General features: G+C 73.5%; 104 protein-coding genes and 2 pseudogenes (2 of these 106 cut by a window edge). 46 read left to right on the top strand and 60 right to left on the bottom strand.

Going from position 1 to position 114,122, the window contains the following annotated elements:
- Positions 1-220: the 5' end (the start) of a 23S rRNA (guanosine(2251)-2'-O)-methyltransferase RlmB gene (rlmB, locus tag OUQ99_RS02590; RefSeq protein ID WP_267947810.1), read on the bottom strand. Its footprint begins 734 nt before the window's first position; only the first 220 of its 954 coding nucleotides appear in the window; its start codon is at positions 218-220; its stop codon lies beyond the left edge, outside the window.
- 135 nt (positions 221-355) lie between these two features.
- Positions 356-1,756 (bottom strand): cysteine--tRNA ligase, encoded by a 1,401-nt coding sequence (cysS, locus tag OUQ99_RS02585; protein ID WP_267947809.1) that lies wholly within the window; start codon positions 1,754-1,756, stop codon positions 356-358.
- A gap of 294 nt (positions 1,757-2,050) precedes the next feature.
- Between cysS and OUQ99_RS02580 the strand changes: the two genes are divergently transcribed.
- Positions 2,051-4,330 carry a DUF2637 domain-containing protein gene (locus OUQ99_RS02580; RefSeq protein WP_267947808.1) on the top strand — a complete coding sequence of 760 codons (2,280 nt, stop codon included), beginning with the start codon at positions 2,051-2,053 and terminating at the stop codon, positions 4,328-4,330.
- A gap of 665 nt (positions 4,331-4,995) precedes the next feature.
- On the opposite strand, the gene ispF is transcribed toward OUQ99_RS02580, so the two are convergent.
- The 3 genes from ispF to phoU form a co-directional block, all read right to left on the bottom strand.
- The gene (gene ispF / locus OUQ99_RS02575; protein WP_267947807.1) at positions 4,996-5,466 is read right to left on the bottom strand and encodes a 2-C-methyl-D-erythritol 2,4-cyclodiphosphate synthase; all 471 of its coding nucleotides are present in this window, start codon (positions 5,464-5,466) and stop codon (positions 4,996-4,998) included.
- 35 nt (positions 5,467-5,501) lie between these two features.
- Entirely contained in the window at positions 5,502-5,984 is a 483-nt protein-coding gene (locus OUQ99_RS02570) for a CarD family transcriptional regulator (protein ID WP_267947806.1), read from the bottom strand.
- Positions 5,985-6,370: 386 nt separating this feature from the next.
- The gene (gene phoU, locus OUQ99_RS02565) at positions 6,371-7,033 is read right to left on the bottom strand and encodes a phosphate signaling complex protein PhoU (protein WP_267947805.1); all 663 of its coding nucleotides are present in this window, start codon (positions 7,031-7,033) and stop codon (positions 6,371-6,373) included.
- Between the two features lie 124 nt (positions 7,034-7,157).
- Here phoU and OUQ99_RS02560 point away from each other — a divergent pair, with 124 nt between their 5' ends.
- Together OUQ99_RS02560 and OUQ99_RS02555 are read left to right on the top strand one after the other, a co-directional pair.
- Positions 7,158-8,354: a sensor histidine kinase gene (locus OUQ99_RS02560; RefSeq protein ID WP_402915603.1), complete on the top strand. Its 1,197-nt coding sequence runs from the start codon at positions 7,158-7,160 to the stop codon at positions 8,352-8,354.
- Positions 8,351-9,046, top strand: coding sequence for a response regulator transcription factor (locus OUQ99_RS02555; protein WP_267947804.1), 696 nt, complete (start codon positions 8,351-8,353; stop codon positions 9,044-9,046). Before OUQ99_RS02560 ends, OUQ99_RS02555 begins: the two co-directional genes overlap by 4 nt.
- A 318-nt stretch (positions 9,047-9,364) precedes the next feature.
- Here the strand turns inward: OUQ99_RS02555 and dtd are convergent, their stop codons facing one another.
- Together dtd and OUQ99_RS02545 are read right to left on the bottom strand one after the other, a co-directional pair.
- Positions 9,365-9,790 carry a D-aminoacyl-tRNA deacylase gene (gene dtd / locus OUQ99_RS02550; protein WP_267947803.1) on the bottom strand — a complete coding sequence of 142 codons (426 nt, stop codon included), beginning with the start codon at positions 9,788-9,790 and terminating at the stop codon, positions 9,365-9,367.
- Between the two features lie 70 nt (positions 9,791-9,860).
- Positions 9,861-11,720: a DUF2207 domain-containing protein gene (locus tag OUQ99_RS02545; protein WP_267947802.1), complete on the bottom strand. Its 1,860-nt coding sequence runs from the start codon at positions 11,718-11,720 to the stop codon at positions 9,861-9,863.
- A gap of 87 nt (positions 11,721-11,807) precedes the next feature.
- Here OUQ99_RS02545 and OUQ99_RS02540 point away from each other — a divergent pair, with 87 nt between their 5' ends.
- From OUQ99_RS02540 to OUQ99_RS02530, 3 genes are all read left to right on the top strand, one after another.
- Entirely contained in the window at positions 11,808-12,749 is a 942-nt protein-coding gene (locus OUQ99_RS02540; RefSeq protein ID WP_431061476.1) for a neutral zinc metallopeptidase, read from the top strand.
- Between the two features lie 75 nt (positions 12,750-12,824).
- The gene (locus tag OUQ99_RS02535; RefSeq protein WP_267947801.1) at positions 12,825-13,838 is read left to right on the top strand and encodes a neutral zinc metallopeptidase; all 1,014 of its coding nucleotides are present in this window, start codon (positions 12,825-12,827) and stop codon (positions 13,836-13,838) included.
- A gap of 215 nt (positions 13,839-14,053) precedes the next feature.
- The gene (locus OUQ99_RS02530; RefSeq protein ID WP_267947800.1) at positions 14,054-16,513 is read left to right on the top strand and encodes a hypothetical protein; all 2,460 of its coding nucleotides are present in this window, start codon (positions 14,054-14,056) and stop codon (positions 16,511-16,513) included.
- A 24-nt stretch (positions 16,514-16,537) separates the two neighbouring features.
- Here OUQ99_RS02530 and OUQ99_RS02525 read toward each other — a convergent pair whose 3' ends face one another.
- From OUQ99_RS02525 to OUQ99_RS02515, 3 genes are all read right to left on the bottom strand, one after another.
- The gene (locus OUQ99_RS02525; protein WP_267947799.1) at positions 16,538-16,837 is read right to left on the bottom strand and encodes a DUF2516 family protein; all 300 of its coding nucleotides are present in this window, start codon (positions 16,835-16,837) and stop codon (positions 16,538-16,540) included.
- 178 nt (positions 16,838-17,015) lie between these two features.
- Positions 17,016-17,960: a M56 family metallopeptidase gene (locus tag OUQ99_RS02520; protein ID WP_267947798.1), complete on the bottom strand. Its 945-nt coding sequence runs from the start codon at positions 17,958-17,960 to the stop codon at positions 17,016-17,018.
- A 5-nt stretch (positions 17,961-17,965) separates the two neighbouring features.
- Positions 17,966-18,328: a BlaI/MecI/CopY family transcriptional regulator gene (locus OUQ99_RS02515; RefSeq protein WP_267947797.1), complete on the bottom strand. Its 363-nt coding sequence runs from the start codon at positions 18,326-18,328 to the stop codon at positions 17,966-17,968.
- 371 nt (positions 18,329-18,699) lie between these two features.
- Here OUQ99_RS02515 and OUQ99_RS02510 point away from each other — a divergent pair, with 371 nt between their 5' ends.
- On the top strand, positions 18,700-19,230 hold the full coding sequence (locus OUQ99_RS02510; protein WP_267947796.1) for an O-acetyl-ADP-ribose deacetylase: 531 nt from the start codon (positions 18,700-18,702) through the stop codon (positions 19,228-19,230).
- 278 nt (positions 19,231-19,508) lie between these two features.
- Here OUQ99_RS02510 and OUQ99_RS02505 read toward each other — a convergent pair whose 3' ends face one another.
- Complete coding sequence (locus tag OUQ99_RS02505; RefSeq protein WP_267947795.1) at positions 19,509-20,810, bottom strand: cryptochrome/photolyase family protein; 1,302 nt, start codon at positions 20,808-20,810, stop codon at positions 19,509-19,511.
- A 122-nt stretch (positions 20,811-20,932) separates the two neighbouring features.
- On the opposite strand from OUQ99_RS02505, the gene OUQ99_RS02500 reads away from it, so the two are divergent.
- From OUQ99_RS02500 to OUQ99_RS02485, 4 genes are all read left to right on the top strand, one after another.
- Positions 20,933-21,925, top strand: a complete 993-nt coding sequence (locus OUQ99_RS02500) for a YbgA family protein (RefSeq protein WP_267947794.1) — start codon at positions 20,933-20,935, stop codon at positions 21,923-21,925.
- Positions 21,926-22,416: 491 nt separating this feature from the next.
- Positions 22,417-23,715: a D-inositol-3-phosphate glycosyltransferase gene (gene mshA / locus OUQ99_RS02495; protein ID WP_267947793.1), complete on the top strand. Its 1,299-nt coding sequence runs from the start codon at positions 22,417-22,419 to the stop codon at positions 23,713-23,715.
- 22 nt (positions 23,716-23,737) lie between these two features.
- Entirely contained in the window at positions 23,738-24,250 is a 513-nt protein-coding gene (locus OUQ99_RS02490; protein ID WP_267947792.1) for a YbjN domain-containing protein, read from the top strand.
- A 161-nt stretch (positions 24,251-24,411) separates the two neighbouring features.
- Complete coding sequence (locus OUQ99_RS02485) at positions 24,412-25,158, top strand: phosphoglyceromutase (protein ID WP_267947791.1); 747 nt, start codon at positions 24,412-24,414, stop codon at positions 25,156-25,158.
- A gap of 67 nt (positions 25,159-25,225) precedes the next feature.
- Here the strand turns inward: OUQ99_RS02485 and OUQ99_RS02480 are convergent, their stop codons facing one another.
- Together OUQ99_RS02480 and OUQ99_RS02475 are read right to left on the bottom strand one after the other, a co-directional pair.
- A complete protein-coding gene (locus tag OUQ99_RS02480) occupies positions 25,226-25,588 on the bottom strand; it encodes a DsrE family protein (RefSeq protein WP_267947790.1) in 363 nt (120 codons plus the stop codon).
- 14 nt (positions 25,589-25,602) lie between these two features.
- The gene (locus OUQ99_RS02475) at positions 25,603-26,376 is read right to left on the bottom strand and encodes a GIDE domain-containing protein (RefSeq protein ID WP_267947789.1); all 774 of its coding nucleotides are present in this window, start codon (positions 26,374-26,376) and stop codon (positions 25,603-25,605) included.
- Positions 26,377-26,587: 211 nt separating this feature from the next.
- Here OUQ99_RS02475 and OUQ99_RS02470 point away from each other — a divergent pair, with 211 nt between their 5' ends.
- Complete coding sequence (locus OUQ99_RS02470; RefSeq protein ID WP_267947788.1) at positions 26,588-27,130, top strand: FABP family protein; 543 nt, start codon at positions 26,588-26,590, stop codon at positions 27,128-27,130.
- A 317-nt stretch (positions 27,131-27,447) separates the two neighbouring features.
- Complete coding sequence (locus OUQ99_RS02465; protein WP_267947787.1) at positions 27,448-28,470, top strand: YgfZ/GcvT domain-containing protein; 1,023 nt, start codon at positions 27,448-27,450, stop codon at positions 28,468-28,470.
- A 64-nt stretch (positions 28,471-28,534) separates the two neighbouring features.
- Here OUQ99_RS02465 and OUQ99_RS02460 read toward each other — a convergent pair whose 3' ends face one another.
- The 11 genes from OUQ99_RS02460 to OUQ99_RS02415 all read right to left on the bottom strand — a co-directional run bounded on the left by OUQ99_RS02460 (position 28,535) and on the right by OUQ99_RS02415 (position 39,570).
- Positions 28,535-29,176 carry a DUF4352 domain-containing protein gene (locus OUQ99_RS02460; protein WP_267947786.1) on the bottom strand — a complete coding sequence of 214 codons (642 nt, stop codon included), beginning with the start codon at positions 29,174-29,176 and terminating at the stop codon, positions 28,535-28,537.
- A gap of 208 nt (positions 29,177-29,384) precedes the next feature.
- Positions 29,385-30,305 (bottom strand): NADP-dependent oxidoreductase, encoded by a 921-nt coding sequence (locus OUQ99_RS02455; protein ID WP_346660232.1) that lies wholly within the window; start codon positions 30,303-30,305, stop codon positions 29,385-29,387.
- 180 nt (positions 30,306-30,485) lie between these two features.
- Positions 30,486-31,199 carry a type 1 glutamine amidotransferase gene (locus tag OUQ99_RS02450; RefSeq protein ID WP_267947784.1) on the bottom strand — a complete coding sequence of 238 codons (714 nt, stop codon included), beginning with the start codon at positions 31,197-31,199 and terminating at the stop codon, positions 30,486-30,488.
- A gap of 9 nt (positions 31,200-31,208) precedes the next feature.
- Positions 31,209-32,465, bottom strand: coding sequence for a Mur ligase family protein (locus OUQ99_RS02445; RefSeq protein ID WP_267947783.1), 1,257 nt, complete (start codon positions 32,463-32,465; stop codon positions 31,209-31,211).
- 90 nt (positions 32,466-32,555) lie between these two features.
- Entirely contained in the window at positions 32,556-34,706 is a 2,151-nt protein-coding gene (locus OUQ99_RS02440; RefSeq protein WP_431061475.1) for a hypothetical protein, read from the bottom strand.
- Positions 34,707-35,109: 403 nt separating this feature from the next.
- Positions 35,110-35,415: a DUF1416 domain-containing protein gene (locus tag OUQ99_RS02435; RefSeq protein ID WP_267947782.1), complete on the bottom strand. Its 306-nt coding sequence runs from the start codon at positions 35,413-35,415 to the stop codon at positions 35,110-35,112.
- Positions 35,412-36,257, bottom strand: coding sequence for a sulfurtransferase (locus OUQ99_RS02430; protein WP_267947781.1), 846 nt, complete (start codon positions 36,255-36,257; stop codon positions 35,412-35,414). Before OUQ99_RS02430 ends, OUQ99_RS02435 begins: the two co-directional genes overlap by 4 nt.
- A gap of 568 nt (positions 36,258-36,825) precedes the next feature.
- Positions 36,826-36,912 (bottom strand): putative leader peptide, encoded by an 87-nt coding sequence (locus tag OUQ99_RS31630; protein WP_352983320.1) that lies wholly within the window; start codon positions 36,910-36,912, stop codon positions 36,826-36,828.
- A 92-nt stretch (positions 36,913-37,004) separates the two neighbouring features.
- Positions 37,005-37,331 (bottom strand): TlpA family protein disulfide reductase, encoded by a 327-nt coding sequence (locus OUQ99_RS02425; RefSeq protein ID WP_267950222.1) that lies wholly within the window; start codon positions 37,329-37,331, stop codon positions 37,005-37,007.
- A 134-nt stretch (positions 37,332-37,465) separates the two neighbouring features.
- Entirely contained in the window at positions 37,466-38,164 is a 699-nt protein-coding gene (locus OUQ99_RS02420; RefSeq protein ID WP_267947780.1) for an LmeA family phospholipid-binding protein, read from the bottom strand.
- Between the two features lie 263 nt (positions 38,165-38,427).
- Positions 38,428-39,570, bottom strand: a complete 1,143-nt coding sequence (locus OUQ99_RS02415) for a putative quinol monooxygenase (RefSeq protein ID WP_267947779.1) — start codon at positions 39,568-39,570, stop codon at positions 38,428-38,430.
- Positions 39,571-39,817: 247 nt separating this feature from the next.
- Here OUQ99_RS02415 and OUQ99_RS02410 point away from each other — a divergent pair, with 247 nt between their 5' ends.
- Positions 39,818-40,615, top strand: coding sequence for an HAD family hydrolase (locus OUQ99_RS02410; RefSeq protein ID WP_267947778.1), 798 nt, complete (start codon positions 39,818-39,820; stop codon positions 40,613-40,615).
- Between the two features lie 321 nt (positions 40,616-40,936).
- Here the strand turns inward: OUQ99_RS02410 and OUQ99_RS02405 are convergent, their stop codons facing one another.
- The 7 genes from OUQ99_RS02405 to OUQ99_RS02375 form a co-directional block, all read right to left on the bottom strand.
- Positions 40,937-41,872: an NAD-dependent epimerase/dehydratase family protein gene (locus OUQ99_RS02405; RefSeq protein WP_267947777.1), complete on the bottom strand. Its 936-nt coding sequence runs from the start codon at positions 41,870-41,872 to the stop codon at positions 40,937-40,939.
- A gap of 225 nt (positions 41,873-42,097) precedes the next feature.
- Positions 42,098-42,196, bottom strand: coding sequence for a 30S ribosomal protein bS22 (locus OUQ99_RS02400; protein ID WP_017621272.1), 99 nt, complete (start codon positions 42,194-42,196; stop codon positions 42,098-42,100).
- A gap of 224 nt (positions 42,197-42,420) precedes the next feature.
- On the bottom strand, positions 42,421-43,056 hold the full coding sequence (locus OUQ99_RS02395; protein WP_267947776.1) for a histidine phosphatase family protein: 636 nt from the start codon (positions 43,054-43,056) through the stop codon (positions 42,421-42,423).
- A gap of 44 nt (positions 43,057-43,100) precedes the next feature.
- Entirely contained in the window at positions 43,101-44,396 is a 1,296-nt protein-coding gene (hemL, locus tag OUQ99_RS02390; protein WP_267947775.1) for a glutamate-1-semialdehyde 2,1-aminomutase, read from the bottom strand.
- Positions 44,397-44,449: 53 nt separating this feature from the next.
- Positions 44,450-45,019, bottom strand: a complete 570-nt coding sequence (locus OUQ99_RS02385; RefSeq protein WP_267947774.1) for an RloB family protein — start codon at positions 45,017-45,019, stop codon at positions 44,450-44,452.
- Entirely contained in the window at positions 45,016-46,380 is a 1,365-nt protein-coding gene (locus OUQ99_RS02380) for an AAA family ATPase (protein ID WP_267947773.1), read from the bottom strand. The genes OUQ99_RS02385 and OUQ99_RS02380 overlap by 4 nt, the downstream gene beginning before the upstream one ends.
- A gap of 232 nt (positions 46,381-46,612) precedes the next feature.
- Complete coding sequence (locus OUQ99_RS02375) at positions 46,613-47,269, bottom strand: phosphatase PAP2 family protein (RefSeq protein WP_267947772.1); 657 nt, start codon at positions 47,267-47,269, stop codon at positions 46,613-46,615.
- Between the two features lie 253 nt (positions 47,270-47,522).
- Between OUQ99_RS02375 and rraA the strand changes: the two genes are divergently transcribed.
- On the top strand, positions 47,523-48,005 hold the full coding sequence (gene rraA / locus OUQ99_RS02370; RefSeq protein ID WP_267947771.1) for a ribonuclease E activity regulator RraA: 483 nt from the start codon (positions 47,523-47,525) through the stop codon (positions 48,003-48,005).
- An 83-nt stretch (positions 48,006-48,088) separates the two neighbouring features.
- On the opposite strand, the gene OUQ99_RS02365 is transcribed toward rraA, so the two are convergent.
- Both OUQ99_RS02365 and OUQ99_RS02360 read right to left on the bottom strand, forming a co-directional pair.
- Positions 48,089-48,859 carry an ABC transporter gene (locus OUQ99_RS02365; RefSeq protein WP_267947770.1) on the bottom strand — a complete coding sequence of 257 codons (771 nt, stop codon included), beginning with the start codon at positions 48,857-48,859 and terminating at the stop codon, positions 48,089-48,091.
- Positions 48,856-49,782: an ABC transporter ATP-binding protein gene (locus OUQ99_RS02360; protein ID WP_267947769.1), complete on the bottom strand. Its 927-nt coding sequence runs from the start codon at positions 49,780-49,782 to the stop codon at positions 48,856-48,858. The genes OUQ99_RS02365 and OUQ99_RS02360 overlap by 4 nt, the downstream gene beginning before the upstream one ends.
- A 419-nt stretch (positions 49,783-50,201) precedes the next feature.
- Here OUQ99_RS02360 and OUQ99_RS02355 point away from each other — a divergent pair, with 419 nt between their 5' ends.
- Both OUQ99_RS02355 and OUQ99_RS02350 read left to right on the top strand, forming a co-directional pair.
- The gene (locus OUQ99_RS02355; RefSeq protein WP_267947768.1) at positions 50,202-51,578 is read left to right on the top strand and encodes a sensor histidine kinase; all 1,377 of its coding nucleotides are present in this window, start codon (positions 50,202-50,204) and stop codon (positions 51,576-51,578) included.
- Positions 51,575-52,246 (top strand): response regulator, encoded by a 672-nt coding sequence (locus OUQ99_RS02350; protein WP_267947767.1) that lies wholly within the window; start codon positions 51,575-51,577, stop codon positions 52,244-52,246. The genes OUQ99_RS02355 and OUQ99_RS02350 overlap by 4 nt, the downstream gene beginning before the upstream one ends.
- A gap of 81 nt (positions 52,247-52,327) precedes the next feature.
- On the opposite strand, the gene OUQ99_RS02345 is transcribed toward OUQ99_RS02350, so the two are convergent.
- The 8 genes from OUQ99_RS02345 to OUQ99_RS02310 form a co-directional block, all read right to left on the bottom strand.
- Positions 52,328-52,981 carry a bifunctional DNA primase/polymerase gene (locus OUQ99_RS02345; protein WP_267947766.1) on the bottom strand — a complete coding sequence of 218 codons (654 nt, stop codon included), beginning with the start codon at positions 52,979-52,981 and terminating at the stop codon, positions 52,328-52,330.
- Positions 52,982-53,075: 94 nt separating this feature from the next.
- Positions 53,076-54,074, bottom strand: coding sequence for a porphobilinogen synthase (gene hemB, locus OUQ99_RS02340; protein ID WP_267947765.1), 999 nt, complete (start codon positions 54,072-54,074; stop codon positions 53,076-53,078).
- Between the two features lie 156 nt (positions 54,075-54,230).
- Positions 54,231-55,919, bottom strand: a complete 1,689-nt coding sequence (locus OUQ99_RS02335) for a uroporphyrinogen-III synthase (protein WP_267947764.1) — start codon at positions 55,917-55,919, stop codon at positions 54,231-54,233.
- 106 nt (positions 55,920-56,025) lie between these two features.
- A complete protein-coding gene (gene hemC, locus OUQ99_RS02330; protein WP_267947763.1) occupies positions 56,026-56,988 on the bottom strand; it encodes a hydroxymethylbilane synthase in 963 nt (320 codons plus the stop codon).
- Positions 56,985-58,493 carry a glutamyl-tRNA reductase gene (locus OUQ99_RS02325; protein WP_267947762.1) on the bottom strand — a complete coding sequence of 503 codons (1,509 nt, stop codon included), beginning with the start codon at positions 58,491-58,493 and terminating at the stop codon, positions 56,985-56,987. Before OUQ99_RS02325 ends, hemC begins: the two co-directional genes overlap by 4 nt.
- A gap of 142 nt (positions 58,494-58,635) precedes the next feature.
- Positions 58,636-59,331 carry a redox-sensing transcriptional repressor Rex gene (locus tag OUQ99_RS02320; protein ID WP_267947761.1) on the bottom strand — a complete coding sequence of 232 codons (696 nt, stop codon included), beginning with the start codon at positions 59,329-59,331 and terminating at the stop codon, positions 58,636-58,638.
- 305 nt (positions 59,332-59,636) lie between these two features.
- A complete protein-coding gene (locus OUQ99_RS02315) occupies positions 59,637-59,903 on the bottom strand; it encodes a glutaredoxin family protein (RefSeq protein ID WP_267947760.1) in 267 nt (88 codons plus the stop codon).
- Positions 59,904-59,937: 34 nt separating this feature from the next.
- On the bottom strand, positions 59,938-60,195 hold the full coding sequence (locus OUQ99_RS02310) for a MoaD/ThiS family protein (protein WP_267947759.1): 258 nt from the start codon (positions 60,193-60,195) through the stop codon (positions 59,938-59,940).
- Positions 60,196-60,304: 109 nt separating this feature from the next.
- Between OUQ99_RS02310 and OUQ99_RS02305 the strand changes: the two genes are divergently transcribed.
- From OUQ99_RS02305 to OUQ99_RS02275, 7 genes are all read left to right on the top strand, one after another.
- Positions 60,305-61,072: a winged helix-turn-helix transcriptional regulator gene (locus tag OUQ99_RS02305; protein ID WP_267947758.1), complete on the top strand. Its 768-nt coding sequence runs from the start codon at positions 60,305-60,307 to the stop codon at positions 61,070-61,072.
- Between the two features lie 274 nt (positions 61,073-61,346).
- Positions 61,347-62,372 (top strand): hypothetical protein, encoded by a 1,026-nt coding sequence (locus tag OUQ99_RS02300; protein WP_267947757.1) that lies wholly within the window; start codon positions 61,347-61,349, stop codon positions 62,370-62,372.
- 205 nt (positions 62,373-62,577) lie between these two features.
- The gene (gene mshD / locus OUQ99_RS02295) at positions 62,578-63,570 is read left to right on the top strand and encodes a mycothiol synthase (protein ID WP_267947756.1); all 993 of its coding nucleotides are present in this window, start codon (positions 62,578-62,580) and stop codon (positions 63,568-63,570) included.
- 331 nt (positions 63,571-63,901) lie between these two features.
- Complete coding sequence (gene pstC / locus OUQ99_RS02290; RefSeq protein ID WP_267947755.1) at positions 63,902-64,864, top strand: phosphate ABC transporter permease subunit PstC; 963 nt, start codon at positions 63,902-63,904, stop codon at positions 64,862-64,864.
- Positions 64,864-65,943, top strand: coding sequence for a phosphate ABC transporter permease PstA (pstA, locus tag OUQ99_RS02285; protein ID WP_267947754.1), 1,080 nt, complete (start codon positions 64,864-64,866; stop codon positions 65,941-65,943). The genes pstC and pstA overlap by 1 nt, the downstream gene beginning before the upstream one ends.
- 56 nt (positions 65,944-65,999) lie before the next feature.
- Entirely contained in the window at positions 66,000-66,779 is a 780-nt protein-coding gene (gene pstB / locus OUQ99_RS02280; RefSeq protein WP_267947753.1) for a phosphate ABC transporter ATP-binding protein PstB, read from the top strand.
- A 250-nt stretch (positions 66,780-67,029) separates the two neighbouring features.
- Positions 67,030-67,995, top strand: coding sequence for a nucleoside hydrolase (locus OUQ99_RS02275; RefSeq protein WP_267947752.1), 966 nt, complete (start codon positions 67,030-67,032; stop codon positions 67,993-67,995).
- 27 nt (positions 67,996-68,022) lie between these two features.
- Here OUQ99_RS02275 and OUQ99_RS02270 read toward each other — a convergent pair whose 3' ends face one another.
- Entirely contained in the window at positions 68,023-68,856 is an 834-nt protein-coding gene (locus OUQ99_RS02270) for a helix-turn-helix transcriptional regulator (protein ID WP_267947751.1), read from the bottom strand.
- Positions 68,857-68,984: 128 nt separating this feature from the next.
- Between OUQ99_RS02270 and OUQ99_RS02265 the strand changes: the two genes are divergently transcribed.
- Complete coding sequence (locus OUQ99_RS02265; protein WP_267947750.1) at positions 68,985-69,263, top strand: Atu4866 domain-containing protein; 279 nt, start codon at positions 68,985-68,987, stop codon at positions 69,261-69,263.
- A 336-nt stretch (positions 69,264-69,599) separates the two neighbouring features.
- Entirely contained in the window at positions 69,600-70,958 is a 1,359-nt protein-coding gene (locus OUQ99_RS02260) for an MFS transporter (RefSeq protein ID WP_267947749.1), read from the top strand.
- A gap of 210 nt (positions 70,959-71,168) precedes the next feature.
- On the opposite strand, the gene OUQ99_RS02255 is transcribed toward OUQ99_RS02260, so the two are convergent.
- Positions 71,169-71,786 (bottom strand): DUF47 domain-containing protein, encoded by a 618-nt coding sequence (locus OUQ99_RS02255; RefSeq protein WP_267947748.1) that lies wholly within the window; start codon positions 71,784-71,786, stop codon positions 71,169-71,171.
- A 426-nt stretch (positions 71,787-72,212) separates the two neighbouring features.
- On the opposite strand from OUQ99_RS02255, the gene OUQ99_RS02250 reads away from it, so the two are divergent.
- From OUQ99_RS02250 to purM, 3 genes are all read left to right on the top strand, one after another.
- Positions 72,213-72,674 carry a sterol carrier family protein gene (locus tag OUQ99_RS02250; RefSeq protein WP_267947747.1) on the top strand — a complete coding sequence of 154 codons (462 nt, stop codon included), beginning with the start codon at positions 72,213-72,215 and terminating at the stop codon, positions 72,672-72,674.
- Between the two features lie 23 nt (positions 72,675-72,697).
- Positions 72,698-74,194: an amidophosphoribosyltransferase gene (gene purF, locus OUQ99_RS02245; RefSeq protein ID WP_267947746.1), complete on the top strand. Its 1,497-nt coding sequence runs from the start codon at positions 72,698-72,700 to the stop codon at positions 74,192-74,194.
- Between the two features lie 107 nt (positions 74,195-74,301).
- Positions 74,302-75,366 (top strand): phosphoribosylformylglycinamidine cyclo-ligase, encoded by a 1,065-nt coding sequence (purM, locus tag OUQ99_RS02240; RefSeq protein ID WP_267947745.1) that lies wholly within the window; start codon positions 74,302-74,304, stop codon positions 75,364-75,366.
- A gap of 153 nt (positions 75,367-75,519) precedes the next feature.
- Here purM and OUQ99_RS02235 read toward each other — a convergent pair whose 3' ends face one another.
- Positions 75,520-75,747 (bottom strand): DUF3073 domain-containing protein, encoded by a 228-nt coding sequence (locus tag OUQ99_RS02235; protein WP_267947744.1) that lies wholly within the window; start codon positions 75,745-75,747, stop codon positions 75,520-75,522.
- Positions 75,748-75,999: 252 nt separating this feature from the next.
- On the opposite strand from OUQ99_RS02235, the gene OUQ99_RS02230 reads away from it, so the two are divergent.
- Both OUQ99_RS02230 and bldC read left to right on the top strand, forming a co-directional pair.
- Positions 76,000-76,833, top strand: coding sequence for a hypothetical protein (locus tag OUQ99_RS02230; protein WP_267947743.1), 834 nt, complete (start codon positions 76,000-76,002; stop codon positions 76,831-76,833).
- Between the two features lie 705 nt (positions 76,834-77,538).
- The gene (gene bldC / locus OUQ99_RS02225) at positions 77,539-77,742 is read left to right on the top strand and encodes a developmental transcriptional regulator BldC (RefSeq protein ID WP_013155387.1); all 204 of its coding nucleotides are present in this window, start codon (positions 77,539-77,541) and stop codon (positions 77,740-77,742) included.
- Positions 77,743-78,230: 488 nt separating this feature from the next.
- On the opposite strand, the gene OUQ99_RS02220 is transcribed toward bldC, so the two are convergent.
- The 3 genes from OUQ99_RS02220 to OUQ99_RS02210 all read right to left on the bottom strand — a co-directional run bounded on the left by OUQ99_RS02220 (position 78,231) and on the right by OUQ99_RS02210 (position 82,245).
- On the bottom strand, positions 78,231-79,103 hold the full coding sequence (locus OUQ99_RS02220) for an NAD(P)H-binding protein (protein WP_267947742.1): 873 nt from the start codon (positions 79,101-79,103) through the stop codon (positions 78,231-78,233).
- 297 nt (positions 79,104-79,400) lie between these two features.
- On the bottom strand, positions 79,401-80,630 hold the full coding sequence (locus OUQ99_RS02215) for a hypothetical protein (protein WP_346660231.1): 1,230 nt from the start codon (positions 80,628-80,630) through the stop codon (positions 79,401-79,403).
- Positions 80,631-81,033: 403 nt separating this feature from the next.
- Positions 81,034-82,245, bottom strand: coding sequence for a cell wall protein (locus OUQ99_RS02210; protein ID WP_267947740.1), 1,212 nt, complete (start codon positions 82,243-82,245; stop codon positions 81,034-81,036).
- 555 nt (positions 82,246-82,800) lie between these two features.
- On the opposite strand from OUQ99_RS02210, the gene OUQ99_RS02205 reads away from it, so the two are divergent.
- The 4 genes from OUQ99_RS02205 to OUQ99_RS02190 all read left to right on the top strand — a co-directional run bounded on the left by OUQ99_RS02205 (position 82,801) and on the right by OUQ99_RS02190 (position 86,083).
- On the top strand, positions 82,801-83,700 hold the full coding sequence (locus OUQ99_RS02205) for an N-acetylmuramoyl-L-alanine amidase (protein ID WP_267947739.1): 900 nt from the start codon (positions 82,801-82,803) through the stop codon (positions 83,698-83,700).
- Positions 83,701-83,780: 80 nt separating this feature from the next.
- A complete protein-coding gene (locus tag OUQ99_RS02200) occupies positions 83,781-84,077 on the top strand; it encodes a hypothetical protein (protein WP_267947738.1) in 297 nt (98 codons plus the stop codon).
- 28 nt (positions 84,078-84,105) lie between these two features.
- Positions 84,106-84,810, top strand: a complete 705-nt coding sequence (locus OUQ99_RS02195) for a DivIVA domain-containing protein (protein WP_267947737.1) — start codon at positions 84,106-84,108, stop codon at positions 84,808-84,810.
- 343 nt (positions 84,811-85,153) lie between these two features.
- Positions 85,154-86,083, top strand: coding sequence for a M48 family metallopeptidase (locus tag OUQ99_RS02190; protein ID WP_267947736.1), 930 nt, complete (start codon positions 85,154-85,156; stop codon positions 86,081-86,083).
- 207 nt (positions 86,084-86,290) lie between these two features.
- Here the strand turns inward: OUQ99_RS02190 and OUQ99_RS02185 are convergent, their stop codons facing one another.
- From OUQ99_RS02185 to OUQ99_RS02175, 3 genes are all read right to left on the bottom strand, one after another.
- Positions 86,291-86,551, bottom strand: a complete 261-nt coding sequence (locus OUQ99_RS02185) for a DUF6504 family protein (RefSeq protein WP_267947735.1) — start codon at positions 86,549-86,551, stop codon at positions 86,291-86,293.
- 170 nt (positions 86,552-86,721) lie between these two features.
- Positions 86,722-87,192 (bottom strand): NUDIX hydrolase, encoded by a 471-nt coding sequence (locus tag OUQ99_RS02180; RefSeq protein ID WP_267947734.1) that lies wholly within the window; start codon positions 87,190-87,192, stop codon positions 86,722-86,724.
- A 52-nt stretch (positions 87,193-87,244) separates the two neighbouring features.
- Positions 87,245-87,829 carry a GNAT family N-acetyltransferase gene (locus tag OUQ99_RS02175; RefSeq protein WP_267947733.1) on the bottom strand — a complete coding sequence of 195 codons (585 nt, stop codon included), beginning with the start codon at positions 87,827-87,829 and terminating at the stop codon, positions 87,245-87,247.
- 114 nt (positions 87,830-87,943) lie between these two features.
- On the opposite strand from OUQ99_RS02175, the gene OUQ99_RS02170 reads away from it, so the two are divergent.
- Positions 87,944-89,218, top strand: coding sequence for an ROK family transcriptional regulator (locus OUQ99_RS02170; protein ID WP_267947732.1), 1,275 nt, complete (start codon positions 87,944-87,946; stop codon positions 89,216-89,218).
- 125 nt (positions 89,219-89,343) lie between these two features.
- Here the strand turns inward: OUQ99_RS02170 and OUQ99_RS02165 are convergent, their stop codons facing one another.
- Entirely contained in the window at positions 89,344-92,229 is a 2,886-nt protein-coding gene (locus tag OUQ99_RS02165; RefSeq protein WP_267947731.1) for a glycoside hydrolase family 3 protein, read from the bottom strand.
- Between the two features lie 197 nt (positions 92,230-92,426).
- Between OUQ99_RS02165 and OUQ99_RS02160 the strand changes: the two genes are divergently transcribed.
- From OUQ99_RS02160 to OUQ99_RS02150, 3 genes are read left to right on the top strand one after another with little or no spacing between them, the layout of a single operon-like run.
- On the top strand, positions 92,427-94,088 hold the full coding sequence (locus tag OUQ99_RS02160; protein WP_267947730.1) for an extracellular solute-binding protein: 1,662 nt from the start codon (positions 92,427-92,429) through the stop codon (positions 94,086-94,088).
- A gap of 16 nt (positions 94,089-94,104) precedes the next feature.
- Entirely contained in the window at positions 94,105-95,157 is a 1,053-nt protein-coding gene (locus OUQ99_RS02155) for an ABC transporter permease (RefSeq protein WP_431061515.1), read from the top strand.
- Entirely contained in the window at positions 95,154-96,065 is a 912-nt protein-coding gene (locus OUQ99_RS02150) for a carbohydrate ABC transporter permease (RefSeq protein ID WP_267947728.1), read from the top strand. Before OUQ99_RS02155 ends, OUQ99_RS02150 begins: the two co-directional genes overlap by 4 nt.
- A gap of 72 nt (positions 96,066-96,137) precedes the next feature.
- Here OUQ99_RS02150 and OUQ99_RS02145 read toward each other — a convergent pair whose 3' ends face one another.
- The 4 genes and pseudogenes from OUQ99_RS02145 to OUQ99_RS02130 form a co-directional block, all read right to left on the bottom strand.
- Positions 96,138-96,437: a type II toxin-antitoxin system RelE family toxin gene (locus OUQ99_RS02145; protein ID WP_267947727.1), complete on the bottom strand. Its 300-nt coding sequence runs from the start codon at positions 96,435-96,437 to the stop codon at positions 96,138-96,140.
- Positions 96,434-96,715, bottom strand: coding sequence for a type II toxin-antitoxin system Phd/YefM family antitoxin (locus tag OUQ99_RS02140; protein WP_267947726.1), 282 nt, complete (start codon positions 96,713-96,715; stop codon positions 96,434-96,436). The genes OUQ99_RS02145 and OUQ99_RS02140 overlap by 4 nt, the downstream gene beginning before the upstream one ends.
- A 96-nt stretch (positions 96,716-96,811) precedes the next feature.
- Positions 96,812-99,157, bottom strand: a pseudogene (locus tag OUQ99_RS02135) (WD40/YVTN/BNR-like repeat-containing protein); the annotation flags it as partial.
- Positions 99,158-99,413: 256 nt separating this feature from the next.
- A complete protein-coding gene (locus OUQ99_RS02130; protein ID WP_267947725.1) occupies positions 99,414-102,020 on the bottom strand; it encodes a glycosyl hydrolase family 95 catalytic domain-containing protein in 2,607 nt (868 codons plus the stop codon).
- Positions 102,021-102,394: 374 nt separating this feature from the next.
- Here OUQ99_RS02130 and OUQ99_RS02125 point away from each other — a divergent pair, with 374 nt between their 5' ends.
- Positions 102,395-104,386 (top strand): beta-galactosidase, encoded by a 1,992-nt coding sequence (locus OUQ99_RS02125; protein WP_267950221.1) that lies wholly within the window; start codon positions 102,395-102,397, stop codon positions 104,384-104,386.
- A gap of 203 nt (positions 104,387-104,589) precedes the next feature.
- Positions 104,590-105,747 carry a xylose isomerase gene (gene xylA, locus OUQ99_RS02120; RefSeq protein ID WP_267947724.1) on the top strand — a complete coding sequence of 386 codons (1,158 nt, stop codon included), beginning with the start codon at positions 104,590-104,592 and terminating at the stop codon, positions 105,745-105,747.
- A gap of 269 nt (positions 105,748-106,016) precedes the next feature.
- Here the strand turns inward: xylA and OUQ99_RS02115 are convergent, their stop codons facing one another.
- Together OUQ99_RS02115 and OUQ99_RS02105 are read right to left on the bottom strand one after the other, a co-directional pair.
- Positions 106,017-106,277 (bottom strand): DUF397 domain-containing protein, encoded by a 261-nt coding sequence (locus OUQ99_RS02115; protein ID WP_344176671.1) that lies wholly within the window; start codon positions 106,275-106,277, stop codon positions 106,017-106,019.
- The gene (locus OUQ99_RS02105; RefSeq protein WP_267947723.1) at positions 106,274-107,074 is read right to left on the bottom strand and encodes a helix-turn-helix domain-containing protein; all 801 of its coding nucleotides are present in this window, start codon (positions 107,072-107,074) and stop codon (positions 106,274-106,276) included. The genes OUQ99_RS02115 and OUQ99_RS02105 overlap by 4 nt, the downstream gene beginning before the upstream one ends.
- A gap of 351 nt (positions 107,075-107,425) precedes the next feature.
- Here OUQ99_RS02105 and OUQ99_RS02100 point away from each other — a divergent pair, with 351 nt between their 5' ends.
- On the top strand, positions 107,426-107,908 hold the full coding sequence (locus OUQ99_RS02100) for an ATP-binding protein (RefSeq protein WP_267947722.1): 483 nt from the start codon (positions 107,426-107,428) through the stop codon (positions 107,906-107,908).
- Between the two features lie 143 nt (positions 107,909-108,051).
- Positions 108,052-108,213, top strand: a pseudogene (locus tag OUQ99_RS02095) (BldC family transcriptional regulator); the annotation flags it as partial.
- A gap of 548 nt (positions 108,214-108,761) precedes the next feature.
- Here OUQ99_RS02095 and OUQ99_RS02090 read toward each other — a convergent pair.
- Positions 108,762-109,745, bottom strand: a complete 984-nt coding sequence (locus OUQ99_RS02090; protein ID WP_267947721.1) for a LacI family DNA-binding transcriptional regulator — start codon at positions 109,743-109,745, stop codon at positions 108,762-108,764.
- A gap of 307 nt (positions 109,746-110,052) precedes the next feature.
- On the opposite strand from OUQ99_RS02090, the gene OUQ99_RS02085 reads away from it, so the two are divergent.
- Positions 110,053-110,433, top strand: a complete 381-nt coding sequence (locus OUQ99_RS02085; RefSeq protein ID WP_267947720.1) for a hypothetical protein — start codon at positions 110,053-110,055, stop codon at positions 110,431-110,433.
- Between the two features lie 10 nt (positions 110,434-110,443).
- The gene (locus tag OUQ99_RS02080) at positions 110,444-111,115 is read left to right on the top strand and encodes a hypothetical protein (protein ID WP_267947719.1); all 672 of its coding nucleotides are present in this window, start codon (positions 110,444-110,446) and stop codon (positions 111,113-111,115) included.
- Between the two features lie 145 nt (positions 111,116-111,260).
- Here the strand turns inward: OUQ99_RS02080 and OUQ99_RS02075 are convergent, their stop codons facing one another.
- Positions 111,261-111,740, bottom strand: coding sequence for a DUF6194 family protein (locus OUQ99_RS02075; RefSeq protein ID WP_267947718.1), 480 nt, complete (start codon positions 111,738-111,740; stop codon positions 111,261-111,263).
- A 96-nt stretch (positions 111,741-111,836) separates the two neighbouring features.
- Here OUQ99_RS02075 and OUQ99_RS02070 point away from each other — a divergent pair, with 96 nt between their 5' ends.
- A complete protein-coding gene (locus tag OUQ99_RS02070; protein ID WP_267947717.1) occupies positions 111,837-112,556 on the top strand; it encodes a MerR family transcriptional regulator in 720 nt (239 codons plus the stop codon).
- Between the two features lie 73 nt (positions 112,557-112,629).
- On the opposite strand, the gene OUQ99_RS02065 is transcribed toward OUQ99_RS02070, so the two are convergent.
- Positions 112,630-114,122 carry the 3' portion of a PEP/pyruvate-binding domain-containing protein gene (locus OUQ99_RS02065; RefSeq protein ID WP_267947716.1) on the bottom strand. The gene runs 958 nt beyond the window's last position, so only the last 1,493 of its 2,451 coding nucleotides appear in the window; its start codon lies beyond the right edge, outside the window; it ends in the stop codon at positions 112,630-112,632.

Here is a 114,122-nt window from a genome sequence, read left to right as displayed (position 1 = left end):
TGCGGCCGACCAGCAGGTCGGAGCTGTCGGACCGGCGCTCGGAACGGGCCCCGTCCTGCTGTCCGCCACCGGGACCGCGCTTGGCGGCGCGCTGCCGCTGCTTGCCGTCGTACCAGTGCCGTTCCGACGCGGGCAGGGTGCCGCTCTTGCCCTCCAGGGACCTGCGGCCCTTGCCGCCGCTGCCCTTGGTCGGACCCTTCTTGCTCTTCTTCGCCGTCATTGGTCGCCGCTTCCCCGTACGTGTTGCGAGCATGCCGGAGGCGCGCTGCATCCGGCTGGTGGAATATCGCCGACCAGCGCGAGGCGCGGCGGCAAACTCCCAGAGTAGTGCCGCCGCGCAACCGCACGCGTCCGGTCAGCCCCGACGCAGGTCCCATCGGGAGCCCTGCGGGGTGTCCTCGACCACGATTCCCGCCTCGGCGAGCTGGTCCCTGATGGCGTCGGCCGCCGCGTAGTCCTTGCGGGCGCGGGCCGCCTTGCGCTGTTCGAGGGCGACCGCCACCAGGGCGTCCACGACCTCGCCGAGTCCCTGGTCCGCGCTCGACCACTGCTCGCTGAGCGGGTCGAGGCCCAGGACGGCCAGCATGGCGCGCAGTTCCCCGGCGATCTCGGCGGCCTGCTCCTTGCCCCCGGAGGCCAGGGCCGTGTTGCCCTCGCGGACGTGGCCGTGCACGACGGCGAGGGCCTGGGAGACCCCGAGGTCGTCGTCGAGGGCGGAGGCGAACCCGTCCGGCACGCGGTCGGCGGGGGCGACCTCGCCCAGCACCTCGACGGCGCGGGTGAGGAAGCCCTCGATCCGCTGGTAGGCGGCGGCCGCCTCCCGGAGCGCGGCGTCGGAGTAGTCGATGGTGGAGCGGTAGTGGGCCTGGCCGAGGTAGTAGCGCAGTTCGACCGGGCGGACCTTCTGGACCATCTGCGGGATGAGCAGGGAGTTGCCGAGCGACTTGCTCATCTTCTCGCCGCCCACGGAGAGCATGCCGTTGTGCAGCCAGTACTGGGCGAAGCCGTCGCCGGCCGCACGGGACTGGGCGAGCTCGTTCTCGTGGTGCGGGAAGATCAGGTCCAGCCCGCCGCCGTGGATGTCGAAGCTGGGGCCGAGGTACTTGGTGGCCATGGCCGAGCACTCCAGGTGCCAGCCGGGCCGGCCGCGCCCCCACGGGGTGTCCCAGCTGGGCTCGCCCGGTTTGGCGCCCTTCCAGAGGGCGAAGTCGCGGGGGTCGCGCTTGTCCCGGTCCGGATCGGAGTCGGAGGACTCCATGACCTGGTCCAGCCGCTGGTTGGAGAGTTCGCCGTAGGACGGGTAGGAGCGCACGTCGAAGTAGACGTCGCCGCAGCCGTCGTCGGAGGCGTAGGCGTGGCCGTCGTCGATGAGGCGGCGCATGAGGTCGATCATCTCGGGCACGTGGCCGGTGGCACGCGGCTCGACGGTGGGCGGCAGGCACCCGAGGGTCTCGTAGGCCCGGGTGAACGCGCGCTGGTTGCGCTCGGTGACCTGCCACCAGGGCACGCCCTCGGACGCCGCGACCCTGATGATCTTGTCGTCGATGTCGGTGACGTTGCGGCAGAAGGTGACGTCGTACCCGCTGTGGCTCAGCCACCGCCGCAGGATGTCGAAGTTGACCCCGGAGCGGATGTGGCCGATGTGCGGGGGTGCCTGCACCGTGGCACCACACAGGTACAGGGAGGCGGATCCCTCGCGCAGGGGGACGAACTCGCGGACCTGTCGGGCACTGGTGTCATAGAAGCGCAGACTCACGTTGTCAAGCCTATCCGCTTTCCCCTCGGGGCCGCGTCACAAACCACGAACTCCCACGCCGGTCGTTCCCCCTTCGGTCATCCCGAAGTGCGTATATGTGTTAAGCCGTATTTGGGAAGAGGGGGCACGGGAAAACACCTCCCCACCGCCCGCCCCCGGGGATCAGCAGGCCGCCAGACCCTGCATATTCCGACAGAACACCCCAGAACACCCCCGAGTGTGCCGGTCGGGAAGCAACCGTAATCGGTCGGAATCTCGTGTTAGCGGCACCGACTCGACTACGCTGCGGTGGCGATGGCCCCTTACAACAACACCCCCGGATCAAGGACACGGAACGGTCGGCCCGCAGGTCGCGTCACGGGAGCCGGAGCTCTCGCGGGTGGTGCCCTGTTCGTCGGGCTCATCGCACTGTGCGCCCTCGTCATCTCCTACAACGGCATCTTCCAGTTCGCCGAGTACGGCGGCCACGCGGGCAGCGCCCTGGCCCACGTGTTCCCGGTGACCTACACCCTCCTGCTGATCATGGCGTGCTGGGTGAGCTACCTCCTGCGCGGGGCGCACCCCCGCGAGCGGCTCTGGGTGGACCTGGTCCTGATCCCGGCACTGATCATGTTCGCCACCGCGGCCATGCTGCTGAGCAACCTCGAACTCGTCGAACGGGTGCCCGAGGGGATCGCCCGGGTCGTCGTCGCGGTGGCCCCGCTCGCCGCCCTGCTCGTGGCGTTCCTGCTGTGGATGACCGTCCGGGCGCACATGCGCAGACGCCGCCGCACGCCGACCGCCCGGCCCCGCCCCTCCGACGACCCCGCCACCGTGCTGCAGGCGCGCGCGGTGGTCTCCCCCGCCCGCGTGCCGGACGAGCCGGACGACGCCGCTCTCAGAACCCGGCTGCTGCGCCTGGGCCCCGACGACCGGGACACGGAAGCCGCGGACGGGGCACGGTCGCACGAGGCCGGGGAGTTCGTCCGGATCCGCCCCCGGTCCGAGGCGACCGCCGTCCCGGAGCGGAACGACGACGGCTCCGAGGCGACCGGGGACCTCCGGCACGACGAGCCGGACGAGCCGGACGAGATGCCGGAGGACGACCGGGAGGACGGCCCGGAGGAGCACCGGAACGCGGCGGGGCCGATCGCCGCACCGGTGCCGGTGCAAGCGTCCCCTCCGGGGCACGGCCGCCGCGGCGACGAGGACGACGAGGCGTCGGCGCCGACGTTCCCGCTCCCCCGGCGCTCCCGGAGCGGGCACAACCCGATCAAGCTGGCCGCCGAGCAGCCCCCCGTGGTGCCCGGCGCCGCGGCCCCCGGGCCCGAGTTCCCGGAGGACCGGTCCGGTGGCGCGGCCGCCCACGCCCACGCCCACGCCGACGCCGGCGGGCCGGTCGAGGCGGTCCCGGACCACCTCGCCGACGAGGGCTTCGACCACGAGCCGCCGCCAGGCGACCCGGCCTCCGACGAGGCGGAGGCCCCCGCCGCCCTCCCCGTTCCCGGAGGGGAGCCGGAGGCGGTCGGCGGCGAGGGGTCCGTGCCTGTGGCGGAGACCGCGTCGGCCCCCGCCGCCCGGACACCGGCGGAGAGCGCTTCCCGGTCGGAGGACCCGGACCACGGGCCCCACGGGGAGGACCGCGGCTACGCGGAGCACGAGGGCTACGGCGGGGACGGGCCCGACCCGCACGGGGCCGTGCGGGGGGCCGTGCCCGCCCCCGTCGCGGGAACCGGTGCCGGGACGCCTTCCGGGACCGGTGCCGACGGTGCCATCCGTGCCGCCGGTGCCGACGCCTGGGACGAGACGTCGGACCGGTCGGCGGACGGGCTCACGGACGGGCCCGCCGACGCGGTGGCCGACGCGGTGGCGGAAGGGTCGTCGGACCTGTCGGTGGACGGGCCCGCGGACGACGGCACCGGCCCCGGGGACGGCCGTGTGCCGGCGACCGCCCTCTGGGAGCCCCCTGCGAGCGCCGACACGGGGGCCGGGGTCCTGTCGGACTACGTGCCGCCGGTGTGGACGCCTCCGGAGGACGACGGGCCCGCGGACGAGGACCGTGTGGAACCGGATCCCGAACCGGCGCCCGTGCTCGACCACGACACGGGGCCGACGGTGCGCGCGGCGTTCCGGATCCCCCAGGCGCCGCCGGAGACCGTCGGCCCGACGCCGGCGCCGACAGCACCGGAACCCGCGGAACCGCACCCGGCGGAGGCCGCCCCGGTACCGGGGACGGGGGACGTGTCGGCCCGGGAGGGCGTGCCCGGTCCCGGGCCCGGGGCCCCGGAAGGGGAGCCGGACGTGGAACCCGGGGAGGAGCCCCTGCCCGAGGTGGAGGAGCTTCCGTCCGCCTTCGGCCCCGGCGCCGAACCGGAGACCCGGGCCCCCTCGGACCGGGAGGCCCCGGAGGACGGGGCCGGGTCCCGCGCGGACCGGCCCGGACCGGAGCGCCTGCCCCTGACGAAGCGGAGCGTGCGGACGCCGGTGGAGAAGCGCCCCATGGTGCTCAAGCCGCCCCGTCCGCCGCTGCCCGACTTCGCGGCGGGACCGCCGTCGCGGCGCGTGCGCAGCGAACCGCTCCGCCCCGACGAGTGAGCCGTGCGCCCCGCCCGGTCGTCCACAGCCCCGCGGAAGGGGTGGCGGACGGCGACCGGGCGGGCCATGCTGTTGCCGGGGGCGCGTGAGCGCCCCGCGGGGAGGGGTGACCCCCATGCCAGAACATCCCCCGCCCGTCCGGCGCCAACCACCCCCGCACGCCCTGTGGACGACCTGGACCCCCGGGCTCCCGGTTTCCGATCGGGTGCGAGGCGCACCCCGGTGTCTCCTGCGTCCCGTTCAGAGCCTCGGGCGGGCTGCCGCGCGAGGGTCGGTGCACGAGGACCGGCGCCCTCCGCCGCGAGGACCGGCGCCCTCCGCCGCGAGGGCTACTGCCCCGGTGTGCCCCCGGGTCGACCGGCGGTCGCGCCGCGCCACCGGGAACACGACCGGCCGAGCGCGACGCCCCGCCGCCGGCCGCGCCGTCCGCAGCACCGGACGGGGGCCGGACCTCGGGGACGGACCGCGGGGCCGCCCGCTCACGGCCCCCGCGTACCGGCCGGTCCCGGACACGCCCCCGGACACCGGCACGCCCCCGGACACGACGAAGGTCCCGCACCCCCGGGTGCGGGACCCCTCTGTTCGCCGTTCGTCCCCTCGCCGCCCCTCTGGGGGCCGGGCCGCACCGGAGCCGTACAGGCCCGGCGCCGCCGCCGGCGAGCGGGTCAGTCCACCGCCGCGCACAGGGCCGTGGCGACGGCCGCGATGCCCTCGCCGCGGCCGGTGAGGCCCAGGCCGTCGGTCGTGGTCGCGGAGATGCTTACCGGCGCCCCCACGACCTCGGAGAGCGTCTTCTCGGCCTCGGCGCGCCGGGGCGAGAACTTGGGACGGTTGCTGATGATCTGGATGGCGACGTTGCCGATCTCGAAACCGGCCGCGCGAACGCGCGCCGCGGTCTCGGTGAGCAGCGCGGCGCCCGAGGCGCCCTTCCACCGCGGTTCCGCCGTGCCGTAGTTGGACCCGAGGTCCCCCAGGCCGCAGGCGGACAACAACGCGTCGCACGCCGCATGGGCGGCGACATCGCCATCCGAATGGCCGCTGACACCGTCTTCACCCGGCCATTCCAAACCGGCGAGAAAAAGTGTCCGTCCAGGAGAAAACGGGTGGACGTCCGTTCCGACGCCCACCCGAGGCATATTCGTCATGAATGACGCGATTCCGTGACTGGAGTTCAGGTCGTGAGAACCTCGTCGAGGAGGGCCTCGGCCTTGTCCTCGTTGGTCTTTTCCGCGAGGGCGAGTTCGCTGACGAGAATCTGGCGCGCCTTGGCGAGCATCCGCTTCTCGCCGGCGGACAGACCGCGCTCCTTGTCCCGGCGCCACAGGTCGCGAACCACCTCGGCGACCTTGTTGACGTCGCCCGACGCCAACTTCTCCAGGTTCGCCTTGTAGCGCCTGGACCAGTTGGTGGGCTCCTCGGTGTGCGGTGCGCGCAGCACCTCGAAGACCTTGTCCAGGCCTTCCTGCCCCACCACGTCACGAACGCCGACGTCCTCGGCGTTCGCGGCCGGCACACGGACCGTCAGATCGCCCTTGTCGACCCTCAGAACGAGGTAGATTCTGTCCTCGCCCTTAATGGTGCGAGTCTCGATCGCTTCAATACGAGCAGCCCCATGATGGGGGTAGACAACAGTGTCGCCGACCTTGAAAGCCATGTGACAGGTACCCCTTCCGCTACCACAAGGATACCACGAATCTGTGACTTAACGTACCTATTAGGTTTGCGAACACGCAGGTCAGGACCCCCTTTTCGGGGGTTGACAAAGTGTACCCGAGGCCTGTCGCGGGCCTGGTCAGGACGTGTCCGAAAGGCTTCGGAGCCCCCTGGCCAGCGGAACCGCGCGCCCTTGGCGAAGGGTCGGGAGAGGTCGGGCGCGGCCCGGCTCCGCCCCTCTTCGGAGGGGTCGAAGCGACGGATGTCACGATTTCGCGCCGACCGGAACCCCCTTTGTTCCGGCAGCGCCCCGCAGCCCCGCCGACGGCCCCGCGCCACCGGCGCGAACCCCCTCCGCCACACGGGCGCCACGGGTCTCCCCGGGGATCAGCCCTCCGGGTCGTAGTCCTCGCGCTTCTCGCCCGTCACCATGTAGACGAGGTTGTCGGCCACGTGCACCGCGTGGTCACCGAAGCGTTCGTAGAAGCGTCCGACGAGGGTCACGTCCATGGTCGCCTCCACCCCGTACTCCCACCCGGGGGCGAGGATGCGCTGGAGCAGCTTGCGGCGCAGGCGGTCCATCCGGTCGTCGTCCTTGTCCAGCTCCAGGGCGGTGTCGGGGTCCCTGTCGACGATGACCTCCCCGGCCTTCGTGACCAGCAGCTCCGCCTGGTGGCCCATCTCCAGGACGATCGACCGGACCGGCTTGGGGATCGCCGAGTCGGGGTGCCTGCGGCGCGCGATCTTGGCCAGGTGGACGGCGTGGTCGCCCATCCGCTCCAGGTCGCCCCGCATGTAGAGCGCGGTGATGATGGTCCTCAGGTCGGAGGCGACCGGCTGCTGCCGGGCCATCAGGCTGAAGGCCGTGTCCTCGATGTCCTGGTCGAGGCGGTTGATCGCCTCGTCGCCGGAGATGACCTCCTGGGCGGCGTCGATGTCGCTGTCCAGCAACGCCGTGGTCGCGCGTGCGACGGCGTGCCTGGCCAGTCTCGTCATCTCGACGAGGCGTTCGGTCAGACTGTCAAGGTCCTCGTGGTACGTATCGCGCATGGCGTCAATGCTCCCAGTGGTTGTTTGAAGAGTCGGCCAAGGTTTGGTGAACGATGGAAGAACCTCGGTTGTGTCGTCTGCCCTGACCGGGTAAAGCTCCAGTCCGCACGTTTACGATCGAATCGTGCAAGGGGAACTTCTCGCCGCTGTGACCGGCATCTTCGGACTCGTGACGGGCGTCGTCATCGGCGTCCTCGCCGGTCATTTCTTCCGTACGGGTACCAACGAACGCCGTCAGGCCCCGGTGCCCCAGCGCCACGACGGCACCACCCTGCCACCGGGGATCGCCGAGGTCCTCTCCGCACTTCCCTCCTCCGCAGTGGTCCTGGACTCCGCCGACAGGGTCCTGCGCGCCTCCTCGGCCGCCCGCGCCTTCGGCCTCGTCCGGGGCGAGGAGCTGGTCATAGGCGAGCTCCTCGTCCTGGCCCGCAAGGTGCGGCGCGACGGGGTCATCCGGGAGACCGACATCGAGGTGGCCGTGCGCAAGTTCGGCCCCGACGCGACGTCCTTCGCGGTGCGCGTCGCCCCCCTGGGGGGAACCGGCCTGGTGCTGGTCCTCGCCGAGGACCAGACCGAGCACCGGCGCGTGGAGGCGGTGCGCCGCGACTTCGTGGCGAACATCTCCCACGAGCTCAAGACCCCGGTCGGCGCGCTGTCCCTTTTGGCCGAAACCGTACAGGACGCCAGCGACGACCCGGAGGCGGTGCGCCGCTTCACCGACCGCATGCAGACGGAGGCCGCGCGGCTGACGGCGGTCATCCAGGACCTCATCACGCTCTCGCGGATCCAGGGCGCGGAGCCGATGGCCGAGCCCACCAGGGTCGAGCTCGGCGGCGTGGTGGAGGAGGCCCTGGACGCGGTGCGCATGCCCGCGGACGCCAAGGGGATCGAGCTGGTCGGCAGCGGCGCCGAGGGCGTCACGATCCTGGGCGACGAGGGCCTGCTGGGCACCGCCCTGCGCAACCTCATCGCGAACGCCGTCGCCTACAGTCCCAAGAACACCCGGGTCGCCGTGTCGGTCGGGGTGTCCCGCTCCAGCGTGGACATCAGCGTCGCGGACCAGGGGATCGGCATCCCCCAGCAGGACCGGGAAAGGATCTTCGAGCGGTTCTACCGTGTGGACGCCGCTCGGAGCCGGGCCACCGGTGGTACCGGCCTCGGCCTGGCGATCGTCAAGCACATCATGACCCACCACCGTGGAGAAGTGACCGTGTGGAGCAAGGAGGGGTCGGGGTCGACGTTCACACTGCGTCTGCCCAGACCCGACGACCGGGGGCCCGACGCCACCCGGAACACCGATCAGCAGGAGGCGGCACAGTGACTCGTGTACTTGTTGTCGAGGACGAGGAATCGTACAGCGACGCCCTGTCGTACATGCTTCGCAAGGAGGGCTTCGAGGTCGCCGTGGCGCCCACCGGAACGGTGGCGCTGGAGACCTTCGACCGCACCGGGGCCGACCTGGTGCTGCTGGACCTGATGCTGCCGGGCCTCTCGGGAACCGAGGTGTGCCGGACGCTGCGGCAGAAGTCCAACGTCCCCGTGATCATGCTCACCGCCAAGGACTCCGAGATCGACAAGGTCGTCGGTCTGGAGCTCGGCGCCGACGACTACGTGACCAAGCCGTTCTCCTCCCGCGAACTCGTGGCCCGTATCCGCGCGGTCCTGCGGCGCCGGGGCGAGGACGAGGTCGTCCTCCCCGCCGCCCTCGAGGCCGGTCCCGTCCGCATGGACGTGGAGCGCCACGTGGTCACGGTCCGCGGCGACAGCGTGCAGCTGCCCCTGAAGGAGTTCGAGCTCCTGGAGGTGCTGCTGCGCAACGCCGGGCGGGTGCTGACCCGGATGCAGCTCATCGACCGGGTGTGGGGCGCCGACTACGTCGGTGACACCAAGACCCTCGACGTGCACGTCAAGCGGCTGCGCGCCAAGATCGAGGAGGACCCGGGCAGCCCGCGGTACATCGTGACCGTGCGCGGTCTGGGCTACAAGTTCGAGCCGGTCACGGTCGACGTCTGAGGGCACGGGACACCCGCGGGGCCTCCCCGTCCCCCGTCGCCTCCCCCTTCGTTCCCGTGCCCCGGGCCGTGGACCGGCCACGGCCCGGGCGGCACGCCGTTCCCGCCCCCTGCGGAGCCGGGGGCCGCTCGGGCGTACCCGCGGGCCCTCGGGAGCGGTGCGGCGATCGCCGCCGCGTCGGCGGCCCCCACGTCCGGCCCGACGGGGCGCACCACGGGACGGACCGCCCTCCGGGGCCGTGTGGCGGCCCCAGGGCCGCCGCGAGTCGATCCGCCCGGAAATGTACCCGCGGGCGGCCACGGGCGGGCACAGGGGCCCTCAGACCTCCAGGACGACCGTGAACGGACCCTCGTTGGTGAGGGCGACCGACATCTTCGCGCCGAACACCCCGGTGGCGACCGTGGCGCCCAGCCCGCGGAGCTCCTCGACGACCGCGTCCACCAGGGGTTCCGCCACGGGCCCGGGGGCCGCGGCCTGCCAGGTGGGGCGCCGCCCCTTGCGGGCGTCCCCGTAGAGCGTGAACTGGCTGACCACGAGGATCGGCGCGCCGGAGTCCGAGCAGGACAGCTCGTCCTCCAGGATTCTCAGCGTCCAGAGCTTCTTCGCGATCCTGGCGGCCTCGGAGGCCGTGTCGGTGTGCGTCACCCCCACGAGCGCCATCAGCCCGGGCCCGGTGATCTCCCCGACGACCCGGCCGTCGACCGTCACCGACGCGTGTGAGACACGCTGCACGACCGCGCGCATGGTTCCCCCTCGTTCTTCTCTTCCCCCGCGCCCGCCGTCCGTCGGGCCGCCGTTCGCCGCCCGGTCCGCGCTACCGCGACCGCTGGAACTGGTTGAGCGCCCGCAGGCGCCGGGTGTTGGTGATGATGCCGGTCAGCGACACCACGAACGTGGTGATGGAGTCGGCGAAGTCCTCGATCCTCCACTCGCGGGGGCCGGTGTACCAGGCGAGGCCGTCGCCGGTCAGCTCCTCCGGGGTGAGGTCGGCGAGCGCGGCCGAGGCCAGGATGTTCGCCCACCGGTCGACGTCGTCGAAGATCACCGCGTACGGCAGGTAGCGCGAGTAGAGCTCCACCCTCCGGCCGGGGAGGGCCCGTTCCGCCCGGGGGCTCAGCAGGAAGTCGCGGAAGCCCATCGTGTGCGCGTACACGCTGCTGCCCAGCTTGGTCTTGGCGGGCATGTACTGGGCTCCCGCCGTGACGGCGGCGCCCGCGATGACGACCGCGAGGCCGGAGAAGGCCGCGCCCGTGAAGACCGCGAGGACCCCGGTCAGGACCACGCCGGCCGCCGTCAGCGCCATCCCGACCGTGCTCCAGCGGGTGCGCACCTGGCTCGGCGACCGGGCGAACCACTTGAGCCGCACCATGTCCCGGTACAGCTCCTCGCGCACGCGGTCGATCCTGGCGGGGAAGTCGGCGGAGGCCCGCGGCGACCCCAGCTGCGACAGCCGCACCGTGCGCCGCTCGCCGAAGAGGGCGTCCAGCAGCAGCCACTCGGAGGCCAGCAGGGTCTCCCCCGGGGGGCCGTCGAGCCGCACCAGGCGCCAGTCGACGGACGTGAAGTGCTCGTGCGGCAGCTCCTCCAGCCGGATGTAGCCCCGCACCGCGAGGTCGAGCACCGCCCCGGTGAGGTCGGCGATGTCGACGCGTTCGTCGATGAGGGTGCCGATCTGGCCGGGGTGCACGTCGTCCGGGGGCGCGAACCTCAGCTGCCCCCGCTCGCCCTCCTCGACCGGCGCGTGGTCGCCCTCGGAGGCCTCCCGGCGCAGCGCGCGCTCGTCCCGTCCCCGCACCCGGATCAGCACGGCCAGGCCGCCGACCAGGACGACGAGGAGGAGGCCGAACACGCCGGCGGTCGCCGGGGTCACCGCGAAGGCGGACGCGAGCGACCACCTCCGGGTGAGGATGGGTTCGCCCTCGGCGGTGCCCGAGGGGTAGTTGACGACGATGTCCAGCCGGTCGTCGGGCTCCATGTCCGCCTGGAGGAAGTGGGCGACGCCCGCCTCCGGCCCCATGTCGGACGCGGTGCAGTACATGGCGCTGCGCGGTTCGCCCGCCAGGCACGAGAGCGCCTCGGGCGGCATGGGCGCGGTCACGGTGACGTCGGTGGACTCCACGGTGTGGCTGTAGGCGCCGACGGCCCTCCACTCCATCTGGACGCCCTGGGTGACCTCGCTCACGGTCCCGCCCACCCTGTAGGTGAGCACCACGCCGGCGGTGGCCGCGGTGGGGATCCGCGCGTACAGCGTCCCGTCCGTCTTCTCGACCTCGACGGCCAGGGGGCTGCCGTCCAGGTCGGTCGCCTCGACACCGGTGACCTCGAACTTCCTGTCGTGGTCCGTGTCGTAGAGCATCGTCTCGGTGAGGGCCCTGGTGAACTCCGCGGGGGCCCCGCCGCTGAAGGTGATGGTCTCCTCGCCGTGGAGGACCCCCGCGCGGTCGAGCTCCAGTCTGACGTCGTTGGTGATCAGCGGATCGGCCGCGCTCCCGAGGCCGACCGCGCCGGTCCGGTCCGGCGCGCCCCCCGGTACTGTGGTGGCCGGCGCGGCTGCCGTCGCGGCGTGGGCCTCCCCTTCCGGCCACACGACGCCAGGCGCCGTGACCAGCACGGAGCACACCGAGAGGACCGTCGTCGCCACGACGGCCGGGCGCCAGGAGCCGACCCACCACATGACGCGAGAGCCTATCCGGTCCCCCCGCGCGCTGTTGTCACAGGGCACCGCGGGCGGCTCCGTGCTCCCGGCCCCCGGGAGGCGGCCGTGGTGAGGCGCGGGCCGGCCCCGGTCCCGGAGTTCTGGTCGGAGCGGCCCGGGTTCTTCCAGCGGATGGGGCTCGGCGTGTCCCTCACGCTCGGAACGGGGCTGGCCGCGGTCGCCTTCACCGGTTTCCTGGCGTTCTCGGCGATGCTGTCCTCCTCCGACGCCGCGTGGTCCCACCCGGTGGCGTCGGCCGGCCCGGCCGACGGGGGCGGCGAGCACCAGCGGGCCGTGTCCACGGGAGGGGACATGCTCGGCGACAACCCGCTGTACCGGATCGGGGAGCTCGGCGAGGTCACCTGCGAGGCCCCCGAGCTGGACCCGGAGGACCCGGAGTCCGTGGAGGGGTTCGTCCACGAGATCGCCGACTGCCTCGACCGGGCGTGGAGCGCCTACTTCGCGTCGGCGGGGATGGAGTTCTCGTCCCCCAACCGCGTGTACTGGTACTCGGCGGGGCACAGCCCGTGCGGCGCGTTCCCGACGCAGGGCACCGCCGCGTTCTACTGCCAGGCCAACCAGGGCCTCTACCTGGGGGTCGAGGACATCGTGGAGGCCTCGGCCGGGAGCGACAGGCCCGAGGCGTACACGTTCCTGCTCAGCCACGAGTACGGGCACCACGTGCAGGGCCAGTCGCGCATCCTCGCCGAGTTCCACGAGGCCCGCGCCGGGGTGGACCGCGAGACCGCCGACGAGCTGACCAGGCGCAACGAGCTCCAGGCGAACTGCCTGGGCGGGGTGTTCCTGGGCGCCTCCGGCCCGGGGCTCGGCCACGGCGGGGCCGAGCGGGAGAATATCCTCGACGACGTCGGCCTCCGGTCCGACCGCGGCGGGGACCACACCCACGGCTCGGCGCGCAACGGCCGCCTGTGGACGGCGCACGGCATGGACCGCGTGGACCCGGGGGCGTGCAACACCTGGGACGCCCCCGAGGACCTGGTCGAGTGAGGCGCTCGCGGGGGCGCGGACAGGGGCCTGGCCGTCCGGCCCGGCCGACGGCGACGACAGGGCGGGCGGACAGGGGTGTACGCAGGGTTCGGTGAGTCTCCCCGTTCGGCACCGCCCGGTCAGGCGCGGCGCGCCGACCGGCGGGCGCTCGGTATGGTGACCGCCCTCGTGGTGGTGCTCCTGGCGCTGGCGATGCTGTCCTGGACGACCGTCAGCGAGGAGGCCTCCGGTTCCGGCGCGGCGCCCGAGGGGGGCGGTGACGGCTCGGCGCCCGACACCGACTTCGACGACAAGCCGGGGCAGAGCCCCTCGGGGGACGCCGCGGCCACCGGCCTGGCCGACCCGTTCGGGCAGCGGGAGAGCCCGTCGGGGCACGAGGCCCTGGTCGCGAACCCGCTGTACGGGACCGGCCGCCTGAGTCCGCGCCCGTGCCCGGCGCCCGGGCTGGACGTGGACGACACGGAGTCGATGAAGGGCTTCCTGGACTCGGTGGCGGACTGCCTCGACGACGCCTGGGCGACCCAGTTCGCCCGCGCGGGCATCCCCTTCACCCCGCCGGAGCGGGTGTTCTGGGACGAGCCCGGGGTGAGCCCGTGCCGCCCCTACCCGTCGCAGGCGGGCGCGTTCTACTGCCGTGCGAGCACGAGCATCTACATCGGGACCGCCGACGTGGTGGAGAAGTGGAACGGCGCCACGCGGCCGGTGGTGTACGCGTCCCTGCTGGCCCACGAGTACGGCCACCACGTCCAGGGCGAGTCGGGGCTGCTGGAGTACTACCACGAGCAGCGCCAGCTGGAGGAGGACCCCCTGGAGCGGAACGCGTGGACGCGCCGCAGCGAGCTACAGGCGAACTGCCTGTCCGGTGCGTTCCTGGCCTCCGTCCGCGTGAGCTTCCCGCTGGACGAGGACGACTTCGAGGCGGTCCTCGGCGACGCCAGGGCGACCGCCGACCGCGAGGACGGCGGCGAGGAGGAGCGCACGCACGGGTCGGCGGACAACAGCGTGCACTGGACCAGCCGGGGCTGGGAGGAGCAGACTCCGGCCGCCTGCAACACCTGGGACCTGGACGACGAGACGCTCGTGCACTGAGCGCCGGCTCCGGACGCGCGGGCGGTGCGCCGGACCGGGCCGCCCGGTGCGCCGGACCGGCCGCGGGCCCCGCGTCCCGGGCGGCACGGGCGCGCGGGACGGCGCGGAAGCGCTGCGGGACAGGGGATCCGCGCGGTCGGCCCGGCCCGTCGGGGCCGTCCCCAGGTCTTCTCCGGTGCTGTCGCTCGGACACGCAGCGTGGCAGGATGCTTGACATGTCGGACCTCACCGCCCCCCTCAGCGCCCATGAGCCTGCCCCGACCGCCCCCGTCCCCCCCGTCGTCGTCTCCTCCCCGTCCGCCCCCGAGCCCGCCTCCGCCCCGACCGCACCGGGCCCTGCCGCGCACAACTGCGTGGAGCTGCGCGTGCACGGCGTCAGCGGCGGCCAGGCCGAGGAGCTGCTGGACGTCGAGCCCGCCATGCGGGTGGGCGGCGACCGCCTGGCCGGTTTCTTCCGGTGGCGGCGCAAGGCCGACACCGAGACCGTTCCCGGGGTGCGCCGGGAGATCTTCGCCTGGGGCAACCTCACCTCCGGCAGGTCCTCCCGGGCGCTGTGGCTGCTCCTGCTGCCGTTCATGCTGATCAACGTCGCGTACTGGATGCGGCCCGGGCGGATGGACCGCTCCCCCACGGGCGTGCGCCGGCTGGCCAACAACGCGTACGGGGCGGGCGTGCGCCTGCTGGCGCTGACGCTGACGATGCTCATCACCCTGGCCGCCGGGGGGATCGGCATGGACCTCGTCGCCTGGCAGTGCGCCGCCGGGCAGGGCGAGGAGTGCGTCCGGGTGCTCCCGTGGCTGGCGTTCCTGGCCTCGCCCGCGTCGCTGCTGTCCGCGCCGGGGACGGCCCTGCTGGTCGGCGCCGTGCTGCCGGTGGCCGTGGTGCTGGTGCTGTGGCGGCTGTCGCGGCGCACCGCCGCCGACTACGAGGTGGTCTCCCCGGCGGTGCCGCCCCGGGAGAGCGCGGCGGCGCCGCTGAGCCACGCCGACTTCTGGCGCAACAGCGAGACCATGGCCAGGCTGCGCTCGGCCCACATCTCGGTGGCGCTGGGGACCGTCGCCGCGCTCCTGCTCGTCCCCGCCCTCCGGCACGACCTGATCTCCCCGTCGGGCGGACCCGGCGGCGACTCCGTCCTGTGGGGGGCCGGGACCGTGCTGGCGGTCCTGCTCTCGGCGGTGGTCGGGGGGAGCGCCCTGAGCGTCCTGGTCCCCGGCGTGGACCCGCGCTGGAACGCCCGGGCCGACCGGGTCTGCCGCCTCCTGCGCGACGCCACCCTGGTCCTGGGCATCGCGGTGGCCGTGTACACGGCGTGGCCGCGCCCGGAGTGGGCGGCCGCCGGACGGCTGCCCGGCAACGGGGCGATCCTCAACACGCTGTTCGCCGTGCAGGCGTCCCTGGTCCTGCTGATGCTGGCCGCCGCGCTGGTGCTGTTCGCCGCCGACCGGGCCCACGACGGGGCGGCGATGCGCGGCCTGGCCGGGCCGGCCACGGCCGCCCTGGGCGCCCTCCTGGGCGGCGGCTTCTCCGCGGCCCTGGTCTACCAGGGCTCTCTCTGGCTGAGCGGCTGCGGCTCCCTGTCCGCGCCCGGCGCCCCCTGCCTGCCCCTGTCCGCGCCCTCGGCCTACTCGTGGCTCCAGCTGACCTTCGCGCTGGAGGCGGCCATCGCGGTGGGGCTGGTGGCGATGCTCGCGCTGGAACTGCGCCGGAGCACGCGGGCGCACCTCCCGAAGGTCGCCGAGGACTACGCGCGCAGCGTGCTCGACCGCCGTACCTGGGAGATCGCGCGGGCGCGGGCGGCGGGGCGGATGACCGAGGTGCTGCCCTCCGTGATGGTGGCCCTCCTCCTCCCCGCGGGGGCGCTGGGGGTCCTGGCGCTCTACTCGACCCTGACCGGCAACCTGGGGGCCGGACCGGTCCCCGCGGCGACGGCCGTGGCGGGCGGGGCCCAGGGGGTCGCCCAGGGCACGGTGTCGGGTCTGATCGGCGTCGGTTCGCTGCTCGGCGGGGCGTCCCTGGTGGCGCTGGCGCTGATCGGGCGCAGCGCGTACCGCGACCGGCCGACGCGGCAGGCGGTCGGCGCGCTGTGGGACGTCGGCACGTTCTGGCCGCGTGCGGCCCACCCGCTGGCGCCGCCGTCCTACGCGGAGCGTGCCGTGCCCCAGCTGTCCGCGAGGGTGGCGAGGATGACCCGGGAGGACACCGACGTGGTGCTGTCCGGGCACTCACAGGGTTCGGTGCTGGCGGCGGCGACGGTGTGGCAGCTGCCGTCCGACTGCCTGGGCCGGATCGCGCTGATCACGCACGGCTCACCGCTGGACCGCCTGTACGCCAGGTACTTCCCGGCCTACTTCGGGCCGGGGCCGTTCGCCGACCTGCGGGAGCGGGTGTCGGTGTGGCACAACCTGTGGCGCGTCACGGACGCGATCGCCGGACCGGTGCGGTTGCGGGACGCGTCCGGAGGGGAGGGGGACCTGCTCACCGTGGAACAGGCGGAGCCGATCCCGGACCCGCGGGGCTACGACGCCCCGCCGGGCGAGGCCAGGAGGCCCGAGATCCTGGGCCACTCGGACTACACGGGCGACCCGGCCTACGCCGGGGCGCTCTGGCGTGTGATGGGCGCCATGAACTGCGCGGACGCCCCCCGGACGGACGCGGCCCCGGAGGGGCGCCCGTGACCGCCGGGCGGAGGCGGCGCCGGCCTACCAGGGACCGTAGGGGCCGTTGTTGCGGTTGCCGCCCACACCCTTGACCGCCGGGCGCACGTCGAGGAGGAAGACCAGGGTGGCCACCAGGCCGAGGATCACGAACATCCCGCGGCCGGAGAACACCGCCAGCAGGGAGAGGCCCGAGGCGAGGCCGGTGAGGACGATCCACAGCTTCTTGGTCTGCTTGTCCATCAGCTCGAACGCCGCGGCGGGCGTGCGGATCGCCTCGATCAGCGCGTACAGACTGGCCACGAAGGTGACCAGGTAGATGGCCTGCCAGATCAGTCCGAACAAGACGCACACTCCCGAAGACGTTCCGAGCGGGGGGACCGCCCGCTCTCCACCGTAAACGGATCGCGGGCGCCGATCGTGCCCGCGGAGGTTCGGATCACACGTGTCGCGCGGCCGGGCGCACGGCCGGGTGGACCGGTGGCGCCCGCGGAGGCGGATCCGCGACCTGCGGGGCCGGAGGTCACACCGGGATGTGCCAGAGGCAGGTGACCGCCGCCAGGAGGAACGCCGAGCCGCCCATGATGACCGCGCCCGCGTGGTACGGGAGTTCTTCGGCGGGGCTCAGGAGCCGGTTGACCCGCTGCATGACGCCGGGTTCGGCCTCGCTGACCGCGGCCATGGCCCCGGCGGGGACCGGCGCGGGGCCGGCGGCGCCGAAGCGCAGCAGTGCCATGGCGAGCTCGCGGGAGGAGCTGCGGCGGCTGGCCTGGTCGTCGGCGCACATCTCGATGAGCAGGGCGACGGTCTCGTAGTAGGTGCGGACCAGGCGGACCCGCGGGAACGCGCGCTTGAGCGACGAGAACGGCAGGAGCACCAGGTCGTGGCGCTGGCGCAGGTGGGCGTGCTCGTGGGCCAGGACCGCGGCCAGCTCGCGGTTGTCGAGGACCGCGAGCGCTCCGGCGCTGATGACGACCTGGGAGCGCAGGACGCCCGGCAGGCAGTAGGCGGCTGCGGCCGGGTGGTCGACCACCCGGGCCCCGGGCACGTCGGGGTGCTCGCTCGCGACGAGTTCGAGGAGGTCGTGGTGGCGCCGGCGGACGCGGACGACCTGCACGAAGGAGGAGACGAGGCCGTAGAACAGCACGAGGGTCAGTACGAGGGCGAGGACGACGGCCACGACGTGGCTGACGCCCTCGACGCCCTGGGAGAGCTCCGTGAGGATCAGCCGACCCGTGACGAGGTCGGTGGCGAGGGCCAGGGAACCGCCGGCCGCGCCGAGCTGGTAGGAGGACAGCCCGAAGGCCAGGAGGGCGCCGATGGTGGACACGCCCCAGGCCAGGCCCAGGGTCTGCCAGGTGATCACCGCCGTGTAGGGACCACGCGAGGGCCACTTGGCCCGGTGGAGCGCCTCCATGGCGATGAGGCAGCCGACCGCGACGAGGGAGAGTAGGGCGGCACTGACCATACGGACTAGTTCCTTGGCTGCTCGATTTCCGAGAGTGCGCGCCGGAGCGCGGCAGCCTCCTTGCCGTCCATGGACTGGACGAAGGCGGCCAGGGCGGCGTCGCGGTCACCGGTCTGTCCGAGCGCGTCGAACATCAACTCGGAGACGTAGGCCTCACGGCTGGCTGCCGGACGGTATCGCCACGCACGACCCTCGCGTGCCCGGGTGACGACCTTCTTCTTGGCGAGCCTGTCGAGCACGGTCATGACGGTCGTGTGCGCCAGGTCGCGCTCCGCGAGCGCTTTGCCGACCTCACGAACCGTCATCGGTTCATTCCGTGCCCACAGTACATCCATCACCGCGCGTTCGAGTTCGCCGAGCCGATTCATGACCACGAGTCTACTTGGGGTCGTACTACAGGCCGTCGTACCCCCACGTTAAATCCTCGTCTCCTGCGGGACAAGGGATTGCGCCCTCCGATTCCGGGCCCCGGGCCCGGCGCCGGAGGGGTGCGGGACCGGTCCGGGGCGCCGCCGCCCCGCCCGGAGTGAGGCGGATCGCGTTCACGGGGACCCTGGTCAGGGGCCCGGGGGCGGTGGCGGGTGCCGGCGGGGCGGGTGGGACGGTCCGCCGCGGGGCGCGCGTCCGCGCCGGGCGCCGGTCGCACGGGGCTGTCCGGCGGGGGTCGGGGCGCGCGGGGCGTCCGGGGTGCGAGGGGCGACCGGTGCGATACTGCCCCTCCGCACCGGAAGGAAGCACCATGGGTTCCCCAGAGCGCCACCGCGTCGACCTCGTCCGCGGCGACATCACCGAGCAGGGCGTCGACGCGGTCGTCAACGCCGCCAACAGCTCCCTCCTGGGCGGCGGAGGGGTGGACGGCGCCATCCACCGCAGGGGAGGGGAGGCGATCCTGGCGGAGTGCCGCGCGCTGCGCGCCGGGCACTACGGGGGCGGTCTGCCCGTCGGGCAGGCGGTGGCGACCACCGCGGGCAGGCTGCCCGCGCGGTGGGTGATCCACACCGTGGGACCGGTGTACAGCTCCACCGAGGACCGGAGCGCGCTGCTGGCCTCCTGCTACGGCGAGTCCCTGCGGGTCGCCCACGAGCTGGGGGCGGAGTCGGTCGCGTTCCCCGCGATCTCCACCGGCGTCTACCGCTGGCCGGTGGACGATGCGGCGCGCGTGGCGGCGCACGCGATCCGCACCGCGCGGCCGCGTGTACCGGAGATCCGGATGGTGCTGTTCGACGACGCGGCGCTGGCGGCCTTCCGGGCGGCCTTCGAGGCGTCCTGACCGTCGCGGCCCGCTTGCCGGAGGGCGCGGGACGGCCCGTCCGGGAGGCCGCCCCGCACCTCCACACGCCTACGGCCGGGGCGGCCGTCCGGTCGCGGCCCCCTCGGCGGTCCGCCCGGGGGAGGCGACGCCCGTGGGGAGCCCCGCGCGGGCGACCCCCGGCAGCGGGTTCCGGAGGCCCGCCGCCGGCTCCCCCGCGCACGCGGTGCGCTCGTCCGGTCGGCCGCGGGCCCGGACGGGCCGCTGTCCCGGCGCCCGGGCCCGGAGCCGCCCCCGGGTCAGTGGCCGGGGTCGGCGATCGGCGGCGGATAGCCCTCCGGGGGCGCCTCCTCCCTCCAGGGGGTGTGGGCCCGGGCCCCCGGAAGATCGGCGAGTTCGGGCAGGTAGCGGCGGACGTACACACCGTCGGGGTCGAAGCGCCTCGCCTGGCGGAGCGGGTTGAACGACCGGTTCGGCCGGGTGTCGTTGCCCGTTCCGGCCACCCACTGCCAGTTCCCGTAGTTGTTCGCCACGTCCCCGTCGAGGAGGTTCTCGAAGAAGTGGTCGGCACCCTCCCTCCAGTGCACGCGCAGAGTCCGGGTGAGGAAGGCGGCCGTGATCATGCGGGCCCTGTTGTGGACGAACCCCTCACGGAGCAGCTGGCGCATGCCCGCGTCGACGATCGGCACCCCGGTGCGGCCCTCCTTCCACGCCGCGAGGGCGTCGGGGTCGCGCCGCCACTCCTTGCCCCGCGGCCGGTAGTCGCGGACGTTCACGGCCGGGAAGGCCGCGGTGACCTGGTGGTGGAAGTCGCGCCATGCGAGCTGGCGGACGAACTCCGACCCCCCGGGGCGCCCGTCCGCGGCCAGCGCGGTCTCCAGCGGTGACAGGCAGCCGAGGCGCAGGTCCGCGGACAGGCGGGAGGTGGCGTCGCCGGCGAGGTAGTCGTGGCGGTCGGGGTAGTCGGCCAGGCCGTGCAGCGTCCAGTCGGCCAACCGCTTCCGGGCCGCGCGCTCACCGCCCTCGGGCAGCTCCCCCGCCAGGGCGCCCCTGCCCCGGCCGTCGTCCCCGGGCAGGCGGCCGGTCCGCACGCCCTTCGGCAGGGCCACCCGGTCCGGGGCGGGGAGCGGATCGCGCCACGTGTGCGCCTCCCAGGCCCGCCAGTAGGGGGTGAACACCTTGTAGTGGTCCCCGCCCGCCGGGGCGACCTCCCCGGGCGGGACCACGGTCAGGCCGGGGAAGCACTCCACGGCCAGGCCCGCCGCGCGCAGGCGGCCGACCCGGCGCGCGGCGAGGGCGGTGACCCCGGCAGTCGTGTGAACGGTGTCCGCACCGACGGCCCGGGCCAGGGCCGAGACCTCCTCGGCGGTGTCCCCCCGGAGGACCGCCAGGTCGCCGCCGCGCTCGCGGAGGCCGGCGCGCAGGGAGGCGAGCGCGTCGGCCAGGTGCGCGACCCGGTTGCGGGCGGAGCGGTCCGCGACGGCGGGGTCGAGCACGAACACCGGGACGACGGTCCGGGTGCGTTCGATCGCGGCCGTGAGCGCGGGGTGGTCGCGGACGCGGAGGTCCTGGGTGAACAGGACGAGTGTCGGGGCGGACAAGCGGCGCTCCTTGCCTGGATCGTGCAGAACACTACGCAACGTGTTCATCCGGATACCCTAGAGCCACGGAACGCCCCGGGAGAATACCGGTGGCGGTTCCCCGGACCGGGTAGGGATGACGTATGACGACACGCCTTCCACCTGCACAGACCACCGCGGAGACCCCTCCGCGTCCGCTGGTCGGGGTGTCCAGCTGCCTGTTGGGGGCGCCGGTCCGCTACAACGGGGGGCACTCGCGCTCACGCTTCCTCACCGACGAGCTCGACCGGCACGTCGGCTGGCTCCCCGTCTGCCCGGAGGCCGAGATCGGCCTGGGCGTCCCGCGCCCGACGCTGCGCCTCCAGCGGCGGGACGGGGAGGACAGGGTGGTCTCCAGCAAGAGCGGGGCCGACGTCTCGGAGGAACTCGCGCGGACCGCCGACCGGCACCTCGCCCAGCTGCGCCGCCTGGACGGGTACGTCCTCAAGAACAAGTCGCCCAGCTGCGGGCTGTACGCGCTGCCGGTGTTCGACGAGGACGGCGGCCGCGTGGACGGCAAGGGACGGGGCGCCTTCGCCCGCAGGCTGACCGAGCTGCTGCCGTCCCTCCCCGTGGAGGAGCAGGGGCGTTTGTCCGACCCGGTCCTGCGCGAGCTGTTCGCCCAGCGCGTGTTCGCGCACGCGAGGCTGCGGACGCTCTGGGAGTCGCCGTGGCGGACCCGCGACCTGGTGGAGCTGCACGCACGGCACAAGTTGCAGCTGATGTCCCACTCCCCCGAGGGGTACCGGGAGACGGGGCGGATCGTCGCCCGCGCCGGCACCGCCGAACGGGAGGAGACCGTCGCCGCGTACACCGAGGCCTTCCACCGGACGATGGCGGTCGTGCCGAGCCGGGGCAGGCACGTCAACGCCCTCCAGCACGCCTTCGGGATGCTGAGCCCCCTCCTGGACGACTCCCGCAGGCACGACCTGCTCGAGGCGATCCAGGACTACCGGAGGGAGCAGGTGCCGCTGAGCGTCCCGGTGGCGCTGCTGCGCCACCACTGCGCGGGGGAGGACGTCGCGTGGGTCAGGGATCAGACGTACCTGCGCCCCTACCCCGACGACCTCCGGCTCCGGCACGCCATCGCGGTCTGAGCGGCCGGTCCGGCATGCGGCCCGAAGCCCTGCGCGGGCCCGGGTCCGGTGCGCAGGCGGCTCCCGGGGCTGCCCCGTCCGTGCGGATGACCCCGCGCCGCCCCCTCCGAGGCGGTGCCGGGGCCCGTTCCTCCGACCGGCCGCCGGGCCCGGAGGGGCGGGCGGCGCCGGGTTCGCTCCGGTGGCCGGCCTCGACGACCGCCCCCCTCCCGGGGAGGGCCGTGTCCGCGGCCGGACCGACCGCCCCTCCCTCCTCCTCGCCGCACGCGGTATGACGGTGGCCACAGTCCGTCCCGGCCGGGGGAACGGCTCCGGCGCGTGCGAGCGCGGCTTTCCCACCACGGCGGACCTCCCGGCCGCGGGCCGGTCCGCTACACCTCGGATGCCGAACGGTCAATAGCAGGCCCCTCGGACAATCCGGGCGGGAACAGTGTGTACCTTCGTCGCTGTTGACGACAGCGGCTGTATACGCGATCTGAAGGGACCCACCGGTGTCTGGAATCGTTCCCGTGGGAGAACAGGCGGCGGTCCCTTCCCGAGTCGCGACCGTCAGTCTGCACACCTCGCCGCTCGACCAGCCGGGCACCGGTGACGCCGGAGGGATGAACGTCTACGTGGTCGAGGTGGCCCGCCGGATGGCCGAACGCGGCGTGGCCGTCGACGTCTTCACCCGCGCGACCGAACGCGACATGCCCCCGGTCGTGGAGCTCGCCCCGGGCGTGAACGTGCGGCACATACCCGCCGGGCCCTACGGCCGCCTGGACAAGAACACCCTCGCCGAGCACCTGTGCCCGTTCATCTTCGGCCTGCTGCGCGCCGAGGCCCAGGGCGACCCCGGCCACTACGACCTCGTGCACGGCCACTACTGGCTCTCCGGCCGCGCCGGTGTGGTGGCCGCCCGCCGCTGGGGCGTGCCGATGGTCCAGTCGATGCACACCATGGCCCGGGTGAAGAACGCCGCCCTGGCGGAGGGCGACGTGCCCGAACCCGAGATGCGCGTGCGCGGCGAGGACCAGCTGGTCCACCAGGCCGACCGGCTGATCGCCAACACCGAGGACGAGGCCCGCCAGCTCCGCGAGCACTACGGCGCGCGCGACGGCCAGATCAGCGTGATCCCGCCCGGGGTGGACCTGGAGGTGTTCAGCCCCGGTTCGCGCCGGGACGCGCTGACCCGCATCGGCCTCCCGCAGGACACCGAGCTGCTGCTCTTCGTGGGCCGCGTGCAGCGGCTGAAGGCCCCGGACGTGCTGATCCGCGCGGCGGCGGACCTCCTGCGGCGCGACCCCTCCCTGCGGTCGCGGCTGGTGGTGGGCGTGGTCGGCGGCCTGTCCGGCGGCGGGATGCGCGAGCCCCGGATGCTCACCGACCTGGCCCGGTCCCTGGGCGTGGCGGACGTGGTGCGGATCGAGCCGCCGCAGTCCCGGGAGCGGCTGGCCGACCACTACCGTGCGGCCGCGGTGACCGTGGTGCCGTCCTACTCCGAGTCTTTCGGCCTGGTGGCGGTGGAGTCCCAGGCGTGCGGCACCCCGGTCCTCGCGGCGCGCGTGGGAGGGCTGACCACGGCCGTGGCGGACGGGGTGTCCGGGGTCCTGGTGGACGGGCACGACCCGGCGGACTACGCGGCCCAGCTGCACAGGATGATCAGCGAACCGGCCTGGCGTGCCAAGCTGGCGTTGGCGGCGCCCGAGCACGCCGCCACCCTGGGCTGGTCGCGGACGGTGGACGAGCTGCTGGACGTGTACAGCGCGAGCATCAGCCCGCCCGCGCTGCCGCTGGCCGCGAACAGGTGACCGAGTGAGGGAGGCGTACCAGGTGGGTACCGATGGGGCGCGCGAGGCCGCGGTCGCGGCGATCACCGCCGCGGTGACCGAGTCGGGGCTGGAGGCGGAGTGCCCGCGCGAGGGGTCGTTCCTCGTCACGCTCCCGGGCAGGGCCAAGCTCAAGACCCTCGTGTGGCTGGAGACCGGTCCGCACAGCCTCACCCTCACCTCGTTCTTCTGCCGGCAGCCGGACGAGAACCACGCCGACTTCTACCTGTGGCTGATGCGCAAGAACTCCGACATGTACGGGATGGCGTTCGCCGCGGACGAGGCCGGCGACGTCTACCTCCGCGGCCGCCTCCCGCTGGAGGGCGTCACCCCCGACGAGGTCGACCGCCTGCTCGGTTGCGTGCTCACCTACTCGGACGAGAACTTCAACGGGGCCCTGGAGCGCGGGTTCGCGTCGGCGATCCGCAGGGAGTGGAAGTGGCGCGCCGAACGGGGCCACGACATGCGCAACCTGCGGGCGTTCGCGCACCTGGCCGAACCCGCGGACGACCTGTAGGGCGGCCCGGCCCCGCGCCGCCGGGTCCCGGGTCCCGTACGGGGCGCCTCCGGCCGCGCCGTCCGGGCCGGGCACGGCCCTATCCGCAGGCAGCGCCGCCGCGGCCCCCAGGTGGCGGGCGGGCGACCGGGCCCGGTCGCCGGGTGGCTAGGCTTGCCCCCATGGGAACTCTGGTACTTCTGCGACACGGTGAGAGCGTCTGGAACGCGAAGGGCCTGTTCACCGGCTGGGTGGACGTCGACCTTTCCGCGACGGGCGAGGACGAGGCCCGCCGGGGCGGGGAGCTGCTCAAGGACGCCGGTGTGAGGCCGGACGTCCTGCACACCTCCCTCCTCAAGCGCGCCATCCGCACGGCGAACCTCGCCCTGGACACCGCCGACCTGCACTGGCTGCCCGTCGAGCGCAGCTGGCGCCTCAACGAGCGCCACTACGGCGCCCTCCAGGGCAAGGACAAGGCGCAGACGCGCGAGGAGTACGGCGACGAGCAGTTCATGATCTGGCGCCGCTCCTACGACACCCCTCCGCCGCCCATCGCGGACGACGACCCCTACTCGCAGGCCGGTGACGCCCGCTACGCCCAGCTCCCGCCGGAGCTGCTGCCGCGCACGGAATGCCTCAAGGACGTCCTGGACCGCGCCCTGCCGTACTGGTACGACTCCATCGTCCCGGACCTCTCCGCGGGGAAGACCGTACTGGTCGCGGCGCACGGCAACTCGCTGCGCGCACTGGTCAAGCACCTGGACGGCGTCAGCGACGCCGACATCGCCGGGCTGAACATCCCGACGGGCATCCCGCTGGTCTACGACCTGGACGACTCCTTCGAGCCGACCAACCCGGGCGGCACCTACCTCGACCCCGAGGCCGCCAAGGCCGCCATCGAGGCCGTCGCCAACCAGGGCAAGAAGTAGCTGCCACTCCGCCTTCCCGTGCCCGTGCCGCCGTCGGCGGCACGGGCACGGCCGCGTCCGGACCCGGTCAGTACACGAGGGCCTGCGCGCCGTCCTGGACCGCCTCCTCCACGAAGGAGGGGGCCCCGGCGATGCGCACGCCGTCCAGGAGGTCGCCCGGGGCGAGCTCCCGCCGGGCCGCGCACTGCGTGCACACGGTGACCCGGCCCGCGGCGAGCACCGCGTCGAGGAGGTCCTTCAGGGGAGCGGCGTGCGGGAGGGAGAACTCCTCCGCCCGGCCGGGGACGGCGAACCACGCGGACTCACCGGTCAGCCAGAGGGAGACGCCGACCCCGCTGGCCAGGGCCGCGGCGGCGACCGTGAACGCCTGGTTGCACCGCTCCGGGTCGTCCTCACCGGCGGTGACCTTGATCACCAAGGAACGAGACATGGTCGTCAGCCTACTCACAGGGCCGTGAGGGTCAGTATCGCCCCCGCCACAGCGCAGAAGCCGAAGGCGGCGGTGAGGACCATCGCCTCCGTCCTGCGGGGCGACACACGCACCGGCTGCTCGTCCACACCGTGCTCGATGGTGATCGAGCCGTCCTCGGGCGCGGTCAGGAGCACGCGTCCGTCCCGTACCCGGAGCTGCCCGGTGACGCGCACGCGGGCCCCGGGCCGGATCACCCACTCCCGGTACTCGAACTCGATGGTCTCCCCCCGGAAGACACCCGAGATCCGCCCCCGCACGCGGGGCAGCAGGTCGTCGGCGGGCGATGCCACGCCGGGCTGGGGGCGGCCGACCAGGCGCTTCAGGCAGAGTTCGGCGCCTTTGGGGCCGGTGTCGCCCGGGACGACGAAGACGCGGTCGGCGTCGCCCCCGCGCCCCTCGGCGACCAGACCGAACAGGTCGTCGGAGCCGTAGTCGGCGATGGAGTCGCAGGCCCGTTCGCGGACCGCGCCCTCGGTCCGGTCGCGGTTGAGCGGCCAGTAGTGGCGGAGCACCTCGTGGCCGTGCCACACGCACTCCACGCCCGCGAGACCGGAGGTGATGGGGCCGTCCGGCCCCGGCGCGGCCACTCCGGTCAGCGTGACCCGCCGGCCCTCCTGGGCGGTGAGGGCGCCCGGCCGGAGCTGGGCGAGTCCGCGCTGCCGGAGCCAGCGCCGGAGGGCGAGAACGGTCAGCGGGAGGAGGACCACCGCGGCCACGAGCAGCGCCGAACCGATCACCAGTAACACAGGCCGCCCCTTATGGAAGTGCGTCGGAGGTCTTCGTCGGCGGTTGGCGTAACACCCCGTGGCCACACCGCGTTGCTGACAATCTTTACCAGTTCTCCGGGAAAGCGGGGCCAATTGGGCATGTCCGGACCACGGCACGGGAGTGGCCGGAGCCGCCGCTCGCACGGCGGTGGTCACCGCCACTCGTCCGCCGCCGCTACGCTCTGGTGTCATGGACGCTGAGGCACATCCCGATCTGGCGAAACTGTCCTTCCTGATCGGTCACTGGGAGGGCGTCGGCGTCGCCGGTTACGCCGACGTGGAAGAGTTCCAGTTCGGACAGGAGATCGAGTTCACACACACGGCCGGTCTTCCGTACCTCGCCTTCACCAGCAGGGCCTGGCGGATGGGCGCGGACGGCAAGCCGGGCGAGCTCGTCGCCGAGGAGTCGGGGTACTGGCGCGCGCGCCCGGACTCCGATGCGGGCAAGCGCGAGGACGGCGAGCAGGTCGTGCACCTGGAGGCGCTGATCTCGCACCCCGAGGGCTTCATCGAGGTCTACCTGGGCAACGTGTTCGCGAACCGGGTGGAGATGCACACCGACGCGGTGGTGCACACCGAGACCGGTATCGACGCGACGGCCTCGCACAGGCTCTACGGCCTGTTCGGCGACGACCGGGACACGCTGGGGTACGCCTGGGACCTGGCGGCGCGCGGCCACAGCCTGCGCTCGTACATGTCGGCGCAGCTCAAGCGGACCGGCGCCGGCAAGTAGGGGCGGGGTCCGGGCAGGGACAGACCCCGGGCTGGTTCCCGCCGCGGGGGCGGGGCCGGTCGGACGAGTCCGGCAGCCCGGGGTCCGGGTGTCCGTCTGGGATTCGCTGCGGGCGACGCCGCGCGAACGCGAGCGTCGCCCTAGCGGACGGCCACCTCGCCAGTCCTGAGATCAATCACTCTCAGACCACCTCCTTTCTTGCGTGACACCGACGATACGTCCCGCGGCGGGCCCGGGGCAAATGTTTTTCCTGTGCGCGAAACCGCAGGTCAGAGCGGTGTTTTCGGACTCTTTACGGGGCGGCTAGTCTCGGCTGTATGACTTCGCCGCTGATGAGCACACCGGGCGCCGTGGGCGCCGAGTCCCCCGACTCCGGGGTCGCCGCGCACTACGGCGACCCGGCCCACGAGGGGCGCGCCATGGAACGTTCGAGCGCGTGGGTCGACCGGAGCAACCGGGGCGTGGTCCGGGTCGGCGGCCCCGACCGCCTGGGGTGGCTGAACGACCTCACGAGCCAGTCGACCAAGGGCCTGGCCCCGGGAACCGCCACCGAGGCCCTGATCCTGGACACCCGGGGCCACCTCCGCCACCACCTGTCCCTCGTGGACGACGGCGAGGCCGTCTGGATCCACACGGAGCCCGGCGGCGGGGCCCCGCTGGCCGCGTTCCTGGACTCCATGAGGTTCATGCTGCGCGTCGAGGTGGAGGACCTCGGCGACTCCCGCGCGGTCCTGACCGTGCTCGGCCCGGACCGTGCGAAGGCCGTCGAGGCCGCCTCGCTCGGCGACGTGCCCGTGCGCGCGGCGGAGGACGGCACCGACCTGTTCCTTCCGGTCGAGCGCCTCTCCGCCGCCGCCGAGGCCCTGACGGCCGCCGGGGCGCGTCCCGCGGGGATGTGGGCGTACGAGGCGCAGCGGATCGCCGGGCACCGGGTGCGCCCCGGGCTGGACACCGACGACCGCACCATCCCGCACGAGGTGGACTGGGTGGGCAGGGCCGTCCACCTGGAGAAGGGCTGCTACCCGGGCCAGGAGACGGTCGCCCGGGTGCACAACCTGGGCCGGCCCCCGCGCCGGCTGGTGATGCTGCACCTGGACGGCACCGCGGAGCGCCTGCCCGAGGTGGGCAGCCCGATCGAGCTGGAGGGCCGCCCCGTCGGCCGGGTGGGCACCTCGGCCCGGCACCACGAACTGGGACCGATCGCCCTCGGCGTGCTCAAGCGCTCCGCGCCCGTGGACGCCGACCTGGTGGTGGAGGGCATCGCCGCCGGGCAGGAGGTCGTGGTGGACCCGGACACCGGGGCCAACGCCCAGATCACCCTCCGCAGGCGCCCCCGCTAGCCGTCGGCCCCGGCGCTGTCCGGCCGCGCCGACGGCGCCCGCGTGCGGCGCGGCCGGTCGACCGTCAGTTCGGGCTGAGCCTGACCTCCCCGTTGATCAGGACCGAGGAGAGCTCGGTCCCGGCGGGGACCAGGAACAGGATGTGGGTGGTGACCGTCTCCCCCGGGGCGAGGTCGTCCCAGAAGTAGTCGTGGGCGACCGTGTACTCGGCCCCGGGGTCGTTCGTGTACTCGCTCCCGTCGGTGGCCAGCCCGAGCGACCCGACCGGGTCGAAGGCCGCCGGCGCGGACCCCGCGTTGGTCACGTCGAGGCGGAGGATGAAGTACTCCCAGCCCTCGGGCGCGGTGTCGTGCATGCCCATGCCGTCCGTGATGGTCGCGTCGGTGTAGGCCGTCTCCACCGTGACCGCGAACTCCCCGACCGCGACGGAGACGCCGTCGTACGATCCGGGCGGGACGGACCCGGTCCCGCCGCCGGTCTCCGGCTCGGCGGTCTCCGGCTCCTCGGGGCCGGCCGTCCCGGATCCGGGCGGCTCCGCGGCCCCGGGGTCGCCCTCCTCGGGCTCGCGGCCGGACGACGGGCCGGGTTCCTCCTCGCCGACGGTGACCCGGACGTCGGGTGACGGGACGCTGTTCAGGGAGACGACGGTCCCCACGCATCCTGCCGCCGCCAGGAAGACCGCCACCGGGACGGCAAGCGCCCGCACGACGGAACCCCGCCCGGACGGTGACGGCCGTCGATCACTGGTACCCATATATATGTGACGCAAGTCACTTGCCCGACATTCCGGAGTTGTGACCTCTTTGCCCGGGGAGCCCGGCCGCCCCGTCCCGGGCCGGCGGTACCAGGGGGCGAGGGCCTGCGCGGACCGCGTCCGCGCAGGCCCTCGGCGGACTCCGGGGCTCCTGTGCCGGTCAGACCGTCAGGACGATCTTCCCCCGGGTCCGGCCGGTCTGGCTCAGGCGCCAGGCGTCGGCCGCCTCCGTCAGGGGGAACGCGCGCTCGACGTACACGGAGACCTTGCCGTCGTCGATGAGACGGGACAGCCCGACGAGGTCGGCGGAGTCGGGGCGCACCCACACGTAGTGGCCGCCCCTCTCCAGGACGTCGGCGTCCGCGACGGAGGCGACCCGGCCCGGGCTCCCGACCAGCGGAAGGGACTGCTCGGCCGCCCCGCCGCCGGCGAAGTCCAGCACGGCGTCGACGCCCCCGGGCGCCAGGGCCCGGACCCGGTCGGCCAGGCCGTCGCCGTAGACGACGGGCTCGGCCCCCAGGGAGCGCAGGTAGTCGTGGTTGCGCTCGCTGGCGGTGCCGATGACGCGGGCGCCCCGCGCCACCGCGATCTGGACGCCGAACGACCCGACGCCGCCGGCGGCGGCGTGGACGAGCACCGTGTCACCGGCTCCCACGCCGACGCGCCTCGACGCCTGGTAGGCGGTCAGGCCGGCGAGCGGGACCCCCGCGGACTCCTCCCAGCCCAGCGACACCGGCTTGGGGGCGAGCATGCGCACGCTCGCCGAGACCAGCTCGGCGTAGGTGCCGTTCTTCGCCCAGTCCTTGCGGAGGTACCCGTAGACCTCGTCCCCGATCCCGTACTCGGTCGAGTCGAACCCGACCGCCTCGACGACGCCCGCGACGTCCCACCCCGGGATCAGCGGGAAACCCGCCTCCATGACGGGGTCGAGCCCTCCGGCCGCGAGCTTCCAGTCGACCGGGTTCACCCCCGCCGCCTTCACGCGGATCAGGACCTCCCCCGGCGCCACCTTGGGCTCGGGAAGCTCCACGAGGGCCAGGTCGTCAGCGGAACCGTACTGGTGCAGTGCCATTGCCTTCATGCCCAGGGCAGCGTTGTGGGGGGCCTGTTCATTCCACGGGCCCCGCGGCCGCGCGGGCGCCGGGCCCCGCCCGCGCCCCGGCCGCACGGGCGGCACACCGGCGCGGACGCGGGCGGGGCCCGGAGGACAGGGAGTGGTTCCGTGTCCGCCGGGCCCCGCGGCCGTGCTCCGTGCGCGGCGCTACTGGCGCAGCGCCGCGGCCATGCGCTCGTCGTGCAGCCGCTCGCCCCAGGACGGCGCGAGCGGGGCCAGCTGGCCCACGCGCCAGCGCAGCAGCAGGTCGGCCAGCTGCGGGTTGCGGGGCAGGGCGGGTCCGTGCAGGTACGTGCCCAGCACCTGGCCCTGGTAGGCGCCCTCGGTGCGGTCGTCGTTGCCGATGCCCCGGACCGTGGTCGACAGCGGGCGGGCCGAGGGGCCGATGGCCGTGCGGCCCTGGTGGTTCTCGAAGCCGGTGATCCGTCCGACGCCCAGGGAGGGCTCGACGTCGGCGACGATCTCGCCGACCGCGCGCGCCTGGCCGCGGCCGCTGCGGATGTCGAGGATGCCCACGCCCGGCAGCGGGTTGGCCTCGTCGTCGCCGTAGGTCTCGCCGATGATCTGGTAGCCGGCGCACACCGCGAAGACGCACGCGCCGCGGGCGGCGGCGCGGGCCAGCCCGCCGTCGGCGCGCAGGCGCTCGGCCGCGAGGATCTGCGGCCGGTCCTCGCCGCCGCCGAGCAGGTAGATGTCCCCCTGCTCGGGCACCGAGTCGCTGGAGTGGACGTGCACGATCTCGGTCGGGATGCCCCGCAGTTCGGCCCGGCGCTTGAGGATGAGGACGTTGCCCTGGTCGCCGTAGGTGCTCAGGAGGTCGGGGTAGATCCACACGATCCGCAACGCACTGGTGTTCGTCATGACTCTCCCCTACTGGACGCGGCCGTACGCCGTGCGGATCTGCTGGAAGGCGGTGTAGTTGGCGATGAGGTCGACCTTGGTGATGTCGGGCTGCTCGGCCTTGAGGCGGCCCAGCACCTCGTCCACGCGGTCGGCGATCTCGAACCGGACCCCGTCGGTCTCCAGGCGCAGGGCCAGGTCGGTGCGGCGCTCGCCCATGACGAACACGCGGCGGTCGCGCAGGACCGTGTAGTCGACGTCCCACAGCCAGGACGTGTCCTTGCCGTCGGGGATCTGGGCGTTGACCGCGAGGATCACCGGCGTCCGGGGCGGGTCCAGCACGGCGAACGACTCCAGCCACCCGGCGGGGTTCTTGGAGAGCAGCAGCCGGACCTCGACGCCCATGGTCACCACGGACGTGTAGCGGCCCGCGACGGAGGTGACCTCGCGCAGGCGCTCCACGGTGCGCTCCGGGTGGATGCCGTACCCGGCGGCGGTCGCGGCGGCGATCGCCGCGTTGGCCCGGTTGGCGTCCCCGGGCAGGTTCATGCGCAGCTTGATCCTCTGGCCCTCGGGCGTGACCAGGGTGTCGGTCTCGTTCTCGACCGCCCAGCTCGTCCGGGGCCGCGCCAGACCGCACTCGGGGCACTCCCAGTGCGGGTCGGCCTCGCGCCGGAGGTGGCCGCCGCACTCGGGGCAGCACCAGGAGTCCTCCTTCCAGCGCTGGCCGGCGGAGACCCAGGTGGCGTTGGGAGCGCCCAGGCCCGCCCAGGCGACGAGGGGGTCGTCGGCGTTGGCGATGACGTGCGCGTTGCTCTTGCCCAGGGCGGTGCGCCACTTCTTGGCGAGCAGGTTGATCTCCGAGGCGCGGTCCATCTGGTCGCGGCTCAGGTTCATGAGGACCACGAACGCCGGCTGGGTGGCGAGCAGCACCTGCGGGAGGTACTTCTCGTCGACCTCCAGCACGCCGTTGACGGCCGAGCGGTTGTCGGACAGCGCCGTGATGTGCCCGGTGGGCATGTTGGCGCCGTACTCGTTGGTGGCCACGTCGCCGAACTCGCGCAGGGCCTGCGCGATGAGCCTGGTGGTGGTGGTCTTGCCGTTCGTGGCGCTGACCAGGGCGAGCCTGCGGCCCCGGGCGAGCTTGGCGAGCAGGTCGGGTTCGACCTTGAGCGCCACCCTGCCACCGATGACGGAGCCGTCTCCCCGCCCGGTGGCGCGGGACAGGCTGGCTGCGCTCCTTCCCAGAACCGATGCCAGTTGGGCGCGCAAGGGAAGCTCGCTCATCTACTCTCCAGAATTGCTGGATCACCCGCGCCGTTCGCTCCTGGGAGGCGGCGGGCGATGTGTCGGGCCAAGCTTATTGTCCACCTGGGATCAGACCCGCCAGTCCAGCCTCTCCGGCGGCGGTCCCAGGTTGGGCGGTACCTGCCCCCGGGACTCGCCCGCTCCCGCGGGAGCCGGCGATCCGTCGCGGACCGCGGTGCCGTCGGGTGTGTCGGAGGCGGCGCCGGAGACGTCGGCGCGGGGGTGACCGCCCTCGGCGTGCCGTCCCCTCCCGCCCCGGCGGCCCTCGGCCGCCCCGGTGCCGCGTACGGCCGGCGGCGTGGTGCTGGAGTTCTGGGAGTCGTCCACGGTGGCCAGTGTGGCTGTGGACAGGGTGAGGATACCCGGGTTGGTGTCCGCGAGGACAGGGCCGTCGGCGGTCAGGACCACCGCGGCGGTGGGGGGAAGTCCGCGGAGCGCCCCGGCGTCGAGCAGGCTGACGCGGACGAAGGCGTCCTCTTCCTCCCCGTCGGCGCCAGGTGCGTCGATTCCCGCCGCCTGGGCGGTGGCGCGACCCCATGACGTGGCGGATCTCACATGACGAACCAGGTCCAAGGGGGCGATAGCGGCGGCGGCGTTGCGGATGACCGCTCCGGACTCGGTGTGGGGGGAGGCGAAGAACCGGTCGTCGGCCTCGATCTCGTCCTCGGCCCCCTCCTCCGCGCCGGGGGGCGGGCCGCCCGCCGCCTCGCCGACCGCCTCGGTCAGGCGGTGCAGCCTCATCCGCGCGGGATCGTGCGGGCCCGGGGCCGTGGCCACCGCCCGCTCGACGGTCTCCGCGGACTCCCCGTGCTGGCGCATCACCACCGGCAGGCAGGCGGGGTCCGCGAACCTGGCGAGGGCCGAGGTCGAGGGCGTGCGGAACATCAGGACGACCTCCACCCCGCTGTCGGCCCCGGCGGAGAGGACCTGCTCGACCTCCTCCGGGGGGAGTGTCTCGGCGCCGCAGACCACGACGGTCCGCGTGCGGTCCTGCCGGCGGCCCCGGCCCCCGCCGCCGGGGGGCGGGGCCGCCCCCTCCAGGAGCTCGCTGAGCGCGGAGACGGCGTAGGTCCCGTACACGCGGGCCGCGGCACGGCCGGAGGCCCGGTCGGTGGAGATGATCTTGACCTGCGCGTACTCGCCGTCGTCCGCCCGGGTGCCGACGGCCTCGAAGGGGCTGAGGCGGCGTTCGAGCTCCCAGGCCCGTTCACGGACGTCGGGACGGTCCGCGCAGCGCTCGCGCACCCGGACGCGCTGGTCGGGGGTGAGCAGGGCGAGTGCCGGGTCGTCCTCGGCCGCGTCCTCCAGAGGGGTGATGAGGGCGCGCAGGCCGCCGATGAGCTCGGCGATGCCGACGCGCGGGCCCAGGACCTCCAGCAGGCGCAGGATCAGGGTCTCGTCGGCGTCCGCGTCGTCGGCCTCGCCGGACGCGGCGGCGACGGCGGACAGGATGCGCGCCCGCTGGCCCGCGTCCAGGTTGGTGCCCAGCGTCATCCGGGGCAGGTCGGCGGGCAGCACCCAGCGGCGCGGGTCGACGGCGCAGCGGCGGGCGAGCCGGACGAGCTCCCGGGCCACGGAGCGCCCGGTGAGGTCGACGACGGTGAGGTCGCCCCCCTCCCGGAGCCGGGAGACGCCGACGGTGGCGAGCAGCGCCGACCACCCCGCCTCCGTGCCGCCGACCACGACGACGGCTCGGGCGTCGGCGGGGACGGTCACCCCGTACCAGCGGGGCTGGGCCTCGTAGGCCCGGGAGGCCGCCTGCCACTCGGTGTACCGGCGGGCGTGGTCGCGCTGCTGCTGGTGCAGCACCCGCTCGCGCTCGTCGCGCTCGGCCGCCAGCCGCTCACGGGCCCTCTCCAGCCGCTCCGCGACGACCTGCCGGCTCTGGACCAGGGCGAAGACGACGGGGGCCGCGACGGCGGCGCACGCGAACACGCCGCCGAGGGCGAAGCTGCCGGGGAGGATGCGCAGGCTCCACAGCAGCGGGCACAGCAGGGCGAACAGGCCGAGCCCGCCCAGGGCGTAGTAGAGGGGGCGGTTGGTCTGGGCCTCGCTGTCGCGCTGGGCGGCGATCCACTCCTCGCTGACGCTCTCGGAGTCGGCGGGCACGGGCCTGCGGGGTGCCGGTCCCGGAGGCGGGAGGAGCACCGCGTGGCGCCAGCCGACGTAGGTCCGCCCGGCCTCTCCTCTGGCCGTGCCGCCGGTTCGGGGGTCGGGCACCGTCCTCACACCTCCTGACCGGCCGCTGGGGAGGGAGCGGCCGGGGTCGTTCACGCGGGACCCCGGCGGTGGCCGGAGCGTGGGCCCGATGCTGCCAGCTGCCCGGCGTGCTTGTCACGGTCCCACCGCGGTCGACACGCTGTCGGACGCCGGTACCGGCCGGGCGGCCGACCGGGCCCCGCGCTCCCTCCAGTGAAGCAGGACCCTGAACGGCCTGCCAGACCAGGACGCGCCCTGTGGACGAACGCGCGACCGCCCCGGCCGCGGGGCGGCTCCGGAGCCCCCCGGGCCGGGCGGGACGGCCGTCCCCGGCGCCCGGCCCCCGACAGCGCGGAGCGCCGGTCCCGGACGGTCTCCCGTCGGTACCGGCGCTCCGCGCCCGAACTGTCGTGTCGGCCGTGGGTCAGGCCTGGACCCGGAGGTCGATGACCTTGCCCACCTCGGCCCGCACCGGGTACTCGCCGGTGAAGCCCTTGGACGCCAGGACGCGGACCTTCCAGTCGCCGTCGGCGGCGAAGAAGCGGAAGGTCCCCTCGTCCCCGGTGGCCACCTCGCCGACGAAGTCGTCGGAGGCGTTGAGCAGGCGGGCGTAGGCGCCGCGCAGCGGCTCGCCGTCACGCGTCACCGTGCCCTGGATGACCGCCTGGTTCCCCGCGTCGACGTCGGCGAGGGCGACCCCGCCGACCGGCGCTCCGCAGCTGTCGCTCACTTGGCCTCCGCCTCTCCGAGCTCGACGGGCACGCCCACCAGGGACCCGTACTCGGTCCAGGAGCCGTCGTAGTTCTTGACGTTCTCCAGGCCCACGATCTCGTGCAGGGCGAACCAGGTGTGCGAGGAGCGCTCGCCGATGCGGCAGTAGGCGATGATGTCCTTGTCCAGGTCGACGCCGGCCCCGGTGTACAGCTCCCGCAGCTCCTCGGCGCTCTTGAACGTGCCGTCCTCGTTGGCGGTCTTGGCCCACGGGATGTTGCGCGCGGTCGGGATGTGGCCGGGGCGCTGCGAGGTCTCCTGCGGCAGGTGCGCGGGGGCGAGCAGCTTCCCGGTGAACTCGTCGGGCGAGCGGACGTCGACCAGGTCCTTGGTGCCGATGGCCTCGACGACCTCGTCGCGGAAGGCGCGGATCGAGGTGTCCTGCTCCTTGGCGGTGTACTCGGTGGCGGCGCGCTCGGGCACCTCCTCCACCAGCTCGCGGGAGTCCAGCTCCCACTTCTTGCGCCCGCCGTCGAGCAGGCGGACGGCGTCGTGGCCGTACAGCTTGAAGTACCAGTAGGCGTAGGCCGCGAACCAGTTGTTGTTGCCGCCGTACAGGATCACCTGGTCGTCGTTGCCGATGCCCTTGGCGGACAGCAGCTTCTCGAACCCGGTCCGGTCCACGAAGTCGCGGCGGACAGGGTCCTGGAGGTCCGTCTTCCAGTCGATCTTGACGGCGCCGCGGATGTGTCCCTTGTCGTAGGCGGACGTGTCCTCGTCGACCTCGACGAGGACCACGTTGTCATCGTCCAGGTGAGCCTCCACCCAGTCGGCGTCCACGAGGACGTCGGAGCGGCTCATAGGGAACCTCCTGTGTTTCTTGTGCGGTGTCGCGTGTGCGGTCGGTGCTCCCGGGGTGCTGCCGTCCCGGGACGCGTGGGGTCGAGCCGTCCTGCCCGACGCCGTGCGGCGGAGGGCGAGAAGGTGCTTCCCGCAGCCGTGGCGGAGGCCGGACGGCCTACGGGGAGGGCTGCGGGGGGTGCGGGGGCGGACGCGGCGATACCGGGCCGCTCCGTGCCCGCCGGGTGACCGGCGGGTCCGGGAACGGCGGAGGCGTGTCCTGCTCCCTGTGCGGACCGTGGCGACCGGCCGGCCCCCGGTTCGGCCGGTGGGCCGGAACGGGGGCGTACGGAGGCGGGGAACGGCAGGCCGGGCGGCGGGTGGGCCGCCCCGGCGACCACCGCGAACGCGAGGACCGGTGCCCGGAGGCCGTGGACCCCGGGGTACGCGGCGGCCGTCACGGGTGCGGTCGGGACAGCGGTTGAGCACTGCCCGCGAGGGTCGGCCTGCATGGTGTGTCGTCCCCTGCTGCGTACACGGTGGAAGGCCAGTCGCACGGAGGGAGCGGGGGTCGGGAAGCCCGTCCGCCCTAGGGACACAGACAGAGCGCGGCGGCGACGCGGCAGAAGTCCACTGCCCGTCGCTTCGTCAGATACGCGCTCGTCAAGGAAGTCACGTTCTAGACGCTACAGTCCCCGTGACGCGTTTGTCACGCGTGGGGTAGATCACAGGGGGAACGTTCGCGCCGGGGCGTACGGGGACCCCCGATCAGCGGACGGCCCGGCCGAGCGCGGCGATGACGTCCGCCTTGCGCGGCTGGCCGCCGGCCCGGCGCACGATCCGGCCCCCGGCGTCGAGGACGAGGACCGTGGGGGTGCCCGCGACGTCGAGCCTGCGGACGAGGTCGAGCCGGGCCTCGGCGTCGATCTCCACGTGGGCGACGCCGTCGACCATCCCGGCGACCTCGCCGAGGACCCGCCGGGTGGCGCGGCAGGGCTGGCAGAAGGCGCTGGAGAACTGGACGAGCGTGGCCCGCTCGCCCAGTTCGGCGCCGATCTCGTCGGAGGTCAGCGCGTCGGCCGCACCGGGCCGCACCGCGGCGGGCCGGTCCCCCGGCGTGCCCTCGTCCCGTGTCGTCACCGCTCCGTCCTCCTCCTGGTGTGCCGTCGGCGCGCCCCGCGCCGTGCGTTCCCGGCGGCGCCCGGAACCCCGCCGCCGGGTGCGGGCCGTCAGGCCGCGTCGGCCCCCATCAGGGGGACGTCGGACCCGGTGCCGGTGATCCGCAGCCCGGTGGAGGTGGGCTCCATGTCGGTGACGGCCAGGCCGAAGGGAAGGGCGGGCGCCTGCGCGCTGAAGGTGAGGGAACCGGAGACCAGGCCGCTGACGTCGCCCGGGACACCGTCGACCTGGATGTCGTCGGGGGTGAAGGACAGCGTGTCGCCGTCCACGCCGAACTCCCCGCCCGCGTTGACCGAGGTGCTCAGGCCGAGCTCCGGGAGGGCGAGCTCACCGGTGATCCGGGGCTGCCCGTTCTCCGTCGTGATGGTGATGCCCTCGGGCAGGTAGGCGTTGAAGTAGGAGTAGGGGACAACGGCCGAGCCGTCCAGCTGCCCCGCGACCACACTGGGCTGGTCGAGCATGTCCGCCAGGGGCGCCCGCACGCCGGCGGCGGTCGCGTCGATCTGCTCGAGGGTGACGCCGTTGAGGGTGGCGGTGTCGGCGGTGATGCGGATCTCGGAGTACTCGCCCCCGAACACCTGCGGCAGGAACGCCCAGCCCTCGATCTCGACGGTCGGCTCCTCCGCCATCTGGAGCTGCTGTGCGAGCTGGCGCGCCACGGCGCTCTGCGCGAAGCTGCGTCCCCCGACGTCGGCCGCCACCACGAGGGCGACCAGGAGGATCAGGAGGACGACAAGAAATTTACGCATCGGGAATCCCAGCACACTTTCTTTCGCTCCGGCGCGCCTCTCGGCTGGGCTGTCCGGCCGGTCTCGGTCACACGCCATCGGTGCCCGACGGGCACCGGTCAGGAGAAACCTGTAGGGAAGGGTACTTCACCCGGGGTTGGACGCCGGGGCCCCTCGACCGGTTCGGCGTTCCGGGGAGAAGACACCGGTTCGAGACCTCCCCTGGTGGGGGCCAGGGGCCGCACCGCCGTCCGCCCTTGCCATGCGGGCCTTGAAGGCGCAGGTCAGCGGGGCATCAGCAGGCCGGCGAGGCCGTCGCTGGCCGAGGCGCCCGCCAGGGAGAGTTCGATCACGTTGGTGGCGACGACGTGGTTCGCGCCGATCCGGGCGAACTCCACGACGTGCGGCTGCTGCTCGTGCTCCTCCTGCGCCAGCTCGTCCCGGTAGATCGCGTAGACGATGCGCTGCGAGGGCGCGCTGGGAACCGTGTGGCAGGCGAACAGCAGGGTGTCCGGCTCACGCTCGGCGACCTGGGCGACGACGGCGTCGGCGAGGCGGTCGAAGCCCGGGCCCTGGCCGTCGGCGAGCGTGTAGATCGTGATGACGCCGCGCAGCTTGGCGGGCGGGGCCTGCCGGGTCGGCGGACCGTCGTAGTAGTCGTCGTAGGGGTCGGCGTTGCGACGCTTGCGGCGCACGGGCTCCTCCGGGAGTTCGTCTTCGGTGTCCTCGGCCACGTCGTCGTAGTCGTCGTAGTAGTCGTCGTCGTCGTAGGGGTCGCGGCGGGGGCGCGCGACCATCGCGGCGGCGCACCACAGGGCCGCGACCGCGCCGAGCATCAGCAGGGGCCCGACGAGGCCGAGCCCGAACCGGCCGACCAGCACCGAGAGCACCGTGGCGAGGGAGACCAGGCCGAGCACCGCCAGGTCGGCGTTGCGGTGGGCGGAGGCGCGCCTGGCCACCGCGACGACCGCGGTGACCAGCAGGACGGCGGCGACGACCTGTGTGACGTTGACGAGCGAGCGCGGGATGAGGTCGTAGTGGTCGCCCAGGGCGGGGAAGGTGTCGCCGAACCGGGTGCTCACCCGGTCGACGGACAGCACCACCAGGGGAACGATGGTGAACGCGCTCAGCAGCAGCCGCGAGGTGAACACGCCGCGGGGAGATCGGACGCCGTACTCGAAGGCGCCCCAGGCCATGTAGAGCGGCCCGAGGAGGCTGATACCGATCTGGAGCAGCCGGAAGGTGAGTTCGCCGAAGTCGAACATCGCCCCGATCACGGCCGCGCTGAGGCCCACCGTCATCCCCAGTGCCGCGACGAGCCACCCGATCGCGGCCACACCGGGACGGCGTTGGGCGTACGCGGCGAGCGCGGCGGTGGCGCTCCAGCCCACCAACGCGCTTATGAATGCCAGTCCTACCGTCACCATCCCGACAATGATGCTGCACGCCAACGGGTGGATGTGCACTTTGACCAGAATGGCGGGGGCAGTTTCGGGGAAGATCCCGCAGAGTGGGGCCCACAACAGGGATTTACACTGTGAGCTTCATCACCTGGTTTGTCACCGCATCCCAGCGGCCCCGCACGACCCGCGGGTGGTCGTAGGCTCGCACTACGCGGGGCTCGCCACCCCGACACCGGAGGGCCGCCTCCCCCACCCAAGCCAGGAGAGAACCGTGTCATACGACGCCGTGTCCCCGACTCCGGTCGGTCCGGGGGCCGCCTTCTTCGACGTGGACAACACCCTGATGCGGGGCGCCTCGATCTACCACTTCGCCCGGGGCCTGGCGGCCCGCGACCTGTTCACCACGCGCGACCTGATGCGTTTCGCGTGGGGGCAGACGGTCTTCAGGGTCACCGGGAGCGAACAGCCCGAGCACATCAACGCCGCGCGCGAGGCCGCCCTGGCGTTCGTCGCCGGCCACGACCTGGCCGACCTGGTCACCCTGTGCGAGGAGATCTACGACGACACCATGGCCGACCGGATCTGGGAGGGCACGCGCGCGCTGGTGCAGCGGCACCTCGACGCCGGCGAACCGGTGTGGCTGGTCACCGCCACCCCGGTGGAGCTCGCGCAGATCATCGGGCGGCGGCTCGGCCTGACCGGCGCCCTCGGCACGGAGGCGGAGAGCGTCGACGGCGTGTACACGGGACGGCTCAACGGGGACCTCCTGCACGGGCCCGCCAAGGCCGTGGCGGTGCGCGCGCTCGCCCGCAAGGAGGGCTGGGACCTGGCCGCGTGCTCGGCCTACAGCGACTCCTCCAACGACCTGCCGCTGCTGTCCCTCGTGGGACGGCCCCACGCGGTCAACCCCGACGGGGACCTGCGCCGGTACGCGCGCACGCACGGTTGGCCGGTCCACGACTTCCGGCGGCACCGGGCCGCGCTGAAGGTGGCGGTCCCCGCGGCGGTGGCGGGCGCGGTGGCGGGCGCGGTCGCCATGCGCGCGGTCAGACAGCGCAGAGCGGTCTGAGGCGAAGCGGGAGGCTCGCGGCCGGGCGGGACCGCGCGTCACGGCCCCCGGAGGCGTCCACGACGGCCTGCGCGCGGCGGGCACGGGCCGCAACGGGGTCGCGGGGACCGCGGCGGAAGCCGCCCGGACGGCGGTCGGGGCACGCGGAGGACGACCGGGGCGGGTCGGGGAGACGGTGGGTGGGCCCGGGGCTCCGGCGCGGGGACCGCGGCTGCACGCCCAGGGCGGCGGGGCCGCGGGCCGGGAACCGCTCGGGGCCGGAACGGCGGGGGTCGGCGGGTCCCGTGCGGAACGGGCGCGCGGACACCGTGGGAGGGGGGCTCAGCGCCCCAGCGTGGCCCGGGCGAGCGCGAGCACGTGGACCGGGCGCAGTCCGTGCCGCGGCGAGGACGACGCGCGGCTGTGCGCGTAGGACTCGAAGGCCTCGGCGGAGGAGTACGCGGGGGACCAGTCCAGCACCCGCTCCAGGGAGTCGGAGTCCATCCCCGCGGTGTGCAGTCCCGCGTGGACGGCACGCGTCGTGCTGGAGCTCGCGTAGCCGATGCGGCCGTGCTTGGCCAGGCCGCTCAGCACCTTGAGGCCGCGGGCGGGGACCGGCAGCCGCTGGCCGCCGACGCGGCGCAGGCACTGCGAGAGCGGCACGGGATCGGCTCCGGCCACGTCGAAGAAGCCGGTCCCGTCGCTGAGCGCCATGCGCACCAGCGCCTCGGCGCCGTCGTCCTCGTGCAGGAAGCGCACCCGCGGGTCGTTGCCGAGCACCGTGGGCACGAGGCGCGAGTCGAGGTAGCGGGTGAGGGGGGTGTCGGCCGAGGGGCCGATGAGGTTGGCGAACCTCAGGAGGGCCACCGAGAGGTCGGGGCGGCGGCGCTGGAGGCCGCGCGTGTGGCGCTCGACCTCGGCCGCGTCGTCGGCGTCGAGGGTGGCGCTGGAGCGCACCACCAGGCGCCGGACGGAGGTGGAGCGCTGGGCCGCGCCCAGCACCCGCATCGTCCCCAGGAGGTTGTCCTCCCGGTTCGGGGCGCCCTCGGTGTCCAGCCCGAGGTGCAGCACCAGCTCGGCACCGGAGTCGGTGACGATCCGGTCGAGGCTCCCGTCGTGCAGGTCGACATGGGCGTACTCGATACCCCGCGTGTCCTGGGGCGGCGGCGACGAGTCGGCGCCGATCACCCGGCGGACACCGGGCTCCTCGCTCAGGGTCTGCGCGACCCTGGCGGCAAGGGGGCTGGACACCCCGGTGACGAGTACGACACGAGCCATGGCGACACGTTCCTTGGAAGGAGACGGGAGCTGTTCCGGGAGGTCCGCGGACCGTTCACCACGAGGGTGAGCCGGCGACCGCGACCCGTGAGGCACAACAGCGCCTCACCCAGAAAATTCCATTGCGGCGGCAAAGCGCGCGCAAAGGGGGAAGGTGTCTCCGCGTCCGGGACGAGCCGGGGGCACGCCCACGCCCGCGGAGAGACGACTTCGCCGCGACCGTTCCTACTTCTTGTTGCGACGCGCGATACGCGTGCGCTTGAGCAGCTTGCGGTGCTTCTTCTTCGCCATCCGCTTGCGACGCTTCTTGATGACGGAACCCATGGGATCACCTTCTCGCTCACGATGAGTACGGACATGCCGAACCGCTGGGCGGTGAAAACCGGCAAGGGGTTCGGATGCGGCTGCTGGGCCCGCTGGCACCGACGCGCTCAGGGCGCGGGGTGGCCGATGCGACCGGGGCGTGCCCCGGGAAGGCCGAACGCCGGAAAAGCGCACGCCTACCGCACCCGAAGCACCAGCTTACCGCTACGGGTACGCGCTCCGTGTCACGCCCCGGGCACCGACGGCTCGTCGCGGTACAACTCGGCGGCCGGCTCGGCGTAACTGACGCTGGCCAGCCGCTGGTCGGCGAAGGTCAGGGACGTGACGCTCGCCAGATTGCACTCGCGCAGGTCCGGCCGGTGCCAGAGCCTCTTCGCCTCGGCGGCGCGGCGGACCATCCAGATCGGCAGCTGGTGGCTGACGAGCACCGTCTCGCGCCCCCAGGCCGCACGGCGGGCGACCTTGACGGCGGAGACCATCCGGGTGACGATCTCGGAGTACGGCTCCCCCCAGGACGGCAGGAACGGGTTGTAGACGCGGCTGAACACGCGGGGGTCGCGCATCGACCTCCGGGACAGCGCCATCCCCTCGAACTTGTTGGCCGACTCGATGAGCCGGTCGTCGAGGGTGACCGGGAGGCCGAGCATCTTCTGGAGCGGGACGGCTGTCTCCTGGGTCCGGTCCAGCGGGGAGGAGAACAGCGCGGCGATGTCGTGGCCCTCGAACCACTCCGCGGCCATCTCGGCCATCTGCCGGCCCCGCTCGCTCAGGTGGAAGTCGGGAAGCCTTCCGTAGAGCACCTTGTCCGGGTTGTACACCTCTCCGTGCCGCAGCAGGTGCACGACGGTCGTCGTCGTCATCGTGTGAGTCTTTCTTTCGGGGTCATGGGGCGGACCGCGGGGGGTCAGCCCTGGGCCTCTGCCGCTGCCTGGGCCGCTCGGGGCAGTGCCGAGACCACCCTGTCCACGGCCGCCTCGTCGTGCGCGGCGGAGAAGAACCAGGCCTCGAAGGCCGCGGGCGGCAGGTACACGCCCTGGTCGAGCATCGCGTGGAAGAACGCGGCGAACACGCCCGTGTCCGTGGTGCGGGCGCTGTCGAAGTCGACGGCCTCCCGGTCGGTGAAGAACACCGTGAAGAGGTTGCCGCCGCCCTGGACCCGGTGGACGACCCCGGCGGCGTCGAGCGCCCCGGAGACCTCCGCCCGCACCTGCGCGGACACGCGGTCGATGTGCTCGTACACCTCGGGGGTCGCGCCGCGCAGGGTGGCGAGCCCGGCCGCGGTGGCGAGGGGGTTCCCGGAGAGGGTGCCCGCCTGGTACACGGGGCCCCCGGGGGCCAGCCGGTCCATGATCTCGGCCCGTCCGCCGAACGCCGCGGCGGGCAGGCCGCCCCCCATGACCTTGCCGAAGGTCATCAGGTCGGGGGCGACGCCCTCCAGGCCGTACCACCCGGACGCGCTGACGCGGAATCCGGTCAGGACCTCGTCGAGGATCAGCAGGGCGCCGTTGGCGTGCGCGATCTCCTTGAGGCGGGCGTTGAACCCGGCCCGGGGCGGGACCACGCCCATGTTGGCGGGGCAGGCCTCCGCGATGACGCAGGCGATGTCGTCGCCGTGCTCGGCGAACGCCCGCTCGGCGGCCTCGGCGTCGTTGTAGGGCAGCACCAGGGTGTCGGCCGCGCTGGCGCCGGTCACGCCCGGGGAGTCGGGGAGCGCGAACGTCGCGAGACCGGAGCCGGCGGCGGCCAGGAGCGCGTCGACGTGGCCGTGGTAGTTGCCCGCGAACTTGACGATCTTGCTGCGGCCGGTGAATCCCCGCGCGAGGCGGATCGCGGACATGGTCGCCTCGGTGCCGGAGTTGACCAGGCGGACCTTCTCCACGGGGGTGCGGCCGACGATCAGCTCGGCGAGCTCGACCTCGCCCGGCGTCGGCGCCCCGTAGGACGTCCCCGCGTCGACCGCCGTGTGGAGGGCGTCCACGACGGCGGGGGCGGCGTGCCCGAGGATCAGCGGTCCCCACGAGCACACCAGGTCGACGTACCGGCGGCCGTCGGAGTCGGTGAGGTAGGGGCCCTCGCCCCGGACGAAGAAGGGCGGGGTGCCGCCGACCGCGCCGAAGGCGCGCACGGGCGAGTTCACGCCACCGGGAACGACGGCGGCTGCCCGCTCGAAGAGCTCTGCTGAAGTCTGTTGAGTACCCACCTCACCAGTGTGTCAGCTGTGCCCGGTCACGGAACCGTGACCCGCCTCCGAGGTCAGGGGCGCAGGACGGCCCCGACGAGGAGATGGACCCGCGTCCCCGGATCTCCCCCGGGCGGAAGGCGTTCCGCCCGCGCACAGGCGTCGCGGAGTCCGTCCGAGAAGTCCTCGAAGCGCGTCCCGCCCTTGCTCCACCGGGGCAGGAGCGCCTTCAGCGCTCCCGCGGCCCGGGCCCCGTCGACGAGCGCGGACCGGTGGTCCTTGAAATGGAGGATGAGCCAGGTCTCGAACGTGGGGGTGGAGTGGGCGGCCTCGACCCCGGAGCGCCGGGCCTCCGCGACGAGGGAGGCGACGTCCTCTCCGTCGGTGTCGAACACGGCCCAGATCTGCGTGTACTCGTCCCGTCCTGCCTCGGCCGCGCTCCGCACCACGATTTCGCGCTGGGGATGCTTGGACCTGCGCACGTGCAGCGTGTGCATGTGCACGTCGGGGTGCCTCTTCATGCCGTCGAAGCAGGCCTTCTCGGTCCCGCCCTCGCAGACGACGAGGTAGACGCGCCGTTCCTCCCGGTGGGGGCGGCGGCGTTCGAGCCTGGTCTCTCGCTCCCTCTTGGCCCTCTTGCTCACCGGCGTGCCGCCCCTTCCCCGTCCTCGGCCGGGTGCCGTTCCCTCCTGGCGAGGGCCTCGCGGAACAGCTCGTCGTCCACGTCGGGGACGGCCCCGTAGCGCCCGGTGAGGTAGCGCCTGGCCCGGTTGTCGTCGCCCCTGGGCTTGAAGTCGCTGAGCGGGTAGAGGGACGTGCGGCCCTCGCCGTCCTTGTCCACGAACCAGATGTGGTCGCGCTTGAGGACCTCTGCTCCCCGGACCCGTCCGAGGAGTGCGGCGTCGTGGCTGGTGAAGACGAGCTGTGCGCCCGCGGGGTTCTGCTCCTCGTCCTGGAAGAGCGAGATCACCCGGGCGGAGAGGTAGGGGTGGAGGCTGGCGTCGATCTCGTCCACGACGAGTACCCCGCCGCGCTCCAGGACGCGCTGGGCCTCGAAGCCGAGTGCGGCGAGGGCTCTGGTCCCCCTGGACTCCTCCTCCCATCGCAGGGGGCGGTCGGGGGCCGTGCCGCCGTGGTTGAACACAGGCGTCGGCGGAAGGTCCCTGCGGGGGCGTCTGCCCTGCGGTTCGACATCCCCGTCCTGGGCGAGCCGGGCCTTCAGCAGCTCACGGAAAATTCGCTCCGTAGAGGTGTCACGTGTTCCCTGCTGACGGCTCAGGGCCCGGTCGAGGAGGTCGATCGGTTCCTCCTCCCTGAGCTCGACGCTCCGGATACCGGTGTCGGCGGACCTCAGGAGGTCGGACAGAGCGTTCAGTGCGTCTTCGGGAACCCCACCGCGCCGCAGCCACAGGGGGCGTCCGGGAAGACGTTCCGCCGCGAAGACGAGGCGGTCGGAGAACCACCGGTAGACGGGGTCCACGACCTCGTTCGAGGCCCGGGCGGCAACGGTGAGGAAAAGGACGTTCTCCCCGGTGATCTCCGCGACCTGCCGCAGCTTCCCCGGAGCGTGCTCCCCGAACTCGAAGTCACTGCCCTCACGCTCGAAGACGACCCGCTTGCGCTGTTTCGGATAGCTGTAGAGCCACTCCTCGGTCACCCTCCGGTCGTCGATCGCGAAACCGTAGGTGTACCGGACTCCGTCGGCCTCGAGATCGACCACGAACGTCGTGGGCTCTCCCCGGGCCCCGCCCAGGGCGAAGGGATGGCGCCGCATCCCCGCTCCCGGCTCGTTGTCCCGCATCGACCAGCGGACCGTGTCGCGCATCAGCGAGAGGGAGTCCAGGATGTTGGACTTGCCGGAGGCGTTGGCGCCGAAGATCCCCGCGACGGTGGAGGCCTCCCAACCGGCCTTCTCGGGGCGGGCGTCGTCGTAGACGGGGGTGAGGAGGAGTTGCTGCTCGTCCCGGATGGACTTGTGGTTCTCGACGCGGAAACTCAGCAGCATCGTGGCCTTCTCCCCCATTTTTCAGTGGCTCGACCGCGTTCTGCGTGGAATACCCACACACGCCAAGCATGCCACGACCCCGTGGCCGCGAACATGGACCCCGTCGACGGGCGCGGCTCCCCCGCTTCGGGGGCCGGGCGCCGTCCGCCCCCAGGGGTTCTCCGCCCCTGGCCCGGACCCCGGGCACACGTGTGCCCCGTCCCGGGGCGGGACGGGGCACGGTGAGGAAGGGTCAGGAGCGCGCGTAGGTGTTGCCGGACGCCGGCTCCGCGGGCGCTTCGGCGCCCTCGGCCCGGACGAGGGGGCGGAGGCGCTCGGTGGCGGCGATGCGGTCGACGACCGCGGTCATCGGGCGGGCCATGGCGAGGGAGGCGAGGGTGGCGACGGCGGCTCCGACGAGCAGGCCGACGGTGACGTCGTGGGGGTAGTGGGCGCCGACGAAGACCCGGGAGAAGGCCTCGAGGACGGCGAACACCACGGCGACGACGGCGAAGCGGCGCCAGGCGACGACGACGGCCGCGGCGGCGGCGCCGGCGATGGCGGCGTGGTTGCTGGGGAACGACCAGTCGCCGATGGGGTCGCAGGTGGCGATGGTGGTCAGGTCGGTCATGGCCTGGCAGGGCCGCAGCTGCTCGAAGAACGACTTGACGGTGCGGCTGACGGCGTAGGCGACGACGGTGGCGACGGGGGCGAACAGCGCCAGGCCGACCGCGCGGGAGCTGTGGGACCTGGCGCGCCACCAGGCGGCGAGGAAGAGCACCGCGAACACGCCGAGGAAGAGGTCGGTGCCCAGGTAGGCGGCCTGCTGGACCCAGGGGTCGAGGCCGGCGGTGAACTCGATCACGGCCCGGGACCAGGCGGCACTGACGGCGAAGATCTCGGAGACCATCTCTCTCCAGAAGAAGTCGTACGGGGAGGGTCGCGCGCGAGCAGGGGGAAGGGCCGGGCGACGTCCGGTCGGCGGGTGACGGGACTCCCACGAGGTGATGACGGGAAGGTCCTTATCCTGTCATCAACTTCGACCGTTCAGGGCCGGAGAGGCGGCCCCACAGACGAAAGAGACGTTCCGGACCGACGAAAGAACTCCGGGCGCCGGCGGGTAGCTTCGACGGTGCCCGCCCACGACCCGAACCGGAGCCGACATGACCCCCGACTTCTCCACCGCGGACCTCGTCGACGACCACGGCGACACCCTGCGCAGCTGTTCCACGCAGTTCCGCCGGTACGGCGGGCGGGCGGTCTTCTCGGGCCGCATCCGCACCGTCAAGTGCCACGAGGACAACGGCCTGGTCAAGCAGGTCCTCGACACCCCTGGTGAGGGGGCGGTACTGGTCGTGGACGGCGGCGGCTCGCTCCGGTCCGCACTGATGGGCGACATGATCGCCGCGGCGGCCGTGGAGAACGCGTGGGCCGGCGTCGTCATCCTCGGCGCGGTGCGCGACACCAGGGCCCTCGGCGGTCTCGACCTGGGGGTCAAGGCCCTGGGATCCAACCCCCGCAAGTCCGCGAAGGACGGCGCGGGGCGCCTCGACGTGCCGGTGGCCTTCGGCGACGTCGTGTTCGTCCCGGGCGAGTGGCTCTACAGCGACGAGGACGGGATCGTGGTGAACGCCACGGAGATCTAGGACGCCCCCGGGCCCAACAGGACGCCGACGGAGGGGGTCCGTCCGATGACCCCCTCCGCCGGTTTCTCCCGGCGCCCCTCCCCTCAGACCTCCCGGGCGCCGAACCCGCGCACGGCCAGCGCGAGGAGGGCGGCGGTCCCCACGAGGGTGCTGACCGCGGCGGGCAGGAAGTCGGTGACCGGCGCACCGTCGGGCAGGGCGGCCTGCGCGGCGAAGAGGGTGGTGGGCGACCACTCCCCCACCACCGGCAGCTGGCCCAGCAGGACGAGCAGGACCAGTGCGGCCACGGAGAACCCGACCGTGGGCAGGAGGCCGCCGGCCCGACCGGCGACCAGCGCCGTCACCGCGACGGCGAACACCAGGAACAGCCCCGTGAACAGCGCGCCCGCGAGGGTGGCCCCGAGGGGGAGCTCCCCGATCAGCAGCAGCGTGGTCGCCCAGGCGGCCACGGCGCCGGCCGTGTACGCGGCGACGGCGGCCATCGCGGGGACCGCGAAGCGCGGCAGCACCAGCGCGGCGGGACCGGGGACCCGGACCCGGTAGAACGTCGAGCGGCCGACGCTGCCGTCCAGCGCCAGGGCGCCCGCGGCCACCAGGAGCACGAACAGCACGCCGAGGATCTGCGCGTTCTCCACGTAGGAGCCGAGCGCGGCGACCGGGGTGGCCTCCGGCATGAGGTCCGCCATGCCGGTCTGGACCCCCTCCACACCCTCCATGGCCGCCAGCAGGTCGGGCAGGAGGAACACCAGGACCGGCGAGGCCGCCCCGAAGAAGACGAAGAACGCCATGAGCCCGGCGAGGGTGTGGGTGCGCGTCATGCGCCGGATCTCGTTGCGGTAGAGCGCGGTGTTCATCGGGTGCTCCCGTCGGTGGCGTCCGTCGAGGTGAGGGAGAGGAAGGCCGACTCCAGGTCGGCCTCGTAGCCGTTCATGGAGACCAGCGGGACGCCGTGCTCCACGAGCGTGCGCGGGATGCCGGTCTCCCCGTGCTCGGCGGCGACGGCCTCGACGAAGACGAGGTCGGGTTCGGCCTCGACGGGGGTCGCCCGGGTCACCCACGGTTCGGCGGAGAGGAGCTCCACGACCTCCCGGGCCGTGCCGCGGACCCGCACGTGCCAGGCGCTGGGGCGTCCGCGGTCGGCGATGTCGGCGACGGGCCCCTGGTAGACCACCCGCCCCCGGACCAGGACGGCGACGTCGTCGCACACCCTCTGCACGTCGCCGAGCAGGTGGCTGGCCAGGATGACCGTGCAGTGCTCGCGGAGGGAGCGGATGAGGGCGAGCACGTCCACCCGCCCCCGCGGGTCCAGCCCGGAGGCGGGCTCGTCCAGGATGAGCACCTCGGGCCGGCAGACCAGTGCGGCGGCGAGGCCCAGCCGCTGCCGCATGCCCCGGGAGAAGCGGGCGTTGCGGCGGTGCGCGGCCTCCGTGAGGCCGACCCGCTCCAGGGCGAGGGCCGCGTCCTCCGGGGTGACCGGGACCCCGGCGGCCTCGGCGCTGAGGACGACGACCTCGGCGGCGGTGAGCCAGGGCTCGAAGTCCGGGACGTCGGGGCAGAGCAGGACCCGTCCGCCCGCGGTGTCCACGCGCACGTTCCCGCTCCCCGCCCTCCTGAGCCCGGCGAGGACGGAGAGGAGCGTGGTCTTTCCGGCCCCGTTGGGGCCGACGAGTCCGAAAACGGTTCCGCGCGGAACGGAGAGGTCGACGTCGAAGACTCCCGCGCCGTTTCCGTAGTCTCTGGTGAGTTTCTCGGTGGTGATCACAGGCGTGCCGTTCATCGGCGTCCGTGTGTCCTTTCGGGGTCGGGTCGGAATCGGGTGCGGAGCGCGGCGGCGCCCGCGACCCCCGTCCGCGCTGCGGGGACGGTCGGGGCGTCGGGTGAGGTCAGCGGCGGATCCGGCACGGTCGGCGCGCCGGCGTACCGCGAGGTCCCGTCCGCCGGAAAGGCGGTGTCCACCGAGGGGGAGGGGACTTTCCCGTGTTCGCCGAGGCCGTTCTCCCGCGCTTTTCCCCTCCGCCGCCTGCCTTTCACGGAGAACATTAGGGAAAGGCGCGGAACGGCCGCATCGACCGTGCGGCACGGTGCGGTCATGGCGTTCTCCGCGTCCGGGGCATGCCGGAGGTCATGGCCGGAACGTGCTCCGGACATGACCCCGGGCCACTCCGCCCACCGTCGGGGCGTGGCTACGCTCGTGGGATGAACACGTCCGGTTCGCTCCCCGACCTGTCGGCCTGGGTCACCCTGTACAGGGACCGCCCGCCGCGCATGCTGCAGCTGCTGTTCTGGGGTGCGACGGGGATCGCGCTCGTGCTCCAGACCATGGGCCTCGTGTTCGACATGGGCCTGGCGGACGAGCCGCCCGCGCTGAGGGCCATGGTGTTCGCCAGCTTCGGCGCGGCGGTCGCCTCGTGCGCGCTGTGGCCGTTCCTCGCCTGGTCCGCGGACTCCCCTCCGCTGCGGCGGGCGGCCAGCGTGGTCTTCCTGGTGCTGACCGTGCTGTGCCTGATCACGAACAACTACACGATGTTCCTGCTGGTCTGCGTGGGGACGATGAACGCGGTGGCCGTGTTCGGCCTCCTCGGCGGGGTCGGCTACGGAGCCTCCGTCTTCGCGCTCAGCGTGGTGCTCGCCCTCTTCCTGCCCGGGGTGGTGCCGCTCTGGGCAGGGCTGGTGATGGGGACGAGCCTCCTCTTCATCGTGGCCGTGTCGGGCATGGCCTTCGTGGGGCTCGTCGTCGCCGGGGAGCGCGCCGAGCGCACCACGGCCCTCCTCGCCGAGCTGGAGGAGGCCCACGAGGACCTGCGCCTGCGCGCCGCCCGGGTACGGGAGCTGACCGTGGCCGAGGAGCGCGCGCGCATGTCCCGGGAGATGCACGACAGCACCGGCCACTACCTGACCGCGCTCGCCATGTCCCTGTCCAACGCGCTGCGCTTCCGCACCGCCCGTCCCGACCGGGCCTGGGGCGAGGTGGAACAGGCCAGGGAGCTGGCGGGCGAGGCCCTCACCGACACGCGCAGGTGGGTGCGCGCGCTGCGACCGCTGCGGCTGGAGGGGCGCGCGGGGGTGGCCGCCATGCGCGCGATGGCGGACTCGTTCGACGGCGGGGGCATCCGCATCGCCTTCACCGACGCCGGCGACTGGCCGGAGCTGTCGGAGGAGGCCGAGCTGGTCTGCTACCGCGCCCTCCAGGAGGGCCTGACCAACGCGATGCGCCACTCGGGCGCGGACCTGGTGGAGGTGGAGGTCGCGGCGGACCCCGCCGGGGTGGCGGTCACGGTGGCCGACAACGGCGCCGGGGCTCCGCAGGGGGCGGCGCTCGGCGGGTTCGGCCTGCGCGGGCTGGCGGAGCGGGTGGCCTCGGTCGGGGGCGCGTTGGAGGCCGGCGACGGGGGCGGGGCCCGCGCCCCTGGCACGGAGCAGGATACCGGGGGCGGCCGGGCCGGGGACCCGCTCCGGGAGGGCGCGGGGAAGGACACGGGGACGCGGCGGCAGGGCTTCCGGCTCCGGGTGTCCGTCCCCGCGCTGCGCACCGAACGGGAGACCGTTCCGACCACCGCTGGAGGCACCGCGTGACCACCGTCTCGGTTCTGATCGTCGACGACCAGATCCTGCTGAGGCAGGGCCTGCGCAAGCTGCTGGAGATCGAGGAGGGCATCGACGTGGTCGGCGAGGCGGCGAACGGGGTCGAGGCCCTGGAGTTCCTGTCCTCGGCCGTCCCCCTCCCCGACGTGGCCCTCGTGGACGCCCGCATGCCCCTCATGGACGGGGTGACCCTCATCGGCCGCATGCGCGAGGAGTACCCGGGCGTTCCGGCCGTCGTGCTGACCACGTTCGACGACGACGAGCTGATCTTCGGCGGTCTGCGCGCCGGGGCCCGCGGCTACCTGCTCAAGGACGTTCCGCCGGAGGAGCTGGTCTCGGCGCTGCGCCGCGCCTCACGGGGGGAGACCGTCCTGGGCGGGCCCGCCGCCCAGCGGCTCGTCGCCGCCCTGGACCCGGCCCGGGCCCCCTGGGCGGGGCCCGCCACCGGGTCCGCCGCGCCCGCCGCGTCCCCGCTGTCGGAGCGCGAGGAGGAGGTGGCGAGGCTGGTGGGGACCGGGGCCACCAACCGGGAGATCGCGCGGACCCTGTTCATCACGGAGGGGACCGCGAAGAACCACGTCACCAGCATCCTGCGCAAGCTCGGCCTGCGCGACCGGACGCGGCTGGCGCTGTGGGTGCGCGAGCGCGGAGGGGCCTGATCCCGCCGCCCCGGGACGGCGGGGCGCCACGGCCCGGGGCCCCGTGCCCCGGGCCGCCGTGTCGGTGCCGGGCCGCGTGCGTCAGCCCGAGAACTCGGCGCTGGCGTCGGCGAGGATGCCGAGCACCGCGATCGGGTCGGGGAGCGGGACCGGTTCGCCCGCGTCGAGCGGTGTGCGGATCCAGGTGACCCGGCTGCCCGAGGGCAGCAGGGACGGCGCGCCGAGGACGAAGCTGTCCCGGCAGTGCCAGCGCAGGCCCGGCATCTCCTCGACGTCCTCGGGCACGCAGTCCAGGTGGCAGGACCACCACTCGTCCTCGTCGACCGGGGAGCGCGTGGCCACGAAGAACAGGTAGCGGGAGGAGTCGACCGCCGCGACCGGCCCGGCCGGGACGCCCGAGCGGCCCATCCGTGCCAGGGCCATCACGCCCGCCTCGCGCGGGACGTCGAACACGTCGAAGACCCGGCCGGTCGGCAGGATGACGTTGGCGTCCGGGGTGGCCGTCCACCAGCGCCGGAGGGTGGCGGCGTCGGTGCTGGCCTCCACCCCCCAGGCCATCGTGACCGGGTGCGCCGCCGGGTCCGGACAGCCCATCCGGTCGCAGCTGCACGCGCGGTCCTCGCCCGGCGCGGCGCCGCGCGCGACCGGCCAGCCCAGCCGCGCGTAGCGCAGGGCCGCGTCGAGCATGCTGTCCGTCGCATGTCGGCGCCTACGTCGGTACAGTACGTCGGCCATGGGGCCTCCCCGGTGGTCGTGCTCGGCTCAGGCGCGGCCTCGGTCCGGGGCCCCGCGCCCGGCGACCGCGACCGGGGCGAAAGGCCTGGTCGCGCTACCGCAGCAGGAGTGCCGCCTCGGTGGCCCAGTACGTGAGGACCTGCTCGGCCCCCGCCCGCCGGTACGAGGTCAGGGTCTCCACGATGGCCCGCTCGCGGTCGATCCAGCCGCGCTCCGCCGCCGCCTCGATCATCGCGTACTCACCGCTGACCTGGTAGGCCGACACGGGTACCGGGGACGCCTCCGCCACCTTGGCGACGATGTCGAGGTAGGCCAGGCCGGGTTTGACCATGACCATGTCGGCGCCCTCCGCGACGTCGAGGGCGACCTCGCGCAGGGCCTCGCGGACGTTGGCGGGGTCCTGCTGGTAGCCGGAGCGGTCGCCGAACTGCGGGGCGCCCTCGGCGGCCTCACGGAAGGGGCCGTAGAAGGACGACGCGTACTTGGCGGCGTAGGCCAGGATCGGCACCTGCCCGAACCCCGCGCGGTCCAGCCCGGCGCGGATGGCCGCGACCTGGCCGTCCATCATGCCGCTGGGCGCCACGACGGCCGCCCCCGCCTCCGCCTGTGCGGCGGCGACGGACGCGTAGCGCTCCAGGGTGAGGTCGTTGTCGACGTGCCCGCCGGTCTCCAGCGGCCCGCAGTGGCCGTGCGAGGTGTACTCGCACAGGCACAGGTCGGCCATGACCACGAGGTCGTCGCCGACCTCGGCCGCGAGGTCGCGCAGGGCCGCCTGGACGATCCCGTCGGGGTCGTCGGCGCCCGAGCCTCGCTCGTCCTTGTGCGCGGGGATGCCGAACAGCATGAGGCCGCCGACCCCGGCGGCGGCGGCCTCGTGGGCGGCCTTGCGCAGGCTGTCGCGCGTGTGCTGCACCTGGCCGGGCATCGAGGAGATCGCCACGGGTTCGGTGATCCCCTCCTTGACGAACATCGGCAGGACCAGGTTGCGCGGGAGCACCCGGGTCTCGGCGACCAGGCGACGCAGCGCCGGTCCACGGCGCAGGCGGCGGGGACGGGCGGCGGGGAAGGCGGCGTCGTTTCCGGATGCGGTCATTGCGGGCTCCCGTACGTGGGTTCGCGGGGTGGACGTGTGGTCTGGGCCCGGCCTCCCGGGGCCCCGCGCGTGCGGGGCGGACCGTGGACACCGTCGGTTCGGCACCCCCTGCGGCCGGGGGCACCGGCCTGCACGGCGTCCGACCGCGTGGGCGGTCTACAGTTTGCGTCGGCGTCCGCGGCGCTTCTGGCTGGGCTTGAGGACGGGCTTGCCGGACTCGACGGCTTCGCGGCTCCTGGCGGCACCGTACTCCGAGAGGGCCCGGGCGAGGGCCGAAACCGAGGCTTTGGGAGCCACCACGTCGACGCGCAGGCCGAACTCGACGGCGGTCCGCTCCGTCTCCGGGCCGATCACCGCGATGACGGTGGTGTTGTGCGGCTTGCCCGCGATCCCCACCAGGTTGCGCACCGTGGAGGAGGACGTGAACATGACCGCGTCGAAACCACCGCCCTTGATCGCCTCCCGGACGGGCGCGGGCGGGGGGGCGGCGCGCACCGTGCGGTAGGCGGTGACGTCGTCGGTCTCCCAGCCGAGGTCGGTCAGGCCCGCGACGAGGGTGTCGGTGGCGATGTCGGCGCGGGGCAGCAGGACCCGCTCGATCGGGTCGATCTCGTCGTCGTAGGGCGGCCACACCGACACCAGGCCGGCGCTGGACTGGGCGTCCTCCGGCGGTGTCAGGTCGGGCTGGATGCCGAACTCGCGCACAGCGTCGGCGGTGGCCTCCCCGACGACGGCGACCTTGACCCCGGCGAACGCGCGCGCGTCGAGGCCGTAGGACTCCAGGCGCTCGCGGATCGCCCTGACCGCGTTGACGGAGGTGAACGCCACCCACTGGTAGCGGCCGGTGACCAGCCCGCGGACGGCGCGCTCCATCTGCTGCGGGGTGCGCGGCGGCTCCACCGAGATGGTCGGCACCTCCTCCGGCACCGCGCCGTAACCGCGCAGCTGGTCGGACAGGGCCGCGGCCTGCTCCTTGGTGCGGGGCACCAGGACGCGCCAGCCGAAGAGCGGGCGCCCCTCGTACCAGGACAGCTCGGGCCTGCGCGCGGCGCCGGGTCCGACGATCATGAGCGCGGGCGCGGTGGCGTGGTGGTTCTTGGCGTCCTTGGCCTTCAGGTCGGCGACCAGACGGGCCAGGGTCGAGGTGACCGTGGTCTGCCGGGTGGTCCCGCCCGCGCGCACGACGGAGACCGGGGTGCTCGCGGGCCGGCCGCCCGCGACGAGGGTCTTGCAGAGCACGTCGAGGCCGGGGCCGCGGTGTTCGGGCGGCTCCTCGGCGGGGGCGTCTCCGCCCATGATGACCAGGGTGGCGTCGCTCGCGGCGGCCTCGTTCCAGTCGACCTCGGCCTTGCCGTGCGGGCGGGCGTTGAGGATCCGCACCTCGGGGACGCCGTCGCCCATCAGCGGAAGGCCCGCGAACGTGGGGACGGAGGTGACGGCGGAGACGCCCGGGGCGACCTCGACCTCGACCCCGGCCTCCTCGCAGGCGGCGACGAGGTCGGCGCCGCGGCAGCCGAAGAACGGGTCGCCGGAGTACAGGCGCACGACCCGCTGCCCCTCGCGGGCGCGGGCGACGGCGAGGGCGTTGAGGTCTCCGCCGCACTCGTCGGCCTGGAGGACGGAGACGCCATCGGAGCAGTGGGAGAGGAGTTCCTCGCGGAAGCCCGCCAGCTCCTCGGCGGCGGGCTCCCGCAGGGTGACGACCACGTCGGCGCGCCTCAGCAGCTCGGCGCCGCGCAGGGTCAGCAGATCGGCGCCGCCCGGACCGGTCCCGACCAGGGCGACGTGCCCGGACCGGGCGGCGGCGCGGGGCTCCTCCGGCTGGGAGTTGGCGTTGGCGTTCACGTACTGGCTCCTCTGTGTGGTCGCCGGCGTCCCCGTGCGCGGAGTTCTCCGGGGCGCCGGCGGGTGCGGCGGGGTGCGGCCGAGGCGCCCCGCCGTCGACTCCTGGTCAGGGTGTGTCCCTCTCGGCGAAGGCCTCGGCGACGATCCGGTCGGCGCCCTCACCGATCATGCTGCGTGCCAGGTCGCGGCCGAGCGCGGTGGCGGCGGCCAGGTCACCGGTCGAGGCGAGGTCGGCGGTGCGCTCGCCGCGCACGGAGGCGGTGCCGTCGGTGGAGACGACGGCCGCGCGCAGGCGCAGGCTCCCCGTCCCGGCGTCGTACTCGGCGTAGGCGCCGACCGGGGCGGCGCACCCGGCCTCCAGCTCGGAGAGGACGGTGCGCTCGGCGACGACGGCGACGCGGGTGGCGGGGTGGTCGACGGTGGCGAGGTAGGCGAGGTCGCCGTCGCGGCGCTCGGCCGAGCACTCCACGGCGAGGGCGCCCTGTCCGGGAGCGGGCAGCATCTGCTCCGGCTCGAAGACGTCGGTGACGTCGTCCATCCGGCCGACGCGGCCGAGGCCGGCGTAGGCGAGGACGACCGCGTCGAGCTCGCCGGAGGCGACCTTGCCCAGGCGCGTCTCGGCGTTTCCTCGGATGGGCAGGTAGGTGAGGTCCGGGCGGAGGGCCGCGAGCTGGGCGACCCGGCGCGGGGAGCCGGTGCCGACCCTGGCCCCGGCGGGCAGGTCGGCGAACGCGAGCCCGTCGCGGGCGCACAGGGCGTCGCGGGGGTCGTCGCGCTCGGGCACGGCGGCGAGGACGAGCCCGTCGGCGGGGGCCGTGGGCAGGTCCTTGAGGGAGTGGACGGCGAAGTCGATGGTGCCCGCGACGAGTTCGTCGCGCAGGGCGTTGACGAACACCCCGGTGCCGCCGAGCTGGGTCAGGTGGGCCTTGGTGACGTCGCCGAAGCTGGTGATCAGCTCCAGTTCGATGGCCTGGCCGGTGCGCTCGGTGATCGCGTCCGCGACCATCCGGGACTGGCTGGTCGCCATGGTGCTGCGACGCGTGCCGAGTTTGGCGGGAGTGCCGGTCATGCCTTCTCCTGTGCGGACCGCGCCGCGGTGCTGGGACCGCCGGAGGCGGTCAGCGCCTCCGGGGTCTTGGGGTCGAGGTCGAAGAGTTGCCGCAGGGCCGCCTCGTAGGACTCGCCGTCCGGCGCGGCGGCCAGTTCCTTGACGCGCACGGTGGGCCGGTGGAGGAGCTTGTCGGCGACCCGGCGCATCGCGCGGGTGATCTCCTCCCGCGTGCGGTCGTCGATGTCGTCGGGCAGGCGGCCGTGGAGTCTGGACAGCTCCGCCTCGACGACGTCCCTGGCCTGGGAGCGCAGGGCGACGACGGTGGGGGTGACCTGGTTCGCGCGGCGGACCGTGCGGAACTCGGTGACCTCCTCGTCGACGATCCCGCGTACGAGGGTGAGGGCGCTGGAGCGGTCGCCGCCCCCGCCGGCGGAGCCGGTGGCCGCGGCCAGGCGCAGGTCCTCGATGTCGACGAGGCGCACACCGGGCAGGTCGCGCACGGCGGGGTCGATGTCGCGGGGCAGCGCGAGGTCGAGGAAGACCAGGGGCCGGGTGCGGCCGGCCGTGGCCTCGGCGACGGCGTCGGCGGTCAGGACCAGGCCCTGGGCCCCGGTGCAGGAGATGACGAGGTCGACGTCGGCGAGGACCCCTGCGGCGTCCGCGAAGGGGACGGACCGGGAGCGGACGGTGTCGTAGGCCTCGGTGAGGCACTCGGCGAGCCGGGCGGCGCGCTCGGGCGTGCGGTTGGCGACGACGACGGTCGCGGCGCCCTGGCGGGAGACGGTGTTGGCCGACAGCGCGCTCATGGACCCCGCGCCGAGGACCAGGACGCGCAGGCCGGAGAGGGGCCCGCGGGAGGGCCGGGCGAGCCCGGGCCCGTCGCCGGTGTCGCCGGCCGACGCGGACATGGGGCAGCCCACGGGCGGGACCGCGCCCACGGCGGGGACCGTCCGGTCGGCGGTGGTCTCGTCCGCTCCGGTCGGGCCCAGGCCCAGGTCGCGGGCGGCGACGGTGAGGCCGAAGCTGACCATGTCGGCGCCCGCGTGGTCGAGGTGGGTCTCGGTGTGGGCGCGCTTGCCCACCCGCAGGGCCCTCTGGCCGAGGTCGTTGAGGACGCGGCCGACGGAACCGGTGTCCTGTCCCTCCTTGAGGGCGTCGCGCACCTGTCCGAGGATCTGGCCCTCGCCGACGACCATGGAGTCCAGGCCGCACGTGACCGAGAACAGGTGCTGGACGGCGCGGTCCTCGTAGTGCACGTAGAGGTGTTCGGAGAGTTCCCCGAGCGGCACCCCGCTGTGCCAGGAGAGGAGTTCGGTGATGGCCGCCACTCCGCCGTGGAAGGCCTCGACGTCGGCGTAGACCTCCGTCCGGTTGCAGGTGGAGACCACCATGACCTCGTTGACGGAGTCGGAGCCGACCATCTCCCCGACCGCCTTGGTGCGCGCCTCCCCGTTCAGCGCGACGCGTTCGAGCAGCGCCACCGGCGAACTCCGGTGGCTCAACCCCACGGCCAGGACACTCATCCGCATTCTCCTATGCAGGCACGACACAGCGTCTCTCTATGCTCCGGCACGTCGGCCGGCCCCCGTGGCCAGCCCCCCGGAACGCGGCGCACGCTCGCTCTTCGCCCACCGCTCCGACCGGCTTCTCCGGCCGGTACCCGTCTCATGTCAGTTCCAGTCCCGCCCGTTCCGCGGCACGGCCGTCGCCGTCCGCCCTGCGCTGCGCGTGGAAGGCGAGGATCTGGAGTTCGATGGACAAGTCGACCTTACGCACATCGACCCCGTCCGGCACATTGAGCACGACCGGCGCGAAGTTGAGGATGCTGCTCACCCCCGCCTCCACGAAGCGGGTGGCGACGCCCTGGGCCGAGGCCGCGGGCGTGGTGATGACTCCTATGGAAACGCCCTTGGAACGGACGACGTCCTCCAGGTTGTCAATATGCCTCACGTCCAGGGACGCCACGCTCTGCCCGACCATCTCGGGGTCGGCGTCGAGGAGGGCCGCTATGCGGAAGCCGCGGGTGCCGAAACCCCCGTAGTTGGCCAGTGCGCGGCCGAGGTTGCCGATGCCGACGATGGCCACGGCCCAGTCCTGGGTGAGACCAAGCTCACGTGAGATCTGATAGACGAGGTACTGGACCTCGTAGCCCACCCCGCGGGTCCCGTAGGAGCCGAGGTGGGACAGGTCCTTGCGGAGTTTCGCGGAGTTGACGCCGGCGGCGGAGGCGAGGTCCTCGGAGGAGACGGTGAGGGTGCCGCGGTCCTGGAGGGACTGGAGCGCGCGCAGGTAGACGGGGAGCCGGGCGACGGTGGCCTCCGGGATACCCCTCTCCCGGGGCCGTGGTGGACGACTGATCACAGGCGGGCGCTCCTGAGCGGCGGTCGGTGCGGACGGGGCACGGGGGCGGGTGCGGGTGCGCGGCCGGGTCCCGGGATACGCGCGAGTGTGCTCCCGACGGGGGCTGTGGACCTAGATTACGTGCTTGTGAAAGCACGCACAAAGTGGGGCCCGCTGTGACTCCGTGATCAGAAGTTCCCATGCGCGGGGTTCTCCGGGAACCCTCGGAAAAAGGAGGGAGCACGCTCACCGATTCAGGACAGCCGGAATGGCACGGGCGGGGGTATTCGCGGACGAAACCGCTCGGCCCCCGGAGAATCCGCCCTTCAGCCGCCGAGCGCCGAGCGCAGCCGGTCCTCCCGGACACGCCAGAAGTCGTGGCGCCTCCCGTCCACGAACGTGACCGGGATCTTGTCCCAGTACTCCTCGCGGTCGGCCTCGTCCACCCCGTCGAGGTCCACCTCCGCACGGCTCGCCCCGACCTCGTCCGCGACGGCGCCGATGGTCCGCCACGCGTCCTCGCACAGGTGGCACCCCGCCCTGCCGAGCATCACCACGCGCGCACGCCCAGCCCATTCGGGGATTTCCGTCATGTTTCCTCCTGATTGCGTCTGATTCCGGAACATCTCAGCCGCCGGCGAAGGGCGGTAGGACCTCGATCACAGTCCCGTCGGCGACCGCGACCGCGCCATGGGGCCGCGCTCCCACGGGCCGCTCGTCCACCAGGAGCGACGAAGCCCCGAGTACGCGCAGGAAGCGGTCGTCGGGGTGCAGACGACACGCCGCTTCGAGCGCTTCGGCCAGAGTGTCCGCCTCCACGTCCTCCTGCGCTGTTCCGGCCGCTTCCTTGGCCGCTGCCCAGTACCTGATAGTGCACTTCGCCATCTGTTGATTATCCTTGGTGTTGCTCGGAGGCGACGTATTAGACAAATCTTCACCGGGGGCAATGGCGCCTTCGATCGTCCGCATAGCGCGGGTTGACGAGAAGAGACGCATGAGCCATCTGCTGCTGTTGACGAACTCCAACGAACCGTCCGACCACGTGCTGCCGGCCCTCGGACTCCTCCTGCACTCCGTGCGGGTGGCTCCCGCGGAGGCCGGAGCCCTGCTGGCGTCAGGAGTGAGCGGCAACTCGAACTCGCCCGTCGACGCCATTCTGGTCGACGCCCGTACCGACCTCGCCGCGGCCAGGAACTTCTGCCGCCTGCTCGACACCACGGGGCTGGACTGCCCGCTGCTCGTCGTCCTCACCGAGGGCGGCGTCGCGGCGCTCACACCCGACTGGCAGGTCCACGACTTCATCCTGACCTCCGCCGGCCCGGCGGAGGTCGAGGCACGGCTCCGTCTGGCCGTCGGCTCCGCCGAGGCCGGGACCGACGACCCCGACGAGATCCGCCGGGGCGACCTCGTGATCGACGAGGCCACCTACATCGCACGGCTGAGGGGACGCATCCTCGACCTCACCTTCAAGGAGTTCGAGCTCCTCAAGTTCCTGGCGCAGCACCCCGGCCGGGTGTTCACCCGGGCCCAGCTGCTCCAGGAGGTATGGGGCTACGACTACTTCGGCGGCACCCGGACCATCGACGTCCACGTCCGGCGCCTGCGCGCCAAGCTCGGCTCGGAGTACGAGTCGCTGATCGGCACCGTGCGCAACGTCGGGTACAGGTTCGTCCCCGACCCGGTCGCCAAGGCGCCCGTGCCGCCGCCCGAGGCGGCGGACCCGCTGCCCGCGGCCCGGACCGCCGAGCCCAGCACCAAGTAGCCCCGCACAGGAGGGCCGGGACACCACGACCGTGAGCACTCCGGGGCGCCGCGCACCAGCGCACGGCGCCCCGGGGTCGTCCGCGCACCGCGCGCGGAGAACCCGGCCGGACCGATGACATAACGGCATCACCCGGACACTCGTCTTCCGTGGCCGCAGGTCCTAAGATCGTGGGGCACCCGAACCCCGGGGTCGGTCAGGCGCGGCGAGCTCCTCGCGGCCGGGTGCGGCCGAAGCAGCCTTGGCGCGCCACCCTGAGGAGTGAATCGCCCCGATGCCCCTGAACGCCGCGAGTTCCCCGCCCTCCCACCGCCGCCGTACGGGTGTCGTCCTCGGCGCCGTCTTCGTCGGTTCCGGCCTCGTCGCCGTGATGTCACCGGCGTACGCGGACCAGACCGGTTCCGAGAGCCCCTCCCCCGCCCCCGTCCCCTCCGCCGTCGTCGCCTTCGAGAACAGCGCCAGCGAGGTCGAGCCGGGCAGGCCCGCCCCTCCCAACGCGGTCACCGCCGTCAACACCGGCGGCCTCGCCGTCTGCCTGCTCGACCTGGAGGTGCGGGGCGAGGACTTCACCTCCTCCGGGTTCGCCCGGCAGGAGGTGGCGCCCGGGGAGAAGGCGTCCGCGGGTGTCGTCACCGGCTCGCCCCGCCGGTCTACCGACGTCGTCGCGACCCTGACCTACGCGCTCGCCGAGGAGGGCGCGGACTGCTCCGTCCTGGAGCCCTCGGTCACCCACACCGTCTCCACCGGGACGTGGTCGGTGTCCATGGCCAAGCCGGACCCCTCGCCCTCCCCCACCGGCGGGCCCACCGGGACTCCCACCGAGACACCCACCGGAACGCCCACCGAGGAACCGACCCGCACCCCGTCGGACCCGCCTTCGAGCTCCGACCCGGCCCCCACCCGGTCTCCCGGTGGCGGTGGCGACGGCCGCGACCGCGACCGCGACCGCGACCGCGGCTCCAGCAGCCCGACGGCGAGCCCCGGTACCCCCCGCGGCGGCGTGGGCGACGTGCCCACCACCGGCGCCGAGATCCCGACCCTGCCGCGCAACGACGCCGACCTGCCCGAGGTCGCCCCCGGCTCCGAGGACCTCGCCGAGCTGCCGCTGGTGTCCCCCCCGTCCGACGACGACCTCGACGGGACGGAGGTGGCCGCGGACCACGGCGACATGGGGCCGAACATGGCTCCGGCGGTGCTGCTCGCGGCGCTCCTCCTCGCGCTCCTGCTCGCCGCGCCGCTCGCTCCCGTGCGCCGCGTCCGCATCGGCGGCGGATACCAGGGCAAGCGCCGCAAGGGGTGACCCCGCTGACCGCGTGGGTCCCCTTCACGCCGGGAGGCGCCGGAAGCGTCCCGGGCCCCGGCACGCCGTTCCGGGCCCGCGCCGCCGGAACAGGAGCGCGCCACGCGGCCCACATCCCGGGTTCCGAGCCGCTGAACAGGACAAAAGCCTCCCTATGCGAGGTTGACGGAACCTTTATGGGCGTCCCGTCGTAGGCTTTCCGTCCATGAGCACCCCGCTAGTCACCGATGACCTGGCCTCCGGCCTCGCCGACCAGGTCCTGGCACTCTCCGAGTCCGCCCGCCGCGCGGACGGTGTCGCTCCGCTGTCCGAGCACACCCTGCTGCGCGTCCGCCACGGCGCGCCCTCCGGGAGCAGCCGCTTCCACGTCGTGACCGAGGACGGCCGCGTGGTCGGTTTCGCGTTCGTCGAGCGGGTCCCCGGCGAACCCGACTCCGGCGAGGTCGTCGTCGGCCCCGAGTACCGGGACCGCGGACACGGCACGGCCCTGCTCCGCTCCGTCGACCGGGACGCGGGCCCTCGGGGGGTCCGGGTGTGGGCCCACGGACGCACCCCGCAGGCCGTCTCGGTCGCGGAGGGCGACGGCTGGACCGCCGTCCGCTCCCTGTACAAGATGCGGATGCCGCTGCGCGACATCGCGGCCGACGAGGCCGGGGGCCCCTGGACGGCGCCCGAACTCCCCGAACCCGCGCTCCGGCCCGACGTGGCCGCCGCCGTGCGGGTGCGGGAGTTCGTCGTGGGCCAGGACGAGGAGGCGTGGCTGGCCGCCAACGCGCTCGCGTTCGCCGACCACCCCGAGCAGGGCCAGCTCACCCTGGACGACCTGCTCCAGCGCGAGGTCGAGGACTGGTTCGACCCGCGCGGCTTCTTCCTCGCCACCACCAAGGAGGGGAAGGTCGCCGCGTTCCACTGGACCAAGACCCACGCCGACGGCGCCGGGCTCACCGACGGCGAGCCCGTCGGCGAGGTCTACGCGGTGGGAGTGGCCCCGTCGTGGCAGGGCAGCGGCCTGGGGAGAGCCCTGACCCTGGCCGGTCTGCGGCACCTGCGCGACGCCGGCCTGCCGTGGGTCCACCTCTACGTGGACGGTGACAACGAGGCCGCGGTGCGCCTGTACGAGTCGCTCGGGTTCGGCATGTGGGACACCGACGTCATGTATGCGCCGCCCGCCACCGGTGACCGGCGGCCTCCCGCCTGAGTGCGGCTGATCACATTCACCGGGCAATCGCCCTTCCGCCACGGTAGTGCGACGCCTCGTTCACCCCACGTTCACCTTCTCTGGGACAACTGGTCACCTCCTACGCCTACCTTCACAATCGGCGCGGAACGACCATTTCGCGCACGGTGGACGTGAGACCGCGGCCGCCGGACGGCCAGGAGCGGGCACGGCGCCCCCGGCGGGGACGACCCCGCGCGGGGAGCGGCGGAACCGCCCGGAACAACGAGAACAGGCGCACACGGGGGTGTCCGGTGCACACCGCGCCACCCCGGCGACCCGCACTGCAACCCTTCCGAACCGGAGCCAATCCATGACGACCACGGACGCGCCCAAGGCGGCACCCCCGCCCACGGGCAAGCGCCGGATGGGCGACGTCGTTTTCGCCGGCACCGCCCGAGGCTCGGGCATCCTGATCCTGCTGATCCTCGCCGGCGTCGCCGCCTTCCTGATCGTTCAGGCCTGGCCGTCCCTGGCCGCCAACACCGCGAACTTCCTGACCTCCCAGGAATGGGAGGCCAACGTCCGCGAGTCGCCCGCGTTCGGCGTGGGCGCGCTGGCGTTCGGCACCGTGCTCGCCGCCGCGATCGCGCTCCTCCTGGCCACCCCGGTCGCGATCGGCATCGCGCTCTTCATCGTCTACTACGCGCCCCGCAGGCTGGCGTCCCTGCTCGGCTACCTGGTCGACCTGCTCGCCGCCATCCCCAGCGTCGTCTACGGCCTGTGGGGCATCGGCTTCCTGGCCCCCCAGCTCGTGCCCGTGTACGAGGGCATGACCCGCTACCTCGGCTGGATCCCCCTCTTCGCGGGCCCCGCCTCCACGTCGGCGCGCACCATCCTGACCGCCGGCGTCGTCCTGGCCGTGATGATCCTGCCGATCATCACCGCGATGTCCCGCGACGTCTTCCACCAGGTGCCCCAGGGGCACCGCGAGGCCGCGCTCGCCATGGGCGCCACCCGCTGGGAGATGATCCGCCTCGCCGTCCTGCCGTTCGGCAAGTCCGGCATCGTCGGCGGCGCCATGCTCGGCATGGGGCGCGCCCTCGGCGAGACCATGGCCGTCGCCATGATCCTCTCCCCCTCCCTCGCCGTCTCCTGGAACCTCCTCCAGAGCGGCAACCAGACCATCGCCGGGCACATCGCGCTCCAGTACCCCGAGGCCACCGGCTACGGCGTGTCCGCGCTGATCGCCGCCGGACTGGTGCTGTTCGCGATCACCCTGGTTGTCAACATGGGCGCACGCTACGTCGTGGCGCGTGGGAACAAGGAGTCCTGATGAGCCTGACGACCACGCCGCCGCCCGGGCCCGGGATGAGCGCCACCGCGAACGACCTGCGCCGCGGTTCCCTGCCCCACCACTTCCCGGCCCTGCTGCTGGCCGCGACCGCCGCCGTCGTGGCGGGGGTCCTGCTGGCCTTCTCCTCCTTCGGGTTCGTCCTGTGGGGGCTGCTCACCGCCGTCGCGTACACGGTGATCGTCGTGACCGCGTCCGCCCGGGTCGAGGGCGGCCGCAAGGCCAGGGACCGCCTGGTCACCTCGCTCGTCTACGGCTGCTTCCTGCTCGCGATGCTGCCGCTGGTGTCCGTGCTGTGGACCGTGCTCGGCAACGGCCTCGCCCGGTTCGACCCCTACTTCCTGTCGGTCTCCATGAACGGCGTCCTGCCGAGCATGGACGCGGGCGGCGCCTACCACGCGATCGTGGGCACCCTCGCGATCACCGGCATGGCCACGCTCATCTCGGTGCCGATCGGCGTCATGACCGCCGTGTACCTGGTCGAGTACGCCGAGGGCCGCATGAAGCGGACCATCATGTTCTTCGTCGACGTCATGACCGGCATCCCGTCGATCGTCGCCGGTCTGTTCGTCGTGGCCCTGTGGATCATCCTCTTCGGACCGGGCGCGACCAACGGCGCCGCGGGCGCGATCTCGCTCGCCGTGCTGATGATCCCGGTCGTGGTCCGCTCCAGCGAGGAGATGCTGCGGCTGGTGCCCCAGGACCTGCGCGAGGCCTCGTACGCCCTCGGCGTCCCCAAGTGGCGGACCATCACCAAGGTGGTGCTCCCCACCTCGGCCGCCGGGCTGACCACAGGAATCATGCTCGCCATCGCGCGTGTTATCGGAGAGACGGCGCCCCTGATCCTCACCGCGGGATCGTCGGCGGTGTCCATCAACTGGAACCTGTTCGACGGGCAGATGATGAGCCTTCCAGTGTTCATCTACTCCCAGGTCCGCATGGGCGGCGCCGTCAACTACGAGAGGGCCTGGGCCGCGGCGCTGACGCTGATCCTTGTGGTCATGCTGCTGTTCTTCCTGGCCCGCATGATCGGCCGCCTGTTCGCGCCGAAGGCCCGTTGATCCCTACACCCACCGCCCACGTCCCGCGCGTGGAGCAGACTCACGAGGAATTTCCAGTGGCGAAACGAATCGACGTCTCCGGCCTCAACGTCTACTACGGCGACTTCAAGGCCGTCGAGGACGTGTCGATGACCATCGAGCCGCGGTCGGTGACGGCGTTCATCGGGTCGTCCGGCTGCGGCAAGTCCACCTTCCTGCGGACCCTCAACCGGATGCACGAGGTCACCCCGGGCGCCCGGGCCGAGGGCAAGGTCCTCCTGGACGACCTGGACGTCTACGGCCCCGACGTGGACCCGGTCATGGTGCGCAGCGAGGTCGGCATGGTCTTCCAGAAGGCCAACCCGTTCCCGACCATGTCGATCTACGACAACGTCATCGCCGGCGCCCGCCTCAACAACCGCCGGATGAGCCGCTCCGAGGCCGACGAGCTGGTGGAGCGGTCGCTGCGCGGCGCCAACCTCTGGGAGGAGGTCAAGGACCGGCTGAACAAGCCCGGTTCCGGCCTCTCCGGCGGCCAGCAGCAGCGCCTGTGCATCGCCCGCGCGACGGCCGTGAAGCCGTCCGTGCTGCTGATGGACGAGCCGTGCTCCGCCCTGGACCCGATCTCGACCCTGGCGATCGAGGACCTCATTCACCAGCTGAAGGAGGACTACACGATCGTCATCGTCACCCACAACATGCAGCAGGCGGCGCGCGTGTCCGACCGGACCGCGTTCTTCAACCTGTCGGCCCCGGGCAAGCCGGGCAGGCTCGTCGAGATGGGCGAGACCAACCAGATGTTCACCCGGCCGGAGAAGAAGGAGACCGAGAACTATATCACTGGGCGTTTCGGCTAGAAGAAAAGCCAGCCCGGTCCAGACGGACGCCCAGCGATGGTGGGGCGCTTCGGTCAAAGAGAACCCGCGCCACCCAGAACGAGCGCCCAGCGATGGTGGGGCGCTCCGGCTAGAAGAAAAGCCAGCCCGGTCCAGACGGACGCCCAGCGATGGTGGGGCGCTCCGGCCGAAGGGCCCTGGTCGGGGTCGGCGCCTGCAACCGACCGACCCCCTGTGCATCCCCCGCGGGGGACCCGAAGGAGAAGAAGGCGTGGCCACACCCCTGGTGATCGACACCGACACCGCGCAGGACGACTGCGTCGCGCTCCTCGTCGGGCTGCTGGACCCCGGGGCGGACCTGCGCGCCGTCACCATGGTCGCGGGGAACGTCGGCTTCGACCAGCAGGTGCGCAACGCCTTCCTCACCCTCAACGTGGCCGGGCGCCTGGGCGAGGTGCCCGTGTACCTGGGCTGCCGCCGCCCGCTGACCCGCCCGTGGGTGAGCGCGGAGAACGTCCACGGCGACGGTTCGGGCGGGCTGTCGATGGACCAGGCGGGACTGGAGCCGGAGTCCGAGCACGCGGTGGACGCCCTCGTCCGGCTGGCCGCCGAGAACCCCGGCGAGCTGTCCGTGGTGGCGATCGGTCCGCTGACCAACATCGCGATGGCCGTCGCCAAGGACCCCGGCTTCGTCCGCAACGTGCGCGCCCTGTACGTCATGGGCGGGTCCAACAACGGGCGCGGCAACATCACGGCCGCCGCCGAGTTCAACTTCTACGTGGACCCCGAGGCGGCCAAGGCCGTCTTCGGGGCGGGCTTCGACGTCACCGTGGTCCCGTGGGACCCGCTGACCCTCCGCCAGGCCGTGTTCGGCCAGGAGCGGCTGGACGCCCTCGCCGCGATCGGCACTCCGCTGGCCGACTTCTTCGGCCGGGTCTGCTCCGCCACGCTGGAGTTCGACCGCAGGGTGGGGATCGACGGCACCACCCACCCCGACTCGCTGACCGCCGCCGTCCTGCTCCGCCCGGAGCTGGTGCGCCGCGCCGGGCGCTACCACGTGGACGTGGAGACCGCCGGGGAGCTGACCCGCGGCTACTCGGCCATGTCCTGGGGCGTGCACGGGCTGGAGCCCAACGCGACGGTGATCGAGGAGATCGACGCCGAAGGGTTCTTCGACCACCTCGTCGAGGTGCTGTCCCGGCGCACCTCCCCCGCCCGGGCGATCACCGGGCTGTAGGACGCGGCGGAGACGTCCCGCGCCCCCTCACACCTCGGCCCGCCGCGTCGCGTCGCTCGTGCCCAGCAGCGCCAGCGCCTGCGCGCTCCTGCTCCCGGGCTCGGCGTGGTAGATCACGAGCTGCTGGCCCCGGGCCCCGCGCACGTCGAAGGACTGGTAGACCAGCGAGAGCGCCCCGACGTCCGGGTGGACGAACTCCTTGGCCTCGCCGGTCTTGCCGCGCACGGTGTGGGACCGCCAGAGGTCGGCGAAGTCCGCGCTACCGCCGGTCAGCTCCGCGACCAGCGAGACGAGCCCGGGGTGGTGCGGGTCCAGCCCCGCCGCGTGGCGCAGGCTCGCCGCCGTCATGCGCGCCGCCCGCTCCCACCTCGCGTAGAAGGAGCGTGCGGCCGGATCGAGGAAGACCATGCGGGCCAGGTTGTCCGCCCTCGCGAACGGCGAGAACAGCGCCCCGGCCAGCGCGTTGGCGGCCAGGATGTCCAGGGCGGGGTTGAGCACGAACGCCGGGGTGTTGGGGTACCCGTCGAGGAGCTGGCGCAGCTCCGGGGCTACCGTCTCCACCGCGTCGCGGCGGCGCGCGTCCTCGGGCACCGCGCCCGCCAGGCGGTACAGGTGCTCCCGGGTGTCGTCGTCGAGCCTCAGGACCGCGCTGACGGCCTCGAGCACCTGCGCCGACGGGTTGCGCTCCCTCCCCTGCTCCAGTCGGGCGTAGTAGTCGCTGCTCATGCCTGCCAGGACCGCCACCTCCTCTCGGCGCAGGCCCGCGACCCTGCGGGGTCCGTAGGTGGGCACTCCGGCGTCCTCCGGACGGATCCGGGCCCTGTGCGCGCGTAGGAGGTCTCCGAGGTCGTTGCCGCTCATGCGCCCAGGCTACGCCGGAGTCCGGCGGGCTGCCTGGGTGTGCCACTCCCTGGCACGGGGCGTCCTGGCCGGTCCGGTCCCGGCGCCCCAGACTCCGGGGGAACCGATCACCGAGGAGGCACGGGACAGTGGCGACGAACACGGAGAGCACAGCGGGAGCGAACGGGGAGCGGCGGCCGGACGTGGTGGGCATGTGGACGACCGCGGACGGCCACATCCGGCAGGAGCTCCGCCCCGACGGGCGGTACGACGAGGCGCGCGGCACGAGGCGCAGTGCGTACACCGGCCGCTACACGGTGACCGGGAACCACATCGACTACGTGGACGACACGGGCTTCACCGCCACCGGCGACATCCGGGACGGCGTGCTCCACCACGAGCACCTGGTCCTCTACAGGGAGGCGTGAGCGGCTCCCCGGGCGGGCGGGGGCACGGCCCTCCCGCCGGCCCCGCGACGGGCGGGGAGGGCGTGCCCGTCGCCCGCTCCCGCCCCGGCCGCGTGTCGTGCCTCACAGCCGCCGGCCCTTGAGTGTGCCGTGAGGGCACGGGGTCTCGTGGTGTCCGGACCCGCGTCACCGGACACGAACGAGAGGGGCCTCTCATGGCACCGCCCGCCCTGACCGCGACGGAGGGCCTCCCCCCGTCGCCGGAGCGCACCGGGAGCTTGCCCGGCCGGTCGCCGGACCCCGGTCCCCGGCGACCGCCGAGGCACGTGGCGACCACCGGTGGGAGGTGAGGCGGCCGTGCGCCGCAGCTCCGCGGTCTACTTCGCCTCGTACGCGCTGTCCCTGCTGGGCAAGGGCATCGCCGCTGTCGTGATGCCGCTGCTCGTCCTCGACCGCACCGGCGACGTCCTGGCCGCGGGCGTGCTCGCGACCGCGGCGACGGCGGCCTCCGCCGTGACCGGGCTCGTCGCCGGGCTGCTCGTCGACCGGGTCGACCGCCGCAGGGTATCGGTCGCCTCCGACCTGCTCGCCGCGCTGACGGTGGCGGCGCTGCCGGTCGTCGACGCCCTCCGGGGCCTGGACATGGCCTGGTTCCTGGCGCTGGGAGTCGTCGGAGCGGTGGTCCGGGCACCGGGGATGACCGCCCAGGAGACGCTGCTGCCCGCCCTCGCCGCGCTCGGCCCCGCCGGGCCGCGCCGGCTCGACCGGCTGATCGCCACCCGCGAGACGGTGGGCAACGTCCTGCTGCTGGCCGGCCCCGGCCTGGGCGGACTCCTCGTCGGCCTGCTCGGACTGACCCCCGCGCTCCTTCTCGCGACCGCCGCGACGAGCCTGCTCGCCGCCGCGACGACGCTCGTGCTCGATCCCCGGGCCGGAGCCGTCCCGGAGCGGCGCCGCGACCCGTCCGCCGCCGGCGGCGCGGTGCGCCGGGCCGGGGCCGACCTGCTGGACGGGTGGAGGTTCCTGGGCCGCAGCCGCCTCGTCCTCGGCGCCACCCTGGTCACCGCGATGCTCGTCGCCGTGCTGAGCTCCCTCCAGACCACCCTCATGCCCGCCTACTTCACCGGTGAGGGCCTTCCCGAGCTGACCGGGCTGACGCTGAGCGCGATCGCCGCCGGGAGCATCGCCGGATCCGCCCTCTACGCGGCCACCGCCGGGAGGGTCCGCCGCCGCAGCTGGTTCGTCGTCGGCATGCTCGGCACGCTGGTCGGGTTCGGCGCGGTGGGCAGCATGGCCTCCCCGTGGCTGGTGCTGGGCGCCGCCGCCCTGGTCGGACTCACCTACGCCCCGGCCTCGGCCGTGCTCGGCGTCCTGACCGTCGAGGCCACCCCCGACGCGATGCGCGGCCGGGTGCTCGGGGCCCAGAACACCGTCATGCTCTCCGCCCCCGCCCTCACCAGCGCCCCGCTCGCGGCCGTCGCCACCGCCGCCGGCCTGCCCGTCGCGGGAGCGGTGGTCGCCGCGCTCGCGGGCGCCACCGCGATCGCCGCCCTCCTCGCGCCGGCGTTCCGCTCGCTCGACGCCCCGGGCCCCCGGGAGGCGGACGGCCGTCCGGAGCGGTCGCCGGAGCCCGGCGGCCGCGATGCGGACGGCGACCGTCCCGAGGGGGCGGGCGGCCCGGCGGAGCGGCTCCCGCGCCGGCAGGCCCCGGGGTAGGCGTGCGGGCCCCGCACCGGGGTCCGGGGCCGTGCGGAACGGGAAGGAGGACCATGCGCCGTCACCGCCCCCTCCCCGGACCGCCCGGGGGGAGCCGGACGGGGGTCCGGAAGGTGTGCGGCGGGAGGGAGGGCGCGTACGCGGGAGCCCCGGTGACGGCAGGAAGGGGGACGGGGGACGGGGGAAGGGATCTCGGGCGCGGGGGCCGGGTCAGCTGTTCTTGACGACGATGGTCTCCACCGTGTTCGCGACGTGCTCGAAGGCGTCGGCGGCGGTCTCCAGCTCCTCGATGACGTCCTTGAGCTTGAGCACCGTCAGGGCGTCGTACTCCCCGCTGAACAGGTGGGCGAGGAGCTTGCGGTAGATGCGGTCGGCCTGGTTCTCCAGCTGGTTGATCTCGATCCAGTACCGGGTCAGGTCCTCCAGGGAGCGGAGCCGCGGCATCGCCTCGGCCGTCAGCTCGGCGGCGCGTTCGAGCACCTCGATCTGGTCGATGATCCCCTTCGGAAGCCGTTCCAGGCCGTAGAGGCCGATGAGGTCGACGGCGGCGTCCATGGAGTCCATGACGTCGTCCAGGTTCGAGGCCAGCCGGTAGATGTCCTCCCGGTGGATGGGCGTCGCCGTGCTCTTGTTCAGGCGGCGCATGATCGCGTGGGTGGCGTCGTCGCCCGCGTGTTCGCAGGCGCGCATCTTCTCGGTGATGGCCTCCCGGTCGGCGCCGTCACTCATCAGCTCCACCAACAGGCGCGCACCGATGACCAGGTTGTTGGCCGAATCGGTGAACATCTCGTAGTAGCTGTCATCACGCGGGCGCAAGCTCAGGCGCACGTCGTTCTCCCGATGGTGCGGTGGTGTTCCTTCGTGGATGTTAAGCGCGCCGGGCAGCTGGTCCAGCGCGGGTGCGCGGCGCGGCAGGGGCCCGGGAGCGGGGAGGGCGGGCGGGTGCGGGCCCGGTCACCCCGCGTTCATCTCCTGAAGCCGACGCGTGGAACTGCTTGGGGCGCGGGTTCCATCGCAATCCTCCCAATCTCGGCGACACCGGGACGGTTCGGGACGCTACCGTGTCCCGCTCCCGCTGGCCAGCGGAGCGCTGAGACAGGAATCACCCAATCGAGCGGAGACCGGTGGACAGCTCCACCGGCGTTCTGTGATGTCCACCTTCGGGCCATTCCGCCGCTATGACAAGTACCCCGTCGGTTCACACTTGCGATGACCCCGGATCCGCGCCGCACGGGCCCCTCTAGGCTTCTGTCCATGCCATCCGCTCTGAGCGCGAGCGCCGCCAGGCGCCTCCGCGAGTCCCTGGACGAACAGCTCTCGGCCCTGGGGGAGGCCCCCTTCGAGGGCGACGACGAGGCCGCCGTCGCCGCGTGCGCGCGGGCGGTGCTGCGCGCGGAGGAGCCCCTGAGGGGCGCCGTCAAGGCCGCCGTGAGGGGCACGCTCGCGGTGCTGGCCGACCGGGCGCCGGGACGCAGCCTGGAGGTGCGCGTGCCCCCGCACGGCGCCGTACAGGTGATCGAGGGGCCCCGTCACACCCGCGGCACCCCGCCCGGGGTCGTGGAGACCGACCCGCTCACCTGGCTGCGCATGGCGACCGGCCACACCTCCTGGGAGCAGGGGGTTTCCGAGCACCGGGTGCAGGCGAGCGGCGCCCGCTCCGACCTGTCCGGACACCTGCCCCTCTGGCCGGCCCCTCCCCGGGTGGTGCCGTGCTGACAGGCAGGCACTAAGCTGTGGGTGTGTCGTACTCCGACGGCCGGCTCTCCATGGACCTCGATCCGCTCGAACGCGGCCCGCAGGACGCCTGCGGCGTATTTGGGGTCTGGGCACCCGGCGAAGAAGTCAGCAAGCTCACCTATTTCGGTCTCTACGCTCTGCAACACCGCGGCCAGGAATCCGCGGGCATCGCACTGAGCGACGGGGAACGGATCGTCGTCTACAAGGACATGGGGCTCGTCTCCCAGGTCTTCAACGAGGCGACCCTGGACTCCCTGCGAGGCCACCTCGCGATCGGCCACTGCCGCTACTCCACGACCGGGTCGCCGGTGTGGGAGAACGCACAGCCGACCTTCTACACCGCACGCGAGGGGGGTCTCGCGCTCGGCCACAACGGCAACCTCATCAACACCCCGGAACTGGCCGCGATGCTGCCGGACACCCGCCGCGGCGCGACCACCGACACCGAGGTCCTGACGAACCTGCTGGCCGACCAGGCCAAGCGCGGGAGTTCCGTGGAGGACGCCGCCCTCGAGCTGCTTCCGAAGGTCAAGGGCGCTTTCTCCCTGGTGTTCATGGACGAGAACACCCTGTACGCGGCACGCGATCCGCAGGGCATCCGCCCGTTCGTGCTGGGCCGCCTCGGCGAGACCTCGGGTGCGGGCGGCTGGGTCGTCGCCAGTGAGACGGCCGCGCTGGACATCGTGGGCGCCACCGTCGTCCGCGAGATCGAGCCCGGCGAGCTCCTCACCATCGACGAGCGCGGGGTGCGCTCGCGCCGCTTCGCCCCCGCCCGCCGCAAGGGCTGCCTGTTCGAGTACGTCTACCTGGCCCGCCCGGACACCACCATCGCCGGGCGCAACGTCAACTCCACGCGCGTCGAGGTGGGCCGCCGCCTCGCCAGGCAGCACCCCGTGGACGCCGACCTGGTCATCCCGGTGCCGGAGTCGGGCACGCCCGCCGCGGTGGGCTACGCGGAGGCCAGCGGCATCCCCTTCGCCCAGGGCCTGGTCAAGAACTCCTACGTGGGCCGCACCTTCATCCAGCCCAGCCAGACCCTGCGCCAGCTGGGCATCCGGCTCAAGCTGAACCCGCTGCGCGAGGTCATCCAGGGCCGCCGCCTGGTGGTCGTGGACGACTCCATCGTGCGCGGCAACACCCAGCGCGCCCTGGTCAGGATGCTGCGCGACGCGGGCGCCGCGGAGGTGCACGTGCGCATCTCCAGCCCGCCCGTGCTGTGGCCCTGCTACTACGGCATCGACTTCGCCACCCGCGCCGAGCTCATCGCCGCGAACCTGGGCGTGGACGAGATCGCCGCGTCGGTGAACGCCGACTCCCTGGCCTACGTGAGCCTCGACGAGCTCATCGCGGCCTCCGAGGTGCCGAAGAACGAGCTGTGCCGGGCCTGCTTCGACGGCGTGTACCCCATCGAGGTCGACGCCGACTCCAGGGGCAAGTTCCTGCTGGAGAAGTCCTGCGGGACCCCGGAGGGCTCGACGCTGGCGACCAGCGACAAGTAACCACCGCGCGGCGGGCCGGTCGGGCCCGCCGCGCGTTCGCTCCGCCGTGCCCGCAGACGGGCCGCGGGGCGGCCCAACCACCGCAACACAGCACGAGGAGATCTCGCGTGGCAGCCGACAGCACAGGGGCGACGGGCGCGTACGCGGCCGCGGGCGTCGACATCGCCGCCGGTGAGCGCGCCGTCGACCTGATGAAGCGCCACGTGGCGCGCACCCGCCGGCCGGAGCAGGTCACCGACGCCAGCGGCTTCGCGGGCCTGTTCCGCCTGGACGTCGGCAAGTACAAGGACCCGGTCCTGGCGACCTCCACCGACGGCGTGGGCACCAAGGTCATGCTGGCCCAGCAGATGGACAAGCACGACACGATCGGCATCGACCTGGTCGGCATGGTCGTCGACGACCTCGTGGTGAGCGGCGCGGAGCCGCTGTTCATGACCGACTACGTGGCCTGCGGCTCCGTGGTCCCCGAGCGCATCGCCGAGATCGTCGGCGGCATCGCCGAGGGCTGCCACCAGGCGGGCTGCTCGCTGATCGGCGGGGAGACCGCCGAGCACCCGGGCGCGATGGAGCCCGGCGAGTACGACCTGGCCGGCGCGGGCACGGGCGTGGTCGAGGGCGACGCGATCCTGGGCCAGGAGCGGGTCCGCGAGGGCGACGCGGTGATCGCGATGGCCTCCTCCGGCCCCCACTCCAACGGCTACTCCCTGGTCAGGCACATCGTCGACCGGGCGGACCTGGACCTGTTCGCACACGTGCCGGAGCTGGACGGGGTCCTGGGCGAGGTCCTGCTCACCCCGACCCGGGTCTACGCCAAGGACTGCGTCGCGCTGACGGGCGAGGTCGAGGTGCACGCCTACTCGCACATCACCGGCGGCGGCCTGGCGGCGAACCTGTCCCGGTCCCTGCCCGGCCACCTGGACGCCGAGCTGGACCGCTCCACCTGGGCGCCCGCCCCCGTGTTCGGCTACCTCGCCGACAAGGGCGGCGTGGGCCGCGAGGACATGGAGGCCACGTTCAACATGGGCGTGGGCATGGTGGCGATCGTCGCGGCGGAGGACGCCGCACGCGCGCTGGAGGTCCTCGCGGACCGGGGCGTCCCGGCCTGGAGGCTGGGCACGGTGACGGCCGGTTCCGGGCGTTGCGCCCTGACCGGCGAGTACCGGGACGCGTGAGAAACGGACGCGAACATAGCCGGTGCGAACCACCAGAGTGGTTCGCACCGGCTATATCCACCTGTCCGCGACGGCTTCCCCGCGGGCAAGCCGTAACCGCTACAGGTCAGCGGTTGTCGTCCCGAGCGACCAGAAGTCTCGGCCCACTCCGTGCTACTTGTCGGAGTCCGAGTACTTGTCGGCAAGATCCGCGTAACGGTCGACCAGATCGTCCTGAGAATCCGTGTGGGACTCGTCCGGACCCAACGGCCCGGAGGGAGACCCCTCGTCCTCAGCGACACCCAGCTCCGACCGCAGCCGATCAAGGTCGGTCCCACCGGAGCTGTACTTGAGCTTCCGGGCGACCTTCTGCTGCTTGGCCTTGGCTCGGCCGCGCCCCATTGGCTCGACCCCCTCAACGATTGGGTTCCGACGAACCCGAGATCACTTACTAACCCGCACTATCGGGCTGACGGCCGTCAAACGCGACTGACGACAGGCGTCAGCTTACGTACACACACAACCGTACCTGGTCGGCCCCCGTCGTGCCTACGCCACCCGGGTGTGACGGATGTGGTGCGCGCACGGATCGCGGGCCGGAAGGGCGTTCCGGAGGTGAGTGCCACACGCAACGATATGTGCCACGATTCGATCGTGCTGCCCTACACCGCCTACCTCCGCGTCTACCAGCCGATCGAGTCCTTCCCTCCGCGCGACCGCAGGTACTGGGAAGCCTACGCGACCTCGCCCGGCAGGCCCCGGCGGGTCAACGCGCTCGCGGCGGAGCACACCGAGAGCCTGAACCGCCTCATCACCACGCCTCCGGTGGTGGCGCCCGAGGAGGAGAGCCGTGACGCCTACCTCCGCCGGGTGGACGAGCGCCTGTACGTCTGCCCGTGGCAGACCCGGCTGCGGTCGTGGCGGGCCTTCGCCGAGTTCAGCGCCGCGACGCCGGTGGCCCTGAGCGAGGCGTTCGTGCCCGGGCCGGAGGCCGAGCGGGCGGAGGACGGGTACCGGGAGTGGCGCGACTCCGGCGGGACGGTGCGGCCGGGCATCCTGTCGAGCAACTGGACCATCCCGGTCCCGTGGTTCGTCCCGTTCGAGGAGCGGGAGCGGTGCCTGGTCCTGTCGGCGAACTCCACCCGGACGCTCCTGTACCTGACGCGGACGGCGCTGGCGAAACGGCGGCTGGAGCACACCGCGGCGGTGCTGCGGGAGTACATCGGCGAGCACGCCGTGTCGGCCTCCACCGAGCAGCTGGTGGACTGGCTGTCCCTGACCGCCCACCCCGACTCGCTGCTGGAGCTGGACTACGGCGGCCTGCCCCACCTGCTCAGCGACGACCACCTGGGCGAGGACCGGTCGGTCGCCGAGGTCGCGGGGGCGGTGGAGGCCCTGGCCAAGGGGGACGCCGAGCGCGTGCTGGAGCTGAGGGAGCGGATCACGCGGCGCTGGAAGTCGGTGCGCGCCCTCCAGCACGCCAACTGAGGGTCATGTGTTGTGCACACTTTCGTGGACACCCGGGGGTGCACTGTCGTCATCCGAGGCGCCGAACACAGGTGCGCCACGCCGGACGCCAACCTGGTACACCAGGTTTCTCACTCCCCCCGCAAGCTTTTTCGCACGTGAAAACGGTGCGAGATCCGGCGTCGCCCGCGCACGACATCAAGCATGGTGAAACTGGGCATAACGCCCGATAGGGATCGGCATAGACTGTAGCCAGTCGATCACTGAGTGCACTCTCAGTAATCAGAAAACCCTTGCCACGCCGGGAATCCACGCGGCCCGACCCGTCGGCCGACCCCCGCGGGACCCGCCTCCACCGACGCACACCACTTCCCTCCGCACGGCGACCGGCCGGGGACCGCACCACCCGAGCACGAGCTCGGAGAGCGGGTTTCGGTCAGGCTTCCGTAGCACTTCGGGAACTCCGGATAGAGAAAAACGAGGCCGGAGAACGAAGTTTTGACCGAATACGCCACATGCCACTAAACGTGTCGCTAGAATCACTTAGCGTGACGCGGCCACGGGCGGCTTTCTTTGGCCTCCCACGTGCAAAGTTGCTTGGAGTGGTCGCACAATCACCTCGGGTGATGCCAATATAGACGTAGTGCAAATATTGGACATCCGGGCCAAGTGCCAGGATTAAGGCTCAAGGATCGGCACACAGATCCAGGAGGAGAGGCCGTACACATGTCAACTCGCACGCCCGAGGCGGAGCCCCTGTTGACCCCCGCCGAGGTTGCCACCATGTTCCGCGTGGACCCCAAGACCGTGACACGCTGGGCCAAGGCGGGCAAGCTGACCTCGATCCGCACCTTGGGCGGACACCGCCGCTACCGCGAGACTGAGGTCCGCGCTCTGCTGGCCGGAATCCCCAGCCAGCGTACGGAGTGATCTCCCCGGTCTGTGCCGATTCCGGGGGGAACGGCCGGACTCACTCCGGCTGCTGACAAAGGCTGACACGAATCGAGGGCGGGTCTCCCGAGAAGGGGGCCCGCCCCGCCGCGTTCCCCCGGCCCGCCGCGCCCTCGCCCCGCCCTCCTCGGGGAGCGGAAGGGAGGGCCGCCCGTGGACCGTCACTCTCCGCGCACGCCCGTCCCGCTCCTCCGACGGGTGGACGAGAGTCGTCCACAGGCTGTGGACGGGCCTGGCGGTGCAGGAGCAGGCGGTGTCGGCTTGTATGACAGGGCCCGATGACAGGGGGTCCCGATGACAGGGGCCCGCGGGGCCCGGCGGCACCGTGCTGCCCCGACACGGTCCGCAGCGGTACCGCGTGCCCCCGACCCGGTCCCGCCCCGCACGGACCCGTTCCCGCGGGGGCCTTCCGGCAGGGGGTCGGTCACGACAGCGCACCGGCACGGGTACGGCCGGCCTACCGCCGCTCAGCGGAAGTCGTCGGCGTGGTCCCGTGCCCACTCCGCGAAGGTCCGTGCGGGCCGCCCGGTCACCTCGCCCGCCGTGGCGGGCGCGGCCGCCGCCGCGGCCTCCCCGACCGCGTCAACCCAGGCGCCGGGATCGGTCCCGTCCCCGGAGTAGTCCGTGAACCCGAGCAGCATGTCGGCGTTGTCGGCCGCGAACCCGCCCTGCGCGCGGTAGTGCCCGCGCGCCTCCTCCGGGGTGACCACCTCGAAGCGGATCGCGCGCCCCAGGGCCCGGGAGATCGCCCCGACCTGCTCCCGGTGGCTGATCAGCTCGGGCCCGCCGAAGGTGTGCGCGGTGCCGGCGTGCCCCTCCCCGGTGAGGGCCGCCACGGCGACGTCGGCGATGTCGGCCTCGTGCGTCGGGTACCAGGCCGCCTCCGGGGCGGGGTCGCGGACGACGCTCCCGGCGCGGATGGAGGGTCCCCAGAGCCACAGCTTGTTGAGCGCGAACTCTCCGGGGCGGACGTGCGTCCACTCGGCCCCCGAGCGCTCCACGGCCTGTTCGACGGGTAGGTGGAAGTCGGTGTCGTACCCGCCCGTGACGGCGCCCGAGGAGAGGGTGACGATACGGCGCACCCCGGCCTCCACCGCACGCCCCACAACCTCGGAGGCGGTTTCGGGGACCGGGAAGAGGTAGAGCCGGTCGACGCCGCGCAGGGCCTCGGAGAGGGTGTCGGGGGAGGCGAGGTCGCCGCGGACGGCCTCGACCCCTGCGGGCAGGTCCGGGCGCCGGGAGTTCCTGGTCATCGCCCGGACCCGCACGCCCTCGTCGTGCAGCCGCCGGACGACGAGCCTGCCCACGTTCCCCGTCGCGCCGGTCACCAGCACGGTCATCGCTTCCCCCTCGGTCGACGTGCCGCCCGGGTCCCGGTCGGACCGGAGACGGCCCGTGCGGCCGACCCGTTCTATCCGCCTCCGCGGGGGCTGGGCAAACGTGAACATGCTGTTCACATTCGCCCCTGACCTGGGCGGACGAGAAGCCCCGGACGAGACCCGGCGGACTCCGCCCCAGGTGGGGCCGGGCACGCGGGAGTTATGGATTCGTTGCGCGGAGGCTGTGGCCGGGAGAGCCGCCCGACACGCGTCCGGCCCCGCCCCCCGGGGAGCGGGGCCGGACGCGGACGGCGGCGGTCAGTCCCCGATCCGGTCGTCCATGGCGGTCGTGCGCTTGCGTGCGAGGAAGGTCGCGGCGGCGCCGCCGCCCACCGCCACCACGGCGGCCGTGATCAGCCCGGCCAGGGACCCGCCCGTGGTCGCCAGGCGGTTGTCCGGCCTCGCGGCCTCCTCCTCGGCGGCCTCGCCCTTGTCCCCGGGCACGGGCGGTGCGCTCGCGGCGTAGGTGGAGCCGAGCGCCCACGAGTCCGCGAAGTCCACGGCGAACTCCTTCTCCTCCTCGGGGTCCCCCACCTGGACCCACACGGTCATCCAGCTGCGGATGCCCTTGCCGTCCCACTCGGCGTCCTCGTCCTCGAAGGTCGCCTCGTTGACCACGAAGCGCACGCTGACGGGGACTTCCAGGGCCACGTCGCCGCTCTCGTCGAAGAGTTCGACGACGTCCTCCACGACGACCCCGTCCGCGCCCACGGGCCCCACCGGGACGCCGAACGCGGTCAGGCGGCCGTGCTCGAAGGTCGCCTCGGTCACTCCCCCGTATCCGGCGCTCGCCGAGCTGGACGCGTCGGCGAGGGTGAACTCCACGGCGTTGCCGTCGGCGGCGACGGTGCCGGAGTTGGTCTCGTCCAGGACGAGCAGCTCGTCCTCCTCGCTCGGGGACTGCTCCGGTGTCTCCCTGTGCCCCTCACCGGGCGTCTGCGGGCTCTTCTCGGGCTCCGGGAGCCGTCCGCCCTCCTCCTCGGCCGCACCCGGCTCCCCCTCCCCGCCCGTGGCCCCGGGGCTGGGCTCGTCCTGGAAGGGCGTGCCCTCCCCCGTCGGCTCCTCCTGCGGCTCGCCGGAGGGCTCGGACAGCTCCACGTCCGGCGGCACGTCGACCATCCCGTGGGCGGCGAGGTCGGCGACGTCCATCCGGAAGGTGGCGGTGTCGACGGTGGCCGCGGCGAGGGCGCCCTCGCCGTCGACGAGCGTGTGGCTCTCCCCGTCGATCTCCACGTAGTCCGCCATCGGGCCGAAGAGGTCGTCGGTGTCGGCGCTGGCCTCGGTCTCGCCGCCGAAGCTGACGGCGGTCGAGTACCCGGTGACGACGTCGCCGTCGGCGACCCACGCCTGGGCGTTGCCCCAGACCATGGGGGTCGTCGAGGCGGAGGCGGTCGAGGTGAGGACGGAGGCGGGGCCGATGGCGCCGAGCGCGGCGAACAGGACGCCTGCGCCGACGAGTCGGCGTGCGATCGGCTTGGCGGGAGTCACCACAACACTCCTGTTGTATCTGGGGGATGTCCGGCCGCGCGGGCCGGCCTGCGCCGGGAGCGGTCCTCAGGATCGCCGGGGCGGTCAGGGCCGGTCCGGCCTCGGTGCGGGGCGGCGATAGGGGGGCCTTCCCACCCCGGGAAGGAACTCCGACGCGCGGCGCGCCCGTAGGGCGAGCCTAACCGCTGGATCACAAAACGGAAACCGTCCTACGTTCGACTATCAGCCGACAAATATTTATTAACCCTCAGATAACGGAACAGATGTCGGGGAAGTTCCGGGGCGGTGGTCCCCGGACCGCAGCCCTTCCGGGCGCCGGGCGCAAGCGGGCCGGGCACACGGAAGGGCCCCGGGGGACGCGTCCCCCGGGGCCCGGTCGGTCCGGTGCCGACCGCCGCTACGGCTAGCCCTCGCTGCTCTCGGCGGCGGAGTCGGCAGCGCTCTTCCTGCGGCGCGCGAAGTACGCGGCCGCGCCGCCGCCGGCGGCGATCGCGGCGCCGGCCGCGATCAGCCCGGCGAGGGGGCTGCCGGTCGTGGCCAGGGCCTCGGTCGGCTTCGGCTCCGGCTTCGGCTTCGGCTGGTCCTCTGCGTCGCGGGACGGCGGGTTCTTGTCGTCACCGCCACCGTCACCGCTGCCGCCGTCACCGTCGCCGCCGCCGTTGCCCGCGTCGTCGGCCGTCACGCCGACGCTGGCGTAGGTGACGCCCAGGGCGTAGGTACCGACCTCGGGCTGACCGGGGACGCTGATGTCCACGAGCAGCGCGGTGTAGGCGTCGTCCCAGTCGAAGCCCGCGTCGTCCGAGGTGTAGGTGCCCTGGTCCTGGTACGGGTCGCCGACCACGGCGTCGAGCTCGTTCACCTCGTAGGAGACGGCGCCCGGGACGACCGAGTGGGAGACGGAGCCGTCCCACGCCTGGGTCGTGGTGACGCTCGCGCCGGAGATCGTGGCGGACAGGACGATCTCGTCGTCCGCGGAGGAGAGCTCGATGTCGTCGGCGTCCAGCTCGACGAGCGGGGCCGCGGCCTCCTCGCCGGACACCTCGCCGCCGTCGGCGGCGGGGGTCTCAGGGACCTCAGGGACTTCAGGGGCCTCGGGGGTTTCCGCGGGCGGGTCCGTGGGCTCGGCCGGAGGTGTCCCCGCGTCCCCGTCGCCCTCGCCCTCACCCGGAGCGGTGGACTCGTCGTCCCCGGGCTCCTCCGAGGGGGTGGCGGTGGGGTCGTCGTCCGCGTCCGACTCCTCGTCGTCGGCCTCCTCGTCCTCCGCCCCCGCGATGATCTCCTCGACGTCGGAGGCGGTGAGCCGGATGGTGGCGCTCGCCACCGTGGTGGTGGCGGTGGCGCCGTTGCCGTCGACCGAGGCCGAGGTGGAGGCCTCGATGCTGAAGTACTCGTCGAGGGCGCCGGAGAAGCCGCTGGAGTCGCTGTTCGACTCGCCCTGCGGGGTGATGTAGGTCTCCGCGATGCCGTACCCGTCGGCGACGTTGGCGTGGGCCCAGCCCACGGTCTGGGTGTCGGCGGCGGCGGGGAGGGCCGTGGCGACGCCGAGCGCGCCGAGCGCCGCGAAAGCGGCGCCGCCCTGGAGAATGCGGCGCGCGGTCACGCGAGTGTTCTTCAAGTCAATCCTCATTCGGATCACCACAGTCCGAGACTTCTCGGACCGGCCTGGATGCGCGCACAACCGCCGACAGCGGGATTTCGGGGGCGCGGAACACGAACCAGGGTCGGATGGGGGATGGCAGTGGGCACACAGAAGCCCTCTGCCTGCGGAAACGGGGAAAACGCGGTCGCGGCCACAGAACGGTGGGTCGGCGGAACCGAGTCGGAATGACTTCCCGTTTCCTCACTCGAACCTTACATCGGACGAAACAGGAGAATCAGCCGAGATCCCATCACGAACAGATCACGATGAAGAAGGGCGTCACTCTGAGCAATGGATTCATTCTCTTCAGGGTTTTTTCCCGAACGGTGTAAACCTCGCCCGGGAACGGGCGTCCTACAAGAAAAGGCGCACCCCGTGAAGGGCGTTCCGCGAGGCGCGGCACACCCCCGGGCGCCTCCGCGGCGACGGGCGACACATCCCCTTTTGTCGGGCCCCTCTCCCCTGCCGAACACCTTTCGTCGGGATATGAGTCGGTATGCCCCGGGTACCGCGAGCGACTAGGTTGTGGGCATGCCCGTCTCCGCACCGCCAGGGCCCCGGAGCCGCGCCACCCGCGCCCTGTCTCTGGCGTCCCTCGCCCTCCTCCTCACCGCCGCCTGCTCGGCCTCGCCCGGAGGGGCCTCCGGCGGCGACCCCACGGCGGCGCCTCCCCTCCCCGGGCCGCAGGACGGCGGCGACGCCCCCGACGGCGACCGCGACGCCGCACCCGGGGACGACGCGCCCGACGACGGCCCCGTCGGCGAGGGCCCCCTCGGCACACGCGTCGTCGTCATCGACCCGGGCCACAACGGCGGCAACGCCTCCGCGCCGAGCGAGATCAACGCGCTCGTCCCCGCCGGCCCCGCGGAGAAGGCCTGCGACACCGTCGGCGCCGAGACCGGGGACGGCTACCCGGAGCACGAGTTCAACTGGGAGCTCTCCCTCCTGGTCAAGGAGCGTCTGGAGGCCGACGGCGCCACCGTCCTCCTCACCCGGGAGGACGACGAGGGCGTCGGTCCGTGCATCGACGAGCGCGCCGGGATCGGCAACGAGGCGGAGGCCGACGCGGCCCTGTCCATCCACGCCGACGGCGGGCCCGAGTCCGGTCGCGGGTTCCACGTGATCATGCCCGGCGAGGTGGACGGCTTCACCGAGGAGATCGTGGAGCCCTCCCGGCTGCTCGCCGAGGACGTCCGCCGCGCGTACCTGGAGGGGAGCGACATCCCCTACGCCGACTACCTCGCCGACGAGGGCCTGGACGAGCGCACCGACCTGGGCGGGCTGAACATGTCCACGGTGCCCAAGGTGTTCCTGGAGGCGGGCAACATGCGCAACCCCGAGGACGCCGAACTCCTGTCCGACCCCGCGTGGCGCGAGCGCGCCGCGGACTCCATCGCCCAGGGGATGGCCGCCTACCTCATGCGGAGCTGAGGACCGGCCGGAACGTCCGCACCCGGCCAAGACCGCCCGTTCGTATGGCGGGGGCCGCCCCGCCTCGGCATAATGCGTGCATGACCTCCCCCCGCCCCGCGCAGGGCCTGCCGGAGGCCCCGGCCCCCGGCGCGGTCCTGCGCGGCTTCCACCGCGCCCGGGCCGAGGACGTCCTCGGCCGGGCGTCCTTCGCGGTGGCCGCGCCCCACGCGGGCGCCCCCTTCCCCGGCCCGCCCGGGGACCGGCGGCCGGCGCCGATCGGCGCCGAGGACCGGCCCCGGCCCTGTGCGGGTACGGCCGCGGACGGGTACGGGAGGTCCTCGCCAGTCTCGTCGAATCCGCCCTCGGACGCGGAATCACGCGCGGGCCGGGGATGACCGCCACGAGAACCTCCTGAACTGCACAATGGGGACCATGCCTCTGACACCGGCGGACATCCGCGAAAAGAAGTTCCACACGGTGCGTCTGCGCCCGGGCTACAACGAGGAGGACGTCGACGCGCTCCTCGACCGGATCGAGGCGACTCTCGTCGCCCTGGAGGGCGGGCCGCGCACGGGCCCGCTCATCACGGCCGACGAGGTGCGCAACTCACGGTTCCGCACCACGAGGCTGAGCCCGGGGTACCGCGAGGACGAGGTCGACGACTTCCTCGACGTCGTGGTCGCCGACCTCGCCGGACGCGGCCTCGGCCGGTTCGGCGACCGGACCACCCCTCCGCTGCCGCCCCGGCCGGGGGCCTCCCGGGCCGGTGCGGCCGAACGGCAGGACCCGCCGGAGGGCCGGCGCCACACGCCTCCCGGCCGGACCGGCCCCGCGGGGCCGCCGCACAGGTTCGGGATGACGCCGGAGGACATCCGTGAGCAGCAGTTCGCCACCACCCGGTTGACCACGGGCTACAACGAGCAGGAGGTCGACGACTTCCTGGACCGCGCCGAGTTCACGCTCGACGCGCTCCAGCAGGGGCTCCCGGACCGCGCGACCCTCACGGCGGCGGAGGTGGAGCGGGTCCAGTTCGCCACCACCCGGGCGCGTCCGGGGTACGACCCGGCTCAGGTGGACCGGTTCCTGGACGCGCTGGCGGAGGAGCTGCGCCGCTACGAGCAGCAGTAGTCGGGGCGGTCCTGGCGCACACCGGACGCGAGGCGCGGGGGCGGAGCCCGGCCGGCGGGACCGGCCGCGCGTACCCTCCGGTCCCCGGCGGCGCGGACGGGGGCGGGCCCGTGGAGGGGGCCGGTCCCGCCCGGCGGGCGGGTCCGCGCGGGGACGGGGCCCGCGGCAGGCGCGCGTCCCGGGCGGGGCCCGGACGTGACGCCCGGGCAACCAGTACCGACCCGCCTCTTCCGGACACGCCGTAGCGCACGAACCCCATCCCCGGGGAAGCGGAAAGTAATATTTGAACACAGCGAGTAGTCGACCCTGCTGTCTCACTGACCGTGACCCGAGGGGAGGCAGGATGTTCCACCCGACGTGCCCGGAGGGCCGCGCCGCCGCCTGGCCGGTCCGCGGCGCACCCGGCCCCACCGCGCCCTCCGGGGCGGGGGCGCGGCTCCCGCCGGTGGCCGGCCGCTCCGCCGACCTGGTCCCGTGCGACGCGGACGAGGAACTCGTGCCGACGCCCGCGCACCCGTGGGAGGGACCGCTGCTGGCGGCGTGCGCGGCCGTGACCCTCGTGATGGCCGCGGTGCTCGCCCGCACCGTGTGGGCGGCGACCGGGTCGTGGGAGTGCGTGGTCTGCGCACTGGCGGCGGTACCCGTGGTGTGCTGGGCGGCGCGGGGGCTGCTGTACGCCCGGCGCCGCGCGGAGTCGGTGAAGATCTCGCCGACGCAGTTCCCCGAGGCGTACCGGACGGTGGTGTCCCTGGCCGCCGACATGGGTCTGCCGAGACCCCCCGAGGCGTATGTCCGGATCGGCGGCGGGCCCTGCGGGACGGACGCCTCCGGCCACGGGCGGCGCCGCTACCTCGTGCTGTCGGACGCACTGTTCGACGGCGGTGGAGGGCTGCGCGACCCGGAGGCCCTGGCGTTCCTGGTCGCCCACCAGCTCGGCCACGTGGCCGCCGGCCACACCGGTTTCTGGCGGCGGATGGCGACGATCGGCGGGGACCTCGTCCCGGGGCTCGGTTCGGCGCTGTCCCGCGCGATGGAGTACACCGCCGACGACCACGCCTACTCCCGCTTCCCCGAGGGGGCGCACGCCGTCAGGCTCCTCGCCGGGGGAGCCCGCCTCTACACCCGGGTGAACATGGGGGAGATGGCGGACCGGGCCCGCACCGACCGGGGCTGCTCCCTGCTGCTGTACCACCTGCTGATCCGCCGCCCCAGCAACACGCGGCGGATGGCGGCGCTCCGCGACCGCACCCGGCGCGGACGCGTCTTCCTCTGACCGTCGGGACGGCCGTCCGCCCAGGAGCGCGCATCGGGCCGACGCCGGGCGTCCGGCGGGTGTGGGACGGGCGCCGCCACAGGCGGTGTGGGGCACCGGGGGCCTTCCGGTACGCCGGTGCGGACGTCGCGGTCCACACCGACACCGGAGGCCCTCTCGTCATGTGTCAGGCGGGGTGGGTGTTACCAACCTCCGTGGTCAGTACACCTAGCTCCACTGGCGGCGCATGGTCCAGCGGTCGGACGCTACGTCGCGGGTGATGTCGATGATGCTGGGCTCCCCCGCCTCGGACTCGGCCGAGACGCGGAGCAGGTGGACCTGGGTGGCGGGTGTTCCGGGCACTTCGGGGCGGGCGGGCCAGTCCCCGATGATCCTGCGCACCCGGAAGGTGCGACCGCGCCAGGTGAACCGGGCGGGGGTGCCGCCCCGGGTGGAACGTACGTCGATGTGTTCGTTCAGGAGACTCACGCGGGCAGCCTATCGAACTCTTGTTCGAGAAAGTCAAGCCTCTCGAAACGGTCGCCCAGCCGGGCGGTGTCGGACCCGGAACACCCTAGGGGCGCGGGCCGCCCGGGGCGGTGGACCCGCCTCCGGCGTGTCGCGGCGCCCGGGCGCGCGGGGGCCCGGGACCGGAGTCCCTACACGACGAAGTACGGGGCGGGGTCGTCGGCGCGGGCGTTCGCGATGCGGTCGAGGACGCGCTGCGACATGTCCGGCAGCGCGTCCGGCGGGAACCACCGGACCTCCAGGGTCTCGTCCCCACCGGCGTCGGGGGCGCCGCCGACGACGCGGCAGCGGAAGGCCAGGTCGAGGAACTGGACCCGGTCCCCGTTGGGGTAGGTGTGGGGCTCCTGGCCGACCACGCTGGCCAGCCTCTCGACCTCGACCTCCAGGCCTGTCTCCTCCCACACCTCGCGCACGACCGCGCGGGCGGGCTGCTCCCCGGGTTCGAGGATGCCGCCGGGCGCGGCCCAGCGGCCGTCGTCGGCGCGCCTGTGCAGGAGGATGTCGCCGTTCTCGCCGATCACCACCCCCGTGACCCCCACGAGCGGGAGGAGACCGTGGCCGACGTGGTCGCGCAGCGCGAGGAGGAAGTCAGGTACGGGCATGCGCACGAGCCTACGAGACCGGCCGGGACGGCCGCCGCACGCCCCGCGCCCCTCAGCGCCCCCGGGAGGCGCGCAGCTCCTCGTACTCCTCGGCGAGGACCGACATGAGGACGGCGTCGTGCCACTCCCCGTTCCAGCGCAGGCACTTGCGCCGGACGCCCTCCCTGACGAAACCGGAGCGGGCGTAGGACTTCTGGGCGTTGGCGTTGAACGCGAACACCTCCAGGCCCACCCGGTGCAGACCGGCCACCGTGAACGCGTACTCCAGCACCAGGCCGGTGGCCTCGGTCCCGTAGCCCCTCCCGGTGAAGGCCATGTCGTTGAGCGCGATCCGGTACCCGGCGCAGGCGTTGTCCGGGTCGAGTCCGAGGAGAGCGCAGTCGCCCACGGCCGTCCCGTCCTCCCGCGACACGATCACCCAGTCGGCGCGGTCGTGGTGGTCGGGGCGGGCGGCGTACCACCTCCGCAGCACGTCCTCGGTGAACCGGCGGTGGGTCCCCGTGAACCTGCGGACCTCGGGGTCCATGTCCACCGTCGGACCGACCAGGGCCTCGCCGCTCTCGGCGTCGAGGGGCACGAGCCGGACCTTCGTCCCGTGGAGCGCGGGCTGGTCGCGGAAGACGTCGGGGGGAACCATGGTCGGGATTCCACCAGAGGGCCGGGAACGGCGCAACCGGGTTTCCGCGCCCCCTCCGCGGCCCCTGTACGATCCGGGCACGGCGCGCGGCGCCGGCGACGCGAGGGGGACCCGGTGACGGTCGGTTCGGGAACGGTCAGCTTCCAGACGGTCCGCGAGACCAACCTGGGCGTCGTGCTGCGCACGGTCCGCGAGCTGGCCCCGTGTTCGCGCTCGGCGGTCGCGTCCGCGACGGGCCTGAACAAGACCACCGTGTCCAGCCTGGTCGCCGACCTGATGGCGCGGGGGCTGGTCCTGGAGACCGGGGAGACCTCGCGGCAGAGGGTGGGCCGTCCGGGCGTGCTGCTGGCGCTGAACGACTCGTCGGTGGCCGCGGTCGGCCTGGAGGTCAACGTCGACTACCTGTCGGTGGTCGCCGTGGACCTGCTGCGGAACGAACTCGTGGGCCGCCACGTCCCCTTCGACGCGCGTTCGGCGGGGCCGGAGGCGTGCGCGCGGCGCATCGCGCGGACGCTGCGGGAGACCATGGAGTCCCCGCAGCTCAGCGGGCGCGCCGTGGTGGCGGCGGGTGTGGCCGTGCCGGGGCTGATCGACGCGCCCGCGGGGACCGTCACCCGCGCGCCCAACCTGGGCTGGCAGGGCGTGCGGTTGCGGGACCGGGTGGAGGACCTGCTGCGTACGGCGGGGGCGGGTGAGGTGCCGGTCCACGTGGACAACGACGCGAACCTGGCGGCGATGGCGGAGTACCGGGTGGGGTCCTTCGCGGGCACGCCGGATCTGGCGTACGTGACCGGCGAGGTGGGGATCGGCGCGGGCATCCTGGCCGGCGGCGAGCTGTTGCGGGGCGCGGGCGGGTTCGCGGGCGAGGTGGGCCACCTGGCGCTCGCCCCGGACGGCCCGGAGTGCGCCTGCGGACGCCGCGGCTGCCTGGAGTCGCTGGCGGGCATCGGCGCGATCGTGCGCGAGGCCGTGCCCGACCGCGTGCCGGACCGCCCCCTGTCGGGGAGCGACGTCGCGGAACTGGTGTCGGTGGCGGTGGAGCGGGCCGGAAGCGGTGACGGCGTCGCCGTGGGCGCGCTGGAGCGGGCGGGCATGTGGCTGGGCCGGGGGCTGTCGACGCTCGTCAACGTCACCAACCCGAGCGTGGTGCTGCTGGGCGGGTACTTCGTGCCGATGGGACCGTGGCTGCTGCCCGGCTGCCGCGCGGAGGTCGTGGCGAACGTGTTCGCTCCGGGGGCGGGCGGCTGCCGGATCGAACTGTCGGCCCTGGGCCTGAGCGCGGCGGCCCGCGGCGCGGCCGCCTCGATGATCCACGCGCTCGACGTCGGCCTGCTGCCGCTCCCCGCGCCGGGGGCCGCCCGGGCGGCGGCGGTCCCGGGCGGCTCGTAGGCGGCCCCGCGGTCCCGCGGACCGGCGGGCGGCTCCGCGGGCGCGTCGGTCCCCCTCCGGCCGGGCCCGGGGACGGACGCGTCCGTCCCCGGGCCGGGGCGCCGGGCGGCGGGTCCCGCCCGGTGTCAGTCCCGCGAGAACCCCAGGGTGGCGACCGCCGTGCCGGAGCGCTCGAACACCAGGTAGACGTCGCGGATCCCGCGGGCGGGCACGCCGTCGGGGACCAGGGGCGCGCGGACGGCCGTGAAGCCGTAGCGGTCCTGGTCCGCCGGAACGTCCACGACGGCGAGGGTCGGCCCGTCGCCGGGGTCGTCCAGGCGCAGGCGCACGGTGGCGGCGTGTCCGGCGTTGACCGACAGGTGGCAGGCGGCGGCCCCCGTGCCGAGGTCCACGTCGTGGAACGCCGCCCAGGCGCCGTCCGCCCGCGCCCGCACCGCGTCGCCGCGTTCGGGGGTGAGCGGGCACAGCGCGGTGCCCCGGGCCTCGTCGTACCCGGTGGCCGACCACGGTGCGTACGCGTCGCGGGGAGGGATGGCCTCCCCCGGGACGTTCAGGGCGGCCGTGGTCCGGATGTCCGTGGCGGAGCGCCCGACGAGCACCTCGCGCGGCGCCTCCTCGACGACGAACCTGTCGCGGGTGGTGTCCCACAGGGCGAGGTCCTCCACGTCGAACGACACCGTGGCCACGGCGCCGCCGCCGGGTTCGACGCGGACACGGGTGAAGCCGCGCAGCGCGCGCAGCGAGGTCCGCACCCGGGAGGCCAGCTGCCGCGTGTACACCTGCACGACCTCGTCCGCGGGGCGGGGTCCGGTGTTGACGACCATGACGGTGACGGTGACCCGGCCGCCGTCGACCGTGACGGCGGGGGCCGCGTACTCGACGTGTGTGTAGCCGAGGCCGTGACCGAACGGGTAGAGGGGGTCCCCCTCGAAGTACAGGTACGTGCCGCGCGCGCCGATGATGTCGTAGTCGAGCGGGCCGGGGAGGTCGTCGGCGGACCGGTACCAGGTCTGGGTGAGCCTGCCGGAGGGCTCGGCGTCGCCGAAGAGCACGTCGGCGAGGGCGTTCCCGTACTCCTGGCCCCCGTGGGCCGACCAGAGGATCGCGGGGAGGTGGTCGTCGGCCCAGGTGACGCCGAACGGGCAGCCGCTGCTGAGCACCAGCACGGTGGCCGGGTTGGCGGCGTGCACGGCGCGCAGGACCCGCTCCTGCGCGGCGGCCAGGTCGAGGTCGGTCCGGTCCTCGGTCTCGCGCCCGTTCACCATCGGGTGGTCGCCCGCGACGACGACGGCGGCGTCGGCGGACGCGGCGGCCCGGGCGGCCTCCGCCGCCCCCGTGCCCAGCCCCGTGACCCGGAACCCGGCGGCCCCGGCGGGGTCGTCGGTGAGCCGGAGGACCCCTTCGGCGCCGACGGCGACACGGCGTCCGCTGTGGACCTGGACGAGGCAGGCCAGGCCGTCGGCGCGCTCCTCGAACCGGAAGGTCTGGCGGACCTCCCAGGTCCCGGGTCCGGGCGCGGTGCAGGCGAGGGTGCCGTCCGGCTGCTCGTCCACGTACAGGCCGGTCCCGGAGGAGCGCAGCGCGCGGGCTCCGCCGCCCCAGTCCAGGAGGTCGAAGCCGGTTCCGTCCCCCTGTCCGGGGGCGGCCACCTCCAGGGGCCCGCCGCCGGCCGGGGCGAGCACCCGTCCGCCGTCGGTGTCGAGCGTGATCCGGTCGGCGCCCTCGCAGAAGACGGTCTCTACCCGTTCGGCGATGCCGGCCCGCGCGGTGACGGCGTAGGGCAGGGTGCCGCTGTACCAGTCCTCCAGCACAGTGTCGCCGAGCTGGCCGATGACGGCGACACGGCGCACGCCGCGCAGCGGCAGCAGCCCGTCGTTGCGGAGCAGGACGAGGGAGCGGGTGGCGGCCTCGCGGGCGAGCGCCCGGTGCGCGGGGGTGTCGTCCGTGTACGCGCCGGCGGGTGGGGCCCCGCCCGGCCGCTCCGCGGCGCCTCCGCCCCCCTCTGCGCGGTCCCCGGCGCCCGGGTCGCCCCCGCCGTCCGGGCCCGCCGGGTGGGCGGGGTCGAACTCGCCGAGCCTGAGCCGGATCGACAGCACGCGGCGGGCGGCCCGGTCGATGTCGGCCTCGGTGAGCAGTCCCCGCCTCAGCGCCTCCCGGACGTGCCCGAGGGGGCCGTCGGGGCGGTCGTCGTCCTGGGTGAGGCTGTCGACCCCGGCGCGGAGGGCGTGCGCGTAGGCGGTCGGCGGGTCGGGGTGGAAGGCCTGGAGCCCGGCCAGGTTGGCGGGGGCGTAGGCGTCGCTGACCACCAGGACGTGGTCCGGGGCGGCCGGGCGCAGGATCTCGCCGATGAGCGGGCTCAGGTGGGCGGGACGCCCGTTGACCAGGTTGTAGGAGGGCATGACGGCGACGGCCGCCCCGTCCTCCAGTGCGGGCAGGAACGCGGGCAGCTCGTACTCGCGCAGGACCCGGGGCGGCAGGTCGCTGGAGGTGACGCAGCGGTCCTCCTCGTTGTTGTAGCCGAGGAAGTGCTTGAGGGTCGGCGCGGTGCGGAGCCGGGCGCCGTTCCCGGCGAGGCCGCGCGCGTGGGCGGTCGCCAGGAGGCCGGTCAGCCACGGGTCCTCGGAGTACCCCTCCTCGTTGCGCCCCCAGCGGGGGTCGCGCAGGGGGTTGACCACGGGCGCCCACACGTTGCGTCCGGCCCCCCGGTCCAGGCTTGCGAGCACCGCGTCGGCGGTGGCCTCCCCGACCCGGCGGAGCAGGTCGGGGTCCCAGGCGCTGGCGAGGCCGAGGGCCTGCGGGTAGACGGTGGCCGGGCCGAGCCAGGCCAGGCCGTGCAGCGCCTCGGTGCCGGTGCGGAAGGGGCCGAGGCCGACGCGCTCGACGGGGGCCTGGTGCTGGTGCAGGAGCCCGATCTTCTCGTCGGTGGTGAGGCGGCTGAGCAGGTCGTCCAAGCGGAGTTCGTCGGGGAGGCCGGGGTCCCGGTGGGGCGGGACGGTCGCATGCGTGCTCATGGGGGGTTCCGTCTCTCGTGCGCGGAGGCAATGCCCCTCGAAATCGAACCGCTTCGACTTCGACGTCGAAGGGATCTTGTGTGCCACATCACAGTGCAGTAATTTGTTTGTCTAAACGGCCAACTAATTCATAGCAAAATGGCCCTTCGTTTCCTACCCCCCTGGGCTCCGGCCTGCTCGACCGAAGGAACGACGCTATGCCCCCCACCCCCCTGCTTCCCATGCCCGGCCGCCGGCGCTTCCTCGGCCTCATGGGGGCCTCCACCGCGGCCGCCCTCTCGGCGGGCGTGCTCTCCGGTTGCTCGTCGGGATCGGGCGGCGGAGGCGGCGGCTCCGCCGCGGCCGCCACCTCCCTGGACGACCTGATCCCCACCTACATCCCCTTCGAGGGCGTCTCCCCCGACATCGAGGGGCTGCACGGCGCGCCCTCCGGGTTCACGGCCTACCCCGACACGTTCCTCCGGGCGGTGTCCGAGCCGCGGGGACGCGGCGGCGAGTACACGGCGATGACCCCCATGTGGGGGCCGATCCCCCCGGGGCTGGGCAACAACTCGTTCTTCGACCACGTCAACGGCCGGCTCGGCTCGACGGTCAGGTTCAACTTCCAGGACGGCAACACGATCATCGACAAGATGAACGCGGTGATCGCCGGACGCGACGTCGCCGACATCACGATGTTCCCCGACTGGGTCATCAACCTGATCCCCCAGTTCAACCGGGCCGTGGGCGAACTCTTCGAGGACCTGACCCCGTACCTGGCCGGCGACGCGGCCGCCGCCTACCCCCTGCTGGCCAACCTGGAGAGCGACGCCTGGCGCTGGAACGTCTTCAACGGGCAGCTCCAGGGCGTGCCCTGGCCGTCCGAGCCGTTCAGCAACTGGGTCCTGTACCGGCGCGACCTGCTGGAGGAGTACGGCCTGGAGCCGCCCACCAGCCCGGACGACCTGTTCGCGATCGGCGAGGAGATCAACGACCCCGACGGCAACCGGTGGGCGTTCGGCGACTTCAACCTCAGCATCCGCCAGGTGTTCGGCGCCCCCAAGCAGTGGCGCTACGAGAACGGCGAGCTCATCCACATGTTCGAGACGGACGAGTGGCGGGCGAGCGTCGAGTACATGCGCAGGATCTTCGACGCCGGACTCGTCCACCCCGACATCGTCGCCCAGGCCGACAACTCCAAGGAGCTGCTCAACTCCGGTCAGATCGTCTTCAACCAGGACGGCATCGGCGCCTGGCACGAGGCGTACGCGGCGATGCTCGGCGACCACCCCGGCTTCCGCCTGGACCTGATGCCGGTGTTCGGCGACTCCGGCCGGGACCCCGTCATGCACACCGCGGACCCCTCCGCCCAGTCCGTGTTCGTGCGCAGGGGGATGGAGCCGGAGCAGATCGAGGAGGTCCTCGGCATCCTCGACTTCTGCGCGGCGCCGTTCGGCACCCAGGAGTACATGGACTACCGGTACGGCGAGGAGGGCGTCCACCACGAGCGCTCCGACCGGGGGGCGCCCCAGCTGACCGACCTGGGCAACGGCGAGGTCAACGACGGCTACTACTTCCTGAGCGGGCGCCCCCAGGCGATCACCGAGAGCCAGTACCCGGACTTCGTCGAGTGGAAGACCACCTGGTACAACCACGCCGCCCAGTTCACCGAGGAGGACCCGTTCGCGGGCATCCGCATCCAGCGCCCCGAGCGCTTCTCCGGCGCGGAGACCCCCATGACCGACAAGGTCGAGGACATCATCCGCGGGCGCGAGGACCTCGGACAGCTGGACCGGGCCGTCGCGGACTGGCGGCGCGACGGCGGGGACGAGGGCCGGGAGTTCTACATGGGGGTCCTCCAGGAGCACGGCCGTGACTGAGCGGACCAGCGCCCCCGTGGACGGCCTCCGGCACGGCGCCGCGCACGGCCCCGGGGCCGGCCGGGGTCCGCGCACGCCGCGGACGGCGGCCCCCGCGTCCCGGAAACGCGGGGGCAGGGCACGGGCCCGGACCGTCCCCGACGTGAGGCGCCCGACCCGCGCGCCGCTGCGCGCCCGACTGCGCCGCGACTGGCAGCTCCTGCTGATGACGGTCCCGGCGCTCGGGCTGCTCGCCGTCTTCCACTACGCGCCGACGCTCGGCAACGTCATCGCGTTCCAGGAGTACAACCCCTGGGACGGCCTCCTCGGCAGCCCGTGGGTCGGGTTCGCCCAGTTCGAGCGGCTGTTCACCGACCCGCGCTTCTGGAGCGCCGCGGGCAACACCCTGGTCATCGCCGCGGTCCAGCTGGTGTTCTTCTTCCCGATCCCCATCGCGCTGGCGATCCTGCTGGACAGCGTCATGACGCCGAGGCTGCGGCTGCTCCTCCAGAGCATCGTCTACATGCCGCACTTCTTCTCGTGGGTCCTGGTCGTCACCCTGTTCCAGCAGATCCTGGGCGGGGCCGGGCTGTTCTCCCAGCTCCTGCGGCAGAACGGGTACGCGCCGCTGGAGATCATGAGCGACCCCGACGCGTTCCTGTTCGTGGTCACCTCCCAGATGGTCTGGAAGGACGCGGGGTGGGGGACGATCATCTTCCTCGCCGCGCTGGCCGCCATCAACCAGAACCTCTACGAGTCGGCGGCCGTGGACGGCGCCAACCGCTGGCAGCGCATGTGGCACATCACCCTGCCGGGCCTGAGGCCCGTCATCGTCCTGCTGCTGATCCTCAAGATCGGCGACATCCTCAACGTCGGGTTCGAGCAGTTCTACCTGCAGAGGGACGCCTTCGGCGCGCAGGTCTCCGAGGTGCTGGACACCTTCATCTACCACCAGACACTGGTCACGGGGAACTTCAGTGCGGGAGCGGTCGCGGGCCTCGTGAAGGGCGTCGTCGGCCTGGTCCTGATCCTGCTGGCCAACAAGCTGGCCCACAAGATGGGCGAAAACGGAATCTACCGACGCGCATGAGCACACTGTTCAAGGACCGCCCCGTGTGGGCGGAACGCCCGAGCCTCCCCGCCCGCGCAGCGAAGAACACCACGCTGGCGGCGATCGCGGCCGTCATCGTCTTCCCCCTCTACGTCGTGGTCCTGACCAGCCTGTCCCCCGCCTCCGCGGTGAACGCCGCGGGCGGGCTCGTCATGGTGCCCCAGGGCTTCTCCCTCCAGGCCTACGCCGACCTGTTCGGCGGCGGCGTCGTGTCCCGGGCTGTGCTGGTGAGCCTGGGGGTGACGGCGGTCGGCACCGCCGTCAGCCTGGCCGCCACGGTCCTGGCCGCGTACGGGCTGTCCCAGCCGGGTTCGCTGTGGCACCGGCCGCTGCTGTTCGCGGTCCTGCTGACGTTCCTGTTCGCACCCGGCATGATCCCGCTGTACCTGCTGGTCGGCGACCTCGGACTGATCGACAGCTACTGGTCGCTGATCCTGCCGACGGCGGTCAACGCGTTCAACCTGGTGGTGATGCGCGCGTTCTTCATGAACCTGCCGGGGGAGATCGCCGACAGCGCCCGGGTGGACGGGGCCGGCGAGTGGACGATCCTGACCCGCCTGGTCCTGCCCATGTCCAAGGGGGTCACCGCCGTCGTCGGGCTGTTCTACGCGGTGGGCTACTGGAACGCCTTCTTCAACGCGATCCTCTACATCAACGACAACGCCAGGTGGCCGCTGCAGCTGGTGCTGCGGCAGTACGTCCAGCAGGGACAGCAGATCAGTTCGAGCTCGGTGATCGGCGACGCGGTCCAGGGGACGGCGTCGGCGCCCAACCTGGCCATCCAGATGGCCATCGTGGTGGTGGCCCTGGTGCCGGTCACGTTCATCTACCCCCTGGTGCAGAAGCACTTCACGAAGGGCGTCATCATCGGCGCCGTCAAGGGCTAGCGGGGCCCCGGCGCGCCCGTCCCGGCCGGACTGGCGCGCCGGGCGCGGATCGTCCGAGAGCCCCGAGCGGCTTCAGAGATCCTGCCGGTGGACGTCCCGGCGATCGCCGACCGTGATGACCCAGACCCACACGATCGGCTGACCGTCGTCGTCCTTGTCCAGGGTGCAGACGGCCCGGTAGGCGCCGACGCACAGTCGCCACCGGCCCTGGTGGCCCGGCAGGGGCCTGATGTCCAGAGCACTGGTGTCACCGTCGTCGAGGGCGTGCTGGAGCTCGGACAGTCGGCGCAGGATCCGGACGGCCTCGTCCCGGGGGATCCCGCGCATCCTGCGCCGGGCCGCGGGCGTGAAGCGGGTGAGGTGCCTGATCACGTGTCCCCTCGGGCGAGCTGAGCGGCCATCTCCTCCAGGGAGACGGACTGCTCCCGTCCCTCGAGCTCGGCCTCGTCCGCGAGCCGGTGGAGCCACGCGTCCTCGGCCGACCGCACGATGTGGAGCATGCGGCGGTACTCATCGGCGTCGAGCAGGACCGCTGTGGTCCTGCCCCGCTGGGTGATGAAGGTCGGTGTGCGGTCGTGGCGGGCACGGTCGATGGTGTCGGCGAGGTGTCTGCGCACCTCCGACATCGTGGCTGTCACTGGCTCGTTCATGCCACCAATGTACTGCATGTACATCCGTTGCCGTCGTGGTGTGGCGGAGGCGCGGGGGCCGGGGAGAGATCCCCGGCCCCCGCGCCCCGTGCGCTAGGCCGGGTCGCCGTAGACGATGCCCCGGCCGTTGGTGCCGATGTAGACCCGGCCGTAGACGTTCGGGTCACCGGTCACCACGGCCCCCGTCCAGCCCCACTGGTGCCGGTCGTCGTTGATCCGGACCCAGGTCGCGCCCGCGTCGTCGGAGCGGAAGATCCCCCGCACGCCGTCGATCCGCGAGCTGGTGTAGACCGCCGGGTAGTCGGACCCCGGCGCGGGGGCGCCGAAGCCGACCGCGTCGCCCTCGTCCACCGCCTCGACGCGCTCGAAGGACGTGCCCGCGTCGGTGGTGCGCCACATCCCGTAGTCGTCGCCGGCCCCTCCGGCGACCCACACGTCCCCGGTGTGGCCGGGCACCGCTCCGAAGCGGATGTTGCCCTCGGCGGGCAGGCCGTCGAAACGCGCCGTGAAGGCGGCCCCTCCGTCCGTGCTGGTGTAGAAGGTTCCCCCGGCCACCGCGTAGAACACGTCCGGGTCCACCCTGTCCGCCTCGACCCGGGCCCCGGCCGGGACCCCGGTGGAGGCCGTCCACGACGAACCGCTCGTGGTGGACACGTGCACCCCCGTCCCGTCCGGGCTCCAGACGATCGACGAGCCGTCGGCCCCGACCGCGACCGTGCCGCCGCCGGTCACCCCGGCGGGCTCCTGTCCCGCCCACCAGCTGTCGCCGCCGTCGGTGGACAGGCCGATGGCGGCGTCGTCCGCTCCGCCGCCGACCCTCGCGATGGTCGCGGGGGCGAGTTCGGCGAAGTCGAGAGCGGTCCCTGCGCCCCAGTGGGGCTCGTGGAACATCCGGTCCGGGACGGTGTCCAGGTCCTCGTGGGTGAAGCCGCCGAGATCGAGCATCGCCGAGTGGAGGGGCGCCCCCTCGGGCGGGCTGATCAGGTCGTTGACGGCGGTCTCCTCGATGCCGTGGGCCTTCACCTCGATGTCGAAGACGGTGTCGTCGTCCCAGTTGGTGAGGTTGTCGCTGCCGTAGACGGTGGCGCCGGTGCCGTACATGAACCGGTCGGAGTCGAACGGGTCGATGGCCATGGCCTGGGTCATCCAGCCGAGCTTGGGCTGGGTCTCCGGGGGCGTCCCGGCGCCTCCCCAGTCGAGCCAGGGCGCGGTGGAGATGTCCATGTCGTAGCGGGTCTCGCGCTCGGGGTAGGAGCTGTACTCCCATGCCTGGGTCCAGGTCTGGCCCCGGTCGGTGCTGCGGTAGATCTGGATGTCCGGCCACCAGGAGATCTGGGTGGCGACCATCAGCGTGTCCGGGTCCTGCCGGTCGACGGTGAGTCCGCCGTAGCCGAAGTAGTTGTCCGCGGAGTCGGAGGGCACGGGGCTGATGCGCGTCCACCCGCCGCCGGCGGTGTCGAACCGCCACACGTCGCCGGAGTCGCCGTCGTAGGGGCCGGGCGTGCTGGTGGTGGCGAGGTAGAGCTGCCCGCCCTCGTGGTCCACGACCGCGTGCGCGGGCAGGAACCCGGTGGGCGCCCCGGGGACGGGTTCCCAGCTCTGTCCGCCGTCCCGGCTCCGGTAGAGGGGGTCGTCGAGGTCCCCGACGCCCGCGTAGACGTCCTGGGTGGGCTCGCCGGGCGTGCCGCTGGACGGGTCGAAGACGACCCAGGTGACCCCGGTGACGTCGCTCGCCATCCCGGTGCCGTCGGAGGGGTCCTGAACGTAGTCGCCGGGGTTGGGGAACTCCTCCACCTCGGCCCAGGTCACACCGAAGTCGGTGCTGCGCCACAGCCCGTGGCCGCCCCGGGCCCCGAAGTACACGATGCTGTTGTCGTTGGGGTCCACGGCGAGGCGTTCGCCCAGGCCGCGACCGGGCATGTTGCCGCCGAGCTTGAACGGCAGCTCGGTGGCCTCCCAGGTCTCGCCCCGGTCGTCGGAGCGCAGGATGGCCCCGTTGTTCGGGTCCCAGTCGTTGGTGTAGGTGCCCGCGGCCGCGTAGACGCGGTCGGGGTCGACGGGGTCGGTGGCGATGCTCACCACGCCCGTCCAGCCCCAGTCGTCCCAGCCCACCCAGTCGAGCAGGGGGTCCCAGCGCTCGGTGGCGGTGTCCCAGCGGTAGGCGCCGCCGATGTCGGTGCGGGCGTAGGCCAGGCCGGGTTCGGTCTCGCTGAAGACGATGCCGGGGACGAACCCCCCGCCGGCGATCTGCGCGTTGTCCCACGTGTACGCGTCCTGTGCGGGGGACGGCCCGGAGGGGGCGGCGTCGGCGGTGGTCACGGCGGCCGCGGCGGCCGTCGCGGCGAACACCGTCGCGGCGGCGGCGGCCAGGAACCGCCGCGAGCGGGTGGAGAGTTCGGGGGGTTCGGACGGTTCGGGGGGTCCGGACGGGTGCGGAGGCATGTGCGGGCTCCTCGGTGGGGGGAAACGTCCGCCGCCGGGAAATCCGGGGCCCGGGGGCAGGCGCGAATTCACCATGAGTCTGATGAGGCGACCAAGTAGCGGCAAGGGGTGTTGTGGCATTAATTTCGAAGCGCTTCGACTACGGCGCGGAACCGCCTCCCCGCGCCCGGCCCCGCCGGTCCTGGGGACACGTGGACGGAGTGCCCGCGGGCCCCGCGCCGGGACGGCGGGCGCCTCCGGCGCCGGCCCCTCCCCCTCAGGGGCGCGGCCCGGAGCGGCCCGGGGAGGCGCCCGCGGGGCCGTGGCCGACCCCCGTCCGGAAGACGACCCCGACGGCCCGTTCCGGTCCGACCCGGACCGTGCGCCGGGTCCCGTCGGGGAGGCCGACCACGACGGTGCGCGGCTCCACCGAGCGCAGCTCGGCGCGGGCCGCGCCGCCCTCCCAGTCGAGGCTGTCGACGATGATCCCGCCGCGCGCCCGCAGGCCCTCGACCCGTCCGCCCGGCCAGTCCGGGGCCAGTGCGGGAAGGAGGTCCAGGCGGCCCTCGCAGGAGCGGACGAGCATCGCGGCGACGACCGCCGGGAACCCGCCGCCGATGTCCACGTTGAACAGCGCTCCCCTGTTGTGGGTGGGGACCAGGGTGGGCCGCCAGTAGCGGGTGGCGAGCAGGCCGAGGGTTTCGTGCGCCTCCCCGGCCAGCCCCAGGTTGGCCGCCGCCAGCCCCAGCTGGACGAGGCCGAACGCCATCTCGTCGGCCTCCTGGCCGCGCCACCATCCGAGGCGGGCGCGGACCGCGCGGACCGCCGCCGCCCGCAGGCGGGGCGAGGCGAGAGCCGGGTCGGTCTCGTACCAGAGCGGATAGAGGTGGGAGGCGTGGCGGTGGGCGTGGTTCTCGGTCTGCTCGACCGCCCCGGGGACCGCGGGTCCGGCCCACTCGGCGAGTTCACCGCCGCGGGCGACCCGGTAGCCGGGCAGGCGGGCCCCGAGCTCCAGCCAGCGGCGGGCGCCGCGGTTCCTGCGGCCTCCGGGCGCGGACCCGTCGAGGACGCGGTGGGCGCGTACGAGGTTGCGGACCAGGTCGCGGGCGGCGGCGACGTCCATGGTGGCGTTGACGGCGGCCTGGCCGTCACCGTCGCCGGGGGTGTTCTCCGGGGAGTAGGAGGGGACGAGGCCGTCGGCGGTGACGAAGTCCTCGTAGAACTCCCCGGCCGCGGTGAGGAAGGGCAGGGCCCGGTCCCGCAGGAAGGCGCGGTCGCGGGTGTGGGAGTAGTGGTCCCAGTAGAGGCGGGACATCCACGCGGCTCCCGCCGTCCAGCAGGTGAGGCACCACTCGGGGCCGAAGTGGTTGTGCCGCCCGGAGGTGGAGGCGTGCGCGGGGAGCACCGCCCCCCGGCAGCCGTGGAGGCGGCGGGCGTTCTCGGCGAGGTCGTCGGCCATGCCGTCGAGGAGGTCGAACACGCCGGTCATCAGCTCGGGCGTGCCGGTGGCGTGGAGGGCGGCGACGGCGGAGGGGAGGTTGCCGTCGAAGGTGTACCCCGAACGCCACGGCGGGTCGTAGGTGCCGCTCCACACCCCCTGGAGGGTGGGCGGGAGGTCGCCGCAGCTGGAGATGACGGCGTACCGTCCGGCGTCGACCAGGCGGGCGATCAGGTCGGGGGTGGGGCCCGCCTCCAGGAGGTCCTCGCCGAGGGGCGCTCCGCCGGCCCCGCCGACGGCGGCGCCGTCGCGGTTCCCGGCGCGCCCGGGGGCGGGGCGTCCTCCGGAGCCGCCGAGGCGGAGCCGGAACCGGTCCATCAGCTCACCGTGCACGTCCCGGTTGCGGGCGAGGATCCCCTCGAAGTCCACGGCGGGGGGAGCGCCGGGAGCACCGGAGGCCGGAGTGCCGCGGGGGACGCCGGGCCCGGCGGTCCCCGGGACGGCCGGCACGGGCGGGACGCCGACGGCCCCGTGGTCGGACGGGGGCCCCGGGCGGGACGGGGGCCCCGGTGCCGGTGGCGGCCCGGGGGCGGGCACGTGCACGCGGGCGAGCAGCCTGACGCGGGTGGCGCCCCGGAGTTCCAGGCCGTCCTCCACGACGCGGACGCTCCCGCCCTCGGCGACGACGTCGCAGGTCACCGTGTACCCCGGCAGGGTTCCGGGCGGGCGTTCGGGGAAGCCGACGCGCAGCGCCATCAGCCCGGGGGCCGTCTCGGACTCCACCGCCAGACGGACCGGCGGGCTCTCCTCCAGGAGGGTGAGACGCAACAGCCCGTCCAGTCCGCCCCCGCCGGTCCCGCCCTCGGAAACGGCCGCGGCGGGCACGTACCCGGGGTCCGCCGCACCGCCCCCGGCGCGGTCGCCCGCCCCCGGGCCGTCACCGGGTCCCGCGCCCGTGAGCGCCCCGGCGGAGGTGATCTCCACGGCCACCGCGTGGTCGGGGCGGGAGGCGAGGACCCGGTGCACGACACCGCCCGGCAGGTCCTCGGTGACCAGGCCCGTGTCCAGGTCGCACCGGCGCTCCACCGGGCCCGACCGCGGCCTGAGCGGGACGAACGACAGCACGGCCGCCCCCACCAGCGGGTCGATCCACCGGGTCTGCGCGTACCCGGGGTCCTCCTCGGCCGCCGTCCGGACGATGAGCGCGGCGGCCTCCCGTGAGCGCCCGCGGAGCAGGAGCCGCCGGACCTCGGGCAGGACCCGGGAGGTCCGCGGGGCGGGCAGGGACTCCGTGACGGGCAGGAACAGCCGTTCGTGGCTGAGGGTGACGCGGGTGCGGCCGGCCGTGGAGTGCACGAGCGCGCCCAGGCGCCCGCTGCCGGTGACCAGCGCGTCCTCCCAGTCCGCGACCGGGTGGCGGGTGCGGACCTGACGTGTCGCGAACATGCGGGCTCCTCGCGTGGGGGTGTCGCCGGGGGACGCGGTATCGCCATACTTTGTTGGCCCACGCGCCGAACCGGCCCGCGCCCACCCTAGGAGGAGCCCCCATGCCCACCCCGCCGTCGCCTCCCCCGGACCGCCCCGACCCGGCGGGAAGCCCGCACGGGGCCCCGCCGCCGGCACCGCCCTCCACCCCGCCCGCAACGCCTCCCGCCGCGCAGCCCCCCGCCCCGGCGGCCGCGGTCCCTCCCTCCTCCCGGCCCGCGGCCGCGCCGCCCACGACCCCGCCCGTCACACCCCCCGTGGCGCCCCCGGCCCGGCCCGCGGCCTCTCCCGGCGCGCCCTCCGCCCCGGTCTTCCGTGCCGCCCCGTCGTCCCCGCTGTGGTTCGGCGGCGACTACAACCCGGAGCAGTGGCCCGAGAAGGTCCGGGAGGAGGACGTCGACCTGATGCTCCGCGCCGGGGTCAACCTGGTGACGGTGGGCGTCTTCTCCTGGGGCCTCCTCGAACCCCGCGAGGGCGAGTACCGGTTCGAGTGGCTGGACCGGACCATGGACAGGCTCGGCGAGGCCGGGATCGGCGTCGCGCTGGCCACGCCGACCGCGTCCCCCCCGCCGTGGTTCACCCTCGCGTACCCCGACGCGATGCCGGTGACCGCCGACGGCACCCGGCTCACGCACGGCAGCCGCGACACCTACGACGTGTGCGCCCCGGCCTACAGGGAGGCTTCGGCACGGATCGCGCGCGCCCTGGCGGAGAGGTACGCGGGCCATCCTGCGCTGCGGATGTGGCACGTCCACAACGAGTACGGGTCGTGGTCGCACTCGGACCACACCGCGCGGGCGTTCCGCGACTGGCTGCGCAGGCACCACCACGACCTGGGAAGGCTCAACGAGGCGTGGACGACGGCGTTCTGGAGCCAGCACTACTCGGAGTGGGAGCAGATCCTGCCGCCGCGCGCCACGCAGTACCTGCCGAACCCGGCGCACGTGCTGGACTTCCGGCGGTTCCTGTCCGACGAGATGCTCGACCACTTCCTCGACCAGCGCGACGTGCTGCGCGAGGTGCGCCCGGACGTGCCGGTGACCACGAACCTGGCGTTCGGGGACTGGGTGCCGGTGGACCCGTGGCGCTGGGCGGAGCACCTGGACCTGGTGGCGGTGGACGACTACCCCAGCCTGACGGGGCAGGGCGGCGCGGAGCAGACCGCGTTCGCGGCCGACCTGGCGCGCTCGTGGGCGGCCCGGGTCCCGGGAGGGGGCAGGCCGTGGCTGCTGATGGAGCAGGCGGCGGGTGTGACCTACACGGGCGAGCTGACCCGCCCGAAGAGCCCCGGCGAGACGGTGCGGCACAGCCTGGCGCACGTGGCGCGGGGGTCGCGGGGGGCGATGTTCTTCCAGTGGCGGGCCTCCCGGGGCGGCGCGGAGCAGTGGCACTCGGGGATGGTGCCGCACGCCGGCCCGGACTCGCGGATCTTCCGCGAGGTGTGCGAGCTGGGAAGCCTGTTGCCCCGTGTGGCTGAGGCGAGCGAGGCGGAGGTGGTCGCGGACGCCGCCGTCACCTGGGACCCGGAGTCCTGGTGGGCGCTGGGAAGCCCGTCGCTGCCCTCCCGGAGCGTGGACTACCTGGAGTCGGTGCGCCAGGTGCACCGGGTGCTGTGGCGGTCGGGCCGCACGGTGGACTTCGTGCGCCCCGACCGGGAGCTGCCCCGGGTCCCGCTGCTGGTGGTCCCCGCCCTGTACCTGCTGTCGGACGCGGCCGCGGAGCGGTTGGCGCGCTACACCGAGGGTGGCGGGACCCTCGTGGTGACCTACCTGAGCGGGCTCGCCGACCCCTCCGGGACGGTGCGGACCGGCGGGTACCCGGGGGCGCTGCGGGACCTGCTGGGGGTGCGGGTGGAGGAGATGTACCCGATGTTCGCCGGGGAGACGGTCGGCATGGACCTGGGGATGGTCCGCGAGGAGGTGACGACGTGGAGCGAGCACGTCCACCTGGCCGGGGCGGAGGCCGTGGCCAGGTACGCGGGCGGGCCCCTGGACGGGTTCCCGGCCGTGACGCGGCGGCGCTACGGGGCCGGTGAGGCCTGGTACGTGTCGGCCCGGCTCTCGGACCGCGGGTTGGGCCGGGTGGTCTCCGAGGCGGCGGGCACGGGCCCGTTCCCCGAGGACGGGTTGGACGTGGTGCGCCGGGTCGGCCCGGACGGGGCGTGGGTGTTCGTGACCAACCACGACGACCGGCCCCGGCGCATCGACCCGGCCCGGCTGGGGTTGGGGCCGGACGCCGTGGACCTGCTGTCGGGTGCGTCGGCGAAGGGGTTGAACCTGCCGGGGGGCGGGGTCGCCGTCCTGCGCGGGCATCCGGTCACCGGCTGACCGGTGCGGGGCGGGACCGCGCCCCGGCGCCGCCCCCGCCCCGCACCGGCCCACGGCGGGAACGGGTCCGGAACCCGGCCGGGCGGGGCGGGTCCCCGCCACCGGACCGCACAGGGCCCCCGACACCGGACCGCCGCACCGTTGACATTTAGTTGTCTGTCTAGACAAACTGATCGGAGGCCCCTACCCCCAGGAGACACGTCATGAGCGACTACCGGCCCGTGCCCGCGGACAGGTTCACCTTCGGCCTGTGGACGGTGGGCTGGCGCGGCGTCAACACGTTCGGCGACGCGGTGCGGCCCCCCCTCGACGGCGCCGACGCGGTACGCGCGCTCGCCGGCCTCGGCGCCCACGGGATCACGTTCCACGACGACGACCTCGTCCCGCCCGGGAGCTCGGACTCCGACCGCGAGGCGATCCTCAAGCGGTTCCGGGCCGCGCTGGAGGAGACCGGGCTCGCGGTGCCGATGGTGACCACGAACCTGTTCACGCACCCGGTCTTCCGGGACGGCGGGTTCACCTCCAACAGCCGGGACGTGCGCCGGTACGCGATCCGCAAGGTGATCCGCAACATCGACCTGGCGGTGTCCCTCGGCGCCGAGACCTACGTGTGCTGGGGCGGCATGGACGGCGCGGAGTCGGAGGCGGGCAAGAACGACCACGCGGCCCTGGACCGGCTGCGCGAGGCGTTCGACATCCTGTGCGGATACGTCATCGACCAGGGCTACGACCTGCGGTTCGCGATCGAGCCCAAGCCGAACGAGCCGCGCGGCGACGTGCTGCTGCCGACGGTCGGGCACGCGCTGGCGTTCATCAACGAGCTGGCGCACCCGGAGATGGTGGGCGTGAACCCGGAGGTCGGACACGAGCAGATGGCCGGGCTGAACTTCACGCACGGCGTGGCCCAGGCGCTGTGGGCCGGGAAGCTGTTCCACATCGACCTCAACGGGCAGCGCGGGGTGAAGTACGACCAGGACCTGAGGTTCGGCGCGGGGGACGTGAAGGAGGCGTTCTTCCTCGTGGACCTGCTGGAGAGCGCCGGGTACGAGGGCCCCCGGCACTTCGACTTCAAGCCGCCCCGGACCGAGGACATGAGCGGGGTGTGGGAGTCCGCCTCGGCGTGCATGCGCAACTACCTGATCCTCAAGGAGAAGGCCGCGGCGTTCCGCGCGGACCCGGAGGTCGTGGCCGCACTGGAGGCCTCGCGCGTGCCGGAGCTGTCGGTGCCGACGCTGGGCCGGGAGGAGAGCCTGGCCGACGTCCTGGCGGAGGAGATCGACCTGGCGGAGGTCGGGGAGCGCGGTTACCACTTCGAGCGCCTGGACCAGCTCGCCCTGGAGCACCTCCTCGGCGTCCGCTGACGCGGCCCCGGGCCGGGCACCGCGGAGCGCGGAGGGCTCCTGCCGCGGACGGGCCGACGGGTGTTCGCGGTGGAACCGGGCCGACCGGGGCGGCCGTCCGGCAGAGGGGCGGCGTGACCTCGGGCGAGTACGGGAAGCGACCGCGCCCTGACGCTCCGGGAGGGGACTTTGGTCACCGGCACAGGCGGTGACCTGCGGGTAGCCTGGTCGAGCAGAACACGACCGCCCCCTGCCAACAGCCCTGGCAGGGGGCGGAACTGTGTGCGGGACTACTGACCGCTGAGTGCGAGACGCAGTGCGTCCCATTCGCGGACCGGCACCGACAGGTGGCCGGACCCGCGGTTCTGCGTGTCGCGCAGGAGCACGCGCGAGGCGGCGGAAACGGTCCGGGCCTCCACGCAGTGGCCGCCGTTGCCGTTGCCGTAGCTGGACTTCTTCCAGGTCTCGCCCATCGCGTGAACGCGTGCCTCCACGCAGTTCCCGCCGTCGCCGTTGCTGTAACTGGACTTCTGCCAGCTCTGGCCCATCATGCGCTATCGCCTCGAATCTGTTCCATCAGAGACCGTGATGCGGGAACCGGCAGGGCGGCGCTCCTCAGCTCCGCGAAGGTCCGGTCGTAGCTGGCCACGATCTCCGGTTCCTTGAGGGACATGCCCGCTTTGTGGCCTTCGACGTAGGCGAAAGTGCCACGGTCAGGGGCAGAACTAAGCATAAACGCGCCCCCCAGACCGGCGTGGCCCTCTGTGCACATCGGGACGACCTGGAGGGTGATCCGGGGCCGGTGCGACGCCTTGATCAGATGGGTGATCTGGGCCGGCATCACGCCGGGGTCCGAGAAGCGGCGGAGCAGCAGCGTCTCGTCCAACAGCACCGTCACCCTGGGGGGATGGGGTCTCTTGAGGATCTCCTGCCGTTTCAGCCGCGCCGCGACGATCTGCTCGATGGCGTCCGGGGAGGCGTGCGGCGAGCCGATCTGGATGACGGCCCGGGCGTACTCCGCCACCTGGAACAGGCCGGGAACCAGCCCCAGCGCGTACTCCCGGATCTCCACCGCGACCTGCTCCGCCTCGGCGACATCGCGGAAGTAGGTGTTCATCCCGGACGGCGAGAAGGCCGTGTCCCAGGAATTGACGAGAACGTCGTGTGCGATAAGCGCCCTGTCGATGCGTACCACTTGCTCACGCCGTGTCCCTTTGATACCACGTTCCAACTCGCTGACCGTACTCTGGGCGATCACGGCAGCCCGAGCCAGTTCGTGTTGCGTCATACCTGCTTGCAGGCGGTATTTGCGCACCAGTAGACCGAACCGCTCACGTGCGGAATCCACTTCTCCACACCTCATCGCTCATATCGCTGGATTATCGTTTGTCATCGCACGGCATACGAAAGGCAACGTCTTTCCTAATGAATGTAGACCAGGAAATGCCACAAGTGGAAGAGTCGTCGCCGGGAGGGGCCCGGACCGGCCACGATGCGGCGGCACGGGGTGCTCCCGGCCACCCGTCCACCGGTCGGGAGGTGCGCATCCGAGCCGGAAGGACCGGACACGCGGGGCCGCTTCGTCCACCGAGGAACAGGGTGGGGCGGCCCCCCGGCACGAGTTGGCCCGGAGGCCGGGGACGCAGACGGCCGCCGGGACCAGGGCCCACCTGATGACAGAGACCACGAGGTGAGACGTATGCAGCCTGCCGCCGCACCCCCGGCGCCTCCAGGCCCGGACCCCGAACCCGTTCCGTACCCGCACCGCCTCCGCTTCGAGGAGCGCCACCGGAGCGGCATCGCCCTCGGCCCCGAACCCGACTACCGGACCCTGGACTCCTGGGTGCGCGGAACCGTCCTCGGCCCCGCCTCGGACAGGGTCGCACGCGTCACGGCCGCCCTCGTCTCGAACGCCCACCGCCACTCCCTCAGCGGCGAACCGGGCGGAAGCGTACGCATCGTGATCGACCAGAACCCGTTCCTGCTCACCGTGCGCGTGACGGACGACGGCCCCCGGCCCGGCGCGGAAGTGCCGTATCCGCGCCTGGGAGAGCCCGGCCGGGCCCCGCTCGCCGGCCTGCGCCTGGTCGACGAGCTGACCGTGTACTGGGACTGGGAGTGGGAGTGGCGGGGCACCACGATGGGCCCGCTCACGATCCGCGCCGTGGTCGAGACCCCCTGAGCCGGGTGCGGCGGTCGAGCCCCCACGGCCCCGCCGCCGCATCCCCGCGCACCGACGCACCCGCAGACGCGGGAACCGCACCCGCACCGCCCACCGACCGAGGAGACCGCTCCGTGCCCGCCCCTTCGTCCCTGCCCGACCTCATGGACACCGCCGAGGACCTCCTCACGCCCGGCGAGGTCGCCCGCCTGTTCCGCGTGGACCCCAAGACCGTCGCCCGCTGGGAGAAGGACGGCCGCCTGTCCTCGGTCAAGACCCTGGGCGGACACCGCCGCTACCCCAGGTCGCAGATCACCCACGTCCTGCACGCGGGGACGGGCAGCGGCGAGGTCGTCCGCGCCCTGGAGCAGGTCCACGCCCTCGCACTGGAGGTCGGGGCGGTGGGCGACGCCGGACACGTCGCGGCCCTCATCGAAACCCTGCGCACCGGCCACCGCTGACCGCGCCGGGCGGGAACACGTACCACCGGGCCCCGCTGCCGCATCGCCCGGGCCGTGGCCGGGGCCCACAGCCGGAAAAGGTCCCCATCCCCCACACTGTTAACAAAAGTGGCCAATACCGACACCAAGCATTGCCGGGGCAGGGACGGGAGAACCATTCCTTCTTTTCCGAACTCCCTGAACTGCGAGAATCCGAAGGGGCATGATTTTTTTCGCCTCTTCCACGAAAAGCAGCCTCCCCCTCGCCTTTCTCCTCTATCCTGTGACCGAACAGGCATCCCCATCCGCACAATGCCCCGACCGCGTTTGATCGGCACCCGGCGCCGGGGACGGCGAGCCCGACCCCTTTCACCCGAAAGGATTGTCGGCCCGCACCGTTCGGCGCCGTTCTGCCCCGGGCGGGAGCGCGGTGTTCAGGGCCGGGGCGCGGTGCTCTGCCTCGTGGTCAGCCTCGGCACCTGGAGGGTCACCCCCGGGTGCGCGGGCCCCTCGATCTTGTCCATGAGCAGGCCGACGGCACGGGCGCCGACCTCCTCGGCGGGGAGGTCCACCGAGGTCAGCGGCGGGACTCCGGGCGGCACCGGCCCGATGGCGACGACGGACAGCCCCGGGACGGTGCGCCCGTGCTCCGCGAACGCCTCGAGCAGCGGGCCCACCGAGGGTTCGTTGTGCACGATGAGGCCGGTGACCCCGGGGTGCTCCCCGACCAGCGTGCCGACGACCTCGCGGACGGTGTCGGGGGAGCAGGGGTGCGAGGTGGCGACGACCCCGCGCTCGGCCGCCGCCTCCTCGAACCCGGCGACGGTGCGCTCGGCGAACCCCGTGCGCCGCTCGTACACCGATGGGGGCTGGCCGACGAACGCCACCTCGGTGTGTCCCAGGTCCGCCAGATGGTGCACGCATGCCGCACCGGCGGCCGCGAAGTCCAGGTCCACGCAGGTCAGACCCTCGGTGTCCTCGGGGACCCCGATCAGGACGGACGGCAGGTCCAGGGAGCGCAGGACGGGCACGCGCGCGTCGTCGGCCTCCACGTCCATGACGATCACGCCGTCCACCATCGCGCTGCCGGCGACCCGGCGCAGCCCGTCGGGCCCCTCCCCCTGGGTGAGGAGGAGGACGTCGTGGTCGAAGGCGCGGGCCGCGGTGACCACGGAGACCGCGAAACGCATCGCGACGGGGACGTGGACGTCCTCGCGCAACGGGATGACCAGGGCGATCACGTTGCTCCGGCGGCTGGCGAGCGAACGGGCGCCGGCGTGGGGCTGGTAGCCGAGCGCGTCGATGCTCTCCCGCACCCGGCGCGTGGTGGCCTCGGAGATCGAACGCTTGCCGCTGAGGACGTAGGAGACCGTGCTGGGCGACACTCCGGCGTGCCGGGCCACATCGGAGATCCGCAAGTGCCGTCCCGTCCATCGTCGAACCGGTTCGAAGAGATGTTACGCACCGCGCCGAACCGGCGCAATGCCACGCCATCATGGCACGGAGCCGGTGTTTCCGGGGTGGACCGGGGCGAATCCGGCGCCCGGCGCGGAGGAGGCCGGCCGCGGAACGGCGTGCCGATCGGGGCCGCGGGTCGGGAGCCGGACGCGCATGCGGTGCCGGGGTGGAGGCCGGTGCGGTCCCCTGTGGCCGGAATCAGCCAGAACCGGGTACGGAGCACACACCCGTCGTTAGGGTCGGGATGTCCTGCCCCTCGGAGGCCCCATGTCCAGCACCCCCCTGCTCACCGTCCTCCTCTCCGCGCTGACCGTCCTCCTGTTCGCGGTCCTCGGCCTCGTGGTCCTGGTCCTCGCCTTCGCGGTGCCGTCCGGCCGCAAGGGGCTGGTGGCCGCGAGCGGCTCGCTCATCACCGTCGGAGCGCTCCTGGGCGGGCTCGTCCGGGCCGGCGGCCACTACGTCTTCACCGACCCCGGGTACGGCGCCGTCCCCCCGCTCCTGTTCACCCTGGTCTCCCTCGTGCCCGGCCTCGTGTCCGCGGCGGGGCTGCTCCTCCTGGTGGTCGCGGCGACCAGGCGCGTCCCGGACCCGCACGGTCCCCCCGGAACGCCGCATCCCCCTGTCCCTCCGACACACCGGGCGTCCTGAGGAGGCCGACGTGTACATCCTGAGCATCCTCGTCACCGGCGTTGTCGTCGCGGGACCGGTCGCGGCGGTCGGGGTCGTCGCCCTCGTGCGCGCCCGCAGGGCGCCCCGCTCCCCCGGCACGGTGCGGACCGCCGGCGCCCTGTTCCTCGCCGCCGCCCTCCTCCAGGCCGTCGGCGCCCTCCTCCCCCCGGTACTCATCGCCTCGGGGCTGCCTCCCGACCGGTACCTCCTGCTCAGCGGCATCGCGCCGATGGCCCTCGACGTCCTCGACGCCCTGCTGGTCTGCGGGGCCGTCGTCCTGCTGGTCGTCGCCCTGATGCGGGCGGGGCCCGGTCCGGCGCGGGGACCCGGGTACCCGGGGGCGCCGGCCCCGGGGCCGGGACGGCGACCGCGTCCGGGTCCCCGGGGGCGGCCGAGCCCCGGCCACGCGGCTCCGGGCCGTGCGGCCTCCGCCGGGTACGGCCCGCAGCCGGTGTACGGCGCTCCGGGCCCAGGCGTCCCGGGCCCCGACCGCGGTGTGCCGTACGGCGACCGCGGCACGGACACCGGCGGGAGCGGTGGCGACGGCGGCGGTTCGGGCTGGGGCGGCGGTGACGGCGGCGGACACAGCGGCGGCGGTGGCGGAGGAGGCGGCGGGGACGGAGGAGGAGGCGGCGGGGACGGAGGAGGAGGCGGCATGTGACCGCCCCGAGCGGGTGCGGGGCCGGGGCAACGGGTGACGTCCCCCGGCCGGGCTCCGCCCCGGCCGACCCCGGACACCCGCGCCGACGGACCGGCGCACCCCCTCCTCCGGCCGCCGGGTCCGCTGCCGGGGGCGGGCGTGACCGCTACCGGGCCGGATCCTCTCCGGCACGCCGCTCGTAGCGCGAGCGGGCCAGGCTGTGGGCGGTGACCAGCAGGTCCCGCACGGCCGGCTCCGTTCGCGGACCCGGTTCGACCACGGACAGCCACCCCAGTGCCCCGTAGACGGGGTGGGGGACCAGGGCGTCGGTCTCGCTCGGGTCGGCCCCGTCCGCGGCCGCGTCACGCGGCTGGCGTCCCGTCCGCTCGACGAAGGCGTCCTTGCCGGCGGAGATGTTCAGGCGGAAGGCGCCGGGGCGGTCCAGGCGCGACGACGTGTCCTCCGGGTAGTCCTTCGTCACGATCGTCGCGAACGGCTGGGTCGTCCGCGGGACCTCGCCGTCGGGAGCGTAGTAGAAGAACGTGTCGCCCCAGCTGAGCTCGGGCGAACCGTCCCCGGGCCCGGGCCGGAGGGTCAGAACCCCGTCGAGGCCGCCGACGAATCCCATGATCTCTTCTGTGGTCATGCCTTCTAGTATTTACTTCATGTGCTTGTGGAGACTTGGCCCCAAGGAAGCCCAGGCAGTCCGGTGAGAAGTCGCAAGTCGGCTGTTCTGCGAACCGTGGACGTCGCACGCCGTGCCGGGTACTCGGTCCAACAGGTGCGCAACCTCGAACGGGACGGTGTGCTGCCGCCGGTGCCGCGCACCGGGTCCGGCTACCGGGTCTACGACGCGTCGCACGTGGGTTCCGCGCTCGCCTACCGGGCTCTCGCGCACGGCACGGGGCCCGTGGAGGCCAAAAGGATCATGCGGGCGGTGCACGCGGGCCCCGGCTCGGAACCGCTCGCACTGCTCGACGCGGCGCACGCGCGGCTCCACACCGAGCGCCGGGACCTCGCTCTGGCCAGGACGGCCGCCGGCCTGATCTCCGCCGAACCGATCGGTGACGTGCGCCCCTCGGACGCCATGGGCATCTCCGAGCTCGCCGCCGCACTCGGCGTGCGCCCCTCGACACTGCGGCACTGGGAGGCCGAAGGCCTCGTCGCGCCGCCCCGCTCCTCACCGCGCGGTCCGCGGCGGTACCTCCCCGACGACGTCCGTGACGCGCGGATCGTCCATCAGCTGCGCCTGTCCGGCTACCGTGTCGCCACGCTGCGGGCGATGATGCCCGAACTGCGGCACGCCCGCCGGTGGGAGGAGGTGGCGACCGCGCTGGACGCCCGGGACGCGAGCATCGACGCCCGGTCGAGGTCCCTCCTCGACGGCGCCGCCGCCCTCGCCGCGCTCGTCGTCCGGGTGGGGGAGCGGCCTCCCGGGGCGGACGGGGACCGGCGCGGGTGAAGCGGGCCCCGTGCGCCGCCGGCCACGGGGGTGGGGGTCCCCCGCCCCCTCCCCTCCCCCCGCCCCCCGTTCCTCAGTCCTCCAGCCGGATCGTGCCCGCGCCGCCGTCGATCGTGATGGTCCCTCCGTCACGGACCAGCTCGGTGACGCCGGGCACGCAGATCACGCAGGGGATGCCGTACTCCCGGGCCACGGTCGGTCCGTGCGCCACCGTCGAACCGGTCTCCACCACCACCCCGCCCGCGGTCATGAACAGCGGTGTCCATCCCGGGTCGGTGGTGGGCGCGACCAGGATCTCCCCCGGCCCCAGCGACGCCCCGACCGGGTCGTGGACCACCCGGGCCACACCCGTCGCGGTGCCGGCGGACGCGGCCACCCCGAACAGCACACCGTCTCCCGCGTCCCCCGTGGAGAGGGCGGGGAGGGTCGTCTCCACGTCCGTCCCGTCGGACAGCAGCACGGGGGGCACCCTGCGGCGCCGCCGCTCCCGCGTGTACACCGCCCGGCGCTCGGCGACGAGCTGTCGCCGGTCCGCCCCGTCCAGCGCCGCCCGGGCCTCCTCCAGATCGAGGAACATGATGTCGTCGGGAGCGTCCAGCCTCCCCTCGGCCACCAGGGCCTCCCCGACCAGGAGGAGCTGGCGCCGCATCTCCCCGATCGCGAACAGCCACGCGAACTTGGGGTACTCGCGGAGTCCGGACAGTGCGCGCGCCCGGTCGAAGAAGAACGCGGCCAACCGGGCCCGCACCGGTCTGGACTCCATCGCGCGGCACACCAGCTCGTCCCGCATGCGTTCGGCCTCCGCCGCCGCGCGGGCGAAGCGCCGGTCCGGCGCCTGGTCGGGGTCGTCCACCCGCAGGTAGTTGGCGATCACCCCGAACAGCGGCGCGGGGTCCTCCGCCCAGCGGGGCACGCCGACGTCGATCTCGGCCGCGCCCCGGTGGCCGTAGCGTTCCAGGAAGCCGCCGAGCCCGAACTCGGGCAGCTCCCCGGCGCGGTACAGCTCGGCCAGCCGCCCGGGGGGCGTCTCCCCGAGCAGGGCGCGGTGGGGGCCGGCCTCCTCCGCGAGGCGCCACAGCGCCAGGTCCATCTCCGTGGTGACGTTGTGCGGCATGCCCCCGAGGACGGTGGCGACCTCCCCCGGGGCCGCCACGCCCCGGAGCAGGAGCTCGGGTGCCTTGGCGGAGAGGATGCCGGTGTACAGGGCCCCCAGCATGGGGGTCATACCGCCCGTCATCACCGGGACCTGAACCCCCTCCGCGAAGGCCAGGCGCTCGCCGGCCGTGACGACGCCCCTGGAGGACTCGGCGATCTGCCGTCGGATCTCGGGCCCGGCCCGCAGGACCCGGCGCCTGGCGTCGTCGGGGAAGGCGAGGGCGGTCGCCGCCCCCGCGACGAAGTCGCGTGTGAGCGGCGCGACCCCGGCGACGATCCGGGCCACGGCGCGCGGGTCGACGCGCCCGCCGCGCCGGGGCGCGAACCGGGGGTCGGCGAGGAGCGCGCGCACGGACGCGGCGGTCCGGGGGCCGTAGACGTTCATCAGCCCCGGCAGGAGACCCCGGATCA

Origin of the sequence: Streptomonospora nanhaiensis (genome assembly GCF_026642255.1) — a bacterium.
Taxonomy (GTDB): domain Bacteria; phylum Actinomycetota; class Actinomycetes; order Streptosporangiales; family Streptosporangiaceae; genus Nocardiopsis; species Nocardiopsis tropica.
Note: the sequence above shows the minus strand (reverse complement) of the source record. Positions and strands in the feature narration are given on the sequence as shown.

Coding starts and splice junctions, on each gene's coding strand:
- OUQ99_RS02580 (WP_267947808.1), top strand. CDS start 2,051: ATGGCCCCTTACAACAACACCCCCGGATCAAGGACACGGAACGGTCGG.
- ispF (WP_267947807.1), bottom strand. CDS start 5,466: ATGCCTCGGGTGGGCGTCGGAACGGACGTCCACCCGTTTTCTCCTGGA.
- OUQ99_RS02570 (WP_267947806.1), bottom strand. CDS start 5,984: ATGGCTTTCAAGGTCGGCGACACTGTTGTCTACCCCCATCATGGGGCT.
- phoU (WP_267947805.1), bottom strand. CDS start 7,033: ATGCGCGATACGTACCACGAGGACCTTGACAGTCTGACCGAACGCCTC.
- dtd (WP_267947803.1), bottom strand. CDS start 9,790: ATGCGCGCGGTCGTGCAGCGTGTCTCACACGCGTCGGTGACGGTCGAC.
- OUQ99_RS02545 (WP_267947802.1), bottom strand. CDS start 11,720: ATGTGGTGGGTCGGCTCCTGGCGCCCGGCCGTCGTGGCGACGACGGTC.
- OUQ99_RS02530 (WP_267947800.1), top strand. CDS start 14,054: ATGTCGGACCTCACCGCCCCCCTCAGCGCCCATGAGCCTGCCCCGACC.
- OUQ99_RS02520 (WP_267947798.1), bottom strand. CDS start 17,960: ATGGTCAGTGCCGCCCTACTCTCCCTCGTCGCGGTCGGCTGCCTCATC.
- OUQ99_RS02515 (WP_267947797.1), bottom strand. CDS start 18,328: ATGAATCGGCTCGGCGAACTCGAACGCGCGGTGATGGATGTACTGTGG.
- OUQ99_RS02510 (WP_267947796.1), top strand. CDS start 18,700: ATGGGTTCCCCAGAGCGCCACCGCGTCGACCTCGTCCGCGGCGACATC.
- OUQ99_RS02500 (WP_267947794.1), top strand. CDS start 20,933: ATGACGACACGCCTTCCACCTGCACAGACCACCGCGGAGACCCCTCCG.
- OUQ99_RS02485 (WP_267947791.1), top strand. CDS start 24,412: ATGGGAACTCTGGTACTTCTGCGACACGGTGAGAGCGTCTGGAACGCG.
- OUQ99_RS02480 (WP_267947790.1), bottom strand. CDS start 25,588: ATGTCTCGTTCCTTGGTGATCAAGGTCACCGCCGGTGAGGACGACCCG.
- OUQ99_RS02470 (WP_267947788.1), top strand. CDS start 26,588: ATGGACGCTGAGGCACATCCCGATCTGGCGAAACTGTCCTTCCTGATC.
- OUQ99_RS02465 (WP_267947787.1), top strand. CDS start 27,448: ATGACTTCGCCGCTGATGAGCACACCGGGCGCCGTGGGCGCCGAGTCC.
- OUQ99_RS02455 (WP_346660232.1), bottom strand. CDS start 30,305: ATGAAGGCAATGGCACTGCACCAGTACGGTTCCGCTGACGACCTGGCC.
- OUQ99_RS02450 (WP_267947784.1), bottom strand. CDS start 31,199: ATGACGAACACCAGTGCGTTGCGGATCGTGTGGATCTACCCCGACCTC.
- OUQ99_RS02445 (WP_267947783.1), bottom strand. CDS start 32,465: ATGAGCGAGCTTCCCTTGCGCGCCCAACTGGCATCGGTTCTGGGAAGG.
- OUQ99_RS02430 (WP_267947781.1), bottom strand. CDS start 36,257: ATGAGCCGCTCCGACGTCCTCGTGGACGCCGACTGGGTGGAGGCTCAC.
- OUQ99_RS02420 (WP_267947780.1), bottom strand. CDS start 38,164: ATGCGTAAATTTCTTGTCGTCCTCCTGATCCTCCTGGTCGCCCTCGTG.
- OUQ99_RS02415 (WP_267947779.1), bottom strand. CDS start 39,570: ATGGTGACGGTAGGACTGGCATTCATAAGCGCGTTGGTGGGCTGGAGC.
- OUQ99_RS02405 (WP_267947777.1), bottom strand. CDS start 41,872: ATGGCTCGTGTCGTACTCGTCACCGGGGTGTCCAGCCCCCTTGCCGCC.
- OUQ99_RS02400 (WP_017621272.1), bottom strand. CDS start 42,196: ATGGGTTCCGTCATCAAGAAGCGTCGCAAGCGGATGGCGAAGAAGAAG.
- OUQ99_RS02395 (WP_267947776.1), bottom strand. CDS start 43,056: ATGACGACGACGACCGTCGTGCACCTGCTGCGGCACGGAGAGGTGTAC.
- OUQ99_RS02380 (WP_267947773.1), bottom strand. CDS start 46,380: ATGCTGCTGAGTTTCCGCGTCGAGAACCACAAGTCCATCCGGGACGAG.
- OUQ99_RS02375 (WP_267947772.1), bottom strand. CDS start 47,269: ATGGTCTCCGAGATCTTCGCCGTCAGTGCCGCCTGGTCCCGGGCCGTG.
- rraA (WP_267947771.1), top strand. CDS start 47,523: ATGACCCCCGACTTCTCCACCGCGGACCTCGTCGACGACCACGGCGAC.
- OUQ99_RS02365 (WP_267947770.1), bottom strand. CDS start 48,859: ATGAACACCGCGCTCTACCGCAACGAGATCCGGCGCATGACGCGCACC.
- OUQ99_RS02360 (WP_267947769.1), bottom strand. CDS start 49,782: ATGAACGGCACGCCTGTGATCACCACCGAGAAACTCACCAGAGACTAC.
- OUQ99_RS02355 (WP_267947768.1), top strand. CDS start 50,202: ATGAACACGTCCGGTTCGCTCCCCGACCTGTCGGCCTGGGTCACCCTG.
- OUQ99_RS02345 (WP_267947766.1), bottom strand. CDS start 52,981: ATGGCCGACGTACTGTACCGACGTAGGCGCCGACATGCGACGGACAGC.
- hemB (WP_267947765.1), bottom strand. CDS start 54,074: ATGACCGCATCCGGAAACGACGCCGCCTTCCCCGCCGCCCGTCCCCGC.
- hemC (WP_267947763.1), bottom strand. CDS start 56,988: ATGACCGGCACTCCCGCCAAACTCGGCACGCGTCGCAGCACCATGGCG.
- OUQ99_RS02325 (WP_267947762.1), bottom strand. CDS start 58,493: ATGAGTGTCCTGGCCGTGGGGTTGAGCCACCGGAGTTCGCCGGTGGCG.
- OUQ99_RS02315 (WP_267947760.1), bottom strand. CDS start 59,903: ATGACGGAAATCCCCGAATGGGCTGGGCGTGCGCGCGTGGTGATGCTC.
- OUQ99_RS02310 (WP_267947759.1), bottom strand. CDS start 60,195: ATGGCGAAGTGCACTATCAGGTACTGGGCAGCGGCCAAGGAAGCGGCC.
- OUQ99_RS02305 (WP_267947758.1), top strand. CDS start 60,305: ATGAGCCATCTGCTGCTGTTGACGAACTCCAACGAACCGTCCGACCAC.
- OUQ99_RS02300 (WP_267947757.1), top strand. CDS start 61,347: ATGCCCCTGAACGCCGCGAGTTCCCCGCCCTCCCACCGCCGCCGTACG.
- mshD (WP_267947756.1), top strand. CDS start 62,578: ATGAGCACCCCGCTAGTCACCGATGACCTGGCCTCCGGCCTCGCCGAC.
- pstC (WP_267947755.1), top strand. CDS start 63,902: ATGACGACCACGGACGCGCCCAAGGCGGCACCCCCGCCCACGGGCAAG.
- pstA (WP_267947754.1), top strand. CDS start 64,864: ATGAGCCTGACGACCACGCCGCCGCCCGGGCCCGGGATGAGCGCCACC.
- OUQ99_RS02270 (WP_267947751.1), bottom strand. CDS start 68,856: ATGAGCGGCAACGACCTCGGAGACCTCCTACGCGCGCACAGGGCCCGG.
- OUQ99_RS02250 (WP_267947747.1), top strand. CDS start 72,213: ATGCCATCCGCTCTGAGCGCGAGCGCCGCCAGGCGCCTCCGCGAGTCC.
- OUQ99_RS02235 (WP_267947744.1), bottom strand. CDS start 75,747: ATGGGGCGCGGCCGAGCCAAGGCCAAGCAGCAGAAGGTCGCCCGGAAG.
- bldC (WP_013155387.1), top strand. CDS start 77,539: ATGTCAACTCGCACGCCCGAGGCGGAGCCCCTGTTGACCCCCGCCGAG.
- OUQ99_RS02220 (WP_267947742.1), bottom strand. CDS start 79,103: ATGACCGTGCTGGTGACCGGCGCGACGGGGAACGTGGGCAGGCTCGTC.
- OUQ99_RS02205 (WP_267947739.1), top strand. CDS start 82,801: ATGCCCGTCTCCGCACCGCCAGGGCCCCGGAGCCGCGCCACCCGCGCC.
- OUQ99_RS02200 (WP_267947738.1), top strand. CDS start 83,781: ATGACCTCCCCCCGCCCCGCGCAGGGCCTGCCGGAGGCCCCGGCCCCC.
- OUQ99_RS02195 (WP_267947737.1), top strand. CDS start 84,106: ATGGGGACCATGCCTCTGACACCGGCGGACATCCGCGAAAAGAAGTTC.
- OUQ99_RS02190 (WP_267947736.1), top strand. CDS start 85,154: ATGTTCCACCCGACGTGCCCGGAGGGCCGCGCCGCCGCCTGGCCGGTC.
- OUQ99_RS02180 (WP_267947734.1), bottom strand. CDS start 87,192: ATGCCCGTACCTGACTTCCTCCTCGCGCTGCGCGACCACGTCGGCCAC.
- OUQ99_RS02175 (WP_267947733.1), bottom strand. CDS start 87,829: ATGGTTCCCCCCGACGTCTTCCGCGACCAGCCCGCGCTCCACGGGACG.
- OUQ99_RS02165 (WP_267947731.1), bottom strand. CDS start 92,229: ATGAGCACGCATGCGACCGTCCCGCCCCACCGGGACCCCGGCCTCCCC.
- OUQ99_RS02160 (WP_267947730.1), top strand. CDS start 92,427: ATGCCCCCCACCCCCCTGCTTCCCATGCCCGGCCGCCGGCGCTTCCTC.
- OUQ99_RS02150 (WP_267947728.1), top strand. CDS start 95,154: ATGAGCACACTGTTCAAGGACCGCCCCGTGTGGGCGGAACGCCCGAGC.
- OUQ99_RS02140 (WP_267947726.1), bottom strand. CDS start 96,715: ATGAACGAGCCAGTGACAGCCACGATGTCGGAGGTGCGCAGACACCTC.
- OUQ99_RS02130 (WP_267947725.1), bottom strand. CDS start 102,020: ATGTTCGCGACACGTCAGGTCCGCACCCGCCACCCGGTCGCGGACTGG.
- xylA (WP_267947724.1), top strand. CDS start 104,590: ATGAGCGACTACCGGCCCGTGCCCGCGGACAGGTTCACCTTCGGCCTG.
- OUQ99_RS02115 (WP_344176671.1), bottom strand. CDS start 106,277: ATGATGGGCCAGAGCTGGCAGAAGTCCAGTTACAGCAACGGCGACGGC.
- OUQ99_RS02100 (WP_267947722.1), top strand. CDS start 107,426: ATGCAGCCTGCCGCCGCACCCCCGGCGCCTCCAGGCCCGGACCCCGAA.
- OUQ99_RS02085 (WP_267947720.1), top strand. CDS start 110,053: ATGTCCAGCACCCCCCTGCTCACCGTCCTCCTCTCCGCGCTGACCGTC.
- OUQ99_RS02075 (WP_267947718.1), bottom strand. CDS start 111,740: ATGACCACAGAAGAGATCATGGGATTCGTCGGCGGCCTCGACGGGGTT.